This is a genomic window from Kribbella sp. NPDC023972 (genome assembly GCF_040639075.1).
GTDB lineage: Bacteria > Actinomycetota > Actinomycetes > Propionibacteriales > Kribbellaceae > Kribbella.
Window position 1 is genome coordinate 685,542 of the sequence record NZ_JBEZZH010000002.1, and the last position, 112,315, is coordinate 797,856.

Consider the following 112,315-nt stretch of genomic DNA (forward strand, 5'->3'; position numbering starts at 1 on the left):
AGTCGTTGCACGAGATCCTCCGGGCGGCGTCCAAGTACGACGTACCCGTGGAGCGGGCGACCGCCAACCGGGTGAAGTGGCTGGCCGGCAACGGCAAGCACGACCAGGGGGTGGTCGCGGACGTCGACGCGCCTCGGATGACGCCGCTGGAGGAGTTCGTCCGGGAACGCGGCAAGCGGCCGACGAACGTGTTCCTGCTCGACGGAGTGACGAACCCGGGCAACGTCGGGATGATCCTGCGGACCGCGACCGGCGCCGGGTTCGACGGCGTGATCCTGCCCCGCGCCGGCACCCCGCACGTCGGCCCGCTGGTGATCAAGGCCTCCGCCGGCGTCGCCTTCCAGGCTCCGATCGTGAACACGTCCACCGCTCGCGCGGCGGTCGACCTGCTCCGCACGGCGGGCTACCACATCTACGGCTTGTCAGCCCGCTCCCACGAGTCGCTCTTCAAGGCCGACCTGGCTCCCCGCGCCGTCTACGTCCTCGGCGGCGAAACGAACGGCCTCACCGTCCCCACCGACTCCGACCTCCAGATCCCCCTCAACGCCGGAGTCGAATCCCTCAACGTGGCCATAGCCGCTGCCGTCGTCGCCTTCGAGGTGACCAACCGCTGAAACGACGGCGCGCCCCGACCTGAACCAGTCGGGGCGCGCGCGGGTGTTTCAGTCCTGCTTGAGCAGAGCGATGGCCGCGATGGTGAGCCACAGCGGGCCGGTCATGCCGGCCATGTACTGCACCGGGCTGATGCCGAGGACGACGGTGAGGCCACCGAGTACGAGGCTGACCCAGGCGAGCCACGGGGCAACTGCCTTGAACTTCCGGCCGGCGATGCCGAGTGCGAGCGCGGCGACGCCCGCGCCCACCCACAGCCAGGGCACGGTGCCGATCCAGTGCCCGAAGAACACCGCGGTCTCCGGCACGAGAAGGTCCGGATCCTGGACGCCGAAGACGAACTCAGTCGTCAGCGCCGAGCCCATCAGCAGCGCCACCGACACCAGCATCAGGCCTGAGGCCGCCACCTGCGGGAGCAGGCTTCCTTCCGGCGTGACGCTGACGAGTCGGCGGCGGAGACCGGCGGCGAACACGAGCAGCAGTACGGCGGAGAGCATCGCGGCGGTGTGCATGACGAGGATCGGCACGGTCTGGGTGGCGAGCTTGTCGATGATGCCGGCGGCGTTTCCGGCCAGCTTCTCGTCGTACACCGCGTTCGCGAGGCTCGAGCCCACGATGGTGGCGATTCCCGCCACGCCCGCGCCGATGCCGGCAACGACCCATCCCTTCCCCTGCGAAGGACGGATCGTGGCGGCGTGGCTGCCGCCGGTCGTGACGATCGTGCTGGTCATGCTGAGTCCCCCTGTTTCGATCGGTGCGTGTAGTGCGGATCGGCGAGCGGCCAGTCCGACGCGATCCAGCGCGGTACGAGCTCGTCCAGGGCCGCTTCGATCGGCCCGCCCACCAGCCAGTCGACGACCCACCAGGAGATCTCCGCGTCGGTCCCGTCGTGGATCGGCGGGTCGATGTAGACGCACCCGAGCAGCTCGGTCTCGCCGTTGTCGAAGAGCGCGTAGTTGAACGACTCGTGCCGTTCCATCTCCGCCTCGTGCCGGGCCAGGTCCTCGCGGTCCTGCTCGGCGGTCATCGTCGCGGGAGGCCACCCCCAGGCCTCCCCGTACAGCGACCAGAGCCGCTCCTGTGACCCCATCACCGCCTGCATGTCGAGGTCGACGTCAGTTGCCCGGATCGGGCGCAGGTGGTGTCCCGTTGTCAGGGGCACCCGCTGCGGATGGCTCCACCCCTCCGGGAGCCAATCGGTTGTTGTCATGGCAGCAAGCCTCGTGGTCGCGCGCGCCACAGACCACGGGCAGCACTCGCACACTGCTCGCACAGTTGACGGCCCATACCCAGCGTGGGACACCTATGCTGAGCCGCATGCCCGGGGACGAGGCCAAGGATGCTGCGCACTTCGGCATGCTGCTGCGCTCACTCCGCGAACGAGCCGGACTGACCCAGCAGGAGCTCGCCGAACGCGCCGAGGTGACCTCGCACGCCATCAGCTCGCTGGAGCGCGGCGCCCGGACGCGCCCGTATCCGCACACGGTCCGGTCACTCTGCGATGCTCTCGGAGCCACCGAGAGCGAGCGCGCAGCACTCATCGCCGCGGTTCCCCGCCGCAAGCCGTCCGCCGAACCAGTGACCAGGGCGACGGGCCTGGTGATCCCGCCGACGCCCTTGTTCGGACGCGACGACGACATCGCCTCGGTGACCGACCTCATCCGTTCCGGAGCCCGCCTGGTCACGCTGACCGGACCCGGCGGAGTCGGCAAGACCCGGCTGACCGCCGCGGTGTCCGATGTTCTGGCCGGCGACTTCCCGGACGGCGTCGTACAGATCTCGCTCGCGCCGCTTGCCAACGCGTCCGCACTGATGGCCACGGTCGGGCGTGGGCTGGGTCTTGCGGGCATCGACGACCCGGGCGCCTTCGACCTGGTCGCCGCGCACCTGCGGGACTCGCGCCTGCTGCTGGTGCTCGACAACTTCGAACACCTGCTCAGCGCCGCAGCCCAGGTCGGGCAACTCACTGCGTTGTGTCCGGGCCTCACTGTGCTCGTCTCGAGCCGCTCACCACTGCGGGTCAGGGGCGAACGCGAGTACGTCGTCGAGCCGCTGGATCTGCCGGCGCGCGACTCCGCAACCGTGGACGAGGTCCGCGCCCACCCGGCCGGTGCCCTCGCGCTGGATCGGGCACTGGCGGTCGGAGCACGACCGTCCGTCGACGACGTACCGGCGTACGCCGAGCTCTGTCACCGTCTCGCGGGACTGCCGCTGGCCATCGAACTCGCCATCGCACAGCTGCGGCTGCTCTCGCCCAGAGCGCTCCTCGGTCGGCTCGAGTCCGCCGGCCGGACGTCCGGAGCCCGGGATCTGCCGGAACGGCAGCGGACCATGCGGGCCACCCTCGACTGGAGCTACAGCCTGCTCGATCCCGACCAGCAGCGCCTCTTCACGCTGCTCGGAGCGTTCCGCGGCGGTGCCACGCTGGAGGCCGTCGAGTCGGTGGCGGAGAACGGCGATGAGATCCCCACTCGCGACGTCCTCGGAATTCTGCACGAGCTCGCCGAGCACTCACTCGTTCGCGTCCGCGGCGACCGACTCGACCTGCTCGAACCCGTTGCGCAGTACGCCCGAAGCCTGCTCGTCGGCGACCGCACTGCTCGCATCGGACGCGCTCACGCTCGCTTCTACGCTGGCCTCGCCGAACGGGCCGCCGCCGGGTACGAGCGTGCGGACCAGGTCGAGTGGCTCGAGCGGATCGAGGAAGAGGAGGCGAACCTCCTCGTCGCCGTCGAACGCTCCCTCGACGCCGGTGACGCGCCCACCGCCGCGCGCATCACCTGGTTCCTGTGGCTCTACTGGTGGATGCGCGGCCAGTTCACGATCGGCCGCCGCCTCGCCGAACAGTGCCTCCGCGCCGAGCTTCCGCCCTGGGAGCGCAGCCGCGTCAACCTCGCCGCCGCCACCATGTCGTACGCCGCGGGCGACCAAGCGGCCGCCGCGTCGTACTGGGCCGAGGCGGACCTCACCGCCATGGATCTCGACGATCCCGAGGTTCGCAGCAAGGCCATCGCCGGCACTGGGCTCGCCGCTCTCGCCGCCGGCGACCTCGACACCGCCGAGAGCCGCTTTCGCGTCGCCCTCGACTTCGCCCTCCGCGACCGCGGCTCGTCCTGGATGGCTTCCCTCGTCCACGTCTGGCTCGGCACGGTGCATCTGCTCCGCGGTGAACCGGCCGCCGCCGTACCCGAGATCGAACGCGGGCTCCACCTGGCCCGCGGCCGCGGTGACCGGCTGGCGACGTACGTTGCCTTCTACAACCTGTCGCAGGCCGCGCTCGCCCTGGCCGACTACCAGCTCGCCCGCCAACGCGTCCAGGAAGGCATCGTCCTGTCCCAAGAGACCCGGGATCTGGCCAATCTCGCCTACTTCGTCGAGACCCTGGCGGTCATCGAGTCCCAGGAAGGTAACCACCTCCGCGTCGCGACACTGCTCGGGGCCGCGACCGGCCTGCGGGAGACGGTCGGCGCCGATGTCTACGCGTACTACCTGCCCGACGACCGCCTCCGTGACGCGGCGCAGGAGGCAGCACAGACCGCGCTCGGCGAAGACGCGTACGACGAAGCGGTGGCCGCCGGCCGGTCCCTCGACCCCACCGCAGTGCCAGAGCTTGCCTCGCTGGATCAGGTGTCACCGCGAGGCTCGCGGGGTGACGTCAGGTAAGCGAACGCCACCGACGTCCCAGAACGCCGCGTAGCGGCCGCCGCGATGAAGCAGATCGTCGTGCCTTCCTTGCTCGACGATTCGTCCGGTGTCGAGGAAGATGACGTGGTCGGCGTGCTGGATGGTGCGGAGCCGATGGGCCACCATCACCACGGTTCGGCCCCTCGTCAGGTGGTCGAGGGCCTCGTGGACAGCTGCTTCGTTCAACGGGTCCAGGGCGGAGGTGACCTCGTCCAGGAGGACGACGGGCGCGTCTTTCAGCAGGGCTCGGGCGATCGAGACGCGTTGACGCTCGCCGCCGGACAGCAGTGTGCCGCCCTCACCGACGGTGGTTGCCCAGCCGCCGGGAAGTCGATCGATGACCTCGTCCAACCGCGCCGCGGCCGCTGCCGCCCGCACTTCGGCGTCTGTCGCCTCGGGGCGGCCGAGGCGGATGTTCTCTTCGATGGTGCCGTCGAAGAGATAGACGTGCTGGAAGACGATGGCGATCTGGGACATCAGCACTTCGGTGCTCATCGAGCGGACGTCCACACCGCCTATCCGCACCGCACCTGCGTCCACGTCGTAGAAGCGTGCGAGTAGCTGCAGCAGCGTGGTCTTCCCCGCGCCTGACGGACCGACGACGGCGAGTCGTTGACCGGAAGGCACGGACAACGACAGGTCGTCGATGACCACACGGTCGCCGTGCCGGAAGGTGACGGAATCGAACTCCAGGTCGTGGCCGGCCGGCGGAAGAGGTTCGCGAGGCTCCGGCAGCGGCTCGGTTCCCAAGAGGGCGTCGAGCCTGGTCAACTCCGCACGCGCTCCGCGGAGCTTGCCGCCGATGTCCGACAGCGACAGCAGCGGATCCGCGCAGCGGGCGGCCAGCACCAGGATCGTCAGCAACTCGGCCGCGCAGATCTTCCCGCCGAGCGCAAGATAGGTGCCCAGGGCAATTAACACGGTGAACGTCGCCTGCACCACGAGCGCCGAGCCGACCACGCCCGGCAGCGCCGACAGCGTCGTACGGCGAGATGCGCGCTGGACCGCCTGTAGTGAGTCGTCGAGCAACCGGAAGCGTTCGGCGGTCCGGCCGCCCGCCCGCAGGACCGGCTGGGCCTGGAGATACTCGATCACGCGCCCAGCGGCCTCCTGATCGCGTTCGGCGCGCTCCGCGTCGTGGCCGGCCATCGAGCGTCCCGTCCAGGCCTGCACCGCGGCCACCAGCGGCACGGCAAGCAACGCCGCCAACCCCAGTCGCCAATCGAAGGCAAGCATCACGGCGACGATCGTCAGCGGAGTCACCACGGCGGAGATGAACGGTGACAGCAGATGCGCGATCACGCTCATTGCCTGCAAGACCCCGCGGCTGGCCAGTACTGACACCTTCCCGACACGGCCGCCGTCGTACCAGCCCAGAGGCAGCCGGGCCAGGTGATCACCGAGCCGGTAGTACATGCCGCGCAACAACGTCGTACCGGCGCGGAACCCGGACAGATCGCTGCAGTAGCGCAGCACCGCGTAGACCACGACCGCAGCACCGAACGCGATCAGCCAAGGCCGCGCGTCACCAGGATCACTTCCGAACAACGCGCGCAGGACCGGAACCACCAGAGCGTAGGACAACCCCTCGATGATCGCGGTGGTTGTCATCAAGGCCACGGTGCGACGAATGGGCGGGGCATACTCGTGTCCCAGCACGCGCAGCAACAGGCGAATCATCCGGGCAGACCTCCGAGTGAGTGGGATCGCCAGAACGCGGCGAACTTCCCGTTCTGTGCCAGCAGTTCGGCGGGTTTGCCGCGCTCCACGATCGACCCGTTCTCCAGCAGTACGACGGTGTCGGCGTCGGCGACCGTCTCCAGTCGGTGGGCGATCACGAGGATGGTTCGATCGCCAAGCGTCGCAAGAGCCCGGCGTACGGCGTGTTCCGTCTGCGGATCAGCGAAGGCGGTCGCCTCGTCGAGGACCAGAACGGGCGTGTCCGCAAGCAGGGCGCGAGCGAGCGAGATCCGCTGTGCCTCGCCACCCGACAGCCCGGCGTCCGTACCGAGCACCGAGTCGTAGCCGCGCGGCAGCTCGAGGATTCGGTCGTGGATGTTGGCGAGCTGGGCGGCGCGCACCACCTCGTCGCGGCCGGCCCGCGGTACCGCGAGCGCGATGTTGTCGGCGATCGATGCGCGCAGCAGGCGGACGTCCTGGAAGACGAAGGACACCATCCGGTACAGGTCCCGGCTGCTGAGCTCACGCAGATCGACACCGCCGAGGACGACCGATCCGTGGGTTGGGTCGAAGAACCGCGGCAACAGCTGGACCAGCGTGGACTTCCCACTGCCCGACGGCCCGACGAGTGCGGTGACGGTCCCCGGCTCGAGCACCAGGTCGACCCCACGCAGCACTTCGTGAGAGGTGTCGTATCCGAAGCGCACGTCGCGGAGTTCCACCCGATGTCCGTCCGGTGCGATCGGGTGCGTCGGCTCCGGCAGTGACTGCACCTGGAGCACGTCCCGGATCCGCCCGACCGCACGCCGCGCGGCCTGCATTTCGTCGAAGCCGTGGCCGAGCGCCGCCACCGGAGCGGTCAGGCCCAGGCCCAGCAACAGGAAGGGCACCAGGTCGGACGGCGGCATGCCGGCGCTGGTGATCAGCACCGCACCACCGATCAGTACGACGAGCAGCACGAACGGCGGCGACAGCGCCAGCTGCATCCCGGCGGCGATCCCGGACAGGCCGCGTACCCATTGAAGGAAGGTGTGGACGAAATCGTCCACCGCCGTACGGAACCTGTGGTGTGCGCGCCCGGCTCCGCCGTACGCCTTGACCACCGAGATCCCCTCGACGAACTCGACGGCCGAGGTGGCGATCCGCCCCATCGCCGCGTCGAACTCTTCCTGCTCGCGTAGCCGGGCCGGCCGCATCATCAGCGGAACGAGCGCCACCGCCAGCAGCACCGGGATCAGCGTGATGAGCGTGAGCCGCCAGTCGACGGTGAACAAGTAGACCAGCGACACCAGCGGCACCACGAAGGCGGCGACGAGCTCGCCTGGCGTGTGGGCGATGAACGGGTGTACGGCGCTCACGTCGTCGCCGACCACCTTGGCCAGTTCGCCGGTACGACGCTGGGAGAACCAGCCGATCGGGACGCGCCCCAGCCGCGCGGCCAGCTGGCGACGGAACGACAGTTGCACCTGATCGTCGAGCAGGTGCCCGATGCCGGCGGATGCGCCGGTGCAGAGCAACCGGACCAGAAGGCCGCCCGCGCCCACGATCACGACGGTCCAGCCATGATCGTGATCGATGGCGCCGGACGACAACAGCGTCCGGCCCAGCTCGACGACTGCCAGGAAAGGTGCCAGGCCGGCGACAGCGCCGATGACCTGCAGGATCACCACGGCGCCGAATCGGCCCAGGAACGGGCGCAGCAATTGCGCCGGTGCTGAAGTAGAGCTGGTCATAGCCGACCGCGGAGGAAGTCGGTGATCTGCGCGCGGGCGGCTTTGGCCTGCGGCACCAGTCCCGGCATGCTGAGGAACGCGTGTCCCGCTCCGGGGTGTTCCCGTAGTTGCACGGGCGTCCCCGCCTCACGCAGGCGAGCGGCGTACGCGCGTCCGTGATCGGCGACCGGGTCGAGTTCCGGCACCACGACGAGCGCCGGTGGCAGCCCGCTCAGGTCGTCGGCGTACAGCGGAGACACTGCCCGAGCATCCGTTCCGTCCGGTACGGCGAGCCGCCTGAACAGCTCCATCCGCGTCACGGTCAGGGTCGGGCTGGTGGCGTGTTCAGTCATTGAGTCGTAGTTCAGCGCCGTCGAGGTCAGGTCGATGCAAGGATTGACCAGGACCTGTGCCCGCAGCAGCCGGCCCGACTCCCTGGCCCGGATCGCGGCCAGGGCGGCGATCAGCCCACCGGCACTCTCGCCGACGAGGGCCACCCTCGCAGGGTCGACTCCCCAGTCCGAAAAGTTCTGAACCACGTGGCGCAGTACGTCCCAGCCGTCGTCGACAGCCGCCGACATCGGGGTTCTCGCGTCGACCAAGCGATGCTCGACCGACACGACGACCACTTGCAACTGTGCGGCCAAATGACTGTTCACCCAGTCGCACTGCACCGCCGTACCCATGAATCCGCCGCCATGGACGTGCAGCACGAGAGGCAGGGGACCCGAGACCGACGGCCGACACACCCGGACCGGTACGACGCGGTCGGGCAGCTCCACCTGTTGCCAGCCGATGGTCGCCGCACGGTCCGGGAAGCCGGTGATGACCCGCGCCAAACCGGAAGCCAGCTTGCGATGCTGCGCGTCCCGGAAGGCGACCAGCGCCTCGTCCGACATCGCCGAGAAGTCCGGCTCCTTGCGCAGCGCGTGCAGCAGCCGGACGCCCAGCGGCGGTTGCTGCACAGCGGTGGCCTCACCCACGTCTGCTCCTCAGGGGTTTTCGCTACTAGAAGTATCGATACCGAAAGTAGCATAACTCGTTAGAGTGTGACCATGGCCAGAGGAACCACCCCGACCAGAGCACCCGGCCGCCCGCGCTCCAGCGTCGACGCCGAGGTGTTCGCGGCGACGCTGAGCACGGTCCATGAGCTCGGCTACACCCGCGCGACCGTCGACCGGATCGCCGCCGCGGCCGGCGTCGCGAAGACGACGATCTACCGGCGCTGGCCGTCCAAGGGTGCGCTGATCACCGCCTGCCTGGTCGACGCTTTCGGCCCGCTGCCACTGAAGGAAGGCGACAGCCGGGCGGAGATCATGGCCACGGCCATTCGGTACGCGGCGGCCAAGATCGGCGAGCCCGGCATCGCCGCCGCTTTCGCCGGTGTGTTCACCGATGCCATCGGGGATCCCGGCCTGCGCGAGATCCTGTCCACCCAGTTGCAGGACCCCTACCGAACCGTGCTCCAGGACGCCCTGGATGAACCCGAGCACCGGGTGCTCTTCTTCATCGACGTCGTCATCGGCACGCTCCTGCACCGCATGGGCATGACCGGCGAACCCATGGTCCCCACCGACGTCGACGCCCTGGTCGAGATGATCCTCCGCGAACTCGGCTAGCCGGCGACACTTCAGCGGCGGGTGTAACGACTGGGGTGGATCAAACGATCTACTCGTCGGGCCGCTTTCTGCGGCCCGTTCTCCGCCCAGCTGAGGCTCTTGGGGGTCCCCTTGTTGTCCCGTTCTGCCCGTTTGCTGCGCCTGGTCGTGCCCGCGGCCCTGGTGGCAGGCGGCTTGGTTGCCGTGACCGGTTCGTCCGGTTCCGCCGCCGAGCCCGGTCCCTACCGCCCGAAGTTCACCGCGCATCACCAGACCGCGACAGCGGAGTACGAGCCGAACGCGGTGATGGTGAAGTTCAAGAAGAAGGCCACCACCTCGGCCCGTAAGGCCGCGGTGTCGAAGTTCGGCGCGACCGCCGAGCAGTCGGTCACCTCGAGTTTCGTGCGGCTCACCGGCCCGGTGTCCGCGCCGGACCTGCTCAAGAAGGTCAAGGCCGACCCGACCGTCGAGCTGGCCTCGCTGAACTACAAACGCCGGATCTCGGCCGTCCCGAACGACGAGTGGTACGTCGAAGACCAGCAGGCGCCCCTGAACACGGTCCGCGTCCCGCAGGCCTGGGACCTGTCCAAGACGACCGGCAACCAGATCGTCGCGGTCCTCGATACCGGCGTCGACGCCGGACACCCGGACCTGGTCGGACGCCTGGTGCCCGGGTACAACGCGACCTCGCCGAACCGCGGCCCGATCGACGACAACGGCCACGGCACCATGACGCTGGGCATCATCGCGGCAGCGGCCAACAACGCCATCGGTGTCGCCGGTGTCGGCTGGGCTGCGAAGGCCATGCCGGTCAAGGTCCTGGCCTCCGACGGCGCCGGGTACGACGTGGACATCGCCGAGGGCATCAGGTGGGCGGCCGACCACGGCGCCAAGGTGATCAACATGTCGCTCGGTGGCCCCGAGGACAACCCAGTCCTCCACGACGCGGTCAAGTACGCGGTCTCCAAGGGCGCGGTCGTCGTCGCCGCGGCCGGCAACGACGGCAACGACGTGGTCCAGTTCCCGGCGTCGTATGCCGAGGTGATCGCGGTCGGCGCCACCAACGCCGGCGGCGCGCTCACCAGCTTCAGCTCGTACGGCGACTGGGTCGACCTCGCCGCCCCGGGCTGGGACATCCTCAGCACCGGAGTCCGGTCGATGACACCAGCCGGCTACGAGCCATATTGGTACTGCACCGGCACCTCCTGCTCGGCCCCGATCGTGGCGGGCGTGGCCGCCCTGGTGAAGAACAAGTGGCCGACGTTCACCCCGGCCCAGGTCGCCCAGCGACTGAAGCTGCTTTCCCGTGACGCCGGACCGCGCGGCATCGACCCGTACTACGGGGCCGGCATCGTCGACGCGTACGCGGCCCTCGGCGGCAAGTGGACCACCGACTTCCCGGTCAACCCGCCGGACGGCAACGACCAGCCCTCGCGTGCGACCAAGGTGGCGGCTCCTGCCTGGGGGCAAGGGATCGAGATCCCGGCGGTGATCAGCACCGAGGGGGAGTCCGACTGGTACGTCGTCGACTGGGGAACGCCGACGGGCTTCCAGGCGTGGGCGACAGGCCCGGTGTACGACGACAGGCAGTACGCGGCGAACTTCGGTCCCGTGATCGATGTGTACGACGCGGACATGAAGCCGATGAAGCACGGCGAGAAGCCGTACCCGACGGAGATCGATCCGGCGACCGGCGAGCCGAAGGCCATCCCGCTCTTCGCGGCCGTCGACGTCGGAGCGAACTCGAGCAAGAGCTACATCAGGGTCCGCAACGCGAACGGATCGCGGGACACGCGGCCCTACACGCTGACTGTCTTCGCGCAAGGCGCCGGTGGTGGCCCAGACGCCCAGATCTATCCGGTCTCCGACGTGTTGCCGGCCGATTTGTCCGCGGGTGCGCCGCTCACCGTGCAGCCGACGGTGACCTTCGCGCTGGACGTGACGGCGAGTACCGTCACCGCGAGCACGGTTCGGTTGTTCAATGGCAGGACCGGTGCCGCCGTACGAGCCGGCCTGACCTACGATCCGGCGACCCGCAAGGCGACCCTCGCGCCAGCCACGCCCCTGCTCGAGGCCACGCCGTACAGGATCGTCGTCGCAGGTGTGCGGCAGGACTGGCGCACGCTGGCGCCGATCAGTTCGGTGTTCAGCACGGTCGATCTGGCGCCGCAGCCGGTCGGTTCGTTCGACGCGACGGGTTCGTACCTGGCTGCGAACCTCTCGTGGACGATTCCGGCGACCCCGGACCTCGATCAGGTGATTGTGCGGCGCAACGTCGGGAGTACGGCGCCGACGTTGACGACGGGGACGCTGGTGTACGCGGGTACGGCGTCCGCGGTGAAGGCGACCGGGCTTGCGCAGGGGACGACGTACACGTTCGCGGCCTGGGTCAAGGACCGCAGCGGCAAGGTCGGTCCGGCGGCCGTCACCCGGCTGCTCGGGATGAAGTCGGGAATTGCGACGACGTCGACGTTGGTCAACTACGGCGGGTCGATCACGATCAAGGGCAGCACGCTGCGGATCGACAACAAGGCGTACGCCGGTCTGCCGGTCAACGTCTATGTGCGGCCGAAGAACGTGTCGACGTTCAAGTTGCTGGCGGCGCTGAAGACGTCGTCGACCGGGACAGTGTCGGTGGCTCACAAGCCGGCGGTGTCCTCTGTGTACATGCTGACGTTCCCCGGCAACGCGGACCTGATGGGCACCCGGACGGCGGACATCACCGTGAACGTCGCGCCGACGATCTCCTCGGTGCTGTCGCCGACCTCGATCCGGCTGGGCGGCACGACCGCGCTGTCCGGGTACGTCGCGCCCGCGCACGGCGGGAAGCTGGTGTACCTCCAGCTGTACTCGAACAAGACGTGGAGGTCGATCGCCTCGGCCAAGCTCAGCACCTCGGGGAAGTATGCCTTCGGCGTCAGGCCGGCGGCCCGGGGCAGCTACGCCTACCGGGCCTGGTTCCCGGGCGACGCGGACCACGCGCAGGCAGTCTCGCCGTACCGCATCGTGACGGTCAGCTGATCGACGGAACGCCCCCGGCAAGTCCTTGGCCGGGGGCGTACTCGCTCAATCCTCCGGATCTTCCCGGTGGCCGTGGAGGGAGCCGGCGTGGGCTTTGGCGGTGGGATCGTGGCGGGTCTTGATCAGGCTGGCGATGACGACGATGGTCAGGATGGCGATGATGACGCCGAGGCTGATCGCGGTCGGGACCTCGGGGATGCGCCCGTCGATGTTGACGTGGGCCCAGTGCAGGATCAGCTTGACGCCGATGAAGGCGAGGATGACGGCCAGCCCGGCGGACAGGTAGACCAGGCGGTCCAGTAGGCCCTTGACCAGGAAGAACAGGGCGCGCAACCCGAGCAGCGCGAAGGCGTTCGCGGCGAACACGATGTACGCCTCCTCGGTGACCCCGAAGACCGCGGGGATCGAGTCCAGGGCGAACAGCAGGTCGACACCGCCGATCGCGACCAGGACGACGAACAGCGGGGTGACGACCTTCTGGCCGTCGATCCGGGCGATGAGCTTGCCGCCGACGTAGTCGTCGCTCACCGGCAGCACCCGGCGCGCGGTTTCCACGATCACGTTGTTCTCGACGTCGGGATCCTCGTTGCGATGCCGGAACAGCTGCACCGCCGTGTACAGCAGCAGCAGCCCGAACAGCAGGAACATGAACGAGAACAGCGACAGCAGCGTCGCCCCGAGCGCGATGAAGATCGCCCGCATCACCAGCGCCAGCACGATGCCGAAGGTCAGCACCTTGTGCTGGTGCTCCTCGGGTACGGCGAACGTGGTCATGATGATGACGAACACGAACAGGTTGTCGACCGACAAGCTCTTCTCGACGATGTAGCCGGCGAAGTACTCGGCGCCGAAGTCACCGCCGTGCGCGGTCATGAACCAGACACCGAACGCGATCGCCACCAGGACGTAGAAAATCGACCAGGCGGCCGCCTCCCGGAACCCGACCCGGTGCGGCCGGACCGCCGCGATCACCAGGTCCACAGCCAGCAGTACGACGATCAGGGCGATGGTGACGGCCCAGGTCAGGCCATTGATCTCGAGCACTCATCCTCCGGCTGTTGACGGCAACCATCTGGCCCCGAGCGTACCGAGTGCCCCGGGGACTTGCCGGTCTCTTTCCACAACGTTGACCAGCTCGTCCGGCGGCCCGGGCCGGGGCGGCCGCCGTACGACGCCACCCGAGAGCAGTTGATCGAGAGGTGTGGGAGAGCAACTGGTTCGGCTCGACCCGCACGCCCATGTCGATGCCCTACGCAAGAAACGGAACTACCGCTTCAGACTGACAGAGAAGGTCGTCGTCGGCGCCCGCCTGAGGCCGCGGTAAACCGGCCGGGTCTGTTGCCCTTCGCAAGTTTCAGATCGGCCGGCCGCCGGCTCATTTTGTGCTGATGTCTTGCATCCGGAGCAGGGCGGGGTTTACGGTCCAGGTTAACGTTTAAGTGTGCAGTAGTGAGCACTTGTTCATGACTTGGAGCAACTATGATCAGTCGGCGGCGATTCCTGCAGGTTGGCGGTGCCGTGACCGGAGCGGCGCTCGCCGGGCCCACGCTCGCGGCCTGCGGCGACGGCGGTACGGCGAACGGTGGGGCGAAGGCCTCGAGTGAGCTGACTCTGCCGACGTACAAGCCGTTCGAGGGCCTCCGGCCCGACCTGCCCGGCGCCGAGTCGGGCCTGGAACCGGGGTTCCTGCAGTTCCCGCCGGACGCGATCTCGAGTGTGAAGGCACCGCCGCTGAAGAACGCGGTGAGCGCGCTGACCGAGACGTTCGCGACGCCACCGCCGCCGATGGGCAGCAACCCGATGTGGCAGTCGCTGAACCAGGCGCTCGGTGCCGAGCTGCGGCTCACCATCGGCACCGATCCCGGCTACCCGGAGAAGTTCGCCACCCTGCTGGCCAGCGACTCGCTGCCGGATCTGATGTGGCTGCCGCCGAACCAGGGCATCCCGAACATCGGCCCGATGCTGGAGGCCAAGTTCCAGGACCTGACGAAGTACCTGTCCGGCGACGCCGTACTGGAGTATCCGAACCTGGCCGCGCTGAAGCCCGCGTCCTGGCGGACAGCGGTGGTGAACGGGAAGATCTGGGGCGCCCCGATCCCGTCGACACCGTTCGGCCAGGTGATGATGGGCAACCCGCGGACCTGGCAGAAGGTCGGCGGGTTGCAGTGCACCAGTGCCGACGAGTTCTTTGCCAAGTGCAAGGAACTGACCAACGGCACCGACTACGCGCTCGAGCCGGCCATCATCAACATGCTGCACATGTTCGGCGAGTGGTTCGGTGCCCCGAACGGCTGGCGGGTGAACCAGGACCGCTCGCTCACCCACCTGTACGAGACCGACAACTACAAGGCCGCGGTCGAGTACGCCGCCAAGCTCTGGGCCGCCAAGGTGTTCTACCCCGACCTCAACCTGGCCGACGCCACCCCGAAGACCGTGAACGGCCAGATCGCCGCCCAGGTCGTGGTCGGCCCGCGGGCGACGGCCGACTTCCGGGCCCTCGACCCGACGCTTTTCGTCGACACGCTGATCCCGTTCGGCCACGACGGGAAGGCCAAGCCGGTCTACGACATGGGTTACGGCACGGTCGGGTTCACGCCGTTCAAGAAGACCGACGAGGGCCGGATCCGCGAGCTGCTCGCGCTCGTCGACTACCTGTCCGCGCCGTTCGGCACCAAGGAGTACCTGCAGAAGAACTTCGGCGTCCTGGGCCAGCAGTACCAGCTGGACGCCCGGAAGAACCCGGTGCTCACGAAGGCCGGCACGCAGCAGGCTCCCGGGCTGGTCAGTGCCCTGCAGATCATGACGTCACCGGAGAGCGTGATCTTCAACCCGGCGTTCCCTGAAGACACCAAGAAGATCTACGCCACCGAGCAGAAGCTGCTCGAGTTCGCGATGCGCAACCCGACCGCGGGCACGTACTCCGACACGTCCAGCAAGGTCGGCCCGAAGCTGACCGCGGCCTTTCGGGACACGATCGTCGACATCGTCACCGGCCGGCAGAAGATGACGGCGTACGACGAGGCACTCAAGCGATGGAAGAGCGGCGGCGGCGACAAGATGCGTGGTGAGTTCGAGTCCGTGCTGCCGTCGAATGTGCCGGTCACGGGGTCCTGACAGATGCTGAAGAAGGCAGTCACCCGGCGGCAGGTCAGCAGCGGCCTGCCGTTCGCGGTGCGGTGGCGGCGGGACTGGCAGATGGTGCTGCTGATGGTCCCGGGAGTGGTCTTCCTGCTGGTGTTCTTCTACCTGCCGGTGCTCGGGAACGTGGTCGCGTTCCAGGACTTCCAGCCGTACCTCGGCATCATGCACAGCGAGTGGAACGGGCTGCGGAACTTCGTCAACCTGTACGGCAACCCGGACTTCTGGGACGCGTTGCGGAACACGCTGATCCTGGCCGGCGTGCAGCTGCTGCTGTTCTTCCCCATCCCGCTGGCGCTGGCGCTGATCGTCGACTCGCTGGTCAGCAACCGGCTCCGGCGCTGGTTCCAGACCATCGCGTACCTGCCGCACTTCCTGTCGTGGGTGCTCGTGATCACGCTGTTCCAGCAGTCGCTCGGCGGCGCGGGGTTCGTCAACAACCTGCTCCGGCAGGCCGGGCTGGACCCGATCCCGTTCATGACGAACCCGGACACCTTCCCGTTGCTGGTGGTCGCGCAGCTGATCTGGAAGGACGCCGGCTGGGCGATGATCATCTTCCTCGCCGCACTCACCGCGGTCGACGTCTCCCTCTACGAGGCCGCAGCGGCGGACGGCGCCGGCCGGTGGCGGCGGCTCTGGCACATCACGCTGCCGTCGATGCGGACCGTGATCGTGCTGCTGCTGATCCTGCGGATCGGCGACATCCTGAGCGTCGGGTTCGAGCAGTTCATCCTGCAGCGCGACTCGGTCGGTCCGGGTGCGGCCGAAGTACTGGACACCTTCACGTACTACGCGGGTGTCGTCGGCGGCGACTGGAGCAGCGGTGCGGCGGCCGGCCTGGCGAAGGGCGTGGTCGGAGCCCTGCTGCTGTGGGGTGCCAACTCGCTCGCTCATCGGCTCGGTGAGCCGGGAATCTTTCAGAGGCGCGGATGAGACCGATCTGGAAAGAGAAGCCGTCGCCGTTCTACCAATCGATCAAAGGCGTTGTGCTCGGCGGGTTCGCGCTAGTGATCGTGGTCCCGATCATGGTGGTGATCTCGACGTCACTGGCCAGCGACCAGGACATCATCGACGCCGGCGGGTACGTGCTGTGGCCGTCGCATCCGACGCTGAAGGCGTACGAGACGTTGTTCAGCGGCGGGTTGATGGGCCGGGCGATCCTGGTCAGCGTGTTCGTGACAGTCGTCGGTACGGCGATCGCCCTCGCGGTCACGATCGCGCTGGCCTACGCGACATCGCGGCCGGTGTTGTTCGGGCGGCCGGTGCTGTTGATGGTGTTGTTCACGTTGCTGTTCGCGCCGGGGATCATCCCGATGTTCCTGGTGGTCAAGCAGCTCGGTCTGCTCGACAGCCTGTGGTCGCTGATCCTGCCGGGTGCGCTCGGCGCGTTCAACTTCGTCGTACTGCGGACGTTCTTCATGAACGTGCCGGGTGAGCTGCTGGAGAGTGCGCGGATCGACGGGGCGAGCGACTTCACCATCCTGCGGCGGATCGTGATGCCGTTGTCGAAGGCGGTGATCGCGGTGGTCGGCCTGTTCTACGCGGTCGGGTTCTGGAACGCGTTCTTCAACGCGCTGCTGTATCTGAACGACACGTCGAAGTGGCCGGTCCAGGTGATCCTGCGGACGTACGTGCTGCAGGGCAAGTCACTGTCCGCGGACCAGCTCGGGGTGGAACCCCTGCCCCAGCCGCAGTCGCTGCAGATGGCGGTCGTGGTGGTCGCGCTGGTGCCTATCGCGCTGGTGTACCCGTTCCTGCAGCGGCACTTCACCAAGGGCGTCATCACCGGTGCGGTCAAGGGCTGACGACGTCTGCCAGAATCGATACATGTCGATGGGGCAACGACCTGCGGCCGACCGCTCTCCCGCTGCGGGGGACCGGCCGACGCTGCGGATGGTCGCGGCCGAGGCCGGGGTGTCGGTGGCGACCGTGTCGTACGTGCTGTCCGGCCGGCATCGCAGCCACACCATCAAGGACTCGACGGCGGACCGAGTGCGCGAGGCGGCGGCCAGGCTCGGCTACCGGCGGAACGACGCGGCCCGGGCGATCCGCACCGGCAAGTCCGACCTCGTCCTGCTCTCGCTCAGCGTGCTCGCCGACCCGTGGTCGCAGGCCGTCGCCGAGACGGTCAGCGCGGCGGTCAGCCCGCTGGGCAAGACGGCGTTGATCGTGGCCGACGGAGACTGGCGGACAGTGTTGTCGAACCGGACGCCGGACGTGATCTTCATCGACAGCGTCAGCCCGGATCCGGCGCAGATCGCGGAGCTGGAGGCGTTCGCCGCCCAAGGCGTGCAGATCGTGGCCTTCAGCGAGACGCTCGAGCCGCGGGGCTTCGACGTGATCCGGTCGGGTGCCGAGCCGCGCTGTCACCTGGCCGTCGAGCACCTGCTCGAGCATCACTCGCGGGTCGGGGCGTTGACCTCGCGTACGTCGGGATTCGCCCGGTTCGACGCGTACGTCAACACGATGCGGTCCGCCGGCCGGCCGATCCGGGACGAGGACATCGAGATCTTCGAGCGTCATCCGGAGGGCGCCTACCGGGCCGCGATGGCGTTGCTGACCAAGCCGGACCGCCCGACCGCGATCTACTGCACGACGGACTTCGCGGCGATCGCGGCGGTCCGGGCTGCACATCGGCTGCGGATCGACGTACCCCGGGATCTCGCCGTGGTCGGCGTCGGCAACACGCCCGAGGGCGAGCACCTCGACCCGTCGCTGTCGACGGTCGGCCCGGTCGGTTTCAACGAAGCCCTGGCGCGCATCATCGTCGGCCGCCTGACCGATCGCGAAGGCGCTCCCGGCGAGGTCTTCGACTTCCCCTGGCAACTGATCATCCGGGAGTCCTCGCGTGTTCCAGCTGACGGGTGACGACTGGGAGCCGGTGACGGTCGGGGAGTCCGACACCTCGGTGTACCGGCGGGGCGATGTGTTCGCGAAGTGCTGTGCCCCGGATGGTGTGCCGGAGCTGGCCGGCGAGCGCGATCGGGTGGAGTGGCTGGCAGGCACGAGCTTGCCCGGGGCAACGGTTCTGGACTGGCTCGAGTCGCCGCACGGCGCCTGCCTGATGACGACAGCGGTGCCTGGTATCCCCGGTACGGAGCTCCCTGAACCCGCGCGCTCCAAGGCGATGCACAGCCTCGGTAGGACCCTGCGGGACCTGCACGAACTGACGGATTGCCCGTTCGAAAGACCCTTGGAGTCTGTGATCGCCACAGCGGAGGACGTCGTACGACGCGGCGCGGTCAATCCAGACTTCCTCACCGACGAGTGGCGCTTGCTGGATCCTTCGGAGCTATTGGCCCGCGTGCTCGCCGAGCGCCCCTCCATCGAGAGGGGTCTTGAGCTCGTGGTCTGCCATGGTGACGCCTGCCTGCCCAACGTCTTCTTCGATCCGTCGACGCTGGAGGTGACCGGGCTGATCGACGTCGGTCGCCTCGGCGTCGCCGATCGCTACTCCGACCTTGCCCTCACCACCATCCAGGTCCACGACGAGTGGTCCGCCGATCCGGGGCCATTCCTGGCGGCGTACGGCGTACCGGATCCTGATCAGCGGCGGCTGGAGTTCTACCGCCTGCTGGATCCGCTCACCTGGGGATGACGCCCGTACTGTTGATCAGGTGAGCATTCCGGTGGAGATCGTCGCGCTGATGGTCTCGCCCATCCACGCGTACGAGGGGCGGCCGCAGGATGGGCCGCGGCCGGATCCGGCGCCGGTGGGGCGGGCGGAGGTGGAGGTGCGCGCGCGGCTGGGGATCGTGGGGGATCGGTACTTCGGCCAGACGGCGCACCGGAACGCGGCCGTCACCTTCCTGGACGCTGCCGCACTCGAGTCGCTGCCGTGGCTTCCCGTAGCCCCGGATCCCTTGCTCCTCCGCCGCAACATCGCGCTGCGCGGCTACGCCGTCGACACCCTCGCCTCCCACCGCGGTCCGGACGGGACCCGCATCCCGGGCCGTCGCTTCTCCCTCGACTCCGGCTCCGGTCCGGTCGAATTCCAGGCCAACCGGCCGGCGAACCCGTGTGCCTGGATGGACACCGTGCTCGGACCCGGCGCCTTCAAAGGCCTGCGCGGCCACGGCGGTATCCGGACCACGCCACTGACCTCCGGCTTTCTGAAAGTGGGTCCGGCGACGCTCACCCTGCACGACTGACTGGTTTTCGGGCGGCTTTCGGTGCGTGGGATTACCTTCGAGGGGTGGGGCGGTGGATGGTTGGTGCGGTTGTGGCGGCGGCTGGGCTGGTCGGGTGTGCTGACGTGGCAGGCCCGGCGGGTGAGACGTCGAGCCGCGTGACGCCCAGTGCTTCCAGTGCAACCCCGAGTACGCCGACCACCGTGCCGTCTCCCACCACCGTGCCGACTTCGCCCACCGCCGTGCCGTCTTCGCCCACCGCCAAGCCCTCGACGCCGCGGACGCCCAGCCCGACGGCGACCCGCCCGACCACGACTGTCGCGAGCATGACGATTCCGGCGATCGGCGTACGGCGGCTCCGCGTGGTCCCGTACAAAGGAACGGCCGACGACCGCCCTGGCACTGTCATCCAAGACCGCGGCGTCGCAGCCAGCCCGCGCGGAAGGGCCGGCGGCGTGGGCCCGGGTGAGATCGGCAACTACATCATCACCGCGCACCGCACCACGCACGGCCGCCCGTTCGGCCGGGTCCCCGAACTGAAGAACGGCGACCACGTCCTGGTGACCGCCAACGGCAAGATCTACGACTATGTGATCACCCGGACCATGACGATCTCCTTCCGCAAGCCCGCCGAGAAGGCCCAGCAGAACGCCGCCGTCCCCGGCCGCCCCGGCGTCACCCCCACCCAGGCGATGATCACCCTCTCCACCTGCGCCACCCTCGAAGACCATGCCGCCGGCAACTACTGGAGCGACGCCCTGGGCAACCCCGAACACCGCATCAACAAAATCGGCACCCTGACCTCCACCCGCCCCGCCTGACGGCGGACCCCGCTGGCGGGTTATTTGATAGCTGGCGGGTTGCAACGTGCTACCGATGACATAACCCGCCAGCCACGCGGGAGGGTTAGGGGTGGGATGGGTGGAGGGTTTGGATGAGGGTGGTGGGTTTGCCGGCTATTGCGGTGGGGGTGAGGCGGTTGAGGAGGGGGAGGCGGAGAAGGTGTAGAGCCAGTCGGCGGGCGATCAGGGCAGGGGTGGAGCGCGGGAGGAACCAGTGTGCGGCTGAGCGGCCGACGCGTTGTTTGGATTCGACCTCCGGGCGCCACAGCCGCTCGTACTCGGACAGTGCGGCATCGATCGACGCGGCCTGGGTGAGCCGGTCGGCGAGGACGTAGGCGCCGGCGATACCGAGCGACGCCCCTTGGCCGGCCAGCAGTGATACGGCGTACGCCGCATCGCCGAGCAGGACGACACGTCCTTTGCTCCACGTCGGCAGCACGATCTGCGCCACCTGGTCGTAGTAGATCTCCTCCGGCGAAGGACACCGCTCGAGCGCCTCGGGCACCACCCAGCCCAACTCGCGGTACGCCGACCGGATCGCCGCGCGGGGATCGTCCGGCAGCGACGGGTCCGTCGTACGGTGCACCGCGAACGACGCCACCCGCCCGTCCCGCAGACCGTAGAAGCCGAACTGACTGCCGATCGTGTCGGTCAGGACGAAGCGACCGTTCACCGCCGCATGGATGTCCGGAGCGTCGAACGTGTAGGCGGCGGTGTGGAAACCCAGTCGGCGCAGGTACGACGACTCCGGCCCGAAGACCAGCCGCCGGACGGTGGAATGGATGCCGTCGGCACCTATCAGCAAGTCCGCCGTGAGCACCGACCCATCGGCGAGCTCGACCCGTACGCCGTCATCCAGCGGCGTGACGCTCTCCAGGGCGGCGTCGTACCGAAGGTCCACGCCGGCCGGCAGGTTCTCGCGGAGTACCCGCTCGAGATCCGGCCGCATCACGCTCACCAGCGCACCGTCGGCGAACTGCCGCAAGTTCATCCGGGCCCGGTGCCGCCCGTGGTTGTCGACCAGGGCGGCCTCGACCACGCGGTAGCCGACGTCCTGGAGTGCGGGGAGCAGGCCCATCGCCTCGATCGCGTCGTACCCGGGGCCGAAGAAGTCGAGCATGTAGCCCTGGGTCCGCGGGCTCGGCGTGCGTTCGACGACGATCACGTCGCACCCGTGGGCGGCCAGCAGGTTCGCGGCGGCCAGGCCGGCGATACCGGCTCCGCAGATGATCGCCCTCATGACTGCGTCACCAGCCGACGCAGGACGTCCGCCGTACCTTCGCCACTTGAGCCGAGGCCGCGGTGCAGCAGGATGCCGTCGATGGCGGCGGCGAGTACGGCGGCGGTCGCGGCCGGATCCGGGACCTGATGGATCGCGAGCCAGTCACCGACGCGCTGCCGGAAATCCGCGACGAGAGCGGCGAGTTGCTCGCGCAGGCGCTCGTCGCGGGTGGCGGCCAGGTAGGCCTCGACGAAGAGCAGGGAGAGCTGGTCGACGCCGGAGTGCTGCTCGATCGACCCGAGCATCGCGTCGATCGCCTCGGTCGGCGTACTGGCCGCGGTGAACTGCTCGTCGGTCGCGGCCAGCAGCTCCCGCATAGCGGTGACGGCGGCCTCGCTGAGCACCGCCTGCACCGACGGGAAGTGGTAGTGCACGACGCTCGGCGTGACTCCGGCACGGTCGGCCAGGACCCGCGTGCTGACCGCGGACCAGCCCCGCTCCGGGATCAGCTCCGCCGCCGCGGCCAGCAGCCGTTGTCTCACTTCCTGGCCGCGCACAGCAGCGGGGGACGGCATCGGTCTCACCTCCTGGGCAATCGCCCTGAACAGTTGTCCTGTACGATCGCCCTGATCTTAGAACGCACGTCGCCTCAGCGGCAACACCGGGTCTGGAAACAGGTGCCCTGGTCGACCGCGGCGCCCCGACCGTGGGTCCTCAGGCGACTACTTGCGGCCGAACTTCCACCACTTGGGCTTGTTGGCCTTGATCTCGTCCTCGGTCAGCGGCGGCGGGACCGGCGGGCGGGACTGCTCAGTGAGGAAGTTGCCGGACTCGGTGTCGTACGGCGTCACGCCGAGGCGGCGGCTGATCTCCATCACGATCGGGATCGAGCGCGGGCCGTCGTTCAGGTAGAAGGTGATGTCGCGGACCTCGACGCCCTTGCCGATCGTCATCTCGACGTCGAAGTCGTCGCTGCGCAGCGACAGCCAGGACGGCTTGCTCGCGTCCACATCGGGCACGATCTCACGAACCAGCGCCACCACGTCTTCCGACGTACCGACCGACGGTGGCTCGTAACCGTCCGGAATGTCGTCGAGGCGGCGTACGCCTCCCGGTCCTCGCATCGCGTACACAGCCCAGCTCATCCGCGTCCTCGCTTCGCTCCGGGCGCGGATGAGGCACCAATCACGCTGTGTCTGACGATGAACTCGCTTCGCTCGTTCATGGTCCCAGCATCCCCTACCCCGGTACGTCGGCGACAGTCAGGCCGCGGGTTTGCGCGCGGCGGGCAACGTGAACGTCAGGTACTCGCCCTGGTCGGCCTCGAGCATGTCGAGTGACGCGTCGCGGCTGCCGCGGTGGTCGGACACGGCCTGGCGTCGTACCCGTTCGATCGCGGATACGCATCCTGCCGCGGGGACGCGCGCCGCCTGGAGCAACCGGATGCGAGCGTCGACGTCACGCTTCTGCTCGGCCCGCTCTACCACCTGGTCGAGGCCGCCGATCGAGCCCAGGCCCTGTCCGAGGCGGCGCGTGTGACCCGTCCCGGTGGTCTGGTGGTTGCCGCGGGCCTCAACCGGTACGCCGGCCTGCTCGAGCTCGGCAGCAGCGGCGCGCTCACCGGGGCCAACGAGCAGGAGTGTGTCGAGGTCTTCGAGACCGGCCGGAACCACGACGACCCCAACGGCTTCACCAACGCCTACTTCCACCACGCCGACGAGCTGACCGCCGAGTTCGCGGCCGCCGGCCTGGCCGACCTCGAAACCCTCGGCGTGGAAGGCCCGGCCACCACCGTCCTCCACCTGGCCACTCCGGAGCAGGTCGACGCCCTCCTGCCCTCAGCCCTCCGCCTGGCCCGTCTCCTCGAAGCCGGCCCCGCCTCATCTCCGCCAGCTTCCACTTCCTCACCCGCGGCACGGTCAGATGAGTCAGCGGTCGGGATGGAGGGCCTGCTCGGCGATCTGCTGGACTCGGGCTCGGGTGATGCCGTGGCGTTGTTCGACTGCCAAGGGGTGGTCGGTCGGCTCGAGCTCGATGGACGGGCGTTCGCCGACCGGCCGGCTGTGGAGGTTTGTTTTCAGGTTGAGGGTGGTCGGCTCGTAGTCCAGCACGGTGGACAGCCAGCCGAAGTACGGCTCGTCGTGTTCGCGGCCGTCGGCGTGCCACCGGTCGGAGATCTGCTGGAAGCTCTGCCCGCTGAGTGACACCCAGACACCCCAGGCGAACGTCTCGCCGGTGTCGATCACCGGCAGCTCGATCAGTCCGCGGACGAAGAAGTGCTCACCGTGGATCACGCACTGGTCCGACGTCAGCTCGCAGCCCGGCGCTCCAGCCAGCTCTGGCTGCCAGTACGCCGGAGCCTCGACGTGGAACGCCATCGGCAGCTCCGGATGGGCGTCACCACAGCACGAACACACGAACCCCAGATCCATGCGCGCACCCTAGAGGAACCGAGCCCATCCGGTCTTCCTCGGTGATTGTTACTCGGAGTAAGTCCGGCGGACGGGGGTAGCGAAACGATGACAAAAGCGGCAATCCGGTATCCGTGGCGGGGGTGAACGGCTTAGCATCTTGCGGCGGTTCCGGGCGGGGTCCCCGGCCGCGATTCAGCTGAGTGGGTGGGGACCGGCGCGGGCCGGTACTGGGGAGAAGCGGGGAACCATGGCGGACAAGCCGGCGCCGAAGCCTGGCCATTTCCTGCCCGGAGGCGCGGGCGCGGACGGCTCCGAGAATGGCGGATCCACGCCCGGATCGTCCCCGCTCTCCGCGCCGACGCCACGACTGGGGGCGGACACACCGGCCGGGCCGCCGCAGCTGTCCGGGTCCCGGATCGAGCCCGGGCGATCGCTGCAGCTCTCCGGCACCCGGTTCGGCCCGCCACCGCCCGACGATCCGGCGGCCGCGGCCTTCCGAGCCGTCTACGCCCCCGAGCCGATCCCGTTCGTACCGAAGCAACGGGCGAAGGCGCTGATCGCCTCCGTCGTGGTCGCCGTACTCCTCGTCGTCGGCGGGGGAGTCGCCCTCGGCGCGAAGTTGCTCCCCTCCTTCGACGACTTCGTCGCCGACCCTCTCGGTACGCCGTCCTACCACCCGTCCGGCGTACCGGAACCGACACCGACCGCGAAGCCGACCCCGGATCTCGTCGTGCAGAAGGAGAATCCCCTCTACACGACTGGTCCGCTGGCCACGGTGAAATGCCAGGAGCCGGCGTACCGGCCGACCTCCAAGGAGAACGTCCGCTCGTACTACCAGGCCCTGATCGCCTGTATGGACAAGGCGTGGGCACCGCTCGTCACCGAGGCCGGGTTCGAGTTCCGCTCGCCGCGGCTGATCGTGTTCGACGAGGGCGAGGAGACGGCGTGCGGCATCCAGAAGGAGGTCTCGTCGTACTGCGCCGACGAACAGGGCGGCAGCGTCACGATGCCGTGGCAGAAGCTGACCGAGGAGTACCCGGAACACAAGGCGACCAGCCGGGTCGACATGGCCCAGTCACTCGGCTTCGCGTACGGCGCGCACCTGCAGAACCTGGCCGGGATCTTCGACGCGACCAAGAACCTCCGGGACACCGAGCCGACCGAGGCGGCGCGACTGGAAATGGACCGGCGGCAAGCGCTGCAGGCGAACTGCCTGTCGGCCGCGTTCTTCGGCGCGGTCAAGGCGAGCTTCCCACTGCGCGGTGAACTGTTGAGCCAGTGGACCCTGCTGATCCGGCGCAGCGGCGACGAGCACACGACCGACAAGATCCGCGATCACGGATCGGCGAAGAGTCTGGCGCTGTGGATGAACCAGGGCTTTGCCAGCACCGATCCGGGCACCTGCAACACTTTCGTGGCAGCATCCGCCAAGGTCGGCTGACGAAACGAGAACGAGCGATGGGGACGAGCGATGCCTGAGGAGCACCCGGACACAGAGCCATCGTCCGCGGCCGGTGCCCCCGCGCCGGCCGATGCAGGTCGGGTCGTCGGGTCGGGTACCACGCCGAGCCGGGGTGGCTCGCCGAAGCCCGGGCATTTTCTGCCGGGAGGGGCCGGCGACATCCTGACCGAGGGTGATCGCGCGCGTGCCGCGGAGCGTCGGCAGTCGCTCGACCTGGGCAAGGCCCGCGCCCTGTCCGCGCCCCCCGACCCGGCCCTCCGGAAGAAGGCCCGCCCGCTCCCGCCGGATCCCGGCACCGAAACGGCCTTCGGCGCACCCCCGCCCGCGCCGTTGGCCGGCGCACCCGTCACCCCGTTGGCGGGCACCCGTCGTACCGGTCGTTCCGGTCCGGTCGGCTGGCACTCGCCGTCGTCCCGAACCGGAGCCGGTGGCCAGTTCTCCGCCGTACCGCCGCCGATCACCCCAGCCCGGCAGTACTCGAAAGCCGTCATCGCCGGCCTGTCCGCGTTCGCCCTGCTCCTGGTCACCGGCGGCAGCATCGCCGGCGTCAAGCTGATCAACTCCTACGACTCGGTCGACAGCCCGATGGCCCGCCCCACGGTGAAGAAGTCCCGGGAACCCCTGCCGATCCCGGCCGACCCCACCGTCACCGTCACCGTGCAGCCGGTCCCCGACCTGGAACGTCTCCGGGAGAACAAGCTGTACGCGGCCGGGAAGATCCCCGCCGTCAACTGCAAGGAACCGGCGATCAGGCCGAACTCCCAGTCCGCGATCCTGAACTACTACAAAGCCCTGCTGCCCTGCCTGAACAAGGCCTGGGCGCCGGTGGTGAAGAAGGCCGGGTACGAGTTCAGCCCGCCGAAGGTCGTCCTGCAGAGCAAGCAGGTGGCGGCGTCCACCTGCACCGGCGACGCGGAGACGGCGTACTACTGCCCGGCTGACCATGCCATCGCCATCGACTGGCAGGACGACCTCAAGAACTACAAGGAGGATCCGCTCGGTGCCCGGGTCTGGATGATGGACACGATGGCGCACGAGTACGGGCATCACGTGCAGGAGTTGACGCACATCCTCAACGCGGCGTGGTCGCGCAAGGGCTGGGCGAAGACGCAGGCCGAGAAGCTCGAGTGGTCACGCCGTACCGAACTGCAGGCGACCTGCCTGGGTGCCCTGTTCCTCGGCGCGAACAAGAAGTCGATGGGCTTCGCCGGCGAGAAGCTGGAGATGTGGGAATGGCAGACCCAGCACAGCGGTGACGAGTACAACCCGAAGAAGATCCCTGACCACGGTTCGCGGAAGAACCAGTGGCTGTGGGCCGGTCCCGCCTTCAAGTCCACCAACCTCGCCTCCTGCAACACCTACACCGCGGCGGCCAAGCGGGTCAGCTGAGCCTGAAGGTCACGTGAGCTTGACGATGGAGGTCGGGTGAGCTTGATGATGAAGGTCAGCTGAGTTTGAGTTTGAAGCCCTCGTGGGAGTTGGTGAAGCCGAGGCGTTCGTAGAACCGGTGGGCGTCGGTGCGGGCCTTGTCCGAGGTGAGCTGGACCAGCGTGCAGCCGCGGTTCCGCGACTCCTCGATGGCCCAGTCCATCAGCGTCGTACCGAGGCCTGAACCGCGGGCCGAGGCGGCGACCCGGACGGCTTCGACCAGGCCGCGGGTGGAACCCCTTCGGGACAGGCCGGGGATGATCGTGAGCTGGAGCGTGCCGATCAGCTCGTCGTTGCGTTCGGCAACGACGAGGACCTGGTTCGGATCGGCGTCGATGGCCTCGAAGGCGCGCAGGTACGGCGTCAGGTCGTCGACCGACTCGCGGACGGCACCGAGTTGGTCGTCGGCGATCATCGCGACGATCCCGGCGACGTCGCCGGCGGTGGCGCGCCGGATCACAGCGACCGGGGCGGTGGACTGGGCAGAGCTCTGATCGGACATACCTACAGGATCTCAACCACCTTGACCGGTTCAGCCTCCGGGGTAACCAGCAAAGGCGACGGACGATGATTGCCTTATGCAAAGACTTTACCTTGCAACCGTTGTTTTACATGCCTGAGACAACGGTTTGCGCGACGTTGCGCGGGGCACGAGGGATACTAGACACCACTGCATCCGCCCGTGCCGGGGTCGTGTGCGGTGTGGCGCGACAGCGGATGCGGGCCCAGTCCGGAAGGAAGTCTCGATGTCCGCGTTGGCGATCGACTTCACCCAACCCTTCGAAGATGCCTTCGGCAAGCTTCTCGGATTCGTCCCGAACCTGCTCGGCGGTCTCGTCATCCTGGTGATCGGCTACTTCGTCGCCAAGGTGCTGGGCAAACTCGTCGGCAAGCTGCTCGGCAAGGTCGGCTTCGACCAGTGGATGGAACGAGCCGGTGTGTCCGGCGTCCTGCAGCGGTCCGGCACGGGGCTGACCGCTTCGGCGATGCTGGGTGAGGTCGTGTTCTGGTTCGTCTTCCTGATCAGCTTCACGATGTTCGCGTCGGCTCTCGGCGTACCGGAGATCTCGGCGTTCATGAGTGACATGCTCGCCTACATCCCGCGGATCTTCGCCGCGATCGTGATTATCTGCCTGGCCGCGCTGTTCGCGAACTTCCTGGCCGCGATCATCCGCGGTGCCACCGGCAACGAGACACTGGCCAAGGTGGGCAAGTACGCGATCCTTGTGTACGCCGCCTTCGCCGCACTGACTCAGCTCGGTATCGCGGTCCAGCTGACCGGCAACACCCTGCTGATCGTGCTCGCCGGCGCCGCGCTCGCGATGGGTCTCGCCTTCGGCCTCGGCGGTCGGGAGATGGCGGGCCGGGCACTGAGCAACCTGTTCGATCGCAACATGATCAACAAGCCGGCCACCAGCGGCGCGATGGGCCCCAACGGCACCTACGACCAGGGCACCATGTCGTCGGACGGCACGACCGGGTACGACCGCGGCGCCTACCAGCAGCAGGGCGCGTACCAGCAGGGTCGCTACGAGCAGGGTGAGCAGGGCAACTACCCGCCCGCGCAGGAGCAACACCACGCCACCCACAGCGCACCGCAATCCGGCTCGTCCAACGGCACCACCCCGGACGGCAACTGGCAGGGCGGCCAACGCTGACCACACAAACCCCGCACGCCTCCGCACCCCACACGGAGGCGTGCGGCTTTCTCAGACCAGGCGGTTGGGCCTCCGGCCGCCTGTCAAGTGGAACGACGGCTGGGTGGGCGGGCGGGATGTCCCGGTGGGTGGGGTTTGTGGATGGTCAGCCGTTGGTAGTGGGGCCGGACTCGCGGATGGTTTCTACTTTGGTGAGGGCTTCGCGGAGGTCGGAGAGCCAGGTGTCGCTGTGTTGGGCGACGAGTTTGACGCACCAGCCGAGGGCGTCGCTGCGGGAGCGGGCCACGCCGGCGTCGACGAGCGTGTCGAGGACCTGGCGTTCGGGCTGGCGGAGGCGTGTCATCACCGGGGCGGACAGTGAGGTGAAAATGGTCCGGGTGTCGCCGCACTGGACGCCCCAGGCGACCTTGCGGCGGGTCGCGTGCTCGAGCTCGCGGGCGATCTCGATCCGGCGTTCCCGGGTGTCCTCCCGGTACTGCTTGATCCGGCCCTCCTCGGCCGCCGACCGCTCGGCCGCGCTCACGTCACCCTTCTGCTCCGGCGCCGGGATCCGTCCGACGATCAGGATCTCGTCCCGATCGATCGTCAGCTCCGGCTCACCCTCGAACCAGTTGTCCGGCAGTCGCCCGGTCAGCCAGCCCCGCACCCGCTCGCTCTCAGTCTTCGTATTCATGTAATTATGATTACACCTCTACAGAGCGCCTTTCAAGCAGCCGACGGAGACGCGAACGCAGCCCGCAAAGCCGCCTTAGCCGACGGCACCGCGGAGGTGTCCTAGGGGATGGGTGGACCTGCGGTGTCGAAGACTTCGTCTCGGGTGGTGGTGAGGGCGGACTGCAGGGCTCCGGCGAGGACCGGGTCCTCCTGGATCGCGGTCATCAGCAGGCGCGGCCGCGGTACGGCGAGCTCGGCCAGTTCGTCCTGGATCAGGGCGCGCAGACGTTCACCGCCGGCGGTGATGACACCACCCGCGAGCACGATCAGCTCGGGGTCGACGACCGCGACGACCGCGGCCAGGCCGACGGCCAGCCGGTGCGCGAACTCGGCCAGTACGGCGTCACCGGCGCCCTCGGTCTGCAGCGCGGACGCGATCGCGGCTTCAGCGGTCCGGGCCTTCAGACCGTGCTCACGGGCGAGCCGGAGGATCGGTTCTGCACCGGCCAGCTCCTGGAAGCCGCCGGCGTTGTTCCGGCTGACGTTGCGGACGAGCGGCGTACCGGGAAGCGGCAGGAAGGCGACCTCACCGGCGCCGCCGGTGGCACCGCGGTGCAGGCGCCCGTTGATCACGACCGCGGCACCGATACCTTCCTCGCCCCAGAGCAGGACGAAGTTGTCGCTGTCCTTGGCGTGGCCCACCCGCTGCTCGGCGATGGCCGCGAGGTTGACGTCGTTCTCGACCTCCAGCGGTACGGCGATCGCCGCGGCCAGCTCGTCGAGCAGGTGGGGCGAGTGCCAGCCGGGCAGGTGGGTGGCGTAGCGCAGCCGCCCGGTGGTGGGGTCGAAACCGCCCGGAGTGCCGATCGAGACGCGGTGCAGCCGGCCACGGTTCAGCCCGGCCTCGCCGGCGGCGCCGTCGATCGCCTTGAGCACCCGCTCGACCGTGCCCTTGGCACTGCGGCCCGGTGTGGGCAGCTCGTAGCTGCCGACAACTTTGCCGGTCAGGTCGGCGACGGCGGAGCGGATCCGGGCCGGGGTGACGTCGAGGCCGGCGACGTACGCGATGCCGCCGTTGATCTCGTACAGCTGGGCGTTCGGGCCGGGCCGGCCGGCGGTGGTGCCGCTGGCGCGGACCAGGCCGGCCGCCTCCAGCCGCGCGAGCAGCTGTGACGCGGTCGGCTTGGACAGGCCGGTGAGGTTGCCGAGGGTGGTGCGCGACAGCGGGCCCTGAGCGAGCAGCAGGTCCAGGGCGGCGCGGTCGTTCATCGCGCGGAGCAGACGGGGAGTTCCGGGTGTTGTGGCCATGGGACAACCCTGCCTCCCTCCGCTGCGGTTGTGTCGTCGGCTCGCTGATCAGTGCAACTGTTAGGAAAGTTTCCTATTGATGCGAGACCGTACGGCGGACTGATGGCGGTGTCAATCGGTCCGGATGGGTTAGGGTCGCCTAACTATGTCGAGTGGGGAACTCTTGTGGCGGGCCGTGCGGCGGCATCGCGGCCGGATGATCGTCGGCGTGCTGGTGTTGTCGCTCCACCAGGCGACCGAGGCGGCGGTACCGGTGGCGATCGGCATCTTCGTGGACCGGGCGGTGGCGAGTGGCGACGTCCAGCCGCTGCTCTGGTGCGTGCTGATGATGGTCGTGCTGTTCGCGGTGCTGTCGAACGCGTGGAAGACCGGCGCGCGCCAGGTGGTCCGGGCGATCGAGTACGAGACCCATGCGCTGCGGCTGGAGATCGCCCGCCGAGTTCTGGATCCTCGTGGTCATCGCACCGGGCTGCGGTCCGGTGAGCTGCTGTCGATCGCGACGTCCGACGCCGAGAAGGCAGCACTGGTGATGCGGGCTGTCTCGATCGGCGTCGCCGCGTCGACCGCGCTGGTGGTGTCGTCGGTGTCGTTGCTGCTGATCGACGTACCACTGGGGCTTGGAGTGCTGGTCGGCGTACCGCTGCTGGTGTTGGGGATTCAAGCGCTGTCACCACTCTTGACGCGGCGTACGTCCAGCCAGCAGGAGGCTGTGGCCCAGACGACCGCGCTGGCTACTGACCTGGTTGGAGGGCTGCGGACGTTGCGGGGGATCGGCGCGCAGCACAACGCGGCTGCGCGGTATCGGCGGTCCAGCCAGGCCACACTGCGTGCCACCTTGCGCGCAGCCAATACCAACGGGCTGCAGGACGGAGTGACCACCGCACTGAGCGGATTGCTGCTTGCCGCCGTTGCCGGTGTGGCTGGTTGGTTCGCCTTGACGGACCGGATCACCATCGGTGAGTTGATTACTGTGGTCGGCTTGGCGCAGTTCGTCGCGGAGCCGGTCGGGTCGCTCGGGTACGCCAGCCAGGTAGCGGCTATGGCTCGTGCATCGGCCGGGCGGTTGGCGTCTGTGCTGTCGTCACCGCCGCTGATCGCCTCTGGTACGGCGACCATGCTGGACTCGTCGAAGCCGCTGCTGGAGCTGGTGGGCGTGTCCTACAAGTCCTTGTCGTCAGTGGATCTCGCACTCCGGCCCGGTGAGCTCGTCGGTGTGCTCTGCTACGACCCACGCGACGCTGACGCGTTGCTGAGCGTCGTGGCCGGCCGAGCTCCCGAACACACCGGCAAGCTGCTTGTGGGTGGTACGCCGATCGAGGACCTCGACATTGACGCCGTACGACGCACTGTCCTGCTGGAGCAGCACGACACCGACCTGTTCGAGGGGACACTACGGAGCAACCTACTGGTCGACTCGGACGAGTTGGAGCGGGTGATGACGGCCGCGGGCGCTGCTGACCTGATCGACGAGCTCGACCGCCCACTCGCCGACCGTGGTCAGTCACTGTCGGGCGGACAACGCCAACGGCTCGGTCTGGCCCGGGCGCTGCTGGCCGAGCCGCCTCTGCTGGTGTTGCACGACCCCAGTACGGCGGTCGACGCGGTGACGGAGGAGCTGCTGGCGGAGGGCCTTGCCGAGGTCCGGGAAGGGCTGACCACGTTGGTGCTCACCAGCAGCCCCGCCCTGCTCGGCAAGATGCATCGGGTGATCGTGGTGTCGGACGGCTCGATAATTGCCGAAGGCAAGCACGCCGACCTCGCGGTCGAGGATGCCGCCTACCAGGAAGCGGTACTGCGATGAGCTTGCTGCCGGTCGCCGGCCCCCGGGCAACGTGGACCGTGCTGTGGCAGGAGATTCGCCGGTTGCCGGGGCTGTCGGTGCTCGCGGCCGTGGTGATCACCGTCGCGAGTGCGGCCGGCCTGGTCGCACCGTGGGCACTCGGCGTACTGGTCGATGACATCGCCGGTGGTGCCGACCGCTCGGCCGTCGTACGCGTGGTCGCCTTGATCGGTGGAGCCGCGCTCGTGTCCGGGGTGCTCACCGCTGTTGGCGTGACGCTGGTCGCGCGAGTGGGTGAGACCGTGCTGGCGCGGATCCGCGAGAAGGTGATCGACCGGGTGCTGCAGTTGCCGGCGCCGGTGCTGGACAAGGTACGAACGGGCGATCTGCTGTCCCGGGTCGGCGACGACGTGGCATCGGTCGCAGCGGCGCTCACCCAGGTTGGGCCCGCGTTGCTCTCGGCCTCGCTGACAATCGTGCTCACCGCGGCCGGGATGTTCGCGCTGGATTGGCGGTTGGGGCTGGCCGGATTGCTGTCGCTCCCGATGTACCTGTGGGCCTTGCGGTGGTACCTACCTCGCTCGGCGCCGTTCTACCGCGACGAGCGCGTGGCGATGGGTGAGCGGTCCGAGGCCATCATCGCGTCCCTGCGCGGCAGCGCGACGGTCCGGGCGTACCGGCTGGAAGACGTGCAACTGGGGAAGATCGATGACACGTCGGCGGCCGCGCGGGACCTGTCGCTGAAGGTCTTCAGGCTGTTCAGCTTCTTCTCGTCGCGGATCAACCATGCGGAGTTCGTCGGCCTGACCTCGATCCTGGTCGCCGGGTTCTTCCTCGTCCGAGACGATGCGGTCAGCGTCGGTGCGGTGACCGCGGCCGCGTTGTACTTCCACCGGCTGTTCAACCCGATCGGCATGCTGCTGATGGAGTTCGACCAGATCCAGACCGCGTCCGCCGGCTTGGCCCGGTTGGCCGGCGTACTGGAGATTCCGCCGGTTGACGAACCGCCCGCAGGTCGCGCCCCGGTGGACGCATCGCTGGAGTTGCGGGAGATCAGTCACACCTATGACGGGCCGCAGGTGCTGGCCGGGGTTACTCTCCGGCTCGAACCAGGTGAACGGGTCGCACTGGTCGGTGCGAGTGGCGCCGGAAAGACCACGCTGGCTGCGATTGCGGCCGGAGTACTCACGCCGACTGCCGGTGCGGTGAAGCTCGGCGGAGTGGATGTGCGCGAGCTCGGCGAGGACAGGACTCGTGCACAGGTCGCCCTGCTGAGTCAGGAGGTCCACGTGTTCTCGGGCCCGTTGGTCGACGACGTCCGGCTCGCTCGAGCCGATGCAACCGACGCGGATGTGGAGAGGGCGCTGGATCGAGTAGGCGCCTTGGCGTGGGTGCGTGCGCTACCGGACGGGCTCTCCACTGTCGTAGGCGAGAACGGGCATCAGTTGACCGGTGCGCAAGCACAGCAGGTCGCCTTTGCCCGACTGGTGCTGGCTGATCCGCCAATCGCCGTACTGGATGAGGCGACCGCGGAAGCGGGCAGTGCGGGCGCTCGCGAGCTGGAGCGAGCCAGTGCGGCCGCTACCGAGGGACGTACGACGTTGGTCGTGGCACACCGATTGACTCAGGCTGAGCAGGCGGACCGGATCGTCGTACTCGACCACGGACGGGTGGTCGAGTCCGGAACGCATGACTCATTGCTGGCTGACGGAGGGTGGTATGCCCAGCTCTGGCGCAGCTGGACGGGTACTACTCAGCAAGCGTTGCCAGCAGGGCGAACGAGACCAGCCAGTGCGTCGACATGAAGTCGCCGCCGGTCACTGTGGGCAGGACGGCCTCGACCTGACGGTCTGCTCCTGCCCTCAGTACGTCGGCGACCGCTGGCAGGGCCGGCGCGATAGTGCGGAGCTGCCACGCTCGCGATAGCGCCAGACCGGACAAGTGAGCGAGTTGGCCGTCACCGGAGTCGTCGATCGCCGGGACGTCGAGCAGGTGCAGGTGCGCGTCGGTGCCGAGGCCGGGCAGGAACGCGGTCAGCCAGGTCTTGTACTCGTCCGCCGGCAGGACGCGGCGCATGAGCTCCGCCTCGGTCAGCGCCGGTGACAGGAAGTCGGTGCCGGACGGCTCGAAGCGAGTGTCGTACGCCGTGTCCTGTCCGAACCACTCGATCGCGCGGGCACGGATCGCGTCGACCACGTCGGCTCGGCCGAGGTCGCCGTACGCCTCCAGCAGGAGGGTGAGCGCGAACGCGGTGTTCAGGTGTACGCCGTGCCGGACCGGGTACGCCTGGCGCGGCAGCCAGCCGAGGACGAGGTCCGCGATGGTGTCGGCGAGCGGTTCGACTGGCCACTTGTCATGGGCCGCGGCGGCCAGCATCGCCGCCCAGGCCCAGCCATATGGGCGTTCGTACGACGGCCGGTCGCGCAAGTACGCCGCCTCGGTCGCGATCGCGTCCGCGGTCAGCCGCCGGTCGAGCACCTCGATCGGCCGGCGGCCGGCCTGGTCCGGCGCGATGGTGAGCAGTCGGACCAGGGACCACTGCATGTGCGCACTGGAGTGCCAGTCGTACGAGCCGTGGAAGGCGGGATGCAAGCGCTCCGGCGTCACATCCACGTCGTCCGGGCCGAGCGATGCGTGCGCGGCGCCGTACGGATAAGGCGTTTCGAGCACCTCGCAGGCGATCGCGGCCCAGTCGGCGGCGTACTTCATCGGGACTCTCCTAGAAGGCGAAGACGTACATCAGGGCGATGTTGCAGGCCAGCAGCGGAACAGCGGTCGGGATCTGCGCCTTGATCGGGCCGTACTGGTCCTTCATCTCGAGCAAGGCCGCCGGGACCAGGTTGAAGTTGGCGGCCATCGGCGTACACAGGGTGCCGCAGAAGCCGGCCAGCATGCCGATCGCGAACACGATCGCCGGCGTACCGTCGAACTGCTCCACCAGCAGCGGCCAGCCGACCGCGGCCGTCATCACCGGGAACGCGGCGAACGCGTTGCCCATGATGATCGTGAAGACCGCCATCCCGATGCAGTACAACGCGACCGCGGCGATCAGCGAACCCTTCGGGACAAGGTGATCGGTGACCCGGCCGACCGCCTTGCCGACGCCGGACGCGTTGAACAGCAGGCCGAGGGTGGCCAGCATCTGCGGCAGGATCGCGGCCCAGCCGATGTGCTCGAGCAACCGCCGGCCCTCATGCAGCGGGACGGCCGGCGATTTCGGTTTGAGGATGAGCATTCCGACCGCGAGAGCGAGCAGGGACGCGACGCCGAGGCCGATGATGGTCGCGGATCCGGACTGCAACAGGAGTTGGTTGCCGACCTTCACCTTGGCCAGCCAAGCGCCGAAGGTCGCGGCGACCACCGGGATCACGAGGGCCGGCAGGAAGAGCTTGTTGCCGAAGCGGTCGGCGAAGCGGACCCGCTCGGCCGGCGTGGTGGTCTGCTCGTGGCCGCGGCCCGGGAAACCGGAGCCGGCCAGCACCGCCAGGCCGATCACCGCGATACCGAGCAGCCAGGCCGGCGCCTGCTTGTTGACCACGAACGTGCCGTAGCCGAAGGAGACGCCGAGAATCCCCCAGAACGCCGCGCTACCGAGGCGCTTCGGGTTGCTGCGGTCGTTGACCACCTGCAGGGCGATCAGCACGAAGAACAGTCCGCACAGCCAGTAGAACCACTCGACCTTGATCATCGGGTCACCTGCTCGGCCTTGTGCTCCGCGGCCAGCTTGTCCAGCTGGCGATCGAGCAGCAGCAGCCGCGCCCCGTGGATGAGCAGCGCGCAGATACCGGTCGGGATCGCCCAGAGCGCGATGTCGATCGCCTCCAGGTGCAGCCCGTACGTCGCGTCGACGAACCCGGTGATCAGCAGGATCGAACCGATCGCGACGAAGATGTCCTCACCGAAGAACAACCCGACCGTGTCGGCACTGGCGGAGAAGCCCTTGATCTTCTCCTGTAGCTTCTCCGGCAGCGGGCCGTAGCGTCTCTCCGCGGCCCCGGCGGCCATCGGCGCGATCAGCGGCCGGACCGCCTGCGCCGGGCCGCCGATGCTGGTCAGGCCGAGCGCCGCCGTGCCCTGCCGGATCAGCAGGTAGAGGGCCAGCAGCCGCCCGGTGGTGAGGACTTTCAGCTTGCCGATCAGTTTGCGCGCCTGCTGCTGCAGGCCGTAGCGCTCGATCAGCCCGATCACGGGCAGGGTGACGATGAAGACGGTGACCGACCGGCTGCCGGCGAAACCGTCGCCGAAGGCGTTCAGGATCTTGACCGGTGACAGGCCGCCGATCAGGCCGGCCACGATCCCGGCCGCGGTGACGACCAGCATCGAGTTCAGCCGCAGGGCGAACCCGACGACGACCACCGCGATGGCGAGCAGAACCCACATGGTTCCTCCCGGGGACGGAGAGCGGTGTTGCTTGGGTTGGGCAAGTCTCGCCACCATAAGAGATTGTTGAACGATCCTGCAATGGATCATTCGAACAAGTTTTGCCGGGACCATGCGACAACGCGCCGTGACCGCGTGGATCCGGCGCGTTGACGTCGTACTCGAGTTAGGGGAGGCGCCAGTCGACGGGGGCGGCGCCCTGCTCGACCAGAAGGGCGTTGACGCGGCTGAACGGGCGGGAGCCGAAGAAGCCCCGGTCGGCCGACATCGGGCTCGGGTGCGCGCTCTCGACGTACGGCGTACTGCCGAGCATCGGCTTCAAGGTCTGGGCGTCGCGGCCCCACAGGATCGCGACCAGCGGGCCGCCACGCTTGACCAGCGCGTGGATCGCCTGCTCGGTGACAGTCTCCCAGCCCTTGCCGCGGTGCGCGCCGGACTTGCCGGGCTGCACGGTCAGCACTCTGTTGAGCATCAGCACACCTTGGTCAGCCCAGGGCGTCAGGTCGCCGTTCGACGGAGCCGGTACGCCGACGTCCGCCATCAGTTCGCGGTAGATGTTGGCCAGGCTGCGCGGGATCGGCCGGACGTCGGGCGCGACCGAGAAGCTCAGGCCGACCGGGTGCCCCGGCGTCGGGTAAGGGTCCTGGCCGACGATCAGCACCTTCACCTGCTGCAACGGCCGGTGGAACGCGCGCAGCACGTTCTCACCCGCCGGCAGGTAGGGCCGTCCGGCCGCGATCTCGGCCCGCAGGAACTCGCCCATCTTCGCGACCGTGTCCTCGACCGGCGCGAGCGCCTCGGCCCAGTCCGGCGCCACCAGATCCGTCAACGTCTTGGGACTCACCCGCCACAGTTTCGCAGCCCCGATCGGGTGCCAGCAATCAGGGCCGGAAGAGCTCGACCGGGTCGTCGAGTGATTCGGCCTGTCCGGTGGACGGATTCACCCGGAAGTCGGTGAGCGGCATCTGGTCATAGCCGAACGTCGCGACCTTCAACGATCCGCGCTCGCGGCCGGTCCGAGCGTAGGCGTGAGCCCAGCACCCGCTCGCGGACCTCGTCCTCGTCGAACTCGGGGCCGCCGTCCAGCCGCAAGGACCGGTGCGTTCCGAGGACGGTGCCGTCCTCGGTGTGAACCGCCAGATCCAGCTGCTGCGCGGCTGACTTAAGGTCGAACGCCCCATCGGGTGTGGTGTCGTAGATGATTCCCACCGCCGAGGCGCTGGTCGGACGGTTCGCACTGCCGCCGTTGCTGACCTGCAACCAGAACGTCAGGAAGTTCGTTTGGAGGTAGACGGTGCTGTCCCGCCGCGTCGGGAACGAGATCCCGCGCAAGACCCACGCCCACCCAAGCGTTCGCCCGAAGTTCGCGTGTCGCTCAACCCCCGCCTTGTCCCCCCACGGTACAAAGGACCCGGCCCCGCAAAGGTATGAGCTTGCGGGGCCTTTGCTATGGGGTTGCCAGGCGGCGGAGGGTGTTGGCGTAGCGGCGGGCGGTCTGGAGTTGGGCCTTGCGGGTGACGGGGCCACCGAGGCGGGTGTACCAGGTGGCGGGCCGGCTGTAGGCGCGGATGGTGAAGTAGATGCCGTCGGGTTCGCGGCTGACCACAAAGGATTCCTCGCCTGCCGCGGGATGGCCCTGGAGGGTGCCGTAGGCGAAGCCGATGCGGTCGGGTTCGTCGACCGTCCAGACCACGCGGCAGGGGACCGGGAGTCCGAGCATGCCGACCGGGATCGCGGTGCGCAGGCGGCCGATCACCATGCCGGCGCCGAGGTGGCCGAGGCTGTTCGTGCCGATCGTCGCGGGGCTGTCCGTGGCCGTCATCGGCAGGCCCGCGGTGCGGTGCATCCGCCAGTTCAGCAGCGCCTCGCCGGCCCGGCGGAACACCTCGACGCCCTCGCCGATCCGGGCCTTGTACTCCAGCCGGTGGTAGCCGGGCGGCGTCTCGTCGTACCGGGTGGATCCGACCACGTCGTACGAGAACCGCAGCCGGTCCAGGTCCTCCAGCTTCATTCGGCACCTTCCCCAAGTCGTCGCCAGGCCAGCAATCCACACAACGCGAAGCCGACCGCGTTCGCCACCCCGTGCGTGGCGACCATCCACTCCAACGGTAGAGAGGGCGTGTCGACCACATGACCCAAGGCCCAGCTCAACGCCAGCGCCATGGTCGCGACTGCGAAGTAGAACCACCAGCGGGGGCTGGTGGTTCGCCACGACCGCCGAGTGAGTGCGAGCCACCCGGGCACCTGGGTGAGCCGCTCGGGCAGGAGGGTGAGCCCGAGCGGCACGATGACGAGCATGCCCAGGCTCACCACTGCATGGACGAGCGCGATCAACTGCTCTTCAGGCCGCTGGTGTTGTCTTCCTTCAGGGCCTTGAACAGCGCCAGGGCCTTCGCGCGGTCCCAGCGGACGCCGATGCCGTCCTGCGCCGTCCGGTAGTTGTCGTCGCCGATCGGGACGGTCAGGGTGACGCCGCCATTGCCTGAGACTGCCCGCATCCCGAGGACGAACTTGCCGAAGTCGAACAACCCCATGCCCTTGTCCACGGTCAGCGCGTCGACGCCCTTGGTGGCGACGTTGTAGTACCGAACCGGGTTCAGGAACGTCGACGGCGAGGCTGCCTTCTTCGCGACCGCGCCGACCATCTCGCGCTGCCGCTGCACCCGGCCGAAGTCGTTCTGGCCGTCCGCGTGCCGGGACCGGACGTAGCCGAGCGCGTTGACGCCATCCAGCTCCTGGCAGCCGGCCTGCAGGTCGATGTGCGCGTCGGGGTCCTTCATTGCCTTGGGCAAGCACATCTCGATCCCACCGAGGCCGTCGATGATCGAGGCGAAGCCGCCGAAGCCGACCTCGACGTAGTGATCGATCCGCAGCCCGGTCGCACCCTCGATGGTCTGGATCAGCAACGCCGGGTTGCCCCTGCCGATGGCGTACGCCGCGTTGATCTTGCGCTTGTTCTTCTGGCCGGGTACGTCGACCACGCTGTCCCGCGGGATGCTCAGCAGCACAGTCGGACCGGACTCCGGGACGTGCATCAGCATGATCGAGTCGGTGCGGGCGCCGGCCTCGCCACCGGTGTGGAGCCTGGCCCGCTCGGCCCGGCTGAGGTCGTCGCGACTGTCCGAACCCACCATCAGGTACGTCGTCCCGGGCGTGTCGGCGGGTCGTTCGCCGGTCGGCATCGCGTCGATCTTGTCGATCCGGCTCCAGGCGTACAGCGGAACCGCGACCAGCATGAGGACGAACAGCAGGACGATCAGTCCGACGGTCCGGAGGAACCAGTGCCGCTTCTTCTTCGGCGGTGCCGGCGGCCGGTTCACGTAGCGCGGGTCGATGGGCTGCGGTTGACTCATACCTATGACCGTATCGGGGTCCGCCGTCGTACACGTCACCCCAGTGAACGGTTCTACCGGTCGGAAAGTCGCGTCCGCCTCCTTCAGAAGGAGGAAATCGGGCCGGATATCGAACCAGATCGCCGGAACGCGCGCGGTGACAGCCCGACACGTGCCGTGAACAACCGGGTGAAGTACGCCGGATCGTCGTACCCGACCCGCCGTGCGATCGCTCCCACGGACAGGTCCTCCTCCGCGAGCAGAGCCTTGGCTGTGTTGAGTCTTGTGGTCAAGACCAGTTCCTGCGGTGTAGAGCCGGTCGTACGCCGCACGGCCTCGCGTAGCTCACTCACACTGAGTCCCAGCTCTGCGGCGTAGGCCTGAATGCTCAGCGCCCTGCACGCGAGTCCGGCCAGTTGAGCAGCCACATCGTCGTCCGGCGGCGGTGCGGCCTGAGCGATGAGGTCGTAAAGCGCAGCAACAGTCTGTACGGCGTTGTGCGTGGCGCTGACGCGGAGCAGCCGGGTGAAGGCTCGGTCGATGGGTCTGGGATCGGCGTAGCGGCGTACTGGCTGGCTGGGGTCGAGGTGGCCGAGTGCCGTGAGTGCTGCGGTCGCCGGCCCGCTGAAGAGCGTCCAGGTCTGGCGCCAGCGGGTGGTGGGCCGATAGCCGTGCAGGACGCCCGGGTAGAGCCAGAGCATCGCAGGCGCCGCTACCTCGAATAGTTGGCGGTCGGGGCCGTGCAACAGGTGGCCACGGCCTTCCTTGATCCACACGAGTGCGTGACATCCCAGCGCGCGTTCCGGCGCCGGTCCACGCGGGTTCTCCTGCTCACCGGCTCCGAGGCAGAAGAGTCCAAGTTGGCGTTCGGATTGACCAGGAGTCAGGTAGATCGACCAGTTGGGCACCTGACAAGAGTCCAAGAATCCGGTGGTCGGTGTCCATTCCGGTGTGCCGCGGGTGGCGGGTGGAATGGGTGCTGTGCTGACATCCAACGGTTATGTGCTCGACGGATCCCCACGGCGGCTCGGTGAGTTGGGCGTCGTACCGGATCGGGAGCGTGCGGACCTGCCGCGGTTGCGCGATCGGCTTCGGCGGGACGGGTACCTGTTCCTGACCGGGTTGCTCGATCCCTCGGTGGTTCTCGAGTTTCGGCGGTACTACTTCGAGCTGACCAGTGCGGTCACCGATCGGGCGTCGTACCGCAAGGTGCTGTTCGACCGCATCGTGCCGGGACCGGAGTACGCCGCCTTCTGCGCGCAGCCGGCCATCAAGGCGTGGTTCGAGTGGTTTCTGGGTGGGGAGCCGTTCCTGCACAAGCGGAAGATCATCCGGCAGACCGCGCCGGGTGAGAACGGGATCGGTACGGCGACGCAGGCGCACTACGACCTGGTGTACCTCCGGGAGGGCAGTGACCAGGTGCTGTCCGCGTGGATCCCGCTCGGCGACTGCCCGGTCGCCCGGGGCGGTCTGACGTACCTGGAAGGCAGTCACCATCGCGTGCTGGCAGAGGAGGCGTCGGGGCGGCTGAAGCGCCCGGCGGCGTCGATGACCGCGGACCTGCCAGGGCTGGCCGAGGAGTACGACGCTCGGTGGCTGGTCGCTGACTACGCGGCCGGAGACGTGGTCATCCACACCGCGCATACGATCCACGCGGCCCTCGACAACGTGTCGGCGGATATGCGGCTGTCCACCGACATCCGCTACCAGCGAGCCGATGCGGCCATCGACGGCAGGTGGCAGAACCACTGGCACGACCAGGACGGCCTGTGATCAGTCAGCGACGACCATGGAATCGGCATAGTTCCCGTCATGCCGGGGCTGACCGGTATGCGGATGCTTCTCGCTAACGACAATCATTTCGGTTAAGGTGCTGGCGATCGACCGGGACGGCGGCTGAGGTGCCGTCCCGGCGGCACGAGTCTGAGGAGAGCCGTGAATCGCAACGAGCTGGTCGCCGGCGTGGCGCAGAAGGCGGGCATTCCGCGGAACCAGGCCGAGAAGGTCCTCGACGCGCTGGGCGACGTCGTCACCGAGGCCGTGCACAAGGGTGACAAGGTGTCGCTGACCGGCCTGCTGAGCATCGAGCGGGTGATGCGGGCGCCGCGGACCGGCCGCAACCCGCAGACCGGTGAGCCGCTCTCCATCCCGGCCGGGTACTCCGTTCGCCTGTCCTGCGGCAGCCGTCTGAAGGCCGCGGCCCGCGGCGAGCTCCGCACGATCTCCTGACCTCAGCGCCGTACCGCTGTCACCCAGTACGGCGTGGTGGGCGTCGGCTCGGTGTTGAAGCGAGCGTTCGGCAGGTAGAGACGCTTGCCGAAGGCAGCGACCGTTGTCGGGATGTCGAAGTCCGGACTGGTGATCACACGGACCAGGGAGCCCTTGGTGCCGGCCCGGTTGAGTTTGACCACCGCGACCCGGTTCAGCTGGTTCTGTACGACGTACAGGGTCTTGCCGATCACCAGCAGGCCGTCGCCGTTCGTCATGGTGGCGTTGAGCTTGATCCGCTTGGTAACTCCGGTCCACGGGTTCACCCGGAAGAGCAGTCCGGTGTTGGACTGCACGATGATCAGCGCGCGCCGGTCCGGTGTCAGCGCGATGCCGTTCGCGTTGAAGCCGGGCTGGTGCACGTAGTCGCCGGTCAACGGGATCGTGCGTACGGCGGACTGCGGTGCCAGCTTGCCGTGGCGACCGAACGGCACCTTGTAGATGACGGGCTTCTGCGAGTCGGTGAACCACGCGGCCTTGAAGCCCAGGATCACGTCGTTGACGAACGTCGGAGGGCCGGCGGCCAACGAGTACGTCTTGAGGATGTCGCCGGTGCGGGAGTCGACCACGCGCGCGTCGCCGGCCGGGCCGCCCGAGACGAACAGCCGGCCGCGGTTGTCCACCTTCAGCCCGACTGACGGCGTACCAGGACCTTGGCTGATCACCCTGCCCTCGCCGGTCCGCAGACTGGCGGCATAGATGTCGCCGTCCGCGCGTGAGCCGAAGTACGCAATCCCTTTCCGGATCGCGATGCCCTCCGGCAGGAAACCGTTCGGCAACTCGATCCGCGTCGGGAACGTGTGGGACGTGGTGGTCGCCGGGGCCGGCGTACCGACCACGCTGACGATCAGGGCGGATAGGCCGAGCGTGATCCCCAGCCGGCGAACAAGGTGTGGCATGAGCAGGTTCCTCCCCGGTCTACGCCGCGGAGTCGGCTTCGCGTGCCCCAGACGGCCGACGTGGCGGCTCGTTGTGCCTTCACCGTAGGACAACGGGCCGCCGCCGTGAACGGTTCAGCGTGGCACTGCGGTGACCCAGTACGGCGTGGTCGGAGTGGGCGGCTGGACGTTGAAACGAGCGTTCGGCAGGTAGAGGCGGGAGCCGAAGGCGGCCGCGGTGGTGGGTACGTCGAATTCCGGGCTGGTGATCTCGCGGACCAGGTGTCCCTCGGTGCCGGACGGGTTGATGCTCAGTACCGCGATCTTGTTCAGCCGGTTCTGGACGACGTACAGCGTGGTGCCGATGACCAGGAGGCCGTCGCCGTTCGTCATCACGAAGTCGCCGATTCTCTGCGTCGCGCCGGTGTCTGGGTCGACCCGGAACAGGAAGCCGGTGGCCGACTGGACGATGATCAGCGCCTTGCCGTCGGGGTGAGTGCGATGCCGTTGACGTTGTTGACATCCGGGACGTGCTGGTAGCCCCCGCTGGACGCGATGGTCTGGACCGCGGACTGCGCAGACAGTTCGCCCTGAAGACCGGTCAGGGCACGGTGATCACCCAGGGACCGGGGACGGGCTCGCTCGGTATGACGAAGCCGAGCATCAGCGCGGGGACGCTGAGGACGGCGGTGAGCCGACGGACAAGGCGTGGCATGGGCGGGGTTCCCTGTTCTTTTACCCGGTCAACGGCACGGGCCTGTGGATAGTTCACGGCCTCGCCGGCGGGGATTGGGTACTGTCGCTGGCAGCAGGATCACCGGGCTGAAGGAGTGGGGCAGGGATGACAGCAGGGATCGACATTTCGGGTCTGTCCGACACGGTACGGGCGCAGGACGACCTGTACCGACACGCGAACGGGCCGTGGCTGGAGCAACACGAGATCCCAGCGGACAAGGCCATCTACGGTGCCTTCCACGCGCTGTCGGACACGGCCGAGCAGGACGTCCGCGCCATCGTCGAGAAGGCGGTCGCCGCCGGCCATCCGGAGGGCAGTGAGGCGCGCAAGGTCGCCGACCTCTACACCAGCTTCATGGACACCGAGACGATCGAGCGGCTCGGCGCCGAGCCGATCGCCGACCAGCTCGCTCTGGTCCGCGACATCGCCGCCGTGGGCGACCTGGCCGCCGCGCTCGGCACGCTCGAACTGCAAGGCGTGTCCGGCATCTTCCACACCTGGGTCGACGCCGACGCGAAGAAGTCTGACGAGTACATCGTCTACCTCATGCAGGGCGGTATCAGCCTGCCCGACGAGTCGTACTACCGCGAGGACACCTTCGCCGAGATCCGTACGGCGTACGTCGCGCACGTGACGCGGATGCTCGAGCTGGCCGGGCTGCCCGATCCGGCCGGTGCCGCGGAGCGAATCATGGAGCTGGAGACGCGGATCGCGGCCGGCCACTGGGACCGGGTCAAGAACCGCGACGTCACACTGACCTACAACAAGGTCGACCGGGCCGGGCTCGAGGAGCTCACGCCTGGGTTCGACTGGTCCCGCTGGCTCGAGGGCGCCGGCGTACCGGCGAGTGCCATCGAGCACGTCGTCGTCCGCGAGCCGGACTTCTTCACCGCGGCCGCCGGCGCGCTGCGGGAGGTCGAGCTCGACCGGTGGAAGGAGTGGCTGAGCTGGCGGATCGTGCACGACGCGGCGCCGCTGCTGAGCCAAGCGTTCGTGGACGAGAATTTCGCCTTCTACGGCAAGACTTTGACCGGTGCGCCCGAGCTGCGTGAGCGGTGGAAGCGCGGTGTCGGCGTGGTCGAGTCCGCGCTCGGTGAGGCGCTCGGCAAGCTGTACGTCGCCGAGCACTTCCCGCCGGCCGCGAAGGCCCGCATGGTCGAGCTGGTCGAGAACCTGGTCAAGGCGTACCGGCAGCGGATCGAGACGCTCGACTGGATGGGCCCCGACACCCGACGGCGCGCGCTGGACAAGCTCGGCACCTTCCTGCCGAAGATCGGCTACCCGGACAAGTGGAAGGACTACAGCGCGCTCGAGGTCGATCCGGCCGACCTCGTCGGCAACGTCCGCCGATCGGTCGCGGTGGAGACCGCGCGCGAACTGGCCAAGCTCGGGCAGCCGGTCGACCGGTCCGAGTGGAAGATGACACCGCAGACGGTCAACGCGTACTACAACCCGCGGATGAACGAGATCGTCTTCCCGGCCGGCATCCTGCGCCCGCCGTTCTTCGACCTGGACGCCGACGACGCGGTCAACTACGGCGCGATCGGCGCGGTGATCGGGCACGAGATCGGTCATGGCTTCGACGACCAGGGCTCCCGGTTCGACGGCGACGGCAACATCAACGACTGGTGGACCGACGACGACCGGACCGCCTTCGAGCAACGGACCGACAAGCTCGTCGCGCAGTACGACGCCCTGTCACCGGCCGAGACACCGGGACAGCACGTCAACGGCAAGCTCACCCTCGGCGAGAACATCGGCGACCTGGGCGGCCTGTCGATCGCGTACGTCGCCTACCAGTTGTCGCTCGACGGCGCCGAGCCCCCGGTCATCGACGGACTGACCGGAAGCCAGCGTTTCTTCCTCTCCTGGGCAAACGCCTGGTCGACCAAGACCCGCCCGGAAGAGGCAGCCCGCCGCCTGGCGATCGACCCCCACTCACCCCCGGAGTTCCGCTGCAACGCAGTCGTCAAGAACATCGACGAGTTCCACCAGACCTTCGCCACCACCGAGTCCGACGGCATGTGGTTGGCGCCGGAGGAGCGCGTCCGCATCTGGTGACCCCAAATTCCGCAACCAGGCCATCGTCCAAACGGCAGCCACCGAGGCCAAGGTCAGGCGGTACGCCGCATCCCACCTCGCCTCGTTGATGCGCGGACCCTCGGCAGGCCCGCCCACTGCACGGACCGTGGTAGCTCGGTTCACGTGGAAACCCCGGCAGCTCGCCGTTGCAGGCGGCGGGCTGCCGGGTCGGTGATGGGGAAGCGCGCGCGGCGTGCGCACGCGGATGGGGGGTTAGGACGACATCCAGTTTTGGAGGCCCTCGATGTCGCGGGGCATGGCGGCGGAGAGGTTTTCGGTGCCGTCTTCGGTGATCAGGATGTCGTCTTCGATCCGGATGCCGATGCCGCGGAGATCCTCCGGCACGGTCAGGTCGTCGGACTGGAAGTACAGGCCCGGCTCGACAGTGAGCACGTAGCCGGTCTGCATGGTGCCCTTGCGGTACTTCTCCTCCCGCGCGGCCGAGCAGTCGTGCACGTCGAGGCCGAGCATGTGGCTGACGCCGTGCAGGGTGTAGCGCTGGTAGAGCATGCTCTCCGGGTCGAGCGCTTCCTCGGCCGACACCGGCAGCAGTTCCATCGCGTCGAGACCGTGCACGATGACCTCCATCGCGGCCTCGTGACCGGCGCGGAACTGCGCGCCCGGCCGGAGCGCGGCGATACCGGCGTTCTGCGCGTCGAGCACCAGCTGGTACAGCTCACGCTGCCGCGGGGTGAACTCACCGCTGACCGGCAGCGTACGGGTGATATCCGCGGTGTAGAGCTGGCGGTTCTCCACGCCCATGTCGAGCAGCATCAGCGTGCCGTCGACGACCGGTCCGTCGTTCTCGATCCAGTGCAGCGTGGTCGCGTGCGGTCCGGCCGCGGCGATCGAGGTGTACCCGACATCGTTGCCTTCGGCCCGGGCCCGGCGCCAGAACGTGCCCTCGATCCAGCGTTCGCCGTACTCGCGCACCTTGTCCATCTCCGCGAGTACGTCGGAGAAGCCGCGGTGGGTGATCGCGACGGCGTTGCGCAACTGCTCGATCTCGAACGGGTCCTTCACCAGCCGGAGCTCGGACAGCGTCGCGGCCAACTCCCGGTCCCGGTCGGCGTCGGTCTTCGCGCCACTCAGCAGCGTGGCAATCGACGCGTCCTCGCCCCGCCGTACTCGGGTCGGTACGTCGCCCTTCAGCGCGTCCGCGAGCCGGTCGACGTGCCGGGTCTCCAGGCCGAACTCCTTCGCGGTCTCGGTCAGCGACGGACGCCGGCCGGCCCACAGCTCGCCGTACATCCGGTCCCGCCAGAACTCCTCGCCTTCGCCGCGGTCGGCGCGCGGGCGGAAGTACAGGACCGCGTCGTGGCCGCTGGTCCCGTTCGGCTCCAGCACCAGGACCGCGTCGGAGGTCTGGTCGCCGGCCAGCCAGACGTAGTCGGTGTGCGGGCGGAAGACGAAGTCGGTGTCGTTCGACCGAACCTTGTACGTACCGGCCGGAATCACCAGCCGCTCGCCCGGGAACGCCTGCGACAGCGCGTCCCGCCGCTTAGCCGCCCACACCCCGACGTCGCTGAGCGTCACGTCCTGCCGCTCGGAGTCGGCCCAGCCCGAGTTCATGAACGCCCGCAGCTTGGGGTTCGGCTCGGTGTCATGCGACGCCGTCTTCGGCGCCGCTCCACCCTCCCCACCAGCCCCCGCCTCGCCGGTCGCGGCGTCGCCGACCGCGGTCGCGTCGGCCGCCTTCACGGTCTCGCCTGCTGCCGTCTCGCCGGTCGCGGTGTTGCCGACCGCGGTTGCGTTGGCCGGGGTGGCGGTCTCGGGGGTGGTGTTGTCCGCTGCGGTGCTGGCGGCTGCGGTGGTCTGGGTCGTGTCGGTCATCGTCGACCAGTCCTCATCTCGGCGCGGGGTGTGCGATTCAGCGTCAGGTCGCCTCAGGCACGACCTGGGTATGCAGTTGGTCGCCGCGGAGCGTGCCGCTGTCGGGCAGCGCCTCGGCGGGGTCGGAGCCGATGCGGGTGATCGCATTGTGCTCGTCCACGAAGACTACGCTCGGCTCGAAAACCTTCGCCTCCGCGGTGTCGAACATCCCGTACGCGATCAGGATGACCAGGTCACCCGGATGGATCAGGTGCGCCGCCGCCCCGTTGATCCCCACCACCCCGGACCCGCGCGGCCCTTCGATCAGGTACGTCGACAGCCGATTCCCGTTGGTGATGTCGACGATGTCCACCTTCTCGCCGGGCAGCAGATCCGCCGCCTCCATCAACGCCGCATCCAGCGTGCAGGACCCCACATAGTCCAGATCCGCCTGCGTCACCGTCGCCCGATGCACCTTCGACTTCATCATCTCCCGCCACATGCGCGCCATGATCCAACCCCACCCCCACCTCGTCTGTAACCCCCATCACCCAACCGGTTCACCCCTCCAGCCAGTTGCGCTTGGACCGGGACATGAAAAGTCCCGAACGCCATCAAGCGGCGGTGAGGGAACGCCTCCCGGGGCGGTGCCTACCGAGGTCGGCGGTTGCTGATCTCCTGATCGGGGTTGGGCTAGTGGTCTTCTCGAGGGTCGGGCTGGTGGTCGTGGGCTGGGGTCATTTGCGCTAGCAGGTTGAAGCCGTGGTGGTCGACTGAGGTGGAGGTTGCGGACATGAGGACGACCGCTGTGCGGGCTGAGCGATCGAGTCCGAGCCAGGTGCGGAATCCGCCGGTGCCGCCGTTGTGCCAGGTGACGAGGCGGTGGTCGTGCTCGAGCGTGATCCACGCGGCGCCGATGCGTGCGGCCCGTCCGGAGAAGTTCGCGACGGGGTCCAGTGCGGCAGTGCCGGGTGCGCTGCCGTCGAGTAGTGCGGCCGTCAGACGGGCCATGTCGCGGATCGACGCGCGGATGCCACCGGCGGGTCCGACCGCTTCACCGTCCAGGGTTGTCGTGGCCGTCCCGACCTGCTTGTGCCGATCAACGCGCCAGGGCGCAATTGATCGGGGGTTGCAGGAACGTAGAACACGGTGGTTAGCGGGTGCTTAGTTCGGGTTCGCGGGGTTGGGGAGTGGGTGGGAGGTGTTGGCGGAGGGAGTCGCCTTCTACGTCCACGTCGGGGAGGAGGCGGTTGAGCCAGCGGGGGAGGTACCAGGCGGAGCGGCCGAGGAGGGCCATGACGGCTGGGACGAGGGTCATGCGTACGACGAAGGCGTCGATGGCGACCGCGAGGGCGAGGCCGAAGCCCATTTCGCGGATCAGGGTCTGGCTGGACAGGATGAAGCCGGAGAAGACGGCAGTCATGATGACCGCTGCGGCGGTGACGACGCGGGCGCCGTGGGTGAATCCGTCGACGACGGCGGCTCGGGGCTCGGCGCCGTGGACATGTTCCTCCCGCATCCGGGTGACCAGGAAGATCTGGTAGTCCATCGCGAGGCCGAAGACCACGCCGATCAGGAAGATCGGCAGCATGCTGATCACCGGACCGGTCTGCCCTTCGATCCCGAACAACCCGGCCAGCCAGCCCCACTGGAACACCGCGACCACCGCACCGAACGTCGCCGCGACCGTGAGCAGGAAGCCGAGCGTCGCCTTGAGCGGCACCAGCAGCGACCGGAACACGAGCATCAGCAGCAGGAAGGCGAGACCGACCACCAGCAACAGGTAGGGCACCAGGGCGTCGCGGAGCTTGTCGGAGAAGTCGATGCCGATACCGGTGGCGCCCGTGACGGCCACTTCGGCCCGATCGTTCTCCGGCAGCGCCCGGATCGCCTCGACCAGGTCGCGTGTCTGCGTCGTACCCGGACCACTGGCCGGGATGACCGTCAGCAGCGCCGTGTCTCCTGCTGGGTTGAATGTCGGTGGCGTCACCATCGTCACGTCCGGCAGACCGCGTACGGCGGCCACCGTGGCGCTGGCCGCAGCCCGCGGATCGGCGGACCCGCCCGCGTCGACCACCACCATCAGTGGACCGTTGAACCCGGGGCCGAAGCCCTCGGAGAGCAGGTCGTAGGCCTTGCGCTGAGTGGAGTCGGGTGCCGCGGTGCTGTCGTCGGGTAGCCCGAGCTCGAGATCGGTCGCCGGGATCGCCAGCGCACCGAGACCGATCACAGTCACCAGCAACACTGCCACTGGCCGACGGGTCACGAACTGGGCCCAGCGGCGCCCGGCGGTCATGCGTCCGGCCGCTTCGGGGTCACCGGAGCGCAGACCGGGAATCCGTCCGCCGAGGACTCGCCGCCCGGCGAAGCCGAGGAGCGCGGGTAGCAGCGTCAGCGCGATCGCGACGGCGAGTACGACGGTGAACGCCGCGGCCAGACCCATTTGGGTGAGGAACGGAATGTCGACGACGAACAACCCGGCCAGTGCGATCACCACGGTCAGCCCGGCGAACACCACCGCGGATCCGGCGGTCCCGACCGCCCGGCCGACCGCCTCCTCGGGTTCCAGTCCGGTGCTCAGCTCATTGCGGTAGCGCGACATGATGAACAACGCATAGTCGATCGACACCGCCAGACCGATCATCAAGGCGAGAATCGGCGTACCGGAACCGATGTCGATGAAGCCCGTGGCGGCGGTGATCGCGGCAACTCCGATTCCGATCCCGATGATTGCCGACAGCAACGGGAGACCGGCCGCGACCAGTGAGCCGAAGGTGATCAGGAGGACGACGGCGGCCACGCCGATACCGATCACCTCGGTCAGGCTCTGCTCGTCCTGCACCTGCATGGCGTCACCGCCGTACTCGACCGTGAGGCCGGCCGCGCGGGCCGGCTCGACCGCGGCGGCCATTGCCTCCTGGGCTTCGGGCGTCACCTCCTGGGCGGTGACGTCGTACGTGACCTGCGCGTACCCGGTGCGGCCGTCGTCGGAGATGGCCTTGGTGGTGAAGGGATCCAGGACGCGGGCGACCTGCGGCGCGGCCTCGACCCGGGCGAGCGTCTGCTGCACCTGCGCGGTGGTGGCGGCGTCGGTCAGCGTTCGGCCGGGCGGGGCCTGGAAGACGATGCGAGCGGTCCCGGCGTCCGCACCGGCTTGCGGGAAGCGATCGTTGAGCAGATCCGCCGCGCGCTGCGACTCAGTGCCCGGGATCGAGAAGCCGTCGGCGGTCGGTCCGGACAAGGTGGCCGCACCAGCGACACCCGTGGCCAGCAGACCAAGCCACACCAGCACCACCAGCCGGCGCCGGCGGAAAGCGAACCGGCCGAGCCGGTAGAGGAAGGTTGCCATGCCGCCGATCGTTCCGGCCGGGCGTTGTAGCCGTCGTCGGTCAGGCGTGGGCTTCTCGACGTACTGCGGACGCCGTACGAGCTACTGCGTTTGCGGTACGTCGGCGGACGGTAGCGTCGTACCGGGACGGACCAGGCCGGTTTGATAGGCGATCACGACCAACTGGGCACGGTCGCGGCAGTCAAGTTTCACCATGGCGCGGTTGACGTGCGTCTTCGCCGTCGACGGGGACAGCACCAGGCGTTCGGCGATCTCGTCGTTGGTCAGCCCGAGGGCGACCAGGCTGACGATCTCGCGTTCGCGGTCGGTGAGCGCGTCGAGGACGGACGGGCCGACGTCCTGACCGATCCGGGGCTCGGCCAGGAATCGGTTCATCAGACCACGGACCGCCTTCGGTGAGAGCAGCGCGTCGCCGCGGGCGACCACCCGGATCGCGTTGATCAGCTCGGCCGGCTCGACGCTCTTGCCGAGGAATCCGCTGGCGCCGGCCCGGATCGCCTCGAAGACGTACTCGTCCACCTCGAACGTGGTCAGGATCAGCACCTTCACCCCGGCCAGCGCCGCGTCCGCGGTGATCAGCCGGGTCGCCGCGAGCCCGTCGACCTCCGGCATCCGGATGTCCATCAGGATCACGTCGGCCCGCTCGGTCCGGGCCAGCTCGACCGCTTCCCGGCCGTTCGAGGCCTCAGCAACGACCTCCAGATCTGAGGCTGAGTTCACCAGCACCCGGAACCCGCTGCGGATCAGCGTCTGGTCGTCGGCCAGCAGCACCCGGATCGTCACCTACAACTCCCGTCTCGAAAGGAAGAACAGCATGCACACCGAACCCACCACCCGGCTCCGGCCCGGCCCTGAGCTCGCCCCCAACCGCCGCCACCCGCTCCCGCATCCCGAGCAGCCCGTGCCCAGCACCGGACCGCCCTCCGCCGGGGTGAGGCGCGGAGGAGGTGTCGCGCGGTGCTGTGGAGGAGGTGCCGGCGTGGGGTGTGAAGCGGGAGGTGCCGCGCGGTGGGGTGGAGGGCGTGGGGGAGGTGGTGCCGGCGTGAGGCGCGGAGGAGGTGTCGCGCGGTGCTGTGGAGGAGGTGGCGTCGGCGTGGGTCGCGGGGCGGGGGGAGGACGTGGCGCTGGTCCGGTCCCCACCGGGATGAGATGTGGGGGAGGTTGCGCTGGGCTGGGCGGCGCTGGTGTCGGGTGTGGGGAAGGCTGCGCCGAGCAAGGCTCGCGAGGGTGGAGAGGAGCTGCCGTCGGGGCGGGTCCCGTTGGGGTGGTGGGGTGCGGCTGGGGTCAGGGGTGGCGGTTGGCTGGTGCTGGGGTGGTTTGGGGCCGGGTTGGTGATGTGGATGGTCAGGGCGCCTGGTTGGTGGGTCAGGCGGATTTGGGCGGGGGCGCCGGGGGCGTGTTTGAGGATGTTGGTCAGGGATTCCTGGATGATGCGGTACGCCGCCAGTTCGATGACGTCTGGGAGGGGGTCGATCTCCGCTGGCGGCTGCCAGTCGACCTCTACGCCTGCGGCAGCGAACGACTCGATCAGCGAGCCCAGCTCCTGGAGCGACGGTGCCGGTGCTGTCGGCAACAAGCTGCCGCGGCGCAGCACACCGAGGAGGACGGTGAGCTCCTGGAGGACCGTGCGGCCGCCGGAGCGGACCAGGGCGAGGGCACGCTCGGCCTCCTCGGGCTGGTCGCGCAGGACGTGGGCGGCAACGCCTGCCTGCACGTTCATCAAGGCGATGTGGTGCGCGATCACGTCGTGCAGCTCGTGGGCGATTCGGAGCCGCTCCTCGATCACCCGGCGCTGCGCCTCCTCCTCGCGGGACTGCTCCGCCCGCAGCGCCCGCTCCTCCAGCTCCGCCTGTAGTGCGCGCCGGTACCGCACCGCTTCGCCGACCGCGCCCGCGAACAGGACCAGCAACATCAGTCCGATGTTGTCGAGCACGTTGCCGTCGGAGACCGGGGCATCCGCGATCAGCGTCACCAGCGCCACCACGACGACCGCGGTCGAACGGGTCCTTCGGTCCTTCTCCATCACGACCGTGTAGACCGCGCACGCCATGAACAGGACGATCGGGCTCTTCCCCTGCTCGATGATCAGGTAGGTGGTCGTGACGGCCGTGGTCACCCCGAGCACCACCAACGGCGCAAACCGGCGCAGGGCGAGTGCGATCGCGGCCACGACGGACAGCACCACGACCGTCGGCGTCAGCGGGATCCGCTCACCCACCTGCCGGCTGCCCGGCACGATCAGGTTGAGCGCCAGCAGCGTCAGTGCGAGGCCATGGTCCAGCGCCAACGGGTGCCACTTGAAGTCGCGGCAGAACCGCAGCAGCGCGCCCATTCCCTCACAGTACGTGCTCACCCACCGAAACCACGTCGTCCAGCGGCCGTATCCGCGTCGTACCGCGAACGCAGTACAGGTCAGCCGGTCGACGCCTGAACAGCCAGTTCCCGAAGGGCCGCGTACCGCGGGCGGAGCTGGGCGACGCGTGCGACCTCCGCATCCACAGGCGTCAGGTGCTCGCCACCCGGCTCGGGGGACAGACCGAGCGCGACGGCCGCCGCGCCCCGGGCGCCGACCTCGGCCTCCGCACACACAGTCGCCGGCCGGGCGAACGTCGCGGTCAGGCACTGCCGCCACCACGCGGACGCGTCGATCCCGCCACCGCCCAGCACCACCGAGAGGTCACGCCCGAACAGCGAGTCCAGCATCCGCAGCCCGCGGTCGATCTCCAGCGACGCCCCTTGCAGCGACGCCGCGAGCAGATCCGCGCCGGTGTCGTCGAAGGACAGCCCGAAGTACACCCCTGACCCGCTCGGTACGGTCGCCGGCGGCCGCGTCCCCGCCTGGAACGGGATCGCGATCACCCGCGACGACCCGATCTCGACACCGATCGGCTCGGCGGAATCCAGCTGCAGTACGCCGGTCAGCCACGCATGCAGATTGCCCGCGGCCGAGAACGCCATCCCCGTCACCGCACGCTTGTCGTCCACCCGGTAACGCCACAACTCCCAAGGCAACTCGGGTGCGTCGGCGATCGGATGCACCACTCGTACGGCGGCCGACGTCCCGACGGTCACCGCCGCGGTCGTCTCGTCGTACCCACCGGTCCCGACGTTCGACGCGGCACCGTCGCCCGTCGGTGGATGCACCGGTACGCCGACCAGCGCCGGCCAGCGTCGGGAGAACTCAGGCGACAGTGCGCCGGTCCACCCGGTCGGGACGATCGGCGGCAACAGCTCGGCCTTGGCGCCGGCGATCTCCAGCGCCTCCTCGTCGTACACACCGCGGGCGAGATCCAGCGTCCCGGTCCCGGACGCGATCGACACCGACGTCACGCGCTCGCCGGTGAGACGCTCCAGCACCAGGTCCGGCAGGCCGGCGAACCCGGCCGCTGAGCCCTCGGAGAGCAGCCAGGGGATCCGTCGCGTCCAGTACAGCCGGTGCAGCCAGGAACCGGTGCGGGCATGGAAGGCGTGCTCGTCGAACGACGGTCCGAGGTCCAGCTCCACCGACCGGGTGTCCGCCCAGGTGATCACCGGGGTGAGCGCCGCGCCCTTGTTGTCCAGGGCAACGATCGAGTGCCATTGCGAGGACAGCACGATCGCGCCGATGTCGTCCAGGTGCCCGTTCTGCTGCAGTTCGTCCAGGCAGCCGAGCAGGCCCTCGACGTACTCGTGCAGGTCGAGTGTGGCCGAGCCGCCGGTCGCGTAGGTCGGCGAGATCTTGTACCGCGCGAGCGCACCCGGGACCGGGGCGGCGTCGGCGGCGGACAGCACCAGCGCGCGGGCGGACGACGTACCGAGGTCGAGGGCGAGCACCCGGCCGTCAGTCTTCGTCATGCAGTGCCTTCAGGAAGCTGGCGGCCCAGACGTTCACGTCGTGCGCGGCCAGGTGCTTGCGCATCGCCTTCATCCGGCGGCCGAGCTGGCGGTCGTCGGTGTTCATCGCGTCGACGATGGTGTCCTTCATCCCGTTGATGTCGTGCGGGTTCACCAGGAAGGCCTGCCGGAACTCGTCGGCCGCACCGGCGAACTCGCTCAGCACCAGCGCGCCGGTGTCGTCGTACCGGCAGGCGACGTACTCCTTGGCGACCAGGTTCATGCCGTCGCGCAACGGCGTCACCACCGCGACGTCCGCGGCCCGGAACAGGGCGGCCATCTCGGTCCGCGAGTACGACGTGTGCAGGTAGTTGATGGCCGGCGTACCGATCCGGCCGTGCTCACCGTTGATCCGGCCGACCAGCAGCTCGATCTCGTCCCGCAGCACCCGGTACTGCTCGACCCGCTCGCGCGACGGCGTGGCCACCTGGAGGAACACCGCGTCGTCGACGGAGACGCGCTTCTCGTCCAGCAGTTCGCCGAACGCGCGCATCCGTTGCCGGATGCCCTTGGTGTAGTCGAGCCGATCCACGCCGAGCAGCACATGGGCGGGGTTGCCGACCTCGCGGCGGATCTCCTCCGCGCGGGCCTTGGTCTCCGGCTGCCGGGCCAGGCTCTCCAGCTCGCCGACATCGATCGAGATCGGGAACGCCTTGGCCCGGACGATCCGGTCGTCGGGCAGGTGGATCCGGTCGCCGCGGGTGCGCAGGCCCATCCGGTTACGGGCCAGGCGGGCGAAGTTCGAGGCGGCTCCGGGCCGCTGGAACCCGACCAGGTCCGCACCCATCAGGCCGTCCAGGATCTGCCGGCGCCAGGGCATCTGCGCGAACAGCTCGGTCGGCGGGAACGGGATGTGCAGGAAGAACCCGATCCGTACGTCGGGACGCAGCCGGCGCAGCATCGCCGGGACAAGCTGCAGCTGGTAGTCGTGCACCCACACGTCGGCGTTGTCGTCGGCGGCGTCCGCGGCGGCCTCGGCGAACCGCCGGTTCACCGCGACGTACGACTCCCACCACTCCCGGTGGAACTCGGGCGCCACGATCACGTCGTGGTACAGCGGCCACAGCGTCGCGTTGGAGAAGCCCTCGTAGTACAGCTGCACGTCCTCGGCCGACAGCATCACCGGCACCAGGTGCATGCCGTCGTTGTCAAAGGGATCGACCTTCTCGTCGGCACTGCCGGTCCAGCCGATCCAGGCACCGTGGTGCCCTTGCATCACCGGGGCCAGCGCGGTCACCAGCCCGCCTGGGCTCCGCCGCCACGCAGTACTGCCGTCGGGCATCTCGATCCGGTCGACGGGAAGGCGATTGGCCACCACTACGAAGGAACTACGTCCGTTCGGCATCTGCTGTTATCCACCCAGGTCTTCGTTGTCACCGGGGTACCTGACCCCGATCTGTCTACGGGTCTCGTCGAGCAGCTCGAGGATCTCGACCGTCGCGGCATGCGGCAGTGATGGCACCTCGACGAGACCGTTACGCAGCGCGCGCATCACTTCGGCCGCTTCATAGTGGTACCCAATTCCATGCGTTGGTACGTCGATCCGCTCCTGGCCGGCCGCCGTACTGCGCACGTAGTACTCGGGATGGTGGAAGCGGTGCGGGAGCAACAGGCTGCCTTCCTGACCGCTCACCGAGGCCGTCCACGGGTTCTGCGAGCGCAGGCCGCAGGTCAGCGCGGCGACCGCGCCGGAGTCGTACCGCCAGGCCATGGCCACGTTGAGGTCGACGCCGTCCTCGTTCAGCGAGCCGACCGCCTTCACCTCGGCGGGCCGGCCCAGCGCCATGTAGGTGAACGTCATCGGGTAGATGCCGCCGTCCATCAGCGAACCGCCGCCCAGCGCGGGGTCGAGCAGGCGGGCGGGCAGCGACGGCTTGTGGAAGGCGAAGTCCGCGACCACCTGCTGCGGCTCGCCGATCGCGCCGCTCGCCAGGTCGGCGAAGAACGCCTGGATGACGGGGTTGGCCCGCATCCACATGGCCTCGGCGAACAGTGTCTTGTGCTCGGTCGCGACCGCGATCAGGTCCCGGGCCTGCTTGGCCGTCAGCGTGACAGGCTTCTCGCACAAGACGGCGATGCCTGCCTGGAGCGCGGCCCGGGCGACGGCGTAGTGCTGTGGGTGTGGCGTGCCGATGTAGAGCACGTCGACGGTGCCGGAGTCGATCAACCGGCGGTAGTCGTCGTACGCGTGCTCGATACCGAACTCGGCGGCGAACCGGTCCGCGCTGTGCTGGGCCCGGGACGCGACCGCGGTCACCACGGCATCGTCGGCGAGCAGCTTCAGATCCCTGGTGAACGACGTGGAGATGTTGCCAGTAGCAACGATACCCCACCTGACGCGATCTACACCCACTGTGTGAACTCCGGGGTCGGGAACGGACCGTCTGCAGCGATTCTCGCTGTTTCGAACGCGTGAGCCAAGCGAATGAGCGTGGCATCACTCCGGCTGGTCCCGCTGAAGGTGATCCCGACCGGCAGCCCGGCGACTAGCCCGGACGGCACCGAGAGCAGCGGATAACCCGCCAGCGCGGCGTGTGAGGACGAACTGCCGAGCACGTGGTCGCCGTTGACCAGGTCGATGGTCCAGGCCGGGGAGTACGACGGGGTGACCAGCGCGTCGAGCTGGTTGTCCCGGAGCAGATCGTCGATGCCGTCCCGGCCCGCTCGAAGTGCGGTCAGCCGCGAGGCCACGTAGATGGGGGAGCTCAGGCCGTCCGTGGTTGCGGCCCGCTCGAACAGCTCCTGGCCGAACCACTGGAGCTCGACGTCCGCATGCTCCTTGTTGAACGCGATCAGGTCGTCCAGCGTGCGCGGGCCGCCTGGAACGCGTGTCGCCAGGTACGCCGCCAGGTCCACCTTCAGCTCATGCGCAAGCACCTGCAACTGGTCCTCGTCGCCACCAGGACTCGGCAGCGACAGGTGGTCGACCAGAGTGGCGCCACAGCGGCTGAGGATCCCCAGAGCGTGCTCGGTGACCAGGTCGAGCCCTGTCGAGTAGCCCCACAGCGGCCCTCGCGGTACGCCGATGCGCACATCGCTGAGGTCCGCACCACGGCAGTGCTGGGTGTAGTCGGTCCTGCCGCCTGTCAGCACGGTCAGTAGGGCAGCAGCCTGGGAGACCGTCTTGGTCATCGGTCCGGCGGTGTCCTGCGAGTGAGAGATCGGCACGATGCCCTGCTGCGGTACCAGCCCCACTGTGGGCTTCAGGCCGACGATGCCGTTCAGTGCGGCCGGGCAGACAATCGATCCGTTGGTCTCGGTGCCGATGGCGTAGTCCGCCAGACCTGCCGCGACCGCCGCGCCCGATCCACTCGACGAGCCGCCGGCGGAGCGGTTCAGCGCATACGGGTTGCGGGTCAGGCCGCCGTACGCGCTCCAGCCGGAGGAGGATGCCGAGCCGCGGAAGTTGGCCCATTCACTCAGGTTGGTCTTGCCCAGGACGACACAGCCGGCCGCACGCAGTCGCCGTACCAGTGGAGCGTCCTGCGGGGGCGGCGGCTGGTCGGCCAGGGCCAGGGAGCCGGCCGTGGTCGGCAGGTCGGCCGTGTCGATGTTGTCCTTCACCAGGACCGGTACGCCGTGCAGCGGCCCACGGACTCGACCTTCGTCACGCTCTGTGTCGAGTTGGGCGGCATGGGTGAGAGCGGCGGGGGCGGGCGTGCAGATGGCGTTGACCAGCGGGTCCACCTCACGGCTCCTGGCCTGCAGCTCTTCCACCAGCGCCACGCTGGAGAGAGTTGAGCTCACTCAAACGATCCTGCCAGAGTTGATTGAGGTCGGGTGTGGCGATCGCGCGCCTACTGCGCGGCACTCGGCACGGCACCTCCACACCCCACCTGGTCCGGCTGCCGAGCCAACGACACGGTCCGTGTCGCCATGACGGTGAATGACATCGCTGTTGTTCAGCACGTACAGTGGAGCGCGGACGGACGATCACCGACCGCACAGGAGTCAGCAGCAGATGGACAGCGCCAACGCCAGCTCTCCCGGCCCCGCCGAGGCTGCGCCGCCGGCCGTCGCCGGACTCTCCGAGCGTGACGGCGCGATCCTCGCCTTCGAGCGCCACTGGTGGAAGTACGCCGGGGCCAAGGAGCAGGCGATCCGGGACCAGTTCCAGATGTCCGCGACCCGGTACTACCAGGTGCTCAACGCGCTGATCGACCGGCCCGAGGCGCTGGCTCACGACCCGCTGCTGGTGAAACGGCTGCGCCGATTGCGCGCCGCCCGCCAGCGAGCCCGCTCGGCACGCCGCTTGGGTATCGAGGTCTGAGACATGGGCCGCCCGAAGGACGACAAGGGCCAGGTCCTCTCGTCCCTCGTCGCCGTGCTGGCCGTCGTCGCGATCGTGGCCGGACTGCTGGTGCTGTTCGGCACCCGCGGTAACGACAGCACCGCGGACGAGGCATCCGGTACGAGCACGCCCTCGCCGAAGCCGCAGCCGACGGGTGGACCGTCCACGGTCGGCGCGAGCGTGCCCAAGCCGACCGCCGAAGGCACCACAACGACTCCGGCGCCGACCTCCACGCCCACGCCGACGACCGAGCCCAGCAGCGAGCCGACCACCGCGCCGCCTGCCACCACCCAGCCGCCGGCGACGCAGCCGACCACGATCCCGCCGGAGCAGCGTCCGGCGGTCGAGATCTACAACAACACCGCGCGCAAGGGCCTGGCCGACTCGGTCGCCGGCCGCGCGCGGCAGGCGGGCTGGACCGTGGCCGGCGCCGACAACTGGCGCGGCAAGGTCGCCGCCAGCACCGTGTACTACCCGCCAGGAATGCTCGACGCCGCCAACCAGCTCGCCCGGGACCTCGGTGTCGGCCGGACCAAGGGCGCGCTGGACAACATGAAGAAGGACCGGCTCACCGTGATCCTCACCTCGGACTACACCGGATGAGTACGCCGACCATCCAGACAGAGGCCGGACGCGAGGGCTGGGAGGCGATCGTCGCCGATCCGGCCACCGCGGTGATCTCGACGGACTTCGACGGCGTCCTGTCGCCGCTGGTCGAGGATCCGGCCCGGGCCCGGCCGGTGGAGGGCGCACTCGACGCGCTGGCCCGGCTGGCCCGCTCAGTGGACCAGGTGGCCATCGTCACCGGTCGCCCGGCCTTGGTTGCCACCGAGCTGACCGGTGTCACCGGCCACCCTGGCCTCGGGCGTCTCGTCGTACTCGGGCACTACGGGCTGGAGCGGTGGGACGCGGCCACGGGGACGGTGATGAGTGACCCGGTTCCGTCCGGTGTGGCCGAAGCACGCGAGCGGCTGCCTGGGTTGCTGCGGGAGCTGGGGCTGTCTGACGCCTTCGTGGAAGACAAGGAGAGCTCGCTGGCGGTTCACACCCGTCGGATGGCGGATCCGGTCGGTGCGCTTGAGAGGCTGCGTACGCCGCTGACCGAGCTGGCCGAGTCGACAGAGCTTCGGCTGGAGCCGGGGAACCTGGTGCTGGAGCTACGGCCGCCGGGTGTCGACAAGGGGGTCGCACTGCGCCGCCTGCTCGGTTCCACGGGCGCTCAGTCGATCCTCTACGGCGGAGATGATCTCGGCGACCTGGCGGCGTACCGGGCGATCGAGGAGCAGCGCAAGGCCGGTCTGAAAGCGGTGCTGCTGGCCACCCGGTCCTCGAACGCAACCGAGTTGATCGAGGCCGCGGACATCGTGGTGGACGACCCCACCGGTGTGGTGACCGTGCTCACGGCTCTTTCGGACGCGATCGCAGCACGCTGAACGTCTGCGCGAGTGTCTGACCGAACGACTGGATCGGCCGTTCGACGTACCCGCCGTCCTTGAGGTTCGCGAGCCGCTCGAACGGGTTCCGCGAGGCCGGATCCCCGGTGAGCACCCACGAGATGACGACGCCCACGACGTACAGCGGCCACAACGGCAGCCCGATCAGGCAGAAGTACTGCCACGAGTGCCGCTCCTCGTGCCGCACCAGCGCCTCGTCGTCGAAGTACGCCTGCTCATGCTTGCTGAGCACCACGTTCCCGATCGTGAACGCACCCGCCATCGGAAACTTCACCTTGTACCCGTTCGCGAAGACCAACCCGCGCGGCCCCCGACTGAACCGAGCCCGCCCAATGACCCCGACGACCAGCCCAGCCACCGTCGACAGGTTCAGGAAGTTCCCCACCACCTTCACCCAAAACCACCGACCCATGCCTCAGTATCAGCCCCCACCCCGCCCACGAAGGTGCGGGGTTTGGGTTCGGGACCGAAGCCAGTGCGTCGAGTGGAGTGAGTCTGCCACCGGTAAGCGCTTGCCGGCTGTACACCCCTCACACTCGATGCGCTCCCCTCACTCGCTTTGCGCTCCGCAGACTCACCCCGCTCGACCTCTTGGGGAGAGATGGCGCCGCGGTTGTCCGTGGGGTGGGTAAGACTTGGGCGGTGAGATCGGTGGTGCGGGTTTGGCGGGCTGGGCGGGTGGTGGATCCGCATTCGGTGATTGGGGGGTTGCGGAAGGGGCCTGGGGATCCGGCGTATGTGTTTGATCCGGTACGGCGTTCGGTGTGGCGGGCCACGCGGACGCCGGATGGGCCGGTGTTGCTGCGGCTGACGCCGTACGCGTCGACGGGGGAGGTGGAGGCGGAGGCGTGGGGGCCGGGTGCCGCGTGGGCCCTGGATGGGGTGCCGGAATTGCTGGGGGAGGCGGACAGCTGGGACGGGTTCGAGCCGTTGCCGGAGCACCGGGCGCTGGTGGACGCGGCGCGGCGGTTCCCGCACGTCCGGGTGCCGCGGACCCGAGCTGTCTTCGAGGCGATGGCCGCCGCCGGGATCGAGCAGGTCGTCACCGGCAAGGAGGCGTTCCGCGCGTGGCGGCTGCTGCTCCGCGAGTACGGCGAACCCGCGCCAGGACCGCAACCACCGGACGGCCGCACCATGATGGTCCCGCCGGCACCGGAGGAGTGGAGGCTCATCCCCTCCTGGCAGTGGCTGCGTGCAGGCGTCGAGAGCCGCCGGTCGCGGGTCGTCATCACCGCCGCCACCCGGGCCAAGGCGTTGGAGCGAACGCTGGAGCTGACCGACTCGGCGGAGATCGAGCGGCGGCTGCGGTCGCTGCCCGGTGTCGGGGTGTGGACGGCCGCCGAAGTGCGGCAACGGGCGCACGGTGACGCGGACGCGTTCTCGTTCGCGGACTATCACGTCTCCCGCAACGTCTCGTACGCCCTGATCGGCGAGGAACTCGACGACGACGGTTGCGCCGAGCTCATTGAGCCGTACCGCGGCCACCGCTTCCGCGTCCAGCGCCTGCTGGAGCTCGCCGGCATCGGCCACCCCCGCTACGGACCCCGCAAGTCCCTGCCGACCCACACCCCCGGAGCCACGCATCGCTTGAGGTAGTCACGCGCTGGGTACCCGACCGGCACCATGACGATCGACGGGGACGGCCTCTACCTGGTCGCGGGTCTGGCCCTCCTCGTCGGCGCCGTTCTGCCCCGTCTGCTCGAGCAGTACGCCGTCTCCGCACCGATCGCCTTCCTCGGCGCCGGACTGCTACTCGGCCTGGCCGTCGACCGTACTCACCTCAGTCCGATCGCCGAACCCGAGCTCACCAAGCACCTGGCCGAACTGACCATCCTGATCGCCTTGACGGGCGTCGGCCTCGCCATCGACCGGCCGATCGGGTGGCGCCGCTGGAGCGTGACCTGGCGTCTGCTGCTGGTCGCCATGCCCGCCTGCATCGCCGCCGTCGCCGGCGCGGGCTGGCTGCTCGGGCTGGCGCCCGCGACCGCCCTGTTGCTCGGTGCCGTCCTCGCTCCGACCGATCCGGTGCTGGCCTCGGACGTCCAGGTGCAAGGGCCGACGACCGGTCCGGGTGCCGAGCCCGAGGAGGACGACGAGGTCCGGTTCGCGCTCACTTCTGAGGCGGGGCTGAACGACGGCCTGGCCTTCCCCTTCGTGTATGCCGCGGTGTTCGCGGCGACCAAGGGCGCGGTGGGCGACTGGGCGATCCAGTGGTTCGCGTGGGACCTGATCGGCCGGACCGTGATCGGCGTCGCCGTCGGCGGCGGCGTGGGCTGGCTGCTCGGCAAGATGGCCTTCTCCGCACGCTCGCGCACCTTCCGCCTGGCGGACTCGCGCGAACCCGTGCTGGCTCTCGCGATGACGCTGGGTGCGTACGGTCTCGCCGAGGTGCTGGACGGCTATGGCTTCATCGCGGTGTTCGTCGCGGCGCTGGGGTTGCGTTCGGCCGAACGAAGCCACGACTTCCATGAGGAACTGCACGGGTTCATCGAGCAGCTCGAACACATCCTCACCTGGGGGATCCTGCTGCTTCTGGGGGTCGCGATCACGGCCGGGTTGCTCGAGCCGCTGACCTCGGCCGGTGCCGCGCTCGGGGTTCTGCTGGTACTGGTGATCCGTCCACTGACCGCCTGGGCGGCCCTGGCCGGGACGCCGCTGCGGCGATCCGAGCGGTGGGTGACCGCGGCGTTCGGGATCAGGGGTGTCGGGTCGGTGTTCTATCTGGCGTATGCGGGCGCCGACTTCCGCACCGACCTGCCGTGGTTGTGGGCGACCGTCGGCTTCACCGTCGTGCTGAGCGTGGTTGTTCACGGCGTTGCGGTGACGCCGCTGATGCGGATGCTCGACCTCCGCCGGACCTGAACACCCAGGCGGGCGGCTCGATCCCGTGACGGATCGCGCTGGCGGCGTGGATTCCGGCTGCGATCTCCTTCAATACCTTGAACATGTCTCCATCGTCCAAGGGCCGGCCCGCGCGCAGAAGTGGCGCGAACGACGACTATCGCTAAGATAATGACATGGGTCAGCGCACTGTTTCAGTCCTCGGGTACGACGGGATGACTGCCTTCGAAGCGGGCATCGTGATCGAGGTGTTCGGGCTGGCCTGGCCGGATATCGACCAGCCCTGGTACGAGTTGAAGGTCTGCACCGAGACGCCCGAGCCGATCCGTGTGCTCGGCGGTGCCACGTTGAGCAGCCCGCACGGCCTGGAGGAGTTCGCGGCCGCGGACACGGTCGTCATCCCGAGTGTCGCCGATCCCGGTGCTGATACCTCCGGAGAGCTGATCGAGGCGCTGCGGACGGCCCATCGAAGGGGTGCCAGGATCGTGTCGATCTGCTCGGGCGCGTTCGCGCTGGCGGCCGCCGGCCTGCTCGACGGCCGGCGCGCCACCACCCATTGGCGGTACGCCGACCTGCTGCGCGAGCGTTATCCGAAGATCGTCGTGGATCCGGAGCCGCTCTACACCGACGAAGGCGACGTACTCACGAGCGCGGGATGTGCCGCCGGGCTGGACCTGGCCCTGCACCTGGTCCGGAAAGACCACGGCGCGGCCGTGGCGAACGCGGTGGCTCGGCGGCTCGTGATCCAGCCCTACCGGTCCGGCGGCCAGGCGCAGTACATCGAGTCCCCGGTGCCGCCCGACCCCGATGACGCCTCGGTCGCTCGGAGCCTGGGCTGGGCGCTCGAACATCTCGCCGAGCCCATCGGCGTACCGGATCTGGCCAAGCAGGCCGGGTTGTCGCCGCGGACGTACCTCCGGCACTTCGTGAAAGCGACCGGGACGACACCGGGCAAGTGGCTGATCGCCCAGCGGATCCAGGCGGCGCTGACCATGCTGGAGACCGGGGACGCGCCGGTGGAGGAGATCGCACTGGCGGCCGGCTTCGCCACCCCGGTGACGCTGCGGCACCACTTCGCCAAGCAGCTCCACACCTCGCCGTCGGCGTACCGCCGTACCTTCCGGGCCCGGCGGGAAAGCTGAGATCGGCTGTCTCGGATAGTGGGAACTGAAGACACAATATGGACCCGATTGGGTAACCTCGGGGGAGCTCATCCAGAGGGACTGAGGGAAACGGCCCGTTGAAGTCCCGGCAACCCTCCCCGTTGAGGTCCCAGTCCGGGGCCCTCGCGGCGGAACGGTGCCAAATCCGTCCCGCGCCGAAATCCGGTGACCGGGGAAGATGAGAGGGGAACCTCACATGAGCCTGACCGCCGCCTCGACCACCCACACCCTCCGTGAAGGTGCCTTCGGCAACGGTACGCACCTGAGCTGTCGCGCGTGTGGGGCGAAGTCGCCGCTCGGTCCGTTCTACGCCTGTACGGAGTGCTTCGGTCCGCTCGAGGTCGGGTACGAGTACCCGACCATCACCCGGGAGCAGATCGAGGCCGGCCCCAAGAACATCTGGCGCTACCAGCCGCTGCTGCCCGTCCCCGTCGACGTGGCCAGCTTCCCGAACACCGAGCCCGGCTACACCCGGCTGATCGACGCCGGCAACCTGGCCCGCGAGCTCGGCCTGCGCAAGCTGTGGGTGAAGGACGACTCCGGCAACCCGACCCACTCCTTCAAGGACCGCGTGGTCGCGAGTGCCCTGAGCGCCACCCGCGAGCTCGGCATGAAGGTCTTCGCCTGCCCCTCCACCGGCAACCTGGCCAACGCCGTGGCCGCTGCCGCGGCCCGGGCCGGTATCCGCTCGGTCGTGTTCATCCCGCACGACCTCGAGCGCCCCAAGGTGATCACCACCGCCGTGTACGGCGGCACCCTGGTCGCCGTCGAGGGCAACTACGACGACGTGAACAAGCTGGCCTCGGAGATCGCCGGCGAGGAGGAGGGCTGGGCGTTCGTCAACGTCAACGTCCGCCCGTACTACTCCGAGGGCTCCAAGACCCTGGCCTTCGAGATCGCCGAGCAGCTCGGCTGGCGGCTGCCACAGCAGATCGTCATCCCGGTCGCCTCCGGTTCGCAGCTGACCAAGATCGACAAGGGCTTCACCGAGCTCGGCAAGCTCGGCCTGGTCGACGCGACCGACTACAAGGTGTACGGCGCCCAGGCCACCGGCTGCTCGCCCGTCGCGCAGGCGTTCCGGGACGGGTACGACGTGGTGAAGCCGGTGAAGCCGGACACCATCGCCAAGTCGCTCGCGATCGGCAACCCGGCCGACGGGCCGTACGTCCTGGACGTGGCCCGGCGTACCGGAGGTGCGATCGAGGACGTCACCGACGAAGAGGTTGTCGAGGGTATCCAGCTGCTGGCCCGGACCGAGGGCATCTTCACCGAGACCGCGGGTGGCGTGACGGTCGCGACGCTGAAGAAGCTGATCGAGTCCGGTCAGCTCGACCCCGAGGCCGAGACGGTGATCATCAACTCCGGCGACGGGCTGAAGACGCTCGACGCCGTGGCCGACCGGGTCGGCCCCAAGGTGACCATCCCCGCGTCGTACGACGCCTTCGTGAAGGCAGGATTGCAGTGAGTGTCAGTGTTCGGGTACCGACCATCCTGCGGCCCTACACCCAGGGGGCGTCCTCAGTCAGCGCCGAGGGGGCGACGCTGAGCGAGGTGCTCGAGTCGCTGGACAGCTCGTACCCGGGGATCAAGGCCCGGGTGCTGGACGAGTCCGGCGAGCTGCGGCGGTTCGTGAACGTGTACGTCGACAACGACGACGTCCGGTTCGCCGACGGCCTGCAGACGTCGATCAAGGACGGTGGCGAGATCTCCATCATCCCCGCGGTCGCCGGCGGCTGACGCTAAGGCACCATTGCCGGATGCGCGCTGTCGTCATCTCGCAGTACGGCGTCCTGCCCACGATCCAAGAGGTAGCCGCTCCCGAGCCGGAGCCCGGTGGTGTCGTCCTGAAGGTCGAGGCCACCGGGCTGTGCCGGAGCGACTGGCACGGCTGGATGGGACACGACCCGGACATCGTCCTGCCCCACGTCCCTGGGCACGAACTGGCCGGAACGATCGCCGCCATCGGCGCCGGTGTTGAGGGCTGGCAGGTCGGCGACCGCGTCACCACGCCGTTCATCTGCGCGTGTGGTGAGTGCGAGCAGTGCCTGGAAGGGAACCAGCAGGTCTGTCCCAACCAGCTGCAGCCCGGGTTCAACTACTGGGGCTCCTTCGCCGAGTACGTCGCTGTGCCGTACGCGTCGGTGAACCTGGTCCGGCTGCCGGACGACCTGTCCTTCGACACCGCTGCCGGCCTCGGCTGCCGGTTCGCGACGTCCTTCCGGGCCATCCGCCAGGTCGGCCGGGTCGCCGCCGGTGAGACTGTCGCGATCTTCGGCTGCGGTGGCGTCGGCCTGTCCGCGGTGATGATCGCCGCCTCGCTCGGCGCCCGGGTGATCGCCGTCGACACCAACCCGGCCGCTTTGCAGCTGGCCCGCGAGTACGGCGCTTCCGAGGTGCTGCAAGCCTCGCCACGAACCGTCGACGAGATCCAAGCACTCGGCGGCGCCCACGTGACCATGGACGCCCTCGGCTCGAACGACATCGTCCAGCAGGCCCTCCACGCCCTCCGGCCCCGCGGCCGACACCTCCAGGTCGGCCTGCTGCCAGCCGGCGTACAACTCGACGTCGGCCGCCTGATCGGCCAGGAACTGCAATGGCTGGGCAGCCATGGCATGCCCGCCCACGCCTACCCCGAAATGCTCAACCTCGTTGCCCAGGGCAACCTCAACCCGTCCGGCCTGATCACCCGCACCATCACCCTGGACGAAACCCCCGCCGCCCTGGCCGCCCTCTCCAACGGCACTCCCGCCGGCGTCACCGTCATCCATCCTTGAGCCCGCCGGCGGGTTCTTGCGCCGATAGCGTGCTGTAACCCGCCAGCCATCCAGCAACCCGCCATCCGTGAGACGACTGCTTGGGCTCAGGCCTACAGGCGGATCAGGTAGACCGTGGGTGGGCGGCCGGTGCGGCCGTGTTGTTGGCTGCCGATGGGGTCGGCCAGGCCGGCGCGTTCGAGGCGTTTGAGGACTCGGCGGGCGGTGCGGAGTTGGACGGCCAGGTGGTCGGCGACGTCTTGGGTGGTGAGGCCGTCGGGGAGGGTGGCGACGAGTTCGCGCATCCGGGCAAGGGTTTGGGTGTTGAGGCCGACCCGGCGGGCCAGGAGCGGGAGGCTTTCGGGGCCGCGGGCGGTGGCGGGTTGGTCGCCGGTCGGTTCGATCACGATCTCGACGTCGTCGGACATCGACACCACACCGGCGACGGAGCCGATCGAGGCTGCCCGGCTGACCGCGCGACGGGCGAGTGCTTCCGCTTCGGCCGCCGTACGTCCGACGCCGAAGCCGACGTACGCCGTGCTGTGCCTGGACGCGAGGTGGTCGAGCAGGGGCATGCGGGTGAACTGTTCGGTCGCCTGCTCGAGGACGCCGCGGGTGGTGACGACCAGGTGGCGGCCGTCCGGGAGCGCGGCCAGGCTGGCGCCGAGGGTGATCAGGTCGGCGGCCAGGTTGTCGTCCGGCTCGGGCAGGTCGATCACGCCGAGGGCGACCTGTGCGTCACCGACGTGCTGGCCGGTCGTGGTCAGAACCAGGGCCTGTAACGTCGACCGGATCGAGTACCGCGACGGGGCGAGCCGGACCGAGGGCATCTCGTTCTCGAGCAGGTGGAAGGCGGACCCCAGGCAGCTGATCGCGACTTTGGTGTCGTGCTTGTCCCGCGCGGTGCGATGGAACGCGACGATGTCGTCCGACGTCAGGCCCGGCCGGTACGGCAGCACGTGGATCTGGTCGGTGGGCAGCTTGGCCTCGATCAGTGTCTCCAGCACCTCACTGCGGCGCAGGGTGTCGATCGAGAACTGGGTGACGTTGTGGCCGAGCCGGAGCAGTTCGACCAGGGCGCGGAGCAGGGTGGCGCCGTCGTACGAGACGTACATGGCCGGGCGGTCGATCACGCCGGCCTCGGTGGCGATCGTGTACGGGACGACGCCGGTGAACAGGATCGCGTCCACCTTCTCGTGCGACTGCTCGACCACCTCGACCGCTTCGGTCTCGTGGTGGTAGGGCAGTGGGAGCAGGGTCGCGCCGCTCGGCGGACCGACCGCGATCACGCGCTGGACCAGGTCCTCCGGGCCGATGACTCCGACCGTGAGGGCCATCAGGCCACCGCTGGATTGATCTGCACGGCACTCCTTCTGGTCGGGCCCTTAACTCGCAGGATAGTGGCTGAGTTCCTCCAGGCAGCGGATCACGAGGTCACGCTCGGCTGCCGGCAGCTCCGGGCCGTACGGGTCGTGTGCCGCGTCCTCGGGGATCAGGCCCTCCCACACGGCCGCCCAGAGCATTCGCTGCACGTAACCCTCGATCGGTGCGTAGAAGGTCGCCGCGGCAAAGCGGTCCAGCCGGTCGGAGGCAGTCAGGAAGGCGCTGTGGTCGCCGGTTGTCCAGGTGCGCAGTACTGCGGCCGAGAGCTCGACCTGAGCGGCCGCGATGCCAACCAGTGCGGTGTCGGCTCCCCACATGAACGACGGCCCGAACATCCGATCCTCACCGGTGATCAGCAGCTTGCCCGTGCTACGTCCGGCCCAGATGGCGTCCTGGCAGCCGATGGCGCGGTCCAGGGTGGCTGTCTTGACCCCGAGCATGGCCTCCAGGCTCAGCAGGTCGCGGATGAGCTCCGGCGGGTACGGGTACCCACCGGCCTCGCCGTGCAGGTAGAAGCCGACCAGCGGCAGGCCAGTCTCAGCCGCCACTCGTTCGTGCAGTGCGACCGCCTCTGTGTGTCCGTCCGGCAAGGCGCCCAGCGCTGCCAGCGGGTAGACCATCACCGCATCAGCTCCACCCCCGGCAGCCTGCAGTGCCATGGCCACGGTCGCGTCCGCGGCCTCCTGCAGCGTATGTGCCGGTTCAGAACGGGGTACGCCGACTCCAGCCACGATGGGGACGTCCGTCGCCTGCCGCCAGGTCTCCAGCACCTTGGAGCGGTCTGCCGGAGACAGGTAAAGCCCACGACCGGTGTGAGCCCACACAGCGACCCCACCGATGGGCTCCGTCGCGATCCGGCCGGCGTACGCGGTCAGAGCGTCGTACGCGACGACGCCCTGGGTGTCCATCGGGGTGACGACGGCAGGGAGCAGAGTGCCGCGGAGTTGCTCGACGAGTGGGTGCCCGGAATCAGACATGGAACCTCTCAGACGTCGTGGCCGAGGCCGGGGCGCTTCGGTACGTCGATCCAGCCGTCGCAGTCGGCGAACACGGTCGGAGCCAGCGGGTCCTCGTGCACCATCAGCGGCCCGACCAGGTCGGCTGCCACGGTCGCACCGGGTACGGCGGCGGCCAGGTGGACCGCGGCCAGGGTGGCCACGCCCAGCTCAGGCATCGAGCCTACCTTCACCGCCAGGCCCGCGCCCTCGGCTACGTTGGCGATCTGCAGGGCTCTGTGCAGTCCACCGACCTTGAGGATCTTGATGTTCAGTACGTCGGCCGCCCCGCGCCGCGCGATCTCCAGCGCGTCCTGCAGCGAGTGCATGCTCTCGTCGACCATCAGGCGGATGTCCAGCCGCTCCCGCAGCCGGACCAGGCCCGCGAGGTCCCACCGCGGCAACGGCTGCTCCAGCAGAGTCAGCCCGGCCTCACCCATCTTCACCAGGAAGGGCATTGCCGTCGTCGCGTCGTACCCCTCGTTGGCGTCCAGGCAGAGCTCTGCGTCGGCAGGAATGGCCGCACGCACCGCCCGGACCAGCTCGAGGTCCTTGGCTGGGTCGTGGCCGCCCTTGACCTTCAGGTGCCGGAAGCCCCGGTGGGCGTACTCGGCGGCCTCGGCCGCCATTTCGTCGAGCGTGCCGAGCCCGACCACCCAGCTGGTCTGCACTCGGTCCCTGATGCTGCCGCCGAGCAGGGTGTGCACGGGCCAGCCGCTCAGCCGGCCGGCCAGGTCGTACAGGGCGATGTCGAGGCCGGACTTGGCCACCTGCTGCCCGCGGAGGACCGAGTCCATCACCAGGTGGGCTCCGGCCCGGTCCAGCGGGTCATGGCCGATCAGTGCCGGGGCGAGATGCTCCTCGATGGCAGCGGTGACACCGGCCAGCGTCTCCCCGGTGTACGCCGTCATCGGCGACGTCTCACCGATGCCGATCGCACCGTCGGCGGTATGCACCTCGACCACCAGGCTGATCAGCTCGGTGCTGACCCCACTGCTGATCTGGAACGGGCGCCGGTACGGTGCACTGACCACGCGGGTCTTGATCGCGCTGATCGGCCCTGACCCGGTTTCGGCCGGCAACCCGACCGGATGCGGTACGACACTCAAATCCGGCTCCTCAGGGTCGCAATCTGGCGAGAAAGGACTTACGGTCAAGACCGTAAATACCGCGAGCGCTCTCTGTCAACGGAAGGTGGCACCCTGATGCGGCTGGGTCTCTATCTGAACCTCTACGGCACGCCGGACGAGCGGCCCCGGCTGGCGGACGCGGTCGAGCAGGCGCGGCTGGCCGAGCAGGCCGGGTTCGAGTGGATCGTGCTCGGCGAGCGCCACCTGCACCGGCCCGGCTACCACGAGATCCTCACGTCGCTGGCCTACCTGGCCGCCAAGACGGACCGGATCGGCCTTGCAACCTCGGGCATCGTGGCGCCGCTGTACGACCCCGTCGTACTCGCCGAGACGCTCGCGCACATCGACGTACTGTCCGGTGGCCGGCTCACCGCGGGGTTCGTGCTCGGCTACCGGCCGGAGGAGTTCGCGCTGTACGGCGTGACACAGGCCGAGCGGGTCGCGCGGTTCGAGGAGTGCCTGACCATCGTGACCCGGCTGTGGACCGAGGACGAGGTGACGTACGACGGCAAGTTCACCAGCATCAGCGAGGCATTCCTGTCGCCGCGGCCGGTGCAGAGCCCGCGGCCGCGACTGTGGAACGGTGGCCGCGTCTCCGCCGTACTGGAACGCACTGCGCGGATGTGTGACGGCTGGACGACGTCGTTCAACGAGCTGGACTCCGACCTGCCCGGGAAGATCGCGGAGTACCTCGCGTACCCGAGTGGCGAGGGCACGTTGGGGCGCGACGTGATCCTTTGCCGCGAAGGCTTCTGTGCTCCCACCTCCCAGGACGCGCGGCGGACGCTGGAGGAGCCGCTGCGCGACCTGTACGACGCCTACACCGGCTGGAAGCGCACGTCCGCGGACGCCGGCCGCTACACCCAGGGCTGGGACGACATCGCCGCGCGCAGCGTGATCGGCTCACCCGCCGAGTGCGCCGAACGCCTGGCCCACTACGAGGAGATGGGTGCCGACGGCATCATTCTCCGCATCCAGCCCCCAGGCATGCCGCAGGTCGACGTACTCCGCGCGATCGAAGCCTTCGGGAATCTGGCGTAAGTCCCCCGGGTGAGACTCCTAAGCCTTCAGGCCGGACATGGCGATGCTGTCCGTCAAGTAGCGTTGGAGGAGGCCGAAGACCAGGAGACTTGGTACGACGGTGATGGTGGCGCCGGCCATGACCTGGTTGATCGGTACCGCCTGGGTTTGCAGGGTGGCCAGGCCGACGGTGAGGGTCTGCATCTCGCCGGACTGCCCGATCACCAGCGGCCAGAGGAAGTCGTTCCAGTGCCAGAGGAACACGAAGATGCCGAGGGTGGCCAGCGCCGGCCGGATCAGGGGGAGCACGATCTGGGTGAAGATCCGCCACTCCGGCGCCCCGTCGATCTCGGCCGCCTCGAACAGCTCGTCCGGCAACTGGCTGATGAACTGCCGCAGCAGGAAGACGGCCTGCGAGTTCGCCAGCGTGGGAACGATGAGTCCCCAGTAGCTGTCCACCCAGTCGAGCCGCGAGACCAGGATGTACGACGGGATCAGCGTCGCCTGGAACGGGACCATCAGGGTGGCCAGGAAGGCCCAGAACATGATCTCCCGGCCCGGGAACCGCTTCTTCGCGAACGCGTAGCCGGCCATCGCCGCGAACAGCAGGACGAAGACCACCGACACCAGCGAGTACAGCAGCGAGTTGACCGTCCAGCGCGGGATGTCGGAGCTGGAGAGCACGCGGGTGAAGTTGTCGAGGGTGAAGCGGGTCGGGTCGAGCGCGTCCGGGAACGTCCGGCCGCTCGGCGGCGCGAACGCGACCAGCACCATCGCGGCGAACGGCACGATGGTGACGATCGCGGTCAGCATCAGCAACGTCGGCAGCGTGAGCCGGGCGACCGGGCGCCGCTCGGCCTTCGGCGCCGGTGGTGCCGCGTCCTGGGGCCGCGGTCGTTCCAGCAGGTTCAACATCAGTCGTCCCTCCCGACCAGCCGTCGCTGCACGAGCGAGACGATGAGCACGATCGCGAACAGCACCAGGCCGATCGCGCTGGCGTAGCCGAAGTCGAAGTACTTGAAGCCGCTGTCGTACAGGAAGTAGACAAGCGAGTAGCTCGCCCGCACCGGGCCGCCGCCCGTCATCACGTACATCGCGTCGAAGACCTGGAACGCGCCGATGGTCTCGATCACCAGCACGAAGAACAGCACCGGCCGCAGCTGCGGCAGCGTGATGTAGCGGAACCGCTGCCAGGTGCCGGCGCCGTCGATCATCGCGGCCTCCAGGTACGAGCGGGGCACTGCCTGCAACCCGGCGAGCAGGATCAGCATCGAGTAGCCGAAGCCCTTCCAGGCCGAGGTCACCGCGATCGACGGCAGTACCAGGCCGGACTCGGCGAGGAAGTCCACCGGGCCGATCGAGACGAGCCCGAGGACGGAGTTGATCAGGCCGTCCTGGGCGTCGTAGATCCACTTCCAGATCACCGCGGCGAGCACGATGCTGGTCACGTACGGCAGGAAGAAGACGCCGCGGAAGAAGCCGCGCCTCCAGACCACCTGATGCAGCATGACGGCGGTGCCGAGGGACAGCAGGACGGTCAGCGGAACGAAGATCACCGTGTAGGTGAGGGTGACGAGCAACGCCTGGTGGAAAAGGCCGTCCTGGAGCAGGCGGGTGTAGTTGTCGGTGGCAACAAAAGACCAGCGGCCGCTGAGCCGGTAGTCGGTCAGGCTGAGAAGTACCGCGCCGACCACCGGCAAGAACCGGAACGCCAAGAACAGCAGCAGCATCGGAGCCACGAACAACAACCCGACCCACGGCCTCCGGAGCGATCCGCGCCGCCCCAGTGCAGGCGCGGATCGCCGGAAGACGGAACCGGCGCGTGAGCCGGCGCCCGGGGGGAAGGTGCTGTCGCTGCTGGAGGCCGGCTTGGCGGTCGGGGGTGCCGGGTGGGCGGCCACGGGCTTTGGGTCACCCGTGGCCGAGTCCGGGACCTGGCGGGCCTCGGTCAACGTTGTCTCGACAGGAGGTCGTTGGCCTGCTTGGCGGCGTCGTCCAGCGCCTGCTGGGGTGCCTTCTTACCGGTCAGCACGGCCTGGATCTCAACACCCAGCAGCGACATCACCTGGCGGGCGGACGCGTTCCGCTCACCCGCGTAGGTGTACTGCAGCGAGTCGGCGAACTTCTGTGCGGCCGGGTCGGTGACCGGCGCCTTCACGTCGGTGCGGGGGGTGAAGAAGCCCGACGCCTTGCTGAGCCCTTCCACCTGGGCCGGCTGGATCATGAAGGACAGGAACTTCTTCGCCGCCTCGATGTTCTCCGAGGCGGCGTTCACGGCCAGACCGCCGGGGATGCCGAAGGCGACCTGCTTCTTGCCTGTCAACGGCTTGCCGATCTCGACGTTGGCGGCCCCCCAGGTCGCCGCCACCGTCTTCGCGTCGGCCGGCGTACTGCTGAAGGCCATCGCGACCTGACCCTTGCCGAACGGCTGGTCGGCGACGAGGTTGCCGTTGGTCAAGGCACTCTTCGGGATCGCGCCCTGGTCGTACAGGCTCTTCAGGAAGGTGAGTGCCTCGAGCCCGGGCGCCTGGTTGAAGGCCACCGTCTTGCCGTCGTCGGCGAACACCTTGCCGCCGGCCTGCCAGAGCAGCGGGTAGAAGTTCAGGTTCAGTGACGCCTCGGGCGAGGCGGAGTAGTCCAGGGTGGAGAAGCCGGCCGCCTTGATCTTCGGTACCGCGGCCTTGATCTCGTCCCAGGTCTCCGGCGGCTTGCTGATCCCGGCCTTGGTGAGGATCGTCTTGTTGAACATCGTCGTGGTGACGGTGTGGTAGATCGGCGCGGCGTAGACCTTGCCGTCCACGGTCAGGCCGGGGATCGCGGCTGGCAGGAACTTGTCCAGGGCCTCCTCGACCACGTCGTCGACCGGCTCGAACGAGCCGTTCTTGACGTACTGCGGCAGCTGGTCCGGGATCTGCAGGACGACGTCCGGGCCCTTCTTGCCGGCGAAGGCGGCCGCTATCTTCTCGTCGCGCTTGTCCCACGGCTGCATCTCGAGCTTCAGGTCGATGCCGGAGTTCGCGGCCTCGAAGTCCTTCTCGACCTTCTGCCAGTACGCGTCACTGGTCGCCTGGTCGGCGATCACCGGATACATCCAGAGGGTGACGGTCTTCTTGTCCTCCGACGCGCCCGGGTCGTCGCCGCCCCCGCATGAACTGAGAGCAGCGGCCAGCACGAGCGCCGTGAGCGGTGCCGCGATGCGGCGGACGGTGGTTTGCAGCGTGGGTTGCAGCGTGGATTTCATCGCACCCCCTGGGTGTCCGGAAGTCAGGGCCGGAAAGCAGTGAACCGAATAACGGTCAGGACCGAAAGTAGCTGGGTGGAATTTGGGCTGTCAACGGCTGATATCAACTCGGAACAGCTCGGCGCCGTAGGTGAGCAGCAGTTGGTGATCGTTGCGGACGCCGAGCCGGCGGTGTGCCTTCTCGACGAACAGCGTCGGGGCCTGACCCGGTGCGATCCGGTAGATCTTGGTCAGGTTGATGCTCACGTACACCGCATCGCTGGTCGCGACGATGTCTCCGCTGGACGACGTCGTACCGAGGACGTAGGACTTCACCACCTTGCCCGAGCGGGGGTCCACCGCGAAGACGGTCTTGCCGGCGACACCCCAGAGCAGCCCGTCCGGGCCCATCGTCACCGCGGACACCGTGATCGCGCCGGGCACGGGCACGGTCTCCCACAGCTTCTTGGCGCGCCTGACGTCCCAGGCGAAGACGGTGCCGTCGGTCCGGGTCGGTGGCGTGGTGGCGAGGCCGCCGACGATCGACGTACCGCCGTACACGATGCCGCCGCGGGCGGTGAGGCCGAAGACGCTCTCGTCCTGGACCACGTTGCGGAACTTCTGCGCGGTACCGGTCCTCGGGTCGTAGATGACGAGCGCGCCGCCGAGCCGGTCGCCGTCCGGAACGGTTCCGATCGCGATCTTGCCGTTCACCTCGACCAGCGCCCGGGCCCGGGTCTGGAAGATGTCCGGTTTGAGGTTGAGCAGCTGCTTGGGGTTGTCCGGCGTACCGGGTGGGCCGGGCGAGTACTCCGGACTGCTCCACGGCTGGCTCAGGTCGTAGGAGTAGAGCCGGGCTTCGGGGTAGGCGCCGATCCAGAGCTTGCCGTCCTTGCCCTCCAGCAGCGCCTCGACCTGCGAGAACCGGTTGAAGGTGGCGGCACCGGTGGCCGGGTCGACGACCGAGACTCCGCCGTTCAGGAAGCCGCCGGCGTAGATCTTGTCCTTGCCGCCGGCCACGGACAGGATCTCGATCGGCTCCCGCCGTACCTGGGTCTGGAAGATCTCCGACTTGCCGGTCTGCGGGTTGTAGCGGAACTCCTCACCGCGCCAGAGCGTGCCGATGATGCTCTTGCCCGGGTAGTCGGGCAGGCCGAGCTCGGCCCAGCCGATCGAGCGGGTGTTCTGGATCCGGCCGGTGAAGGTGAGACCGGTCCCGCTCAGCGTCTTGGTCGCCGGGTCGTACCTCTTCAGCTCACTGGCCTGGATCAGGTAGATCTCGCCGTTGTCGCCGACCGGGGAGATGTCCAGGCCGTGCGCGTTCGGGATCTCGTCGACCCAGGTGCGGGTGGCGATGTCCCAGACGTACATCGGGCCGGGGAAGGCGGTGCTGATCCGCGCGTAGACCCGGCCGGCCCGCGCGTTCAGGTCGTAGACGACCTTGTCCGCGGGGTCGCCGAGGCCCGGTGGCGACGGCAGTTCGGTGATCGCGCCGGACGCGACGTCGAGCTCCATGATGTGCGCGTCGGGCAGTGAACCGGTGTAGACCTTGCCGTTCGCGTAGTCGATGCTCTTGACGTACGGCTGGCCGGCCTTGACCTGGCCGTAGTCGCGGACCGCGCCGGTCGCGTGGTCGTACCGGAACACCTTGCCGTTCGGGAAGGTGCCGCCGTACACGTTGCCCTGTTCGTCGGTGGTGATCCGCCAGATGAACGTCTCGGTCGCGATCGGGCGGCCGAGGTCCTCGACCGTGGTCCCCGAACCGGGCTTCCAGCGGTAGAGGTGGCCGTTGTTGTACGTGCCGGCGTAGATCGTGCCGTCGGGTGCCGCGGCCACGGCGTAGCTGCCGTCGGCGCCGGGCAGTGGCGCGGAGAGCAGGCTGGCGCCGGTGGCCGGGTCGATGGCGTTCAGGTACGCCGGTTTGCCGGTCGACACGTTCCAGATCGCGCTCTTGCCGTTCGGGCCGGGCGCGACGGTGCCGCCGATCAGGAGTACGTCGGACAGCGGCGTACCGAGTGAGACAAGGGTCGCCGTCGGTGGGCCGACCTGAGCGAGTTGGCCGGCGTCGGCGGACGTGGTCAGGGTGGTGACGAGCAGCGCGGCGAGTGCCACCGCGATGAGCGAACGGGCTGATCGCATGACGATGCCTCCGGTGGACGACCTATTTACGGTCCTGTCCGAAAGTGAAGCCTCGGGTGCGCAACGAAGTCAACGGCTCGGCCACTTTTGCCGGTTGTGGCAGCCGGACTCCGCTTTAGGCCTCAGCCGTTAAGCGAGCGTGCAGATCACGGGGGTCGACTGCCGCCCCTCTGGGCGCCTCGGAGGCACGGTCGGACCGGCGGCCGGATTTTTCGGCGATGCGGGCTCTTGACGACGCCCGGAAGCGCTAGGCATGGTTGCATCTACCGCAATCATTTGCAGACTACGCAACAGGAGGCACGGTATGGCCGGACCGCGCACCGTCATCATCGGCGCCGGAGTGGTCGGCGCGGCCCTCGCGGACGAGCTGTCCGCACTGGGCCGGACGGACATCACCGTCGTCGACCAGGGCGACCTTCCCGCGACCGGTGGCTCCTCGTCGCACGCGCCCGGTCTGGTCTTCCAGGCCAACGCTTCGAAGGCCCTGACCGAGATGGCCCGGTACACCGTGGAGAAGTTCGTCGCGCTGCGGCATGAGGGCCAGTCCTGTTTCCTCCAGGTCGGTGGTCTCGAGGTCGCCACCACGCCCGAGCGCCTCGCCGAGCTTCAGCGCCGGCACGGCTGGCTCACCTCCTGGCGGATCGACGCCCGGCTGGTCGACCCCGACGAGTGCGTCGAGCTGCACTCCCTCCTCGACCGCGACCGGGTCCTGGGCGGCCTGTACATCCCCACCGATGGTCTGGCCAAGGCGCTGTGGGCGGTCGAAGCGCAGATCGAGCAGGCGAAGAGCCGCGGCGTGAAGTTCCTCGCCCGCCACGAGGTGCTCGACATCGTGGCCGAGAACGGCAAGGTGACCGGTGTCGTCACCGACCACGGCGAGATCCCCGCCGACGTCGTGGTCTGCTGCGCCGGGATCTGGGGGCCGAAGGTGGCCGCCATGGCCGGCATGGACCTCCCGCTCACCCCGCTCGGCCACCAACTCGCCTGGACCGGCCCGGTGCCCTCGCTCGAGGGCCAGGACCAGGAGGCAGTCCGCCCGATCCTGCGCCACCAGGACGCCGACCTCTACTACCGCGACCGGTACGACACCCTGGGCATCGGCTACTACGGGCACCGCCCGATGCCGATCGAGGCGCACGACCTGCTCTCCGTGGACGAGGCCGAGGTGATGCCTTCGGTGCTCACGTTCACCCCCGAGGACTTCGCGCCCGCCTGGGAGGAGACGCAGTCCCTGCTGCCCGCGACCACCGACACGAAGATCGAGGAGGGCATCAACGGCGTCTTCTCCTTCACCACCGACGGCATGCCGCTGCTCGGCGAGTCGCCCCACCTGTCCGGCTTCTGGGTCGCGGAGGCGGTCTGGGTGACCCACTCGGCCGGCGTCGGACGCGCCATGGCCGAGTGGCTGGTCGATGGATACTGCTCCAGCTTCGACCTGCACGAGTGCGACGTGAACAGGTTCGAGAGCTTCCAGCTGGCTCCCGAGTATGTGCTCGAGCGCGACTGCCAGAACTTCGTCGAGGTCTACGACATCCTGCATCCGCTGCAGCCGATGGACTCACCCCGGCCGCTGCGGACCTCCCCGTTCTACGCCCGTCAGCAGGAGCTGGGTGCGTTCTTCCTGGAGGCCACCGGCTGGGAGCGCCCCCAGTGGTACGACGCCAACCAGAACCTGCTCGAGCGGTTCACGATCCCGCAGCCCAACGACTGGGCCGCCCGCTACTGGTCCCCGGTGGTCGGGGCCGAGGCGCTGGCCACCCGCGAGAACGTCGCGATGTACGACATGACCGCCCTCAAGCGCCTCACCGTCACCGGTCCCGGCGCGACCGCCTTCCTGCAGCGGCTCACCACCGGAAACGTGGACAAGTCCGTCGGCTCGGTCACCTACACCCTTCTCCTGGACATCGACGGCGGTATCCGCAGCGATGTGACGGTCGCCCGCCTCGGTGAGAACCACTACCAGGTTGGCGCAAACGGCAGCCTCGACACCGACTGGTTCCACCGGTTCCTGCCCGAGGACGGATCGGTCCAGGTCACCGACATCACCCCAGGCACCTGCTGTATCGGTCTGTGGGGTCCCAACGCCCGTGCGGTCCTCGGCCCGCTGACCGATGCCGACCTGACCAACGACGGCCTGAAGTACTTCCGGGCCCGCCGGCTGCACATCGGCAACGTCCCGGTGACCGCCATGCGCCTGTCGTACGTCGGTGAGCTCGGTTGGGAGCTGTACACGTCGGCGGATCTCGGCCTGCGTCTGTGGGACACCATCTGGCAGGCCGGACAGCAGCACGGAATCATCGCCGCGGGACGCGGAGCGTTCAACAGTCTGCGGCTGGAGAAGGGCTACCGGTCCTTCGGCGCCGACATGACATTCGAGCACGATCCGTACGAGGCCGGCCTCGGCTTCGCCGTCAGGCTCGACAAGGGGGACTTCGTCGGCCGTGAGGCCTTGCTGCGCCGCAAGGAGTCGCAAACCCGCAGCCTCGCCTGCCTCACCATCGACGACGCCACCGACGTGGTGATGGGCAAGGAGCCGGTGTACGTCGACGGCCGCCCGGTCGGCTACGTCACCAGCGCCGCCTACGGCTACACGATTGAGAAGGGCATCGCCTACGCCTGGCTGCCCGCCGAGCTCGCTGTCGAAGGCAGGCGGGCCGAGATCGGCTACTTCGGTCGCCGGGTCCGCGCCACGGTCACTCCCGAGCCGTTGTTCGACCCGAAGATGACCCGCTTGCGTGGCTGACGCCACCAGCTCACCCGACCACGACGACCACCCACGATAAGGAGCCCCATGACCGCGCAGCTCCTCGACGGCAAGGCCACCGCGGCCGCGATCCGAGCCGACCTGCGGGCCCGTGTGACCGCCCTTGCCGACCGCGGTATCCAGCCGGGCCTCGGCACCCTGCTGGTGGGCGAAGACCCCGGCAGCACCGCCTATGTCGCGGGCAAGCACCGCGACTGCGCCGAGGTCGGTATCGCTTCCATCCGCGAGGACCTCCCGGCGTCGGCGACCCGCGAGGATGTGCTGGCGGCGATCGATCGCCTCAACGCCGACCCTGGGTGCAACGGGTTCATCGTCCAGCTGCCGTTGCCGCGCGGACTGGACGCCAACGAGGCTTTGCAGCGCATCGACGCCGACAAGGACGCCGACGGCTTGGCCCCGGTCAGCCTGGGCCGCCTCGTCCTCGGCGTCGAGGCTCCGTTGCCGTGCACCCCGCGCGGCATCGTCGCGCTGCTCCGCCGGTACGGCGTCGGTCTGAACGGCGCCCGCGTGTGTGTCGTCGGCCGGGGCGTCACCGTCGGCCGCCCGCTGGGCCTGCTGCTCACCCGGCGCAGCGAGAACGCGACGGTGACCTTGTGCCACACCGGCACCAAGGACCTGGCCGCCGAGGTGAGCCGTGCCGACGTTGTGGTGGCAGCGGCCGGAACTCCGCGGCTGATTACCGCCGACATGGTCAAGCCCGGATCCGCCGTTCTCGACGTCGGTGTCACCCGGACCGACGAGGGTCTGCTCGGCGACGTCCATCCCGAGGTCGCCCAGGTCGCGGCCTGGCTGGCCCCGATGCCCGGCGGCGTCGGCCCGATGACCCGCGCAATGTTGCTCACCAATGTCGTCGAGGCGGCCGAGCGTACCGCCGGCCTCAGCCCGCGACCGATCGCCAGCGAGGTGCAGTGATGATCCCGGCCTGCCCGTTGTCCGCGCTACCGCGCGGCGAAGCCGTCCGCATCGACGGCGACGTTCCCATCGCGGTCTTCCACACCGAGGACGGCGAGGTGTTCGCCATCGACGACACCTGCACCCACCAGGACGCCTCACTGGCGGACGGGTGGCTCGAGGGCTGCGAGGTCGAATGCCCGCTGCACGCCTCCCGGTTCGACCTGCGCACCGGTGCCGTCGACGCGCCTCCGGCGAAGCGGCCGGTCCGCACCCACAAGGTGCATGTGGAGGACGACATGGTCTACGTGACCCTGTCCGAGGACGCACCCAACCTGCCGCCGGGCGTCACCGCCGGCCCCGCCGGGACGATCTCATGAGCGCGGTCGTCAGGCGGGTCTGCGTGGTCGGTGCCTCGCTGGCCGGCCTCGCCACCGCCCGGGCGCTGCGCACCCAGGGGTACGACGGCGAGCTCGTCGTGGTCGGGGACGAGCGTCACCGTCCCTACGACCGGCCCCCGCTGTCCAAGGACTTCCTGACCCACGCCACCGACATCGCTGACCTCACCCTCGAAGCGGACGGCGAGGACCTCGGCATCGAGTGGCGGCTCGGCACGCGCGCGGTCGGCCTCGAGGCAGGCGCGCTCGACCTCGACGACGGATCCACCGTGTCGTTCGACGGCCTGGTGATCGCCACCGGCGCCGGCGCCCGCGCCGATCTCCCCGGGGCCGGGCTCGATCGCGTGCACCTGCTCCGGACCCTCGACGACGCCGTCGCATTGCGCGAGGACCTGCGCCGCGGCGGCCGGGTGGTCGTGGTGGGCGGCGGCTACATCGGGTCCGAGGTTGCCGCCACGGCCCGGGCGACGGGCAGTGACGTGACCCTGCTGGTGCCCGACAGCGCACCGCTGCGCGCAAGCCTGGGCCCCTTCGCCGGCACGATCTCCGAGTTGCACCGGCGCCATGGCGTCAAAGTGATGACACACGCGCGAGTCAGCGAGGTCCGGGCCTCCGGCGACTGGCTGGACGTCGTACTCGCCGACCGGTGGCACCTTCCGGCCGACACCGTCGTACTGGGGATCGGCGCGACTCCCGCCATCGGCTGGCTGGGCGGTTCCGGCCTGGAGCTCGGCGACGGCATCCTCTGCGACGCCTTCGGAGCCACCTCCCTCCCGGGTGTCGTCGCGGTCGGCGACTGCAGCGCCTGGTTCGACCCGGCGCTGGGCCGCCACCAGCGCGTGGAGCACTGGACCTCGGCGCTGGACCGGGCCCCGATCGCCGCCCGCACCTTGCTCGGTGGCGATCAGGCCGTGTCTCCGCGGCGCGCTCCCTACCTGTGGTCCGACATCCACGGCAGCCGCATCCAGCTGGCCGGCCACGCCGAGCTGGCCGACGGCTGCGAGGTCGAGACCGGCTCGGTGGCCGAGGGCTCGTTCGTGGCGGTGTACCGCCGCGGCGGGCAGCCGGTCGCGGTACTCGGCATCGACCAGCCCAAGCACTTCATGTCTGTCCGGCGCCAGCTCGCCTCGATCCCGGCCTTCCCGTCCCTGCAAGGAGCAACAGCATGACCCTCATCGAGAACACGACCCGGCCGGAAAGCTTCCTGAACACGCTGCCCGGCTCGGCCTATTCCGATCCCGAACTGTTCGCCCGCGAGCAGGAGCTCATCTTCGAGCAGATGTGGTTCTGCGCCGCCCGGTCCGCCGACGTGGGCACACCCGGTGCGTTCCAGACCGTCCAGGTAGGCCGGGAGAGCATCCTGATCACCCGCAGCCGTCGCGGCGAGGCCCGGGCGTTCTTCAACATCTGCCGGCACCGGGGCGCGCAGCTGTGCACGGCGGAGTCCGGCGAGGTGAAGCGCTCCTTCCAGTGTCCCTACCACGCCTGGACCTACGACCTCGACGGCAAGCTCGTCGCCGCCCCGAACCTGACCAAGATGCCCGATGTCGACCGGGTCGAGTACGGCCTGCGCAAGGTCCACGTCCGCGAGTGGCTCGGCTACGTGTGGGTCTGTGTCGCCGACGAAGCCCCGTCCTTCGAGGACACCGTGATGGGCGCGGTCCGTACCCGGCTGGGCGATATCGAGTCCATCGAGCACTACGACGTGGCCAACCTCGCGCTCGGCCGCCGGATCAGGTACGACGTCAAGGCGAACTGGAAGCTCATCATCGAGAACTTCATGGAGTGCTACCACTGCGCCACCATCCACCCCGAGCTGACCGAAGTCCTGCCCGAGTTCGCCGACGGATTCGCCGCGCAGTACTTCGTCGGGCACGGTGCCGAGTTCGGCGCGGACATCAAGGGCTTCACCGTCGACGGCTCCGAAGGGTTCGACCGGATCCCCGGCATCACCGAAGACCAGGACCGCCGCTACTACGCGGTGACGATCCGGCCGCAGGTCTTCCTCAACCTGGTGCCGGACCACGTGATCCTGCACCGGATGTATCCGATGGCCGCCGACCACACCATCGTCGAGTGCGACTGGCTCTACCTGCCCGACGTCGTCGAGAGCGGCAAGGACGTGTCGAACTCCGTCGAGCTGTTCCACCGCGTCAACCAGCAGGACTTCGACGCCTGCGAGCGCTGCCAGCTCGCCACCAACTCGCGCGTCTACGCCGACGGCGGCGTCCTGGTGCCGAGCGAGCACCACATCGCCGAGTTCCACCAGTGGGTCCTCGACTCCCTCCACCACGGCGCCTGAGCCGGACCTCGACAGCGAAGGAAGAACCCCGTGACGACCATCCAGAACACCAGGGCCGCCGGCAACCTGCTCGACCGGGACCTCGCCGACTTCGACCCCGAGGTCGCCGCCGCGGTCACCCAGGAGCTGCGCCGGCAGCAGTCCACGCTGGAGATGATCGCGAGCGAGAACTTCGCGCCGACCGCCGTACTGCAGGCCCAGGGGTCGGTCCTCACCAACAAGTACGCCGAGGGCTACCCGGGCCGCCGGTACTACGGCGGCTGCGAGTACGTCGACGTCGTCGAGCAGCTGGCGATCGACCGGGTCAAGGCGCTGTTCGGCGCCGAGGCGGCGAACGTCCAGCCGCACTCGGGTGCCCAGGCCAACGCGGCCGCCATGTTCGCGCTCCTCGAGCCCGGCGACACCATCCTCGGACTCGACCTCGCCCACGGCGGCCACCTCACCCACGGCATGCGGATCAACTTCTCTGGACGCCTGTACAAGGTGGTGCCCTACCACGTCAGCGAGTCCGACCTGCTCGTCGACATGGACGAGGTGGAGCGGCTCGCGCTGGAGCATCGCCCGAAGCTGATCGTGGCCGGCTGGTCGGCGTACCCTCGCCGGCTCGACTTCGCCGCCTTCCGCCGGATCGCGGATGCGGTCGGGGCATACCTGATGGTGGACATGGCCCACTTCGCCGGACTGGTGGCCACCGGACTGCACCCCAGCCCGGTGCCGTACGCCGACGTGGTGACCACGACCACCCACAAGACGCTCGGCGGCCCTCGCGGCGGTGTCATCCTCTGCCGCCAGGAGTTGCTGAAGAAGATCAACTCCGCGGTCTTTCCCGGACAGCAGGGCGGCCCGCTCGAGCATGTCATCGCGGCCAAGGCGGTCGCGTTCAAGATGGCCGCCTCCGAGGAGTTCGAGGACCGGCAGCGCCGTACCCTCGAAGGCGCCCAGATCCTGGCCCGGCGGCTGACCGCCGAGGACGTGACCGAGGCCGGCGTCTCCGTCCTCACCGGCGGGACCGATGTGCACCTGGTGCTGGTGGACCTGCGCGACTCCGAGCTGGACGGCCAGCAGGCCGAAGACCGCTTGCACTCCATCGGGATCACCGTCAACCGCAACGCCGTCCCGTTCGACCCGCGGCCACCCATGGTCTCCTCGGGCCTGCGCATCGGCACCCCGGCGCTGGCCACCCGTGGCTTCGACGCGGCCGCGTTCGAGGAGGTCGCGGACATCATCGCGCTCGCGCTGCGCGGCCCGCTCGATCCCGGCCTCACCGATGACCTACGGGGACGCGTGGAAGCCCTCGCCTCCAAGTTCCCGCTCTACCCCCTGCTGGAGGACTGATGGTCAAGCCGCTTCCGGAACACCCGGACTGGCTGTGGCGGGACCCCGACCCGAAGGCGTCGTACGACGCGATCGTGGTCGGTGGCGGCGGCCACGGTCTCGCGACCGCGTACTACCTGGCCCGCAATCACGGCATGACCAACATCGCGGTGCTGGAGAAGGGCTGGCTCGCGGGCGGCAACATGGCCCGCAACACAACCATCATCCGGTCCAACTACCTGTGGGACGAGAGTGCCGCGATCTACGAGTTCGCGCTCAAGCAGTGGGAGTTGCTGCCCGCCGAGCTCGACTACGACTTCCTGTTCAGTCAGCGGGGCGTGCTCAATCTGGCGCACACCCTGCAAGACGTCCGTGAGGCCACCCGGCGGATCAACGCCAACCGGCTGAACCGGGTGGACGCGGAGTGGCTGGAGCCCGAGGATGTCGCCAAGATCTGCCCGATCGTCAACATCTCTCCCGACGTGCGCTATCCGGTGCTCGGGGCAACCTTCCAGCCGCGCGCCGGGATCGCCAAGCACGACCACGTCGCCTGGGCCTTCGCCCGGGCCTGCGACGCGATGGGTGTCGACATCATCCAGAACTGCGAGGTGACCGGTTTCGTCAAGGACGGCAACCGGGTCGTCGGTGTGCACACCAGCCGCGGCCGGATCAACGCCGGCACCGTCGGTCTGGTCGCCGCCGGCCACAGCAGCGTCCTGGCCGAGAAGGCCGGATTCCGGCTGCCGGTCCAGTCCCATCCGCTGCAGGCTCTGGTCTCCGAGCTCTACGAGCCGATCCACCCGACCGTGGTGATGTCCAACCACGTGCACGTCTACGTTTCCCAGGCACACAAGGGAGAACTCGTCATGGGCGCCGGGGTGGACGCCTACAACGGGTACGGGCAACGCGGGTCGTTCCACGTGATCGAGCACCAGATGGCCGCGGCGCTGGAGCTGTTCCCGATCTTCGGGCGTGCCCACCTGCTGCGCACCTGGGGCGGCATCGTCGACGTCTCGCCCGACGCGTCACCGGTGATCGGGCCGACGCCGGTCGAGAACCTGTACATCAACTGCGGCTGGGGGACCGGCGGGTTCAAGGCGACTCCCGGGGCCGGCTGGGCGATGGCGCACACGATGGCGACCGGTGAACCCCACAAGCTCAACCGGCCCTTCGGGCTGGAGCGGTTCGTCACCGGAGCCCTCATCGACGAGCACGGCGCCGCCGCCGTCGCGCACTGATCCGAATCAGACCAGAGGAGCAACCCGATGCTGCAGCTGAACTGCCCATGGTGCGGCCCGCGGGACGAGACCGAGTACCACTACGGCGGCCAAGCCCACGTCCCCTACCCCGAAGACCCGAGCGCCCTCACCGACGAGGAATGGGCGCAGTACCTGTTCTTCCGTGACAACCCCAAGGGCCCGTTCGCCGAACGCTGGGTCCACACCGCCGGCTGCCGTCGCTGGTTCAACGTCGTGCGCGACACCCGGACCTATCAGGTCCTCGCCGTCTACACCAACACCGACCGGCGGCCGGCGGTCGGCGCCGGATCCGAAGCAGGAGAGCCGCGATGAGCACCCAGTCCCGCCGCCTTCCCACCGGAGGGCGGATCGATCGCGACACCGTCTTGACCTTCACCATCGACAACGTCGAGTACACCGGACACCCGGGCGACACCGTGGCGTCGGCGCTGCTGGCCAACGGGCAGGTGCGGGTCGGTGACTCCATCTACCGCGGCCGGCCCCGCGGGATCATGGCCGCCGGTGTCGAGGAGGCCAACGCCTTGCTGCAGATCGGCGGCGACTACCCCGAGCCAATGGTGCCCGCGACCACCCGCGTCCTGACCGACGGCCTCACCGCCGCCACGCTGTCCGGACTCGGCGTACTCGACCCGATCGCCGACGACGCCAGCTACGACAAGAAGTTTCTGCACACCGACGTACTCGTCGTCGGCGCCGGGCCGGCCGGACTTGCCGCGGCCTTGTCCGCGGCGCGGTCCGGGGCCCGAGTAGTGCTGCTTGACGAGCAGTCCGAGCTCGGCGGGTCCCTGCTGTCGAGCCGGCACGAAGAGGTCAACGGCCAAGCCGCCCGGGACTGGGTCGCCGAGGCCGCCCGGGCCTTGGCCGCCGAGCCCGAGGTCACCGTCCTGCCTCGCACCGTCGCGTTCGGGTCGTACGACGACAACTACGTGCTCGCGGTGCAGAACCGCACCGTCCACCTGTCCACCCCGGCGCCGAGCGGCGTCTCGCGGCAGCGGGTGTGGCACCTCCGCGCCCGTCAGGTTGTGCTGGCCACGGGTGCCCACGAGCGGCCCTTGGTCTTCGCCGGCAACGACCGCCCCGGCATCATGCTGGCGAACGCGGTGCGCTCTTACATCAATCGGTACGCCGTCAAGCTCGGCGAGAAGGCCGTGGTGGCCACCACCAACGACAGCGCCTACGACACCGTCGAGGACCTCCTGGCCGCCGGAGTCGAACTGGTCGCCGTGCTTGACGCCCGCGACGTCATCTCCGAGCGTGCCGCCGAGATCGCCGCCCGGGGTGTCCGGGTCCTGCCCTGCAGTACTGCGCAAGGTACCGAGGGTGACCCGGACACGGGCCTGCTCACCGCGGTCCACGTGGGGACCCTCGACCACTGTGACCAGGCCACCTCCTGGGAGACGCTCGAGTGTGACCTTCTCGCCGTCTCCGGCGGCTGGAGTCCGGTCGTCCACCTGCACAGCCAGCGCGGCGGACAGCTGCGCTGGGACGACCAGTTGGCGGCCTTCGTCCCTGACGGCGCGATCAGGGGCCAGCAGGTCGTCGGAGCCGCGGCCGGCACCTTTACCTTGGACGACGGCTTGCGCGAGGGCGCCAGCGCCGGCGCGGCCGCTGCCACCCGGGCGGGGTTCGCGGTTCAGCCGCTGCGCGTGAGCGGCACCGCACCGCTCCGGGGGGCTGGGGAGGTTCGCCAGTTGTGGCTGGTCCCCGCCACTGAAGGCGACCCGACGGAGTGGGACGAGCACTTCGTCGACCTGCAGCGCGACCAGACCGTCGCCGACGTGTGGCGGGCCACCGGCGCCGGGATGCGCAGTGTCGAGCACGTCAAGCGTTACACCTCCATCGGCACGGCGAACGACCAGGGGAAGACCTCTGGCGTCAATGCCATCGGGGTGATCGCGGCCGCTCTCGGCGGACCGGGTATCGGCGAGATCGGGACGACCACCTACCGGGCGCCGTACTCGCCGGTGTCGTTCGCGGCGCTGGCAGGACGCGAACGCGGCAAGCTCTTCGACGTCGAGCGAACCACCCCGATCCACCGCTGGCATGTCGAGCACGATGCCGTGTTCGAACTGGTCGGCCAGTGGCTGCGCCCTCGCTACTACCCGCTGCCGGGTGAGGAGATGGACGCCGCGGTGGACCGCGAGTGCCGCCAGGCCCGCACCGGCGTGGCCATGATGGACGCCTCCACCCTCGGCAAGATCGAGGTCAGCGGGCCCGACGCGGGCGAGTTCCTCAACCGGGTCTACACCAACGCGTTCAAGAAGCTGGCCCCCGGCTCCGCCCGGTACGGCGTGATGTGCAAGCCCGACGGCATGGTGTTCGACGACGGTGTGACGCTGCGCCTGTCCGAGCACCGCTACTTCATGACCACCACCACCGGCGGCGCGGCCACGGTGCTGGACTGGCTGGAGGAGTGGCTGCAGACCGAGTGGCCCGAGCTGGACGTGTACTGCACCTCGGTCACCGAGCAGTGGTCGACCATCGCCGTGGTCGGCCCTCGTTCCCGCGAGGTCATCGGACGGCTGGCGCCCGACCTGGACGTCAGCAACGAGGCGTTCCCGTTCATGACACTTCGGGAGACCACACTCGCCTCCGGAGTGCCGGCCCGCATCTGCCGCATCTCCTTCTCCGGCGAGCTGGCCTTCGAGGTCAACGTGTCCGGATGGTACGGGCTCGCGGTGTGGCAGCAGATCTACGCCGCCGGCCAGGACCTCGGCATCACGCCGTACGGCACCGAGACCATGCACGTCCTGCGGGCCGAGAAGGGGTACCCGATCGTCGGGCAGGACACCGACGGCACGGTCACCCCCCAGGACGCGGGGATGGAGTGGATCGTGTCCAAGCAGAAGGATTTCATCGGCAAACGTTCCTACTCCCGCCCGGACACCCAGCGCACCGACCGCAAACAGATGGTCGGAGTACTTCCGCTGGATCGGACGACGGTGCTGCCTGAGGGCAGCCAGCTGATCGCGGCGGGTACCCCGCTCGACGGCATCGATCCGGTCCCGATGCTCGGACACGTCACGTCCAGCTACCACAGTGCGGCCCTCGAGCGGACGTTCGGACTGGCCCTCGTCGAAGGCGGCAGGGACCGGATCGGTGAGGTGCTGGTGGCACCGGTCGGCGACCAGTTGGTCGAGGTCGAGGTGACCTCCTCCGTGCTCTACGACCCCGAAGGGACCAAGCGAGATGGCTGACCTCACAGTGCAGCGCAGGAGCCCCCTGGCCGACCTGACGCTGGACCTCCGCGAGGGTGCCGTCAGCGGTGACCGGCACGTGTCGCTGACGGAGCGTCCCTACCTGACCATGGTCGGCCTGCGGGTGGACCCGAGCTCGCCGGCCGCGGCCGCTGTCGAGGGCGTGCTGGGCACGAACCTGCCCCGATCGTGCGGCCAGGTCACCGCGAACGCCGGCCATCACCTGCTCTGGCTCGGCCCCGACGAGTGGCTCATCGTCTCCGAACTCGAGCCTGGCGCGTTGCTCGAGGCGCTCCTCGACGCCGTCGGTGACGCCCATGCCGCCGTCGTGGACCTTTCCGCGAACCGGACTGTTCTCGAACTCTCTGGCCCGGCCGCCCGGTCGGTGCTCAGCAAGGGATGCCCGCTGGATCTGCATCCTCGGGCCTTCGAGGCCGGCCGGGCGGTGTCCACGACGTTGGCCCGGATGCCGCTGCTGTTGTGGCAGATCGGCCCCGATACGTATCGTCTGCTGCCGCGCTCGTCGTTCGCGCAGTACGTCGCCGCCTGGCTGCTGGACGCGATGCAGGAGTTCGGCTCCGGCTTCCGGGACGGCGTGAACTCCTGATGGCCTTGTCCGCTTTCGATCTCTACTCGGTCGGTATCGGGCCGTCGTCCTCGCACACGGTCGGGCCGATGCGCGCCGCGAAGCGGTTCGCCGACGGCCTGGCCGAGACAGGCCGGCTGTCTGAGGTCCGCTCACTCCGAGCCGAGTTGTTCGGCTCTCTCGGCGCGACCGGACACGGGCACGGCTCCCCGAAGGCCGTCGTACTCGGTCTGGAGGGTGAGGACCCGGCGACCACTGACACCGAGCGGGCCGACGCGCGGATCGACGAGATCCGGGCTGGTGGCTCCTTGCTGCTGGCCGGCAGTACGCCGGTCCGGTTCGACGTGGACAACGACCTGATCATGCATCGCCGCAAGAGCCTGCCGGTCCACCCGAACGGGATGACGTTCGCTGCCTTCGGCGAGGCCGGCGCCGAGATCACCCGGCACACCTACTACTCCGTCGGCGGCGGCTTCGTCGTCGACGAGTCGGCCACCGGCGCCGACCGGGTCGTGGTGGACGACACCCAGGTCAAGTTCGGGTTCAGCAGCGGGGAGGAGCTGCTCGAGATCTGCGCCCGGGAAGGGATGTCGATCAGCGATGTGATGCTCGCGAACGAGCAGGCATGGCGCACCGAGGCGGAGATCCGGGCCGGGATGCTGCACCTGTGGTCGGTGATGGCCGAGTGCGTCGAGCGCGGTTACCACCGCGAGGGCGTGCTCCCGGGTGGTCTCCGCGTCCCGCGGCGGGCGCCCGGCCTGTACCGGGAACTGACGGGCAAGTCGGAGGCCGACCCGTTGCACGTTGTGGACTGGGTCAACCTGTACGCGCTGGCGGTCAACGAGGAGAACGCGTCGGGCGGCCGGATCGTGACGGCGCCGACCAACGGCGCCGCCGGGATCATCCCGGCGGTCCTCCACTACTACGTCCGGTTCGTGCCGGGCGCCAACGACGACGGCATCGTGCGGTTCCTGCTCACCGCGGCCGCGATCGGGATCCTGTTCAAGACCAACGCCTCCATCTCCGGCGCCGAGGTCGGCTGTCAGGGTGAGGTGGGGTCGGCCTGCTCGATGGCGGCCGGCGGTCTCGCCGAGGTCCTCGGCGGTACGCCACCCCAGGTGGAGAACGCCGCCGAGGTCGGCATCGAGCACAACCTCGGGCTGACCTGCGACCCGGTCGGCGGACTGGTGCAGATCCCGTGTATCGAGCGGAACGCGATCGCCTCGATCAAGGCGATCAACGCCGCACGGCTCGGTATCAACGGCAACGGCAGCCACAAGGTGAGTCTGGACAAGGCGATCAAGACGATGCGGGACACCGGCCGGGACATGAAGACCAAGTACAAGGAGACCGCTCGCGGCGGTCTGGCCGTCAACGTCATCGAGTGCTGATGGGGAACGACGAAGGCCTGCTCGGGTCCGCGGACGAGTCGAGCCTGACAGTTGACCACCCGCACGACCACGCCGCCGGGCTGACCGCAGTCAAGGTGGCGATGCAGCGGGCCTGGAAGGAGATGGGCCCGGTCCGCACCGCGCGGACGCTGCTGCGCCTCAACCAGACCGACGGCTTCGACTGTATGAGCTGCGCGTGGCCCGACCCCGACCCCGAACACCGGCACCGTGCCGAGTTCTGCGAGAACGGCGCGAAGGCGGTCGCCGAAGAGGCCACGAAAGCCCGGGTCACGCCCGCATTCTTCGCCGAGCACAGCATCAGTGACCTGCTCGGCCAGACCGACCACTGGCTCGGAAAGCAGGGGCGGCTGACGCACCCCATGGTCAAGTGGCCCGGCGCCGACCACTACGAGCCGATCTCGTGGGATCGGGCACTGCAGGTGGTGGGCGACCACCTGCGGGATCTGGCGTCCCCGGACGACGCGGTCTTCTACACCTCCGGCCGCGCCTCCAACGAGGCCGCGTTCGTGTACCAGTTGTTCGTACGCGCGTTCGGGACCAACAACCTGCCCGACTGCTCGAACATGTGCCACGAGTCCAGCGGTGTCGCGCTCATCGACACCATCGGTATCGGCAAGGGCAGCGTCAGCCTGGAAGACCTCTACCGGGCCGACCTGATCGTGCTGGCCGGCCAGAACCCCGGGACGAACCATCCGCGGATGCTCTCCGCCCTCGAGACCGCCAAGAAGCGCGGCGCCCGCATCATCTCGATCAACCCGCTGCGCGAGGCGGGCCTGGTGAACTTCCACAATCCCCAGAACGCGCGGGGTGTACTCGGGCGTGGAACCGATCTGACCGACCTGCACCTGCAGGTCCGGCTCAACGGTGACCTCGCGCTCTTCCAGGCCATCGGGGCGCTCCTGGTCGAGTGGGATGCCCTCGACCACGACTTCGTCGCCGGCTACACCGTGGGGTTCGCGGAGTGGCGCGACCACGTCACGAAGGTGGACTGGGACCAGGTGCTGGCAGTCACCGGGCTGTCCCGCGAGGAGATCACGCAGGCAGCCCGGATGGTCGCCGACTCCGACGCCACCGTCTACTGCTGGGCGATGGGCCTCACGCAGCACCGCAACGCGGTTGCCACCATCAAGGAAGTCGTCAACCTCGCCCTGGCCCGTGGCGACATCGGGAAACCTGGCGCCGGTCTGTGCCCGGTGCGCGGCCACTCCAACGTGCAGGGCGACCGCACGATGGGGATCTGGGAGAAACCGCCGGCCGAGTTCCTCGACGCCGTGGCCGCCGAGTACGGCTTCGAACCGCCCCGGCACGACGGCTACGACACCGTGGAGTGCATCCACGCCATGTTGGCCGGCAAGGCGTCGGTGTTCGTCGCCCTCGGCGGCAACTTCCTGCATGCCGCACCGGACACGGCCCTGACGGCAGAGGCGCTGGAGCGTACGGCGCTCACCGTGCAGATCTCCACCAAGCTGAACCGGTCCCACCTGATCACCGGAAGGACCGCCCTCATCCTGCCGACGCTGGGACGCACCGAACGCGATGACCAGGCGGCCGGGCCGCAGTTCATCAGCGTGGAGGACTCCATGTCGGTGGTGCACGCCTCCCGCGGCCGGCTCGATCCGGCCAGCGAGCACCTCCGCTCGGAGGTGGCGATCGTCACCGGTATCGCCCAGGCGACGCTCGGTACCGAGTCGGTGGTGGACTGGGCTGCACTCGGCGCGGACTACCGGCTGATCCGGGCCGGCATCGAGCGCGTGGTGCCCGGGTTCGAGGACTACGAGGAGCGGGTCTCGCGCCGTGGCGGCTTCGTGCTGCCGCACCCGCCGCGGGACAGCCGCACCTTCACCACCGACTCCGGGAAGGCCCACTTCACGGCGTCCCCGATCGAGACTCTCGAGGTGCCTCCCGGTTGCCTGGTCCTGCAGACGTTGCGCGGCCACGACCAGTTCAACACCACCATCTACGGGCTCAGCGACCGTTACCGCGGAATCGAGGGCGGTCGCCTCGTGGTGATGCTCAACCGCCGGGATCTGCGGGCGATGGGTCTGCGTGCCGGTGACCTGGTCGACATCGTCGCCTGCTGGGACGACGGCCGGGACCGCCGCGTGCGTGACTTCCGTGTCGTCGAGTACGACACCCCGGTCGGTACCGCCGCCGCCTACTACCCCGAGACCAACCCGCTGGTCCCGCTGGACTCCGCCGCCGAAGGCAGCAACACGCCGACGTCGAAGTCCGTCGTCGTACGGCTCGAGCCGTCGGCCACCATCCGCCCCTGACCGGGACCTCTGATCCGTCCACTGCTGAACGCGACGATGGGCCGGGAGACACGAGCCGCGAACGGCCTGTGTCTCCCGGCCCATCGGTGATGGAGCGGATCAGACTGTTGTCTTGGGCAGGGGAGCCTTTCCGTTCGGCTCCGCCGGGACCAGTTCGGCCGCCTCGACGGGGCGCGTCGACGAGCTCGCCCGCCGGCCGGGGCTCGGCGGCGGGTCGGGCTCGTTCCGCAGTTCCTTCACCAGCGAGACCGCCGCGCCCAGCATGATGAAGACGAACGGGAAGGCGGCCAGGATGCACAGCGTCTGCAGGGCGGCCAGACCACCGGCCAGCAACAGGATCGCGGCCACCGCACCGGTCATGACGCCCCAGAAGATCGTGATCATCGCCCGCGGGCTCCGGCAGCCCCGGCAGGACAGGATGCCCATCACCAGTGCGGCCGCATCGGCTCCGGAGACGAAGAAGAATGCGACCAGGATGACCACGATCAAAGCGGTCAGGCCGAACCAGGGGTACTGGCGAAGCACCTGGAACAGCGCCGTCTCCTGGCCCTGCGCCAAGGCAGCGGCGAGGTCGGTGCCACCCAGCTGCAGGTGGATCGAGGTGCCGCCGAGGATCGAGAACCAGACGAAAGTGACCAGGCTCGGTGCGAGCACGACACCGAGGACGAACTCGCGGATGGTGCGGCCCCGGGAGATGCGCGCGATGAAGGTGCCCACGAACGGGGTCCACGACACCCACCAGGCCCAGTAGAAGATCGTCCACGAGCTGAGCCAGTCCTGGCCGCCGAACGCGCCGGCCCGGAAGCTCATCGGCACGATCTCGTACAGGTAGTCACCGACCGACTCGGTGAAGGTGCCGAGGATGAAGACGCTCGGACCGACGACGAAGAGGAAGAACAGCAGCGCGACGGCCAGCACCATGTTCGTGTTGGACAGGTACTGGATGCCACGGTGGACGCCGCTCACGGCCGAGATGATGAAGGCGACGGTGAGCAACGCGATGATGATGATCGCGACCGGCGTCGACTTCGGCACGTTGTAGAGCTGGCTCAGACCGGAGTTGATCTGCAGGGCGCCCAGGCCCAGCGAGGTGGCGGATCCGAACAGCGTGGCGATGATCGCGAACGTGTCGATGGCGCGGCCGGTGCCGCCCTCGGTCCGCTTGCCCAGCAACGGGAAGAACGCGGAACTGATCAGGTTGGCACGGCCGTGGCGGAAACAGAAGTACGCCAGGGCCAGGCCGACCACCGCGTACATCGCCCACGGGTGGATCGCCCAGTGGAAGAACGAGTACTGCATGGCGAGCTGGGCCGCCGCCTGCGTGTTCGGCTCGGCCTGCCCCAGCGGGGGCTCGGCCAGGTGGGACAACGGCTCGGCCACGCCGTAGAACATCAGGCCGATGCCCATTCCGGCGCTGAACATCATCGTCACCCAGCTGACCGTGCTGAACTCCGGCCGTTCGTCGTCGCGGCCCAGCCGGATCCGCCCGTACCGGCTGAAGGCGAGGACGAGCGACAGCGCGACGAACGCCGTACTCGCCAGGACGAAGAACCAGCCGAAGCTGCTGATCACCCAGTTGAGCGCCTTGGACGAGACCTCGGCGAGGCTCTCGTGGTCGACGATGCCCCACAGGACGAAGGCGACGACCAGCCCTGCGGAGGTGAACAAGACGATGCGGTCGGCGGGCAACCGCGCTGATCGTGCTTCTGTCGTGGGGGGCGAAACGGGAGTTGTCGCGGTCATGACGGTGTCCATTCGGCGGGGTCAGGGTCCGGCTTTGACTGTAAGACGGTGTTGTGTGATCCGCAACAACTCGCTTCAGATGAAACAGTCGAAAAGTATGTGTGATCTGCTTCACACTGTTGGCCGGGCCTGACAAAGCACTGCGGCCACCTGTCGGAGTGATGACAGATGGCCGCAGATGAGTGGCGAAACGCGTGCGGTGTGTGGTCGCCCGGGGGGCGCCGCGCGCCGCTGGTTGTCTCCTAGCCGGCGGCAGTCTCGGTGCGGGACTGGTCTCGGTCGAGGTAGCCCATCCGGCGGCTGATCCGCGCGCCGGCGGCCTTGAGGTCCTCGGTCTGCGCCTTGATGGTCGCCCTGTCCATCCGGTAGGCGGGTCCGGACGCGCTCAAGGCGCCCACCACCGCTCCGGTGTGGTCGCGAACCGGCACCGCGGCGGCGTTGAGGCCGGTCTCGAGCTCCTCGAACGCGGTGGCGAAGCCATCCGCGCGCACCTGGCGCAGCTCCTCGAGCAACGCCTTGCGGGAGGTGATCGTGTTCTCGGTGAAAGCCTCGAGTCCGGCAGTGTCCAGGATCTCGTCCCGCTCCTGCTCGTCCAGAAAGGCGAGCAGCACCTTCCCGCTCGAGGTGGCGTGCAGCGGAGTCAGCTGGCCGACCCAGTTCTGGCTGGCGATCGCGGCCGAGCCGAGGGCCTGCAGTACGTGGACCGCGTAGTGCTCCCGCACCACGGCGATGTTGATCGTCTCGTCGAGGCGTGCGGCCAGTTCGTCGACGACCGGCTGGGCCTGGCGAACGATGTCGAGCCGGGTCGGGATGGCGCCGGCCAGCCGCAGTACTCCGAAACCGAGCTGGTACTTGCCGCGCTCATGGTTCTGCTCGACCAGATCGCGTTCCTCGAGGGCGGCGAGCAGGCGGAAGGCTGTGGATTTGTGGACCCCGATCTCGGCGGCGACCTCGCTGACCCCGGCGCTGCCTTCGCGGGCCAGGATCTCCATCACGGTGATCGCCCGGTCCACCGACTGGACCCCGCCGGCCGAATCGCCGCCCGCGCCGCGGCCAGTCCCTCGAGCGTTCCCAGTCTGCTTCCCGTTGCTCATAACGCAACCTTACGTGACAAGGGTTCACAATCCCGGGACGGGCCGGGTTTGTGAGCCGGATCATCGAGGGGTTGCGCAAGGCGCACCGGCACCCCTTGACAGTCGGTGGACTCACCGGGAGTCTGTTGCGCATAGTGCTTCAGGTTGTGTTATCCGCATCAAGGTGGAGACTCTTATGAGAACCGTCACCGTTGTCGGCGCGTCCCTGGCCGGCCTGTCCGCGGCCCGCGCCCTGCGTGATCAGGGGTACGACGGCCGCCTGGTGATCGTCGGTGACGAGCCGCATCGGCCCTACGACCGGCCGCCGCTGTCGAAGGACTTCCTGGCTGGCAAGATCGAGGCCGACGTACTGGCGCTGGAAGACTCCGACGACGACCTCGACGCCGAGTGGCTGCTCGGGACGCGGGCGGTCTGCCTGGCCACCCGCACCCGCGAGGTCGTGCTCAGCGATCGAACCCGGGTGCGCAGCGACGGCGTCGTGATCGCGACCGGCGCTCGCGCCCGGCCCCTGCCGGCCACGGAGTCGCTGGCCGGCGTACACCTCCTGCGGACCCTCGACGACGCCGTCGGTCTGCGGGCCGACCTGGTCCCGGGCAGCCGGCTGGTCGTGATCGGTGCCGGATTCATCGGCGCCGAGGTCGCGTCGACCGCGCGTGCTCTGGGCCTGGAGGCCACCGTCGTCGAGGCGATGACCACGCCGCTGGCCGGACCGCTCGGTGCCGAGATGGGTGCCGTCGTCTCGAGGCTGCACGAGCACCACGGCGTGCGGCTGCTCTGCGGGACCGGGGTGAGTCGCCTCGCCGGCCGGCAGCGGGTCGAGGCGGTTGAGTTGGCTGACGGCACAGTACTGCCCGCCGACGTCGTGGTGGTGGGCATCGGCGCCGTACCGAACATCGAATGGCTCATCGGCTCGGGTCTTGCCCTCGGCAACGGGCTGGAGTGTGACAGCGAGGGCCGGACGAATGTCTCCGGCGTCGTCGCCGTGGGCGACTGCGCGTCCTGGCACGAACCCCGGCTGGGTCGCCCGCACCGCGTCGAGCACTGGACCGGCGCGCTCGAGCGGCCCGCGACCGCAGTGTCCAGCCTGCTGCGCGGCGACGCCGGTGCGCCCGATCTGACCAAGTCCACCAACGCCCCGTACTTCTGGTCCGATCAGTACGACGTCCGCATCCAGTTCGCCGGCCATGCCGCCGGCGCGGACTCAGTGACCGTGGAGGAGGGCTCCGTGGAGAGCCGCAGCCTGCTGGCTGTCTACCGGCGCGGGGAGGTCCCGGTCGCCGTCCTGGCGATGAATCAGCCGCGTCTGTTCGGACGGTGGCGGCGCCAGCTCAACTCCGCCGCGGTTCCGACTGCCATTCACTGAAGGAGGGAGCCGTGGCTACCGCGACGAGGATCGACGGGAAGCGGGTCGCTGCCGAGATCAAGCAGCAGCTCACCGCCCGCGTCCAGTTGCTGCATGCCCAAGGGGTTCGGCCCGGCCTGGGCACCATCTTGGTCGGTGACGACCCCGGCAGCCGCGCCTACGTGGCCGGGAAACACCGCGACTGCGCCGACGTCGGAATCGCCTCCCTCCGGGTGGAGCTGCCCGCCACGGCGAGCCAGGCCGAGATCGACGCCGCGGTACGTCGGCTCAACGACGACCCGGACTGCGCCGGCTTCATCGTCCAACTGCCGCTGCCGCCGCACATCGACACCCATCGTGTCCTGCAGCTCATCGATCCGGACAAGGACGCCGACGGCCTGCACCCGACGAACCTGGGCAAGCTGGTGCTCGGCATGCCCGGTCCATTGCCCTGTACGCCGCGCGGCATCATCGAGTTGCTTCGCCGGCACGACGTACCGATCACCGGCTCGCGGTTCTGCGTGATCGGCTGCGGGCTGACCGTCGGACGGCCGCTCGGGTTGATGCTGACCCGGCCGACCGAGCACGCCACCGTGACCCTGTGCCATGTCGCCACCGTCGACGTGGCGGCCCACACCCGCGCCTCGGATGTTGTGGTCGCGGCTGCCGGTGTCGCCCACCTGGTGAAGCCGGACTGGGTACGACCTGGCGCGACTGTGCTCTCGGTGGGCATCACCCGCACGATCGAGGGGATCCTTGGTGATGTGCACCCGGAGGTCGGTGCGGTCGCGGGCAAGGTCAGCGGCGCCACCGGCGGAGTGGGGCCGATGACCCGCGCCATGCTGCTGACCAACATTGTGGAGATCGCCGAGCGCGGCCTCACCGGCAGCTGCCACAGTGCAGCACTTGCCGGGTCCGGCAGCGTCCAGAGCCCTGGACTCGCGGCCGTCGCCGCTGAGCCGGCATGAACGCGCCGCTGGGACCACTCGGAGCCGCCTCGGGCGGTCGCTGCCTGGTGATGGGCATCATCAACGTCACTCCCGACTCCTTCTCCGACGGTGGCCGCTTCCTCGACACCAGCGCCGCGGTCGCGCACAGCCTCCGCCTGGTGGCCGACGGCGCGGACCTGGTCGACGTCGGCGGTGAGTCGACTCGGCCGGGTGCGGGCCGGGTGAGCGAGGAAGAGGAGCTGCGCCGCGTCGTACCGGTCGTGGAAGCGCTTCGTGGCTTCGGCGCCTATGTGTCGGTGGACACCATGCGATCCCGTGTCGCTGCCGCGGCGGTCGCAGCCGGCGCCGTACTGGTGAACGACGTCTCCGGTGGTCTGGCCGACCCCGCCATGCTTCCGTTTCTTGCTGACGCCGGAATCCCTTGTGTGCTGATGCATTGGCGGGCTCACTCGACGGTCATGGACCAGCACGCCAACTACGGCAGTGTGGTCGAGGAGGTGCGTAGAGAGCTCGCGGACCGGTGCGAGGCTGCGTTGGCGGCCGGGATCCAGGAGGACCGGATCGTGCTCGACCCAGGCCTGGGGTTCGCCAAGACCAACGAGCACAGCTGGTCGGTTCTGGCCGGGCTGCCCCGCCTGCTCACGCTCGGGTTCCCGGTCCTGGTCGGCGCCTCGCGCAAGCGGTTCCTCGCCGAGTGCTTGGACTACGGAGGCCTGGACGGCGCGCAGCCAGTGCACCGCGACGACGCGTCCGCCGCTGCTGCGGCCCTGGCTGCTGCTGCCGGTGCTTGGGGGGTCCGGGTGCACGCAGTATCGGCGGCAGCTGCGGCGACCCGCTGTGTCAGCCGGCTGCGAGCTGCAACGCCTGATGCGACCTCCGAGTCAGTGCGTACGCCGGCCTTCGCGCCAGGTCAGGGGTGAGTCGGATGAGTCGCCTCATGCTCATGCGGAGTGGTACCCGTGCCGCCGTACTGCACCGTCTCCTGACCCACGCCCGCTACGAGGTTCTGCCCACCGCGAAGATCGAGGCCGTCGTCGCCGAGCATCTGCCAGTCGGGCGGACGGTGACCGTGACCGCCTCACCCACCAAGGGCCTGGAGGCGACGCTGTCCTTGTCCGAGCGGTTGGCCGGCCGGGGCTATGACGTGGTGCCACACCTGGCAGCGCGGATGGTCTCCGGTCGCGTCGAGCTGAGCGACATCGTCGGCAGGCTGCAGCAGGCCGGGATCACGACGGTCTTCGTCCCGGCCGGCGATGCTGATCCGGCCGGACCGTACGTGGGGGCGCTGGATCTGCTGGAGGACCTGGTCGCGATCGGCAGTCCCTTCGCCCAGGTGGGGATCACCGGCTACCCGGAGTCCCATCCGGCCATCCACGACGACGTCACGATCCAGACGATGTGGGACAAGCGACGGTACGCGACCCAGATCGTCAGCAACCTGACCTTCGACCCGCGAACGCTGGCCTCCTGGGTACGTCGCGTCCGTGCCCGCAGCGTCACCACACCCATCCTGGTCGGCCTTCCGGGACCGGTGGAACGCACCAAGCTGCTGAGCATGGCGACGAGGATCGGTGTCGGGGAGTCGACGAAGTTCCTCGCCAAGAACACCGGCATCTTCACCAGGATCGCGGCGCCGGGCGGCTATGACCCGCTGCGGTTCCTGGCCCGGGCGGCGAGCGTTCTGGGAGACGAGGGCATGTACGTCCAGGGCCTACACCTGTTCACCTTCAATCAGGTCGCGGAGACCGAGGCCTGGCGGAAAGAGCAGTTGGCGCGCCTGGCAGGCGACCGCTGACCGAAGAATCCGCAAGCCCGGCCGACCGAAGCCTTCTCAAGGCCGGGAGGCCGCTCGCGCGAGCGCGTTCCACCACCGGACCGATCGCCCGTACGAATGCGTCGACGTCGGCCTGCGTGGAGGTGTGCCCGAGTGTGAGCCGCAAAGAACTGCGGGCTTCCGCCTCGGCGAATCCCATCGCGAGGAGGACGTGGCTGGGCTGAGCCACCCCGACCGAGCACGCCGAGCCGGTCGACGCCTCGATACCGCGCGCATCCAGCAGCATCACCAGCGAGTCGCCCTCGCACCCGGGGAACTGCAGGTTCGCGTTGTTCGGCAGCCGCCGGTCGAGGCGCGACTCGTGACCGCTCACCCGAACCCCCGCAACCGTCTGGCGGACCTGCTGGACGAGGTCGTCGCGCAGAGCCGACAGCCGGATGGCATCGCTGTGCTGCCGCTTGACCGCGATCCCGATGGCGGCCGCGAATCCCACGATCAAGGCCGTACCCACGGTGCCGGACCGGAGGACGCGCTCCTGGCCACCTCCGTGCAGCAACGGGGTGACGCCGACCGTTCGGCGGACCACGAGTGCTCCTACGCCGGCCGGTCCGCCCAGCTTGTGCGCCGTACAGGTCAGCGCGTCGACACCGCTGGCGGCGAAATCGACGGGCACCTGCCCGACCGCCTGGACCGCGTCGGTATGCACGGGGACGCCGTACGCATGGGCGAGCTCGACGGCCTGCCGGATCGGCTGCAGGGTTCCTACCTCGTGGTTGGCCCACATGACGCTGACAAGCGCGACCGAGCCCGGGTCTCGTTCGATCGATGCGCGCAGTACGTCGGGGTCGAGCTCGCCGTGGCGATTCACCGGCAGCAGCTCGACCTCGGCCCCTTCCTGGACCGCCAGCCAGCGCAGCGTGTCGAGTACTGCGGGGTGCTCGACGGCAGTGCTCAGGATTCGGCGACGACGAGGCTCCTCCCGACGTCTCGACCAGTAGATGCCCTTGATCGCCAGGTTGTCGGACTCGGTGGCACCCGACGTGAACACGACTTCGCCCGGCCGTGCGTTGAGCGAGTCGGCAACCCGCTCGCGGGACTCCTCGACCGCCCGTCTCGCGGTGCGGCCGGATGAGTGCAGGGACGAGGGGTTGCCGGTCCGGGTGAGCTGGCGCGTCATGGCCGCGACCACCTCGTCGTACATCGGTGTGGTCGCCGCGTGGTCGAGATAGACGGTTTCTCGGCTCTCGTTCATCGCGTCCCAGAGGTGTGCCGGTCCCGTCAGTGGCCGCGGGCGATCCACGTCTCGAGCGCGGGGAGCTCTGCCGCCACGGTCGTGTCATCACCGTGGCCGGTGTGTACGACCGTTGCCGGCGGCAAGGTGAGCAGCTTGGTGCGGATCGAGGTGATGATCGTGGGGAAGTCGCTGAACGATCTGCCTGTCGCGCCGGGTCCTCCCTGGAACAAGGTGTCCCCGGTGTAGACCGCCTCCAGGTCGGGGGAGTAGAAGCAGCAGGCGCCAGGCGCGTGGCCAGGGGTGTGCAACGTCTCCAGCCGTACGCCGCCGACCTCGAAGACGACGCCGTCCGCGAGCTCGCGGTCCGGAGCGAACGAGTGCACCCGGTCCCACAGCACCCGGTCGGCGGAATGCAGGTACGACGGTGCACCCGTGGCGGTGGTCAGTTCGCTGACGGCGCCGATGTGGTCGTCGTGAGCGTGGGTGAGGAGCACTGCCAGCACTCGCCTGCCGTCGATGGCTTCGAGGATCGGCTTGGCGTTGTGGGCGGCGTCGATGACCACGCACTCGTGGTCGTCGCCGATCACCCAGACGTTGTTCTCCACGTCCCAGGTGCCGCCGTCGAGGCTGAAGGTGCCGGCCGTGACGACCCGCGTACTGCGCACCGCGCTCACAGCTCGACCACCGACCGGAGGACATCGCCGGCGTGCATCTTCTCGAACGCCGTCTCGACGTCCTTGAGCCCGATGGTCTCGGTGACGAATGCCGACAGCGGGAAGCGGCCCTGCTGGGCGAGGTCGACCAGCATCGGGAAGTCGCGGGAGGGCAGGCAGTCGCCGTACCAGGAAGACTTCAGCGCACCGCCGCGCCCGAAGATCTCCAGCAGTGGCAGGGTGATCTCCATGTCGGGTGTCGGAACGCCGACCAGGACCACGGTTCCGGCGAGATCGCGGGCGTAGAAGGCCTGCTCGTAGGTGGCGGGCCGGCCGACGGCGTCGATGACCACGTCGGCGCCGAATCCGCCGGTGAGGCGGCGAATCGCCTCGACCGCGTCCTCGTCGCGCGAGTTGACGGTGTGCGTCGCGCCGAAGTCTTTGGCCCAGCTCAGCTTCCGGTCGTCGACGTCCACCGCGATGATCGTCGAAGCGCCGGCCAGGGCGGCGCCGGCGATCGCGGCGTTGCCCACACCGCCGCAGCCGATCACTGCGATCGAGTCGCCTCGGGTGACGGCACCGGTGTTCACGGCCGCGCCGAAGCCGGCCATGACGCCACATCCGAGCAGCCCGGCCGCGGCGGCGGATGCCTGCGGGTCGACCTTGGTGCACTGGCCGGCCGCGACGAGGGTCTTCTCGACGAACGCGCCGATGCCGAGCGCGGGGGACAGCGGAGTGCCATCGGTCAGCGTCATCGGTTGGGAGGCGTTGTGGGTGTTGAAGCAGTACTGCGGCTTGCCCTTCGCGCAGGCGCGGCACTGGCCACACACCGCGCGCCAGTTCAGCACCACGAAGTCGCCGGGGGCGACCTCGGTGACATCCGCGCCGACGGCCTCCACGACACCGGCGGCCTCGTGACCCAGCAGGAACGGGAACTCGTCGTTGATGCCGCCCTCCCGGTAGTGCAGGTCGGTGTGACACACACCGCAGGCCTGAACCCGGACGACAGCCTCGCCCGGGCCCGGATCGGGCACCACGATGTCGACGACCTCGACAGGTGCTCCCTTGCTGCGGGCGATGACTCCCTTGACCGTGGCGGGCATGGCTCTCCTTCTGGCAGTTCTGGCGGCTGGTTCAGCGGAAGACGACAGTGCGGTTGTGATCCAGGAGGACTCGGTGTTCGCTGTGCCAGCGGATGGCGCGGGCGAGGACCTGGGCCTCGACATCCTGCCCGGCGGCAGTCATGTCCGCGGCATCCAGCGAGTGGTCGACCCGTACGACGTCCTGCTCGATGATCGGGCCTTCGTCCAGGTCTGGGGTGACGTAGTGCGCGGTGGCGCCGACGAGCTTGACGCCGCGCTTGTGCGCCTGGTGGTAGGGCTTGGCGCCCTTGAAGCTGGGCAGGAACGAGTGGTGGATGTTGATCGCGCGACCCTCGAGCTTGTTGCACAGGTCGTTCGAGAGGACCTGCATGTAGCGGGCGAGGACGACGAGGTCGACGTCGAGGCTGTCCACCAGTTGCAGCAACTGGGCTTCGGCCTCGGGCTTGGTGTCGGGCGTGACCGGGATGTGGTGGAACGGGATCCCGTTCGCCTCCGCCACCGGCTGGAAGTCGAGGTGATTGGAGACGATGGCCGGGATCTCGATGTTCAGCGCGCCGGTCCGGGTGCGGAACAGCAGGTCGTTCAGGCAGTGCCCGAAGCGGGAGACCATCAGCAGCGCCCGCGTCGGCGTGTTCGCGTCGTGCAGTTGCCACGCCATCGCGAACTGCCCGGCGACGGCGGCGAAGTCCCGGCGCAGCTGGTCCAGGTCCGCGCCGTCCACGCGGAACTGGACCCGCATGAAAAAGGTGTCGGTGAGCCGGTCGTCGAACTGATGGCTGGCGTTGATGTTGCCACCGTGCTCCATCACGAACCGGCTGACGCCGAAGACGATCCCGGGCGCCTCGGAGCAGGTCAGGGTCAGGACGTACTCGTGTCCGGCAGGAGGCCGAGGCGCCATCACAGTTCTCCTTTTGCGTAATGCACAACAGGACGAGCGATACGCAACAGCCTGCCGGGTCAACGGCGGATTGGTCAAGGGCGTATTCGGCCCGTTCTCACCCCGGCCCCGGAGCCCGGGTCCACGGGGCACGCGGAATCGAGTCCCGGCAGCGCCGGAGCCGGCCGCTGGAAGCCGGTTGTCACCGTTCGCTGCGTCAGGAAGCACCGCCGGGCGGCGCGGAGGTCGCGGTTTGGCGGTCCCGGAAGCGCGGGTATCCCGCGGGGCCTGGTGCGGAGTGTGCCGGGTGCCGGGTGCCGGGTGCGGCAACCTACGCCAGGTATGCCGCTCTTGGGTGCCGACGGTGGCGCCGGGTGTGGGAGTGGTGTGGTCAGACCGGAGTGACGGCGTCGGCCTCGCGGCCTTTGGGGCCGTCGACGATCTCGAACTCGACCTGCTGGCCGTCCTCGAGGGTCTTGTAACCGTCGGAGACGATCTTGCTCCAGTGGACGAAGACGTCGTCCTGGCCTTCGACGGCAAGGAAGCCGTAGCCCTTGTCGGCGTTGAACCACTTCACGGTGCCGCGCACCATCGAAACTCCTGTGACAACGGGGCCCGCCTTCACCCGGACCCCTCGGGTACTCGCCCACCGGCCGAAGCCGCTGGAGCGCACCAAAGCCTAGCGGAGTTCGTCCGCGGTACGCCGTACTGCCCTGGGGACTGTGAACGCCGCCACGGCGCCGGCGAGTGCGACGACGATGCCGATCAGGAAACCGAGCCGGTAGCCGGTCATCGGGTCGTCGGCGGCGGTGACGGGTGCGCACAGGGCGAGGCCGAGGGTGGTGCCGAGCTGCGCCGACGAGGTGAGTACGCCGGCTGCGACGCCACGCTGGCCTTCGACGACTTCCGCCGTACCGGCCGTGGTTGACGACACCGATGCGAGGCCGAGGCTGAGGCCCATCACGGTGAAGGCGGCGAGTAGGAGGGCCAGTGGCACACCGTCTCGGGGGATGAGTAGCAGGAGTGCTACGCCGAACGCGATGCCGGTGAAGCCGGCGAGCAGCATGCGGCGTGTGCCGTGGCGCAGGGCAGCGCGCGGACCTGCCAGCGAGCCGCCGATGACGGCCAGGTTGAAGGCCGGGAAGATCAGGCCGGCCTGGGCGGGTGGCAGTTGAGCCTGTACGTAGAGCGCGGCGGTGAGCATTGGTGGAGATGTCGATGCGGTGACCGCGGCTGCGGTGAGGTTGCCGCCGAGTACGCCGCGGGTCCGCGCGAGGCTGCCTGGCGTCAGCGGCTGTGGTGAGTGCCGCTCGACCTTGGCGAACAGAGCGAGTAGTGGCGCGGCTCCTGCCAGGGCGGCCCAGCCGCGAGGGGTGGTCGGGTCGTGGGCGATCTCTGACAGGCCGAGTGCCGTCAGGGCGATGCCTGCGGTGACGAGGGCGGCGCCGGGCAGGTCCAGCGTGCGGACGGGTGTTGTCCGGCCGCGGCCGGGCAGGGCCCGGAAGCTCACAACGAGAGCTAGTAGGCCGATCGGGACGTTGACTGCGAAGACCCAGCGCCAGCCGCCGAGCTGGGTGAGCACGCCGCCCAGCACCCATCCGCTGGCGCCGCCGCCTGCACCGGCTGCTGTCCACCAGCCGAGGGCGCGTCGCGCGGCCTCAGGCGACAGAGCTTCGGAGAGCGCGGCCAGGGCGGCTGGTGCGAGGAGGGCGGCGCCGGCACCCTGGACAAGGCGGGAGACGATCAGGGCGGCCGGTGACCACGCCAGTGCGCAGCCGAGCGATGCGGCGGTGAACGCGATGAGTCCGGCCCGGAACATCCGCCGCGGTCCGGCCAGATCCGCCGCCCGGCCGCCGAGGATGAGCAGTCCGGCCAGCGTGACCGTGTAGGCGGTGAAGACCCACAGCAGGCCGACCGGTCCGAAGCCGAGCTCGGCATCGATCGCGGGCAGCGCCATCGTGACGATCGTGGCGTCGAGCACCACCACGAACTGGGCCACACAGACGACCGCCCAGCCACCGGCTCGCACAGGGGTGTTTCCGGTCAAATCGCTCATGCCGGAAACAGTGCCCAGCGCTTCCGATCGCAAACTGGTAAAATGCATTTTGATGGAAACAGTCCAGCTGCCGGAGGGCATCCGCCCCCTCCCGATCGTCGCGGGTGATCTGGCCCTCGACTTCGCCAACACGGTCGACGACCCGCTTGGCCCGGAGCGGCACGACCACATCGCCACGTACCACGGCCTCCTGTGGTGGTCCCTGCGCCAATCCCTGCTCACCGAGCCCGAGGCGGATCGACTCCTCCACACCGCGGCCCCCCGGCCGGCAGCCGCGGTGGTCCGCCGAGCGCACTCGTTGCGCGAAGCAATCAACCGCACAGCAGGTTCGATCGCGGATGGTGGCGAGCTCGAGGGATGGGAGGACCTGCGGCCGTTCGTGACTGCGGCTGTCGATCGGATGGAGTTGGCGGATCTTCGGCCCTCCTGGCGTTTCGAGCGGTTGGAGTCGCCGTTGTGGCCGGTGGCTCAGGCCGCGTACGGGTTGCTGACCGGGCCGCGCGCGGGGCGGATCAAGCGGTGCGCCGGCTGCCCGTGGTTGTTCCTGGATCAGTCGAAGAACGGCAGCCGGCGCTGGTGCTCGATGGAGATCTGCGGTACGTCGCAGAAGGTCCGGCTCTACGTGTCGCGCCGAGCCGCGCGCCGAGGCCAGAGCTGACCCGCCGCGGCCAGGCAGAGCGCCGTACCGACCAAGACAGCGCTGACCCACAGGGGTGCGCGGTAGCCGGTCAACGTGATCGCCGCACCACCGAGCAAAGGGCCGAGGGCGGCGCCGACGTTGAGCGAGGCGGTGGCCAGGCCGCCGGCCAGCACAGGTGATTCCGAGCCGGCGTAGAGGGCGGACGCGATCAGCGTCGAGCCGACGGCGAACGAGAACAAGCCTTGCGTGAAGACCAGTACGACGGCCGCAGCCGGGACGGACGCGGTCACCGCGAACACGCACCAACCCAGCAACAAGGTGCCCCCAGCAACGAAAACCAGACGCGGGTCGCGACGGTCGGCATACCGGCCCGCGACGGTGACGCCGGCGAACGAGCCGACGCCGAACAGCGCGAGCATCGCCGGCACCCACCCGGCCCCGAGGCCGGTCACCTCGGTCACCACCGGCGCGAGGTAGGTGAACGAGCAGAACGTTGCCCCATTCACCAAAGCCCCGAGCAACAGCAGCACGACGAGACGCCGCTGAACCACTCGCAGTCCGCCGGCCGTGGCCGGACCGCCAGTACGGGAAGCAGGCACCGCGCGCAGGATCGCGATCAACGCCGGGACGGAGATGATCGCAACCGCCCAGAACGCGGACCGCCAGCCGAAGTGCTGGCCGAGCAGAGCGCCGCCCGGTACGCCGCCGATGCAGGCGAGCGTCGTACCGCCGAGCAGGACGGAGGTCGCGCGGCCCTTGGCGTCCGGTCGCGCCAGGCTGGTCGCCGTGGCGAGCGCGATCGCGAGGAATCCGGCGTTGGCGAGGGCCGCGAGCACGCGGGTGATCAGCAGCATGGTGAAGCTGGTCGTGACCGCGCCGATCACATGGACCAGCAGGAACACGGTCAACGTCACCAGCAGCGTGCGGCGGCGCGGCCAGCGGGCGCCGAGCACGGCGATCGCCGGTGCGCCGACGATCATGCCGACCGCGAACGCCGAGGTGAGCCAGCCCGCGGTGGGGATCGAGACGTCCAGTTCACGAGCGATGTCCGGTCCGAGACCGGACAGCATGAATTCAGAAGTCGCCTGGGCGAACACGGCCAGCCCAAGCAGATACAGCACGAAAGGCATGAGGAAGCTCCGCAACCACGTCGATGAGGTGCGGCAGGACGGATCGCCTGCCGGGCATCGCCGGCGGTTCGGGTGCGGGAGTGCCACCGAACGGCCGGTGGCTACGGTCTGCTGGCCTCCGGGCTGGACATGCGGGTGAGCCTAGAGAACGTGGTGGCGCAGGTCCATCGAGTTAACTGCGGTTGGATGCCGCCAGACCGACGATGCCGGCCGCGACCAGCAGCAGAGCACTGGTGACACCGAGGTCATCGGTCTGAAGGATGCCGTTGTCGGTCAGCATCCAGATGGTGGCGGCACCGGTCAGGACGGTGCCGGCGATGACGCCGGGAACGTCCGGTTTGGCCCCCTTCTTCTGGTGCTGCTTCATCCTCGCTCCACTCTGATGCTGCCCAGTTTCAGATCCAGGTCCAGTGTGACAGTCTCCGGGCCGGCCTTGCCGTCCGCTCCTAGATCCTTCAAGGTCAGCTGGGCGTCGCGGCCGCCCTTGTGCTCGTTCAGCCAGACCAGTTCACCCATCTCGGCGGACAGGTGGCCTTCGACGTCGACGTTCTGCGGGACCTTGACGACGACCTCGCCGACTCCACCGTGGACCTCCACCCTGGCACCTGGTGCGAACGTCGCCTTGGTCAGGTCGAGGTGCGCCGCTCCGGCGTCGAACGCGTACTTCGTGCTGGTCGCGGTGATCGTCTGGCCGGCCGAGGCGGTGTAGTTGATGTCCGCGACGTTGCGCGGCACCTCGGGGAACACCGTGCTCGCCACGGCGCCGGCCGCGAGCAGGATGCCGAGCGGAAGCAGCGCCAGCGTCCGGCCGACGAAGCCGCCGAGCAGCATGCCGGCGCCGAGCGTCGCCAGGCCGATGATCAGCATCGTCGAAGTGGCCGCTCCCGCCGCCCAGGCGATCGTGATCGCGACACCGGTCAGGACGACGATGATCGACTTCACCCCGCGCAGGCCCTTGGCCGGCGGCTCCGACGTCTTGGCGTTTGTCGGAGGTGCCGAGGCCGGCGGCTCGTCGACGTACAGGCCGAGAGGGTCGTCCTCGGTCCACACAGGCTGGACCGGTTCGACGGTGCGGTCCTGGGGGCGCTGCGTGGCCGAGGACGACGGGCCCGCCGGGGGAGCTGACGGGCCGGTCTGCGGAGGCAGGTACGCCGAGACAGGCTGACCCATCGGGGCGGCCGGCTGCTGGGCGGCCGGGGCCTGAGTGCCTGGAGCCTGAGTGCCCGGGGCCTGAGTGGTCTGAGTGTCCTGAAGGCCCTGGGCGGGTGGCGGACCCTGCGGGCCGGTCCACTGCGGCCCGGCCCAGCCCTGGTCCACCGTCGAGTTGGCCCGGCCCTGCCGGACCCGCTTGCGCTGGGAGGCGACGATCCAGATCACCGCGAGCACGACCAGCGGCCCGGGCACGGCCCGGCCGAAGTCGAACGACGACATCAGCGCGATCGCGAAGAACACACAGGCGCCGATCACGATCGGCCACAGCCACGGGTGGTCCGGGCGGACCCGGTCGCCGAGCAGACCCTGTGCCGCGGAGCGCTCGCTGCCCTCGCCGGGCATCAGCACCCAGGCGGCGATGTAGAAGATGATCCCGGGACCGCTGATGATGAGCACCGCCATCACCACGCGGATCAGCACCGGATCGATGTTCAGCGCGCGGCCGATACCGCCGCAGACGCCGGCCACCATCCGGTCCGACCGGCTGCGCTGCCAGCTCTGCACGTTCTGCAGGCGGCTGCGGTCGAACCCCCCGGGTCCACTCTGGTTCTGCTCCATGCCATCGATACTGGCCCCGGACCCGGCGGAACGACATCGGGGATCCCCCTCTCGCGACCCCGGGTCGCACGGCCGTCACCCCACCGGGCAACGGCCGGGCTCGGGGTTCTCCCCGGTGCGACCCTGAGCCCGCCGGGCAGCCGCTGAGGAGACGGCTAGGGACAAGCCCGCTGGTGTCGGCCCGGTCCACGTGTGACGATCGTGGGGATGAATCACCCAGCCGCAGCCGCGCCCACGGGCGGGTCCTCCACGCCGGAGACCCCACCCGGGCCTCCGCCTGGCCGGGGCAGCCAGGGCGAGGGCCAGTGGCAGTACCAGGGCTGGGGCCCTCAAGGACCCAGGCAATACCAGGGCCCCTACGCCGCGTACGGCGCTCAGCCGGGCCAGCAACCGTACGGCGCTCAGCCGGGCCAGCATGCGTACGGCGCTCAGCCGGGCCAGCAACCGTACGGCGCCCAGCAGCCCGGGCAGGGCTCCGAACCACCACCAGTACGCCGGGCCTACCGCCGTACTGAAGGAAGGGTGGTCGCCGGCGTCGCAGGGGGTGTGGCGGACCACCTCGGCGTGTCCGACACCGTCGTACGGCTGGCGTTGATCGCGGCCACGGTCTTCGGCGGGTTCGGCGTACTGATCTACGCAGCACTCTGGTTCCTCATGCCGCTGGCCACTCCGACCGCGCCGGCGGCGCCTGGCCTGGCCGCGCACACCCGCGGTGGACTCCGTACCGACCAGCCGCCCCCGCAGCCGGTGGTGGAGGCCAAGGAGCGGAAGAAGGAGAAGAGCCGCGGGCAGGTGACGGCCTTCGTGGTCGTCGGCATCGGTGTGCTGCTCCTTCTGCAGGTGGCCGGGCTCGGGATCGCCGGGAAGATGTTCTGGCCGCTGGTGTTCGCCGGCACCGGTCTGGCGCTGATCTGGCGGCAGGCGGACGAGAGCCAGAAGAACGAGTGGGCCAACTCGGTCCGGGTCCCGATCCTCGGCATCGTGCTCGGGAAGGGCGGGTGGAAGTCGCTGGTCCGGATCGCCGTCGGGCTGATCCTGATCGGTACGGCGGTCACCGTCTTCCTGGTCCAGAACGGCCGGCTCTCGATGGTCGGCGACGTACTGGTCGCACTGCTGCTGGCGGTGGTCGGAATCGGCGTGATCGCCGGGCCATGGGTGCACCGGCTGACCCGCGACCTGAACACCGAGCGGGCCGAGCGGATCCGGTCGCAGGAGCGCGCCGACATGGCCGCCCACCTGCACGACTCGGTGCTGCAGACGCTGGCGCTGATCCAGAAGCAGGCGAACGACCCGCGCGCGGTCGCACGGCTGGCCCGTTCGCAGGAGCGCGAGCTGCGGACCTGGCTGTACGACGAGGACGACAAGACCGACCAGACCCTGGCCGGTGCCACCAAGCGGGCCGCGGCCGAGGTCGAGGACTCGCACGGCGTACCGGTCGAGGTGGTGACGGTGGGGGACTGCGAGCTGACCGAACCGCTGTCCTCGATGGTCCGCGCCGCACGCGAGTCGATGGTGAACGCGGCCAAGCACTCCGGGGCGGCCAAGATCGACGTGTTCGTCGAGGTGGACGGCGACCGGGCGGAGGTCTTCGTCCGGGACCGGGGCAAGGGATTCGATGTCGACGGCGTGCCGGAGGATCGGCTCGGGCTGCGGCACAGTGTGTTGGGCAGAATGGAACGGCATGGCGGGCGCGCGACGGTGCGGTCCGATCCGGAGACAGGAACCGAAGTGCGACTGGAGATGGACAGATGAGCCAGAGGCGCGTTGTCGTCGTCGACGACCACGACATGTTCCGGGCCGGGGTGCGCAGTGAGATCGGTACCGCGGTCGAGATCGTCGGGGAGGGGTCCGACGTCGACACGGCGGTCAAGGCGATCGTCGCGACCGAGCCCGACGTGGTGCTGCTCGACGTACACCTGCCGGGTGGCGGTGGCACCGAGGTGATGAAGCAGGTTCATCAGCGGCACCCGGAGGTGAAGTTCCTGGCGCTGTCGGTGTCGGACGCGGCCGAGGACGTGATCGGCGTGATCCGGGCCGGTGCGCGGGGGTACGTGACCAAGAACATCAGCGGGGCCGAGCTGGTCGACGCGATCGGGCGGGTCGCGGACGGG

101 protein-coding genes, 2 pseudogenes and 1 riboswitch (2 of these 104 only partly in view) are annotated in these 112,315 nt (G+C 69.0%); of the genes and pseudogenes, 49 read left to right on the forward strand and 54 right to left on the reverse strand.

All coding sequences use genetic code 11. From position 1 onward, the window contains the following. Window positions 1-614, forward strand: the 3' portion of a protein-coding gene (locus AB0F43_RS12430) for an RNA methyltransferase (protein WP_360474268.1). Its footprint begins 127 nt before the window's first position; 614 of the gene's 741 nt are visible here — the last part of the coding sequence; its start codon lies off the left edge, out of view; its stop codon occupies window positions 612-614. Between the two features lie 48 nt (window positions 615-662). On the opposite strand, the gene AB0F43_RS12435 is transcribed toward AB0F43_RS12430, so the two are convergent. Beyond that, window positions 663-1,343, reverse strand: a complete 681-nt coding sequence (locus AB0F43_RS12435) for a hypothetical protein (RefSeq protein WP_360474270.1) — start codon at window positions 1,341-1,343, stop codon at window positions 663-665. Continuing rightward, the gene (locus AB0F43_RS12440) at window positions 1,340-1,822 is read right to left on the reverse strand and encodes a GNAT family N-acetyltransferase (RefSeq protein ID WP_360474272.1); all 483 of its coding nucleotides are present in this window, start codon (window positions 1,820-1,822) and stop codon (window positions 1,340-1,342) included. The genes AB0F43_RS12435 and AB0F43_RS12440 overlap by 4 nt, the downstream gene beginning before the upstream one ends. Before the next feature lie 107 nt (window positions 1,823-1,929). Between AB0F43_RS12440 and AB0F43_RS12445 the strand changes: the two genes are divergently transcribed. After that, entirely contained in the window at window positions 1,930-4,275 is a 2,346-nt protein-coding gene (locus AB0F43_RS12445) for a helix-turn-helix domain-containing protein (RefSeq protein ID WP_360474274.1), read from the forward strand. Here the strand turns inward: AB0F43_RS12445 and AB0F43_RS12450 are convergent. The 3 genes from AB0F43_RS12450 to AB0F43_RS12460 all read right to left on the reverse strand — a co-directional run bounded on the left by AB0F43_RS12450 (window position 4,243) and on the right by AB0F43_RS12460 (window position 8,671). Next, the gene (locus AB0F43_RS12450) at window positions 4,243-5,907 is read right to left on the reverse strand and encodes an ABC transporter ATP-binding protein (protein ID WP_360474276.1); all 1,665 of its coding nucleotides are present in this window, start codon (window positions 5,905-5,907) and stop codon (window positions 4,243-4,245) included. The two genes, AB0F43_RS12445 and AB0F43_RS12450, sit on opposite strands and share 33 nt — an antisense overlap. 65 nt (window positions 5,908-5,972) lie before the next feature. Continuing rightward, on the reverse strand, window positions 5,973-7,709 hold the full coding sequence (locus tag AB0F43_RS12455; RefSeq protein ID WP_360474278.1) for an ABC transporter ATP-binding protein: 1,737 nt from the start codon (window positions 7,707-7,709) through the stop codon (window positions 5,973-5,975). Beyond that, complete coding sequence (locus AB0F43_RS12460) at window positions 7,706-8,671, reverse strand: alpha/beta hydrolase (RefSeq protein ID WP_360474280.1); 966 nt, start codon at window positions 8,669-8,671, stop codon at window positions 7,706-7,708. The genes AB0F43_RS12455 and AB0F43_RS12460 overlap by 4 nt, the downstream gene beginning before the upstream one ends. A 72-nt stretch (window positions 8,672-8,743) precedes the next feature. Between AB0F43_RS12460 and AB0F43_RS12465 the strand changes: the two genes are divergently transcribed. After that, a complete protein-coding gene (locus tag AB0F43_RS12465; RefSeq protein ID WP_360474282.1) occupies window positions 8,744-9,307 on the forward strand; it encodes a TetR/AcrR family transcriptional regulator in 564 nt (187 codons plus the stop codon). Window positions 9,308-9,421: 114 nt separating this feature from the next. Beyond that, window positions 9,422-12,307 (forward strand): S8 family serine peptidase, encoded by a 2,886-nt coding sequence (locus AB0F43_RS12470; RefSeq protein ID WP_360474284.1) that lies wholly within the window; start codon window positions 9,422-9,424, stop codon window positions 12,305-12,307. A gap of 45 nt (window positions 12,308-12,352) precedes the next feature. Here the strand turns inward: AB0F43_RS12470 and AB0F43_RS12475 are convergent, their stop codons facing one another. Next, window positions 12,353-13,351, reverse strand: a complete 999-nt coding sequence (locus AB0F43_RS12475; protein ID WP_360474286.1) for a TerC/Alx family metal homeostasis membrane protein — start codon at window positions 13,349-13,351, stop codon at window positions 12,353-12,355. Window positions 13,352-13,786: 435 nt separating this feature from the next. Here AB0F43_RS12475 and AB0F43_RS12480 point away from each other — a divergent pair, with 435 nt between their 5' ends. From AB0F43_RS12480 to AB0F43_RS12505, 6 genes are read left to right on the forward strand one after another with little or no spacing between them, the layout of a single operon-like run. Further along, window positions 13,787-15,421, forward strand: coding sequence for a substrate-binding domain-containing protein (locus tag AB0F43_RS12480; RefSeq protein WP_360474288.1), 1,635 nt, complete (start codon window positions 13,787-13,789; stop codon window positions 15,419-15,421). 3 nt (window positions 15,422-15,424) lie between these two features. Then, window positions 15,425-16,378, forward strand: a complete 954-nt coding sequence (locus AB0F43_RS12485) for an ABC transporter permease subunit (RefSeq protein WP_360474290.1) — start codon at window positions 15,425-15,427, stop codon at window positions 16,376-16,378. After that, window positions 16,375-17,250 carry a carbohydrate ABC transporter permease gene (locus tag AB0F43_RS12490; RefSeq protein ID WP_360474292.1) on the forward strand — a complete coding sequence of 292 codons (876 nt, stop codon included), beginning with the start codon at window positions 16,375-16,377 and terminating at the stop codon, window positions 17,248-17,250. Before AB0F43_RS12485 ends, AB0F43_RS12490 begins: the two co-directional genes overlap by 4 nt. Before the next feature lie 22 nt (window positions 17,251-17,272). Next, window positions 17,273-18,313: a LacI family DNA-binding transcriptional regulator gene (locus AB0F43_RS12495; RefSeq protein ID WP_360474294.1), complete on the forward strand. Its 1,041-nt coding sequence runs from the start codon at window positions 17,273-17,275 to the stop codon at window positions 18,311-18,313. Beyond that, on the forward strand, window positions 18,294-19,043 hold the full coding sequence (locus tag AB0F43_RS12500) for an aminoglycoside 3'-phosphotransferase (protein ID WP_360474296.1): 750 nt from the start codon (window positions 18,294-18,296) through the stop codon (window positions 19,041-19,043). Before AB0F43_RS12495 ends, AB0F43_RS12500 begins: the two co-directional genes overlap by 20 nt. 19 nt (window positions 19,044-19,062) lie before the next feature. Continuing rightward, on the forward strand, window positions 19,063-19,596 hold the full coding sequence (locus tag AB0F43_RS12505) for a molybdenum cofactor biosysynthesis protein (RefSeq protein ID WP_360474298.1): 534 nt from the start codon (window positions 19,063-19,065) through the stop codon (window positions 19,594-19,596). 31 nt (window positions 19,597-19,627) lie between these two features. On the opposite strand, the gene AB0F43_RS12510 is transcribed toward AB0F43_RS12505, so the two are convergent. Next, complete coding sequence (locus tag AB0F43_RS12510; RefSeq protein WP_360474300.1) at window positions 19,628-19,903, reverse strand: hypothetical protein; 276 nt, start codon at window positions 19,901-19,903, stop codon at window positions 19,628-19,630. Between AB0F43_RS12510 and AB0F43_RS12515 the strand changes: the two genes are divergently transcribed. Next, on the forward strand, window positions 19,902-20,396 hold the full coding sequence (locus tag AB0F43_RS12515; protein ID WP_360474302.1) for a class E sortase: 495 nt from the start codon (window positions 19,902-19,904) through the stop codon (window positions 20,394-20,396). The two genes, AB0F43_RS12510 and AB0F43_RS12515, sit on opposite strands and share 2 nt — an antisense overlap. A gap of 85 nt (window positions 20,397-20,481) precedes the next feature. On the opposite strand, the gene AB0F43_RS12520 is transcribed toward AB0F43_RS12515, so the two are convergent. The 3 genes from AB0F43_RS12520 to AB0F43_RS12530 all read right to left on the reverse strand — a co-directional run bounded on the left by AB0F43_RS12520 (window position 20,482) and on the right by AB0F43_RS12530 (window position 22,784). Further along, entirely contained in the window at window positions 20,482-21,657 is a 1,176-nt protein-coding gene (locus AB0F43_RS12520) for an FAD-dependent monooxygenase (RefSeq protein ID WP_360474304.1), read from the reverse strand. Next, complete coding sequence (locus AB0F43_RS12525) at window positions 21,654-22,214, reverse strand: TetR/AcrR family transcriptional regulator (RefSeq protein WP_360474306.1); 561 nt, start codon at window positions 22,212-22,214, stop codon at window positions 21,654-21,656. The genes AB0F43_RS12520 and AB0F43_RS12525 overlap by 4 nt, the downstream gene beginning before the upstream one ends. A gap of 147 nt (window positions 22,215-22,361) precedes the next feature. Further along, the gene (locus tag AB0F43_RS12530) at window positions 22,362-22,784 is read right to left on the reverse strand and encodes a hypothetical protein (protein ID WP_360474308.1); all 423 of its coding nucleotides are present in this window, start codon (window positions 22,782-22,784) and stop codon (window positions 22,362-22,364) included. Window positions 22,785-22,997: 213 nt separating this feature from the next. Between AB0F43_RS12530 and AB0F43_RS12535 the strand changes: the two are divergent. Then, a pseudogene (locus AB0F43_RS12535) lies at window positions 22,998-23,141 on the forward strand (hypothetical protein); the annotation flags it as partial. A gap of 426 nt (window positions 23,142-23,567) precedes the next feature. Here AB0F43_RS12535 and AB0F43_RS12540 read toward each other — a convergent pair. After that, the gene (locus tag AB0F43_RS12540) at window positions 23,568-24,071 is read right to left on the reverse strand and encodes a DUF2199 domain-containing protein (RefSeq protein WP_360474310.1); all 504 of its coding nucleotides are present in this window, start codon (window positions 24,069-24,071) and stop codon (window positions 23,568-23,570) included. Between the two features lie 229 nt (window positions 24,072-24,300). Here AB0F43_RS12540 and AB0F43_RS12545 point away from each other — a divergent pair, with 229 nt between their 5' ends. Together AB0F43_RS12545 and AB0F43_RS12550 are read left to right on the forward strand one after the other, a co-directional pair. After that, entirely contained in the window at window positions 24,301-25,494 is a 1,194-nt protein-coding gene (locus AB0F43_RS12545; RefSeq protein WP_360474312.1) for a neutral zinc metallopeptidase, read from the forward strand. 30 nt (window positions 25,495-25,524) lie between these two features. Next, a complete protein-coding gene (locus AB0F43_RS12550) occupies window positions 25,525-26,904 on the forward strand; it encodes a neutral zinc metallopeptidase (RefSeq protein ID WP_360474314.1) in 1,380 nt (459 codons plus the stop codon). 55 nt (window positions 26,905-26,959) lie between these two features. Here the strand turns inward: AB0F43_RS12550 and AB0F43_RS12555 are convergent, their stop codons facing one another. Continuing rightward, window positions 26,960-27,445 (reverse strand): GNAT family N-acetyltransferase, encoded by a 486-nt coding sequence (locus AB0F43_RS12555; RefSeq protein ID WP_360474316.1) that lies wholly within the window; start codon window positions 27,443-27,445, stop codon window positions 26,960-26,962. A gap of 244 nt (window positions 27,446-27,689) precedes the next feature. On the opposite strand from AB0F43_RS12555, the gene AB0F43_RS12560 reads away from it, so the two are divergent. Continuing rightward, the gene (locus tag AB0F43_RS12560) at window positions 27,690-28,601 is read left to right on the forward strand and encodes a hypothetical protein (protein ID WP_360474318.1); all 912 of its coding nucleotides are present in this window, start codon (window positions 27,690-27,692) and stop codon (window positions 28,599-28,601) included. A gap of 145 nt (window positions 28,602-28,746) precedes the next feature. On the opposite strand, the gene AB0F43_RS12565 is transcribed toward AB0F43_RS12560, so the two are convergent. Both AB0F43_RS12565 and AB0F43_RS12570 read right to left on the reverse strand, forming a co-directional pair. Next, a complete protein-coding gene (locus AB0F43_RS12565; RefSeq protein ID WP_360474320.1) occupies window positions 28,747-29,274 on the reverse strand; it encodes a hypothetical protein in 528 nt (175 codons plus the stop codon). 101 nt (window positions 29,275-29,375) lie between these two features. After that, window positions 29,376-30,563, reverse strand: coding sequence for an ROK family transcriptional regulator (locus AB0F43_RS12570; protein ID WP_360474322.1), 1,188 nt, complete (start codon window positions 30,561-30,563; stop codon window positions 29,376-29,378). Window positions 30,564-30,708: 145 nt separating this feature from the next. On the opposite strand from AB0F43_RS12570, the gene AB0F43_RS12575 reads away from it, so the two are divergent. Continuing rightward, on the forward strand, window positions 30,709-32,364 hold the full coding sequence (locus AB0F43_RS12575) for an ABC transporter ATP-binding protein (RefSeq protein WP_360474324.1): 1,656 nt from the start codon (window positions 30,709-30,711) through the stop codon (window positions 32,362-32,364). Then, on the forward strand, window positions 32,361-34,148 hold the full coding sequence (locus AB0F43_RS12580; protein ID WP_360474326.1) for an ABC transporter ATP-binding protein: 1,788 nt from the start codon (window positions 32,361-32,363) through the stop codon (window positions 34,146-34,148). Before AB0F43_RS12575 ends, AB0F43_RS12580 begins: the two co-directional genes overlap by 4 nt. On the opposite strand, the gene AB0F43_RS12585 is transcribed toward AB0F43_RS12580, so the two are convergent. From AB0F43_RS12585 to AB0F43_RS12625, 9 genes and pseudogenes are all read right to left on the reverse strand, one after another. Next, a complete protein-coding gene (locus AB0F43_RS12585; protein ID WP_360474328.1) occupies window positions 34,093-35,052 on the reverse strand; it encodes a DUF2891 family protein in 960 nt (319 codons plus the stop codon). The two genes, AB0F43_RS12580 and AB0F43_RS12585, sit on opposite strands and share 56 nt — an antisense overlap. Before the next feature lie 10 nt (window positions 35,053-35,062). After that, entirely contained in the window at window positions 35,063-36,031 is a 969-nt protein-coding gene (locus tag AB0F43_RS12590; protein ID WP_360474330.1) for a DUF979 domain-containing protein, read from the reverse strand. A 23-nt stretch (window positions 36,032-36,054) separates the two neighbouring features. After that, a pseudogene (locus AB0F43_RS12595) lies at window positions 36,055-36,723 on the reverse strand (DUF969 domain-containing protein); the annotation flags it as partial. Between the two features lie 166 nt (window positions 36,724-36,889). After that, the gene (locus AB0F43_RS12600; RefSeq protein WP_360474332.1) at window positions 36,890-37,567 is read right to left on the reverse strand and encodes a uracil-DNA glycosylase; all 678 of its coding nucleotides are present in this window, start codon (window positions 37,565-37,567) and stop codon (window positions 36,890-36,892) included. A gap of 125 nt (window positions 37,568-37,692) precedes the next feature. After that, window positions 37,693-38,055 (reverse strand): hypothetical protein, encoded by a 363-nt coding sequence (locus AB0F43_RS12605; RefSeq protein WP_360474334.1) that lies wholly within the window; start codon window positions 38,053-38,055, stop codon window positions 37,693-37,695. A gap of 115 nt (window positions 38,056-38,170) precedes the next feature. After that, a complete protein-coding gene (locus AB0F43_RS12610; protein ID WP_360474336.1) occupies window positions 38,171-38,734 on the reverse strand; it encodes a DUF1990 domain-containing protein in 564 nt (187 codons plus the stop codon). Then, window positions 38,731-39,021, reverse strand: a complete 291-nt coding sequence (locus AB0F43_RS12615; protein WP_360474338.1) for a YndJ family transporter — start codon at window positions 39,019-39,021, stop codon at window positions 38,731-38,733. Before AB0F43_RS12615 ends, AB0F43_RS12610 begins: the two co-directional genes overlap by 4 nt. Before the next feature lie 32 nt (window positions 39,022-39,053). Next, the gene (locus tag AB0F43_RS12620) at window positions 39,054-40,076 is read right to left on the reverse strand and encodes an LCP family protein (protein ID WP_360474339.1); all 1,023 of its coding nucleotides are present in this window, start codon (window positions 40,074-40,076) and stop codon (window positions 39,054-39,056) included. 83 nt (window positions 40,077-40,159) lie between these two features. After that, window positions 40,160-40,963, reverse strand: a complete 804-nt coding sequence (locus AB0F43_RS12625) for an AraC family transcriptional regulator (protein ID WP_360474341.1) — start codon at window positions 40,961-40,963, stop codon at window positions 40,160-40,162. A 73-nt stretch (window positions 40,964-41,036) separates the two neighbouring features. On the opposite strand from AB0F43_RS12625, the gene AB0F43_RS12630 reads away from it, so the two are divergent. Then, on the forward strand, window positions 41,037-41,828 hold the full coding sequence (locus AB0F43_RS12630; RefSeq protein WP_360474343.1) for a phytanoyl-CoA dioxygenase family protein: 792 nt from the start codon (window positions 41,037-41,039) through the stop codon (window positions 41,826-41,828). 162 nt (window positions 41,829-41,990) lie between these two features. Continuing rightward, the gene (locus tag AB0F43_RS12635) at window positions 41,991-42,284 is read left to right on the forward strand and encodes an HU family DNA-binding protein (RefSeq protein WP_360474345.1); all 294 of its coding nucleotides are present in this window, start codon (window positions 41,991-41,993) and stop codon (window positions 42,282-42,284) included. Window positions 42,285-42,286: 2 nt separating this feature from the next. On the opposite strand, the gene AB0F43_RS12640 is transcribed toward AB0F43_RS12635, so the two are convergent. Both AB0F43_RS12640 and AB0F43_RS12645 read right to left on the reverse strand, forming a co-directional pair. Continuing rightward, window positions 42,287-43,222, reverse strand: a complete 936-nt coding sequence (locus AB0F43_RS12640; RefSeq protein WP_360474347.1) for a superoxide dismutase — start codon at window positions 43,220-43,222, stop codon at window positions 42,287-42,289. A gap of 114 nt (window positions 43,223-43,336) precedes the next feature. Continuing rightward, a complete protein-coding gene (locus AB0F43_RS12645) occupies window positions 43,337-43,597 on the reverse strand; it encodes a hypothetical protein (RefSeq protein ID WP_360474349.1) in 261 nt (86 codons plus the stop codon). 445 nt (window positions 43,598-44,042) lie between these two features. Here AB0F43_RS12645 and AB0F43_RS12650 point away from each other — a divergent pair, with 445 nt between their 5' ends. Next, entirely contained in the window at window positions 44,043-45,998 is a 1,956-nt protein-coding gene (locus AB0F43_RS12650) for a M13-type metalloendopeptidase (RefSeq protein WP_360474351.1), read from the forward strand. Window positions 45,999-46,232: 234 nt separating this feature from the next. Here the strand turns inward: AB0F43_RS12650 and AB0F43_RS12655 are convergent, their stop codons facing one another. The 10 genes from AB0F43_RS12655 to AB0F43_RS12700 all read right to left on the reverse strand — a co-directional run bounded on the left by AB0F43_RS12655 (window position 46,233) and on the right by AB0F43_RS12700 (window position 58,800). Next, a complete protein-coding gene (locus AB0F43_RS12655) occupies window positions 46,233-47,852 on the reverse strand; it encodes an aminopeptidase P family protein (RefSeq protein WP_360474353.1) in 1,620 nt (539 codons plus the stop codon). Between the two features lie 43 nt (window positions 47,853-47,895). Beyond that, window positions 47,896-48,333, reverse strand: coding sequence for an aspartate 1-decarboxylase (panD, locus tag AB0F43_RS12660; protein ID WP_360474524.1), 438 nt, complete (start codon window positions 48,331-48,333; stop codon window positions 47,896-47,898). Between the two features lie 191 nt (window positions 48,334-48,524). Beyond that, a complete protein-coding gene (locus AB0F43_RS12665) occupies window positions 48,525-48,950 on the reverse strand; it encodes a serine hydrolase (protein WP_360474526.1) in 426 nt (141 codons plus the stop codon). 34 nt (window positions 48,951-48,984) lie between these two features. Continuing rightward, on the reverse strand, window positions 48,985-51,180 hold the full coding sequence (locus AB0F43_RS12670; protein WP_360474355.1) for an MMPL family transporter: 2,196 nt from the start codon (window positions 51,178-51,180) through the stop codon (window positions 48,985-48,987). Window positions 51,181-51,261: 81 nt separating this feature from the next. Continuing rightward, window positions 51,262-51,963, reverse strand: a complete 702-nt coding sequence (locus tag AB0F43_RS12675) for a response regulator transcription factor (RefSeq protein ID WP_360474357.1) — start codon at window positions 51,961-51,963, stop codon at window positions 51,262-51,264. Continuing rightward, window positions 51,866-53,533 carry a histidine kinase gene (locus tag AB0F43_RS12680; protein WP_360474359.1) on the reverse strand — a complete coding sequence of 556 codons (1,668 nt, stop codon included), beginning with the start codon at window positions 53,531-53,533 and terminating at the stop codon, window positions 51,866-51,868. Before AB0F43_RS12680 ends, AB0F43_RS12675 begins: the two co-directional genes overlap by 98 nt. 59 nt (window positions 53,534-53,592) lie before the next feature. Next, window positions 53,593-55,014, reverse strand: a complete 1,422-nt coding sequence (locus tag AB0F43_RS12685) for an FGGY family carbohydrate kinase (RefSeq protein WP_360474361.1) — start codon at window positions 55,012-55,014, stop codon at window positions 53,593-53,595. Then, entirely contained in the window at window positions 55,001-56,398 is a 1,398-nt protein-coding gene (locus AB0F43_RS12690; protein WP_360474363.1) for a trehalose-6-phosphate synthase, read from the reverse strand. The genes AB0F43_RS12685 and AB0F43_RS12690 overlap by 14 nt, the downstream gene beginning before the upstream one ends. 6 nt (window positions 56,399-56,404) lie before the next feature. Then, window positions 56,405-57,406 carry a Gfo/Idh/MocA family oxidoreductase gene (locus AB0F43_RS12695; protein ID WP_360474365.1) on the reverse strand — a complete coding sequence of 334 codons (1,002 nt, stop codon included), beginning with the start codon at window positions 57,404-57,406 and terminating at the stop codon, window positions 56,405-56,407. Then, on the reverse strand, window positions 57,397-58,800 hold the full coding sequence (locus tag AB0F43_RS12700; RefSeq protein WP_360474367.1) for an amidase: 1,404 nt from the start codon (window positions 58,798-58,800) through the stop codon (window positions 57,397-57,399). Before AB0F43_RS12700 ends, AB0F43_RS12695 begins: the two co-directional genes overlap by 10 nt. A gap of 214 nt (window positions 58,801-59,014) precedes the next feature. Here AB0F43_RS12700 and AB0F43_RS12705 point away from each other — a divergent pair, with 214 nt between their 5' ends. Genes AB0F43_RS12705 through otsB form a run of 3 tightly spaced genes read left to right on the forward strand, consistent with a single transcriptional unit; the run spans window position 59,015 to window position 60,777 of the window. Further along, the gene (locus AB0F43_RS12705) at window positions 59,015-59,323 is read left to right on the forward strand and encodes a DUF3263 domain-containing protein (protein ID WP_131352967.1); all 309 of its coding nucleotides are present in this window, start codon (window positions 59,015-59,017) and stop codon (window positions 59,321-59,323) included. A gap of 3 nt (window positions 59,324-59,326) precedes the next feature. Continuing rightward, complete coding sequence (locus AB0F43_RS12710; RefSeq protein WP_360474369.1) at window positions 59,327-59,947, forward strand: LytR C-terminal domain-containing protein; 621 nt, start codon at window positions 59,327-59,329, stop codon at window positions 59,945-59,947. Then, on the forward strand, window positions 59,944-60,777 hold the full coding sequence (otsB, locus tag AB0F43_RS12715; protein WP_360474371.1) for a trehalose-phosphatase: 834 nt from the start codon (window positions 59,944-59,946) through the stop codon (window positions 60,775-60,777). The genes AB0F43_RS12710 and otsB overlap by 4 nt, the downstream gene beginning before the upstream one ends. Here otsB and AB0F43_RS12720 read toward each other — a convergent pair. Beyond that, window positions 60,743-61,210 carry a hypothetical protein gene (locus AB0F43_RS12720; protein WP_360474373.1) on the reverse strand — a complete coding sequence of 156 codons (468 nt, stop codon included), beginning with the start codon at window positions 61,208-61,210 and terminating at the stop codon, window positions 60,743-60,745. The genes otsB and AB0F43_RS12720 overlap by 35 nt on opposite strands. 326 nt (window positions 61,211-61,536) lie before the next feature. Between AB0F43_RS12720 and AB0F43_RS12725 the strand changes: the two genes are divergently transcribed. The 6 genes from AB0F43_RS12725 to AB0F43_RS12750 all read left to right on the forward strand — a co-directional run bounded on the left by AB0F43_RS12725 (window position 61,537) and on the right by AB0F43_RS12750 (window position 67,576). Continuing rightward, window positions 61,537-62,394, forward strand: a complete 858-nt coding sequence (locus tag AB0F43_RS12725; protein ID WP_360474375.1) for a DNA-3-methyladenine glycosylase 2 family protein — start codon at window positions 61,537-61,539, stop codon at window positions 62,392-62,394. 27 nt (window positions 62,395-62,421) lie between these two features. Then, on the forward strand, window positions 62,422-63,660 hold the full coding sequence (locus tag AB0F43_RS12730) for a cation:proton antiporter (RefSeq protein WP_360474377.1): 1,239 nt from the start codon (window positions 62,422-62,424) through the stop codon (window positions 63,658-63,660). A 155-nt stretch (window positions 63,661-63,815) separates the two neighbouring features. Beyond that, on the forward strand, window positions 63,816-64,781 hold the full coding sequence (locus AB0F43_RS12735; protein WP_360474378.1) for a helix-turn-helix domain-containing protein: 966 nt from the start codon (window positions 63,816-63,818) through the stop codon (window positions 64,779-64,781). 65 nt (window positions 64,782-64,846) lie between these two features. Then, window positions 64,847-64,987, forward strand: a riboswitch (SAM riboswitch). A gap of 11 nt (window positions 64,988-64,998) precedes the next feature. Continuing rightward, a complete protein-coding gene (gene thrC / locus AB0F43_RS12740; protein ID WP_360474380.1) occupies window positions 64,999-66,267 on the forward strand; it encodes a threonine synthase in 1,269 nt (422 codons plus the stop codon). Next, window positions 66,264-66,539: a ubiquitin-like small modifier protein 1 gene (locus tag AB0F43_RS12745; protein WP_360474382.1), complete on the forward strand. Its 276-nt coding sequence runs from the start codon at window positions 66,264-66,266 to the stop codon at window positions 66,537-66,539. The genes thrC and AB0F43_RS12745 overlap by 4 nt, the downstream gene beginning before the upstream one ends. A gap of 20 nt (window positions 66,540-66,559) precedes the next feature. Next, window positions 66,560-67,576 carry a zinc-dependent alcohol dehydrogenase family protein gene (locus tag AB0F43_RS12750; RefSeq protein WP_360474384.1) on the forward strand — a complete coding sequence of 339 codons (1,017 nt, stop codon included), beginning with the start codon at window positions 66,560-66,562 and terminating at the stop codon, window positions 67,574-67,576. Between the two features lie 92 nt (window positions 67,577-67,668). Here the strand turns inward: AB0F43_RS12750 and AB0F43_RS12755 are convergent, their stop codons facing one another. The 3 genes from AB0F43_RS12755 to AB0F43_RS12765 are packed head-to-tail and all read right to left on the reverse strand — an operon-like array spanning window position 67,669 to window position 71,042. Continuing rightward, complete coding sequence (locus AB0F43_RS12755; RefSeq protein WP_360474386.1) at window positions 67,669-68,892, reverse strand: helix-turn-helix domain-containing protein; 1,224 nt, start codon at window positions 68,890-68,892, stop codon at window positions 67,669-67,671. Window positions 68,893-68,940: 48 nt separating this feature from the next. Next, window positions 68,941-69,915 (reverse strand): dihydrodipicolinate synthase family protein, encoded by a 975-nt coding sequence (locus AB0F43_RS12760; protein ID WP_360474388.1) that lies wholly within the window; start codon window positions 69,913-69,915, stop codon window positions 68,941-68,943. A gap of 8 nt (window positions 69,916-69,923) precedes the next feature. After that, on the reverse strand, window positions 69,924-71,042 hold the full coding sequence (locus tag AB0F43_RS12765) for a dipeptide epimerase (protein WP_360474390.1): 1,119 nt from the start codon (window positions 71,040-71,042) through the stop codon (window positions 69,924-69,926). A gap of 96 nt (window positions 71,043-71,138) precedes the next feature. Here AB0F43_RS12765 and AB0F43_RS12770 point away from each other — a divergent pair, with 96 nt between their 5' ends. After that, window positions 71,139-72,104, forward strand: coding sequence for an LLM class flavin-dependent oxidoreductase (locus tag AB0F43_RS12770; RefSeq protein ID WP_360474392.1), 966 nt, complete (start codon window positions 71,139-71,141; stop codon window positions 72,102-72,104). An 18-nt stretch (window positions 72,105-72,122) separates the two neighbouring features. On the opposite strand, the gene AB0F43_RS12775 is transcribed toward AB0F43_RS12770, so the two are convergent. The 4 genes from AB0F43_RS12775 to AB0F43_RS12790 all read right to left on the reverse strand — a co-directional run bounded on the left by AB0F43_RS12775 (window position 72,123) and on the right by AB0F43_RS12790 (window position 77,442). Beyond that, on the reverse strand, window positions 72,123-72,998 hold the full coding sequence (locus AB0F43_RS12775) for a carbohydrate ABC transporter permease (RefSeq protein ID WP_360474394.1): 876 nt from the start codon (window positions 72,996-72,998) through the stop codon (window positions 72,123-72,125). Further along, a complete protein-coding gene (locus AB0F43_RS12780) occupies window positions 72,998-73,813 on the reverse strand; it encodes a sugar ABC transporter permease (RefSeq protein WP_360474528.1) in 816 nt (271 codons plus the stop codon). The genes AB0F43_RS12775 and AB0F43_RS12780 overlap by 1 nt, the downstream gene beginning before the upstream one ends. Window positions 73,814-74,031: 218 nt before the next feature. After that, complete coding sequence (locus tag AB0F43_RS12785; protein ID WP_360474396.1) at window positions 74,032-75,324, reverse strand: sugar ABC transporter substrate-binding protein; 1,293 nt, start codon at window positions 75,322-75,324, stop codon at window positions 74,032-74,034. Window positions 75,325-75,414: 90 nt separating this feature from the next. After that, window positions 75,415-77,442: a hypothetical protein gene (locus tag AB0F43_RS12790; protein WP_360474398.1), complete on the reverse strand. Its 2,028-nt coding sequence runs from the start codon at window positions 77,440-77,442 to the stop codon at window positions 75,415-75,417. A 304-nt stretch (window positions 77,443-77,746) separates the two neighbouring features. On the opposite strand from AB0F43_RS12790, the gene AB0F43_RS12795 reads away from it, so the two are divergent. From AB0F43_RS12795 to AB0F43_RS12850, 12 genes are read left to right on the forward strand one after another with little or no spacing between them, the layout of a single operon-like run. Next, window positions 77,747-80,185, forward strand: a complete 2,439-nt coding sequence (locus AB0F43_RS12795; RefSeq protein WP_360474400.1) for an FAD-dependent oxidoreductase — start codon at window positions 77,747-77,749, stop codon at window positions 80,183-80,185. 48 nt (window positions 80,186-80,233) lie between these two features. Further along, window positions 80,234-81,118, forward strand: coding sequence for a bifunctional methylenetetrahydrofolate dehydrogenase/methenyltetrahydrofolate cyclohydrolase (locus tag AB0F43_RS12800; protein WP_360474402.1), 885 nt, complete (start codon window positions 80,234-80,236; stop codon window positions 81,116-81,118). Further along, on the forward strand, window positions 81,118-81,477 hold the full coding sequence (locus AB0F43_RS12805) for a bifunctional 3-phenylpropionate/cinnamic acid dioxygenase ferredoxin subunit (protein ID WP_360474404.1): 360 nt from the start codon (window positions 81,118-81,120) through the stop codon (window positions 81,475-81,477). The genes AB0F43_RS12800 and AB0F43_RS12805 overlap by 1 nt, the downstream gene beginning before the upstream one ends. After that, window positions 81,474-82,664, forward strand: a complete 1,191-nt coding sequence (locus AB0F43_RS12810) for an FAD-dependent oxidoreductase (protein WP_360474406.1) — start codon at window positions 81,474-81,476, stop codon at window positions 82,662-82,664. The genes AB0F43_RS12805 and AB0F43_RS12810 overlap by 4 nt, the downstream gene beginning before the upstream one ends. Then, complete coding sequence (locus tag AB0F43_RS12815; protein ID WP_360474408.1) at window positions 82,661-83,797, forward strand: aromatic ring-hydroxylating dioxygenase subunit alpha; 1,137 nt, start codon at window positions 82,661-82,663, stop codon at window positions 83,795-83,797. Before AB0F43_RS12810 ends, AB0F43_RS12815 begins: the two co-directional genes overlap by 4 nt. Before the next feature lie 30 nt (window positions 83,798-83,827). Then, complete coding sequence (gene glyA, locus AB0F43_RS12820) at window positions 83,828-85,132, forward strand: serine hydroxymethyltransferase (RefSeq protein ID WP_360474409.1); 1,305 nt, start codon at window positions 83,828-83,830, stop codon at window positions 85,130-85,132. Continuing rightward, window positions 85,132-86,349: a sarcosine oxidase subunit beta family protein gene (locus AB0F43_RS12825; RefSeq protein ID WP_360474411.1), complete on the forward strand. Its 1,218-nt coding sequence runs from the start codon at window positions 85,132-85,134 to the stop codon at window positions 86,347-86,349. Before glyA ends, AB0F43_RS12825 begins: the two co-directional genes overlap by 1 nt. A 27-nt stretch (window positions 86,350-86,376) precedes the next feature. After that, window positions 86,377-86,682, forward strand: a complete 306-nt coding sequence (locus AB0F43_RS12830) for a sarcosine oxidase subunit delta (RefSeq protein ID WP_360474413.1) — start codon at window positions 86,377-86,379, stop codon at window positions 86,680-86,682. Then, on the forward strand, window positions 86,679-89,567 hold the full coding sequence (locus AB0F43_RS12835; protein WP_360474415.1) for a sarcosine oxidase subunit alpha family protein: 2,889 nt from the start codon (window positions 86,679-86,681) through the stop codon (window positions 89,565-89,567). Before AB0F43_RS12830 ends, AB0F43_RS12835 begins: the two co-directional genes overlap by 4 nt. Next, on the forward strand, window positions 89,560-90,174 hold the full coding sequence (soxG, locus tag AB0F43_RS12840) for a sarcosine oxidase subunit gamma family protein (protein WP_360474417.1): 615 nt from the start codon (window positions 89,560-89,562) through the stop codon (window positions 90,172-90,174). The genes AB0F43_RS12835 and soxG overlap by 8 nt, the downstream gene beginning before the upstream one ends. Then, on the forward strand, window positions 90,174-91,544 hold the full coding sequence (locus AB0F43_RS12845) for an L-serine ammonia-lyase (protein ID WP_360474419.1): 1,371 nt from the start codon (window positions 90,174-90,176) through the stop codon (window positions 91,542-91,544). Before soxG ends, AB0F43_RS12845 begins: the two co-directional genes overlap by 1 nt. Continuing rightward, on the forward strand, window positions 91,544-93,838 hold the full coding sequence (locus AB0F43_RS12850; protein ID WP_360474421.1) for an FdhF/YdeP family oxidoreductase: 2,295 nt from the start codon (window positions 91,544-91,546) through the stop codon (window positions 93,836-93,838). The genes AB0F43_RS12845 and AB0F43_RS12850 overlap by 1 nt, the downstream gene beginning before the upstream one ends. Window positions 93,839-93,937: 99 nt before the next feature. Here the strand turns inward: AB0F43_RS12850 and AB0F43_RS12855 are convergent, their stop codons facing one another. Both AB0F43_RS12855 and AB0F43_RS12860 read right to left on the reverse strand, forming a co-directional pair. Beyond that, entirely contained in the window at window positions 93,938-95,527 is a 1,590-nt protein-coding gene (locus AB0F43_RS12855) for a BCCT family transporter (protein ID WP_360474423.1), read from the reverse strand. A 296-nt stretch (window positions 95,528-95,823) separates the two neighbouring features. Next, entirely contained in the window at window positions 95,824-96,675 is an 852-nt protein-coding gene (locus tag AB0F43_RS12860) for an IclR family transcriptional regulator (protein ID WP_360474424.1), read from the reverse strand. 175 nt (window positions 96,676-96,850) lie between these two features. Here AB0F43_RS12860 and AB0F43_RS12865 point away from each other — a divergent pair, with 175 nt between their 5' ends. From AB0F43_RS12865 to AB0F43_RS12880, 4 genes are read left to right on the forward strand one after another with little or no spacing between them, the layout of a single operon-like run. Beyond that, the gene (locus tag AB0F43_RS12865; RefSeq protein WP_360474426.1) at window positions 96,851-98,038 is read left to right on the forward strand and encodes an FAD-dependent oxidoreductase; all 1,188 of its coding nucleotides are present in this window, start codon (window positions 96,851-96,853) and stop codon (window positions 98,036-98,038) included. A gap of 11 nt (window positions 98,039-98,049) precedes the next feature. Then, a complete protein-coding gene (locus tag AB0F43_RS12870) occupies window positions 98,050-98,985 on the forward strand; it encodes a bifunctional methylenetetrahydrofolate dehydrogenase/methenyltetrahydrofolate cyclohydrolase (RefSeq protein WP_360474428.1) in 936 nt (311 codons plus the stop codon). After that, window positions 98,982-99,887, forward strand: a complete 906-nt coding sequence (folP, locus tag AB0F43_RS12875) for a dihydropteroate synthase (RefSeq protein ID WP_360474430.1) — start codon at window positions 98,982-98,984, stop codon at window positions 99,885-99,887. Before AB0F43_RS12870 ends, folP begins: the two co-directional genes overlap by 4 nt. 5 nt (window positions 99,888-99,892) lie before the next feature. Beyond that, complete coding sequence (locus tag AB0F43_RS12880; RefSeq protein ID WP_360474432.1) at window positions 99,893-100,762, forward strand: methylenetetrahydrofolate reductase; 870 nt, start codon at window positions 99,893-99,895, stop codon at window positions 100,760-100,762. Here the strand turns inward: AB0F43_RS12880 and AB0F43_RS12885 are convergent. From AB0F43_RS12885 to AB0F43_RS12910, 6 genes are all read right to left on the reverse strand, one after another. Continuing rightward, window positions 100,695-101,993 (reverse strand): cysteine desulfurase family protein, encoded by a 1,299-nt coding sequence (locus AB0F43_RS12885; RefSeq protein ID WP_360474434.1) that lies wholly within the window; start codon window positions 101,991-101,993, stop codon window positions 100,695-100,697. The genes AB0F43_RS12880 and AB0F43_RS12885 overlap by 68 nt on opposite strands. A 26-nt stretch (window positions 101,994-102,019) precedes the next feature. Continuing rightward, on the reverse strand, window positions 102,020-102,640 hold the full coding sequence (locus AB0F43_RS12890) for an MBL fold metallo-hydrolase (protein WP_360474436.1): 621 nt from the start codon (window positions 102,638-102,640) through the stop codon (window positions 102,020-102,022). 5 nt (window positions 102,641-102,645) lie between these two features. Then, window positions 102,646-103,731: an S-(hydroxymethyl)mycothiol dehydrogenase gene (locus AB0F43_RS12895; RefSeq protein ID WP_360474439.1), complete on the reverse strand. Its 1,086-nt coding sequence runs from the start codon at window positions 103,729-103,731 to the stop codon at window positions 102,646-102,648. A 31-nt stretch (window positions 103,732-103,762) separates the two neighbouring features. Continuing rightward, window positions 103,763-104,629, reverse strand: a complete 867-nt coding sequence (gene purU, locus AB0F43_RS12900) for a formyltetrahydrofolate deformylase (protein ID WP_360474442.1) — start codon at window positions 104,627-104,629, stop codon at window positions 103,763-103,765. A gap of 370 nt (window positions 104,630-104,999) precedes the next feature. Continuing rightward, window positions 105,000-105,200, reverse strand: coding sequence for a cold shock domain-containing protein (locus AB0F43_RS12905; protein WP_360474445.1), 201 nt, complete (start codon window positions 105,198-105,200; stop codon window positions 105,000-105,002). An 87-nt stretch (window positions 105,201-105,287) separates the two neighbouring features. Beyond that, window positions 105,288-106,664, reverse strand: a complete 1,377-nt coding sequence (locus tag AB0F43_RS12910; protein WP_360474448.1) for an MFS transporter — start codon at window positions 106,662-106,664, stop codon at window positions 105,288-105,290. Window positions 106,665-106,716: 52 nt separating this feature from the next. On the opposite strand from AB0F43_RS12910, the gene AB0F43_RS12915 reads away from it, so the two are divergent. After that, a complete protein-coding gene (locus AB0F43_RS12915; protein ID WP_360474451.1) occupies window positions 106,717-107,322 on the forward strand; it encodes a CGNR zinc finger domain-containing protein in 606 nt (201 codons plus the stop codon). Here the strand turns inward: AB0F43_RS12915 and AB0F43_RS12920 are convergent. The 3 genes from AB0F43_RS12920 to AB0F43_RS12930 all read right to left on the reverse strand — a co-directional run bounded on the left by AB0F43_RS12920 (window position 107,283) and on the right by AB0F43_RS12930 (window position 110,204). After that, the gene (locus AB0F43_RS12920; RefSeq protein ID WP_360474454.1) at window positions 107,283-108,434 is read right to left on the reverse strand and encodes a Cmx/CmrA family chloramphenicol efflux MFS transporter; all 1,152 of its coding nucleotides are present in this window, start codon (window positions 108,432-108,434) and stop codon (window positions 107,283-107,285) included. The genes AB0F43_RS12915 and AB0F43_RS12920 overlap by 40 nt on opposite strands. 172 nt (window positions 108,435-108,606) lie before the next feature. Next, window positions 108,607-108,801, reverse strand: a complete 195-nt coding sequence (locus AB0F43_RS12925) for a hypothetical protein (protein WP_360474457.1) — start codon at window positions 108,799-108,801, stop codon at window positions 108,607-108,609. Continuing rightward, a complete protein-coding gene (locus AB0F43_RS12930) occupies window positions 108,798-110,204 on the reverse strand; it encodes a PspC domain-containing protein (protein ID WP_360474460.1) in 1,407 nt (468 codons plus the stop codon). Before AB0F43_RS12930 ends, AB0F43_RS12925 begins: the two co-directional genes overlap by 4 nt. Before the next feature lie 207 nt (window positions 110,205-110,411). Between AB0F43_RS12930 and AB0F43_RS12935 the strand changes: the two genes are divergently transcribed. Next, window positions 110,412-111,956: a PspC domain-containing protein gene (locus AB0F43_RS12935; RefSeq protein ID WP_360474463.1), complete on the forward strand. Its 1,545-nt coding sequence runs from the start codon at window positions 110,412-110,414 to the stop codon at window positions 111,954-111,956. After that, a protein-coding gene (locus AB0F43_RS12940) for a response regulator transcription factor (protein ID WP_360474466.1) crosses the window boundary here: on the forward strand, window positions 111,953-112,315 show its 5' portion. 279 nt of this gene lie beyond the right edge of the window; 363 of the gene's 642 nt are visible here — the first part of the coding sequence; its start codon is at window positions 111,953-111,955; its stop codon lies off the right edge, out of view. The genes AB0F43_RS12935 and AB0F43_RS12940 overlap by 4 nt, the downstream gene beginning before the upstream one ends.

Excerpts from the sequence above, each read along its gene's own strand:
- AB0F43_RS12435 (WP_360474270.1), bottom strand. The coding sequence starts at position 1,343 with ATGACCAGCACGATCGTCACGACCGGCGGCAGCCACGCCGCCACGATC.
- AB0F43_RS12440 (WP_360474272.1), bottom strand. The coding sequence starts at position 1,822 with ATGACAACAACCGATTGGCTCCCGGAGGGGTGGAGCCATCCGCAGCGG.
- AB0F43_RS12445 (WP_360474274.1), top strand. The coding sequence starts at position 1,930 with ATGCCCGGGGACGAGGCCAAGGATGCTGCGCACTTCGGCATGCTGCTG.
- AB0F43_RS12450 (WP_360474276.1), bottom strand. The coding sequence starts at position 5,907 with ATGACAACCACCGCGATCATCGAGGGGTTGTCCTACGCTCTGGTGGTT.
- AB0F43_RS12455 (WP_360474278.1), bottom strand. The coding sequence starts at position 7,709 with ATGACCAGCTCTACTTCAGCACCGGCGCAATTGCTGCGCCCGTTCCTG.
- AB0F43_RS12465 (WP_360474282.1), top strand. The coding sequence starts at position 8,744 with ATGGCCAGAGGAACCACCCCGACCAGAGCACCCGGCCGCCCGCGCTCC.
- AB0F43_RS12480 (WP_360474288.1), top strand. The coding sequence starts at position 13,787 with ATGATCAGTCGGCGGCGATTCCTGCAGGTTGGCGGTGCCGTGACCGGA.
- AB0F43_RS12485 (WP_360474290.1), top strand. The coding sequence starts at position 15,425 with ATGCTGAAGAAGGCAGTCACCCGGCGGCAGGTCAGCAGCGGCCTGCCG.
- AB0F43_RS12490 (WP_360474292.1), top strand. The coding sequence starts at position 16,375 with ATGAGACCGATCTGGAAAGAGAAGCCGTCGCCGTTCTACCAATCGATC.
- AB0F43_RS12495 (WP_360474294.1), top strand. The coding sequence starts at position 17,273 with ATGTCGATGGGGCAACGACCTGCGGCCGACCGCTCTCCCGCTGCGGGG.
- AB0F43_RS12515 (WP_360474302.1), top strand. The coding sequence starts at position 19,902 with ATGACGATTCCGGCGATCGGCGTACGGCGGCTCCGCGTGGTCCCGTAC.
- AB0F43_RS12510 (WP_360474300.1), bottom strand. The coding sequence starts at position 19,903 with ATGCTCGCGACAGTCGTGGTCGGGCGGGTCGCCGTCGGGCTGGGCGTC.
- AB0F43_RS12520 (WP_360474304.1), bottom strand. The coding sequence starts at position 21,657 with ATGAGGGCGATCATCTGCGGAGCCGGTATCGCCGGCCTGGCCGCCGCG.
- AB0F43_RS12525 (WP_360474306.1), bottom strand. The coding sequence starts at position 22,214 with ATGCCGTCCCCCGCTGCTGTGCGCGGCCAGGAAGTGAGACAACGGCTG.
- AB0F43_RS12530 (WP_360474308.1), bottom strand. The coding sequence starts at position 22,784 with ATGAGCTGGGCTGTGTACGCGATGCGAGGACCGGGAGGCGTACGCCGC.
- AB0F43_RS12540 (WP_360474310.1), bottom strand. The coding sequence starts at position 24,071 with ATGGATCTGGGGTTCGTGTGTTCGTGCTGTGGTGACGCCCATCCGGAG.
- AB0F43_RS12545 (WP_360474312.1), top strand. The coding sequence starts at position 24,301 with ATGGCGGACAAGCCGGCGCCGAAGCCTGGCCATTTCCTGCCCGGAGGC.
- AB0F43_RS12550 (WP_360474314.1), top strand. The coding sequence starts at position 25,525 with ATGCCTGAGGAGCACCCGGACACAGAGCCATCGTCCGCGGCCGGTGCC.
- AB0F43_RS12555 (WP_360474316.1), bottom strand. The coding sequence starts at position 27,445 with ATGTCCGATCAGAGCTCTGCCCAGTCCACCGCCCCGGTCGCTGTGATC.
- AB0F43_RS12560 (WP_360474318.1), top strand. The coding sequence starts at position 27,690 with ATGTCCGCGTTGGCGATCGACTTCACCCAACCCTTCGAAGATGCCTTC.
- AB0F43_RS12565 (WP_360474320.1), bottom strand. The coding sequence starts at position 29,274 with ATGAATACGAAGACTGAGAGCGAGCGGGTGCGGGGCTGGCTGACCGGG.
- AB0F43_RS12570 (WP_360474322.1), bottom strand. The coding sequence starts at position 30,563 with ATGGCCACAACACCCGGAACTCCCCGTCTGCTCCGCGCGATGAACGAC.
- AB0F43_RS12575 (WP_360474324.1), top strand. The coding sequence starts at position 30,709 with ATGTCGAGTGGGGAACTCTTGTGGCGGGCCGTGCGGCGGCATCGCGGC.
- AB0F43_RS12580 (WP_360474326.1), top strand. The coding sequence starts at position 32,361 with ATGAGCTTGCTGCCGGTCGCCGGCCCCCGGGCAACGTGGACCGTGCTG.
- AB0F43_RS12585 (WP_360474328.1), bottom strand. The coding sequence starts at position 35,052 with ATGAAGTACGCCGCCGACTGGGCCGCGATCGCCTGCGAGGTGCTCGAA.
- AB0F43_RS12590 (WP_360474330.1), bottom strand. The coding sequence starts at position 36,031 with ATGATCAAGGTCGAGTGGTTCTACTGGCTGTGCGGACTGTTCTTCGTG.
- AB0F43_RS12610 (WP_360474336.1), bottom strand. The coding sequence starts at position 38,734 with ATGAAGCTGGAGGACCTGGACCGGCTGCGGTTCTCGTACGACGTGGTC.
- AB0F43_RS12615 (WP_360474338.1), bottom strand. The coding sequence starts at position 39,021 with ATGCTCGTCATCGTGCCGCTCGGGCTCACCCTCCTGCCCGAGCGGCTC.
- AB0F43_RS12620 (WP_360474339.1), bottom strand. The coding sequence starts at position 40,076 with ATGAGTCAACCGCAGCCCATCGACCCGCGCTACGTGAACCGGCCGCCG.
- AB0F43_RS12640 (WP_360474347.1), bottom strand. The coding sequence starts at position 43,222 with ATGCCACACCTTGTTCGCCGGCTGGGGATCACGCTCGGCCTATCCGCC.
- AB0F43_RS12650 (WP_360474351.1), top strand. The coding sequence starts at position 44,043 with ATGACAGCAGGGATCGACATTTCGGGTCTGTCCGACACGGTACGGGCG.
- AB0F43_RS12655 (WP_360474353.1), bottom strand. The coding sequence starts at position 47,852 with ATGACCGACACGACCCAGACCACCGCAGCCGCCAGCACCGCAGCGGAC.
- panD (WP_360474524.1), bottom strand. The coding sequence starts at position 48,333 with ATGTGGCGGGAGATGATGAAGTCGAAGGTGCATCGGGCGACGGTGACG.
- AB0F43_RS12670 (WP_360474355.1), bottom strand. The coding sequence starts at position 51,180 with ATGGCAACCTTCCTCTACCGGCTCGGCCGGTTCGCTTTCCGCCGGCGC.
- AB0F43_RS12685 (WP_360474361.1), bottom strand. The coding sequence starts at position 55,014 with ATGACGAAGACTGACGGCCGGGTGCTCGCCCTCGACCTCGGTACGTCG.
- AB0F43_RS12690 (WP_360474363.1), bottom strand. The coding sequence starts at position 56,398 with ATGCCGAACGGACGTAGTTCCTTCGTAGTGGTGGCCAATCGCCTTCCC.
- AB0F43_RS12705 (WP_131352967.1), top strand. The coding sequence starts at position 59,015 with ATGGACAGCGCCAACGCCAGCTCTCCCGGCCCCGCCGAGGCTGCGCCG.
- AB0F43_RS12710 (WP_360474369.1), top strand. The coding sequence starts at position 59,327 with ATGGGCCGCCCGAAGGACGACAAGGGCCAGGTCCTCTCGTCCCTCGTC.
- otsB (WP_360474371.1), top strand. The coding sequence starts at position 59,944 with ATGAGTACGCCGACCATCCAGACAGAGGCCGGACGCGAGGGCTGGGAG.
- AB0F43_RS12720 (WP_360474373.1), bottom strand. The coding sequence starts at position 61,210 with ATGGGTCGGTGGTTTTGGGTGAAGGTGGTGGGGAACTTCCTGAACCTG.
- AB0F43_RS12730 (WP_360474377.1), top strand. The coding sequence starts at position 62,422 with ATGACGATCGACGGGGACGGCCTCTACCTGGTCGCGGGTCTGGCCCTC.
- AB0F43_RS12735 (WP_360474378.1), top strand. The coding sequence starts at position 63,816 with ATGGGTCAGCGCACTGTTTCAGTCCTCGGGTACGACGGGATGACTGCC.
- thrC (WP_360474380.1), top strand. The coding sequence starts at position 64,999 with ATGAGCCTGACCGCCGCCTCGACCACCCACACCCTCCGTGAAGGTGCC.
- AB0F43_RS12750 (WP_360474384.1), top strand. The coding sequence starts at position 66,560 with ATGCGCGCTGTCGTCATCTCGCAGTACGGCGTCCTGCCCACGATCCAA.
- AB0F43_RS12755 (WP_360474386.1), bottom strand. The coding sequence starts at position 68,892 with ATGGCCCTCACGGTCGGAGTCATCGGCCCGGAGGACCTGGTCCAGCGC.
- AB0F43_RS12760 (WP_360474388.1), bottom strand. The coding sequence starts at position 69,915 with ATGTCTGATTCCGGGCACCCACTCGTCGAGCAACTCCGCGGCACTCTG.
- AB0F43_RS12770 (WP_360474392.1), top strand. The coding sequence starts at position 71,139 with ATGCGGCTGGGTCTCTATCTGAACCTCTACGGCACGCCGGACGAGCGG.
- AB0F43_RS12775 (WP_360474394.1), bottom strand. The coding sequence starts at position 72,998 with ATGTTGAACCTGCTGGAACGACCGCGGCCCCAGGACGCGGCACCACCG.
- AB0F43_RS12780 (WP_360474528.1), bottom strand. The coding sequence starts at position 73,813 with ATGCTGCTGCTGTTCTTGGCGTTCCGGTTCTTGCCGGTGGTCGGCGCG.
- AB0F43_RS12785 (WP_360474396.1), bottom strand. The coding sequence starts at position 75,324 with ATGAAATCCACGCTGCAACCCACGCTGCAAACCACCGTCCGCCGCATC.
- AB0F43_RS12790 (WP_360474398.1), bottom strand. The coding sequence starts at position 77,442 with ATGCGATCAGCCCGTTCGCTCATCGCGGTGGCACTCGCCGCGCTGCTC.
- AB0F43_RS12795 (WP_360474400.1), top strand. The coding sequence starts at position 77,747 with ATGGCCGGACCGCGCACCGTCATCATCGGCGCCGGAGTGGTCGGCGCG.
- AB0F43_RS12800 (WP_360474402.1), top strand. The coding sequence starts at position 80,234 with ATGACCGCGCAGCTCCTCGACGGCAAGGCCACCGCGGCCGCGATCCGA.
- AB0F43_RS12805 (WP_360474404.1), top strand. The coding sequence starts at position 81,118 with ATGATCCCGGCCTGCCCGTTGTCCGCGCTACCGCGCGGCGAAGCCGTC.
- AB0F43_RS12810 (WP_360474406.1), top strand. The coding sequence starts at position 81,474 with ATGAGCGCGGTCGTCAGGCGGGTCTGCGTGGTCGGTGCCTCGCTGGCC.
- AB0F43_RS12815 (WP_360474408.1), top strand. The coding sequence starts at position 82,661 with ATGACCCTCATCGAGAACACGACCCGGCCGGAAAGCTTCCTGAACACG.
- AB0F43_RS12825 (WP_360474411.1), top strand. The coding sequence starts at position 85,132 with ATGGTCAAGCCGCTTCCGGAACACCCGGACTGGCTGTGGCGGGACCCC.
- AB0F43_RS12830 (WP_360474413.1), top strand. The coding sequence starts at position 86,377 with ATGCTGCAGCTGAACTGCCCATGGTGCGGCCCGCGGGACGAGACCGAG.
- AB0F43_RS12835 (WP_360474415.1), top strand. The coding sequence starts at position 86,679 with ATGAGCACCCAGTCCCGCCGCCTTCCCACCGGAGGGCGGATCGATCGC.
- soxG (WP_360474417.1), top strand. The coding sequence starts at position 89,560 with ATGGCTGACCTCACAGTGCAGCGCAGGAGCCCCCTGGCCGACCTGACG.
- AB0F43_RS12845 (WP_360474419.1), top strand. The coding sequence starts at position 90,174 with ATGGCCTTGTCCGCTTTCGATCTCTACTCGGTCGGTATCGGGCCGTCG.
- AB0F43_RS12850 (WP_360474421.1), top strand. The coding sequence starts at position 91,544 with ATGGGGAACGACGAAGGCCTGCTCGGGTCCGCGGACGAGTCGAGCCTG.
- AB0F43_RS12860 (WP_360474424.1), bottom strand. The coding sequence starts at position 96,675 with ATGAGCAACGGGAAGCAGACTGGGAACGCTCGAGGGACTGGCCGCGGC.
- AB0F43_RS12865 (WP_360474426.1), top strand. The coding sequence starts at position 96,851 with ATGAGAACCGTCACCGTTGTCGGCGCGTCCCTGGCCGGCCTGTCCGCG.
- folP (WP_360474430.1), top strand. The coding sequence starts at position 98,982 with ATGAACGCGCCGCTGGGACCACTCGGAGCCGCCTCGGGCGGTCGCTGC.
- AB0F43_RS12880 (WP_360474432.1), top strand. The coding sequence starts at position 99,893 with ATGAGTCGCCTCATGCTCATGCGGAGTGGTACCCGTGCCGCCGTACTG.
- AB0F43_RS12885 (WP_360474434.1), bottom strand. The coding sequence starts at position 101,993 with ATGAACGAGAGCCGAGAAACCGTCTATCTCGACCACGCGGCGACCACA.
- AB0F43_RS12895 (WP_360474439.1), bottom strand. The coding sequence starts at position 103,731 with ATGCCCGCCACGGTCAAGGGAGTCATCGCCCGCAGCAAGGGAGCACCT.
- purU (WP_360474442.1), bottom strand. The coding sequence starts at position 104,629 with ATGGCGCCTCGGCCTCCTGCCGGACACGAGTACGTCCTGACCCTGACC.
- AB0F43_RS12905 (WP_360474445.1), bottom strand. The coding sequence starts at position 105,200 with ATGGTGCGCGGCACCGTGAAGTGGTTCAACGCCGACAAGGGCTACGGC.
- AB0F43_RS12910 (WP_360474448.1), bottom strand. The coding sequence starts at position 106,664 with ATGAGCGATTTGACCGGAAACACCCCTGTGCGAGCCGGTGGCTGGGCG.
- AB0F43_RS12915 (WP_360474451.1), top strand. The coding sequence starts at position 106,717 with ATGGAAACAGTCCAGCTGCCGGAGGGCATCCGCCCCCTCCCGATCGTC.
- AB0F43_RS12920 (WP_360474454.1), bottom strand. The coding sequence starts at position 108,434 with ATGCCTTTCGTGCTGTATCTGCTTGGGCTGGCCGTGTTCGCCCAGGCG.
- AB0F43_RS12925 (WP_360474457.1), bottom strand. The coding sequence starts at position 108,801 with ATGAAGCAGCACCAGAAGAAGGGGGCCAAACCGGACGTTCCCGGCGTC.
- AB0F43_RS12930 (WP_360474460.1), bottom strand. The coding sequence starts at position 110,204 with ATGGAGCAGAACCAGAGTGGACCCGGGGGGTTCGACCGCAGCCGCCTG.
- AB0F43_RS12935 (WP_360474463.1), top strand. The coding sequence starts at position 110,412 with ATGAATCACCCAGCCGCAGCCGCGCCCACGGGCGGGTCCTCCACGCCG.